Consider the following 115,343-nt stretch of genomic DNA (forward strand, 5'->3'; position numbering starts at 1 on the left):
CAACGCATGACGTTACTCACGGAACACGAACGCCAGCAGGTTGCCAGCGCCATTGAAGCGGTGGAGCGCGCCACGGACGCGGAGCTGGTCACTGTCCTGGCGGCCAACGCCGATGACTACGCGTATGTGCCGCTGATTTGGGCCGGGCTGGCGGCGCTGTTCATTCCCGGGCTCATCAATTTCTATCCGGGCTGGCTCAGCGCCAACCAATTGCTGCTGGCGCAGATCGCCACCTTCATCGTCGTGGCGTTGGTGTGCCGTCTGCCAGCGGTCGTCACGCGGCTGGTGCCCCGCTCCGTGCGGCATTGGCGTGCGGGCAACATGGCGCGTCGGCAATTTCTAGAACAGAACCTGCATGCCACGGCGAACGGCACGGGTATGCTGATTTTCGTCAGCGAGGCCGAGCGCTACGTTGAAATCATCGTCGACGACGGGATCGCCCGACGCGTGGACGATGAGGTCTGGCGAACCCTGGTGGATGTGTTCACCCAGCAAGTGGCCCGAGGCCAGACCTTGGAGGGCTTTCTGGGCTGCATTCGCGCCTGTGGCGAGGTACTGGCCGATCAGGTGCCGGTGACGCAGCCACGCAATGAGTTGCCCAACCGTTTGGTGGTGCTGGAGTAATACCCAGCCCCGCATCCCTCATAAATATGCCCACCCCAGCGTCGTACCCGCCTAAAATACCGCTTTCGTATCTTTCGCTTCCCGAGGCTGTATCCGATGTCCGTCACTGCTTCCCACCCCACGCCAGCGCAGGATCACCGCGCGGACTTTCTCGGCTTGCTCGATACCTGCCTGGTTCAAGGCTCGTTGATCAAGCTGGTGCTGGCCCGCTACGTGGGTGATGAGGTGGATCTACAGCGGATCATCATCAAACCGACCACGATCAAGCAGCAGCCTTGTCTCTCTTTCGTGTACCGCTACAAAACCCGCGACATCACCAAGAATCATCCGCTGGCCGACGCGCAAGCGCTTATCGCAGGCTTGCTGCCCGACGCATTCAGAAACGCCCACCTGCTGTCATTGACGGACGAAGTCCAGCTGGAATTCGGCAAAAAGGGCAAGAGCTCGCTGCACCGGACAACTTCACAACAGCAGCGCGAAGCGCCATCGGCCGGGCATGATCGTGAAAAAAAACGCTACCTGGAGTTGAGTCGCCCGTTCCTGACCGATCTGGGCGTGACCAACAGGCAGCATGAGCTGATACCGGCCATGTCGCGCAAATGGAAGCAGATCAACAAATTCATCGAAGTGTTTTCCCACGCGCTGAGCCAGTCGCCGATCAAACTGGACAAGCCGGTGAGCGTGGCTGATTTCGGCTCGGGCAAAGGCTACCTGACCTTCGCCATCCATGATTACTTGCGCAACACCCTACAGGCCGAAGGCAACGTCACGGGCGTCGAGTTGCGCGAAGACATGGTGACGCTGTGCAACGACGCGGCGGGTCGGCTGGAACACCCTGGCCTGGTCTTCAAATGCGGGGACGTGCGTTCGGTCGCACCGAGCGAACTGGATGTGATGATTGCGCTGCATGCCTGTGACATTGCCACGGACTATGCCATTCACACCGGCATTCGCTCCGGGGCGTCGATCATTATGTGTTCGCCGTGCTGCCACAAACAGGTCCGCCTGCAGATCCAGAGCCCGACGCTGCTCAAGCCCATGCTGCAATACGGCCTGCACATGGGGCAGCAGGCGGAGATGGTCACTGACGCACTGCGCGCACTGCTGCTGGAGGCTTGCGGTTACGAGACCAAGGTGTTCGAGTTCATTTCGCTGGAACACACCAACAAGAACAAGATGATCCTGGCGGTCAAACGCCCCGCCGCACAGGATCCGACCGAGCTGTTGGCCAGGATTCAGGAATTGAAGACGTTCTACAACATCAGCGAGCAGTGCCTGGAGACATTGCTCCAGGCGGACGGCTTGCTTGGCTAGACGCGGTTGGCCAGACGCGGTCGGCTAGACGCGGGTAGCCACCCTGGGCTTCGGCGCGATGACGGCAGTCTTGCGCCCGATGGCCAGGGTCACCACGACGCCAGCGGCGAAGATCCAAGTGATCGGGTCGATGTGTTCACCGAAAAACAGAGCCGAAAATGCCATCGTGAAGAACAACTGGATCAGTTGGATCTGGCTGACGCGGGCAATGCCGCCCATGGCCAGGCCGGCGTACCAGGCGAAGAAACCGATGAACTGCGAAAACAGCGAAACGTAGCCGAACGCCCACCAGGCGCCGGCGGATATCGGCCCCTGATGCTGAGCGGCCAGGTAGCCGACCGGGACAATCAATACTGGCGCTGAAATCACCAGGGCCCAGCAGATGACTTGCCAGCCACCCATCTGCTTCGCCAGCCGCCCGCCTTCCGCATAACCCAGGCCGCCAATCGCCACTGCTCCGACCATCAGCAAATCACCGGCTTGCAGGTTACCTGCGCCGCTGATGAGCGCATACCCGAGCACCAGAACGCTGCCCATTGCGGCACAGGCCCAGAAAGCGCGGGACGGACGTTCATGAGACAGCCAGGCGGCATAGATCGCTACCAGCAAGGGTTGTAAACCGTTGACCAGTGCGCCGTGTGAGGCGGGAAGGGTTTTCATGGCCCAGGCCGATAGCACAGGGAAGCCGATGATGACCCCGGAGGCCACCACCATCAGGCCTTTGAATTGCGCAAATGTCGGCAAATGCTCCCTGCGCCACAGCAGCAATGCGCCTGCTGGAATCGCAGCGACCAAGGCGCGGCCCAGCCCATTGAGCAGCGGATGGATTTCCTGAACGACGATACGGGTCATCGGCAACGTCAGGCTGAAGATCACCACCCCGATCAGCCCGAGCAGCATGCCGGTGTTTTCGCGAGAAGACATGTCGAATCGTGCCTTGTTGTTATAAATAAAAAGAACGCCCATTCAGCCACAAATGGTGCGGTTCGCCCCTTAACAGCTACCGACAGAATCAGCCGTACACTTTGCCAGGGGAGCGCTTCAGCCGTTTCATGGCCTGCGAACGGACGAAGGCGAATGTTGGTGCAAAACTTGAATGCCATCTTCCTGCAACAGTTTGACGGTCAAATTGTCGCCATTCAGTTCAGTCAGGAGAGCCATCGTGTCGGGCATCGGTAAGTGGGCGTTGCAAGGTGTTGTAGTGTTCGTGTTCGCATGGCTGGCGACCGTAGCGGCCCAATGGTCAGCGAGCGTCGTCAAGACGACGAGCAGTGATCGGCTGGCCGCCTTGAGCAGCGTGCGGCTCTCCAGCGAAGCGGTGGCGACGGTCGCGAGTAAAAACGTATCACGCGATGCTGTAGTGGTGACGGCCTTGTCGCAGGGGGACGAGTAACCCCGCAGAGAGGGGGGGCGGTCGGACGACTATGACTGACTTCCCTTCGCCTCCACTCCGTCTCCAGCCCGCGTCACCGGCACCGACAGCCTGGGGTTGCCGAGCGGGTGTGTCAGTGCATTGAAGAATTGCAGTTCAATGTGTTGCCCTTCAAACAACGCGTGATAGTGCCTTTTCTGGTGCTGCACGAACGCGTCGTTGCGGGGCAGTATGGAAATTGCGAGCGTTTGCGGGCGGGCCTGCAGGACCGCATCGAGAATGTGCCGGTCCTGCCTGCCCAGCGCGTGGCCGAAGATGCACAACGCACCTTGGTGCCGGGCCAGTTGGGCGTGGCAATAGGCGAGGTAGTCCGAGCCGCGGATGATCTTCATCTTGTCGTCGCTGCGCCCTTCGCAGACGAACAGGGGCACATCTTCCAGTGCATTCACGGCGAAACTGCCCAGCAATGTGCTCTCCGAAGAAAGCAACTTGCGCGTGGTGCCATCGAAATGTTTGACCAGATGCATGCCACCGTGCAGGTAAAGCACGCGGGTGGCATGGCTGTCGGTGCGATGCAGGTTGAACGTGGCATCGTCGTCGAACAAATCGTCGAACGGATGGGCACCGTGCATCACCGCCCAATAGGCCAGCAGGTCGTAGTTGGTGGAATACACCGTCTCATACTGACTCAGCGCCTGGCTGATGTGGGCGATGGTCGAAGGCTCCATCAGGCGCCACGGAATGTGGGCCGAACGTATGCCGTGGATCAGGGCTTCCTTGATGGCGAAGTAGCGATTGCGCGGCGACGAAGAGCTGATGGTCAGCGCCGCGTTGACCCGCATTGCGATCTTCAGCCCGCTGAGCACGGGTTCGAAATTCTCGGTGTCCATCGACTTGAACAACGCCAGTTCAGTCGGGCTGAGCGGCTTGTTGCGGGTGGTCTGGGCCAATTCGAACAGGGAATCGTAGGCGAAATGTTTCCACACCGCCCGACTTGCGCCGTTCCCGAGCAACAGCCCCGTGCAGGGATGGGTGTTCTGTAGCTGAGCCCAATCGGACAGTTCGGCATCAAAATCGGTGAAATCCATCGTCTCGCTTCGCTTTCGGGTGAACAGGCCTGACGTAAGCCAGAACGGACTGGACTTATAGGAACACAGATGCGGCTTGTCAATCGGGCTGTCGGCGGTCGGACGCGGGAAAATCCTTCGAACTGCCGGGTGCTCCGCATTTCTAATCCATGAACCCACCAGCATCCGGTTCGCCCGGAGGTGAACATGAAGACTGATCCTGTCAATACCCCCGCAGCCCAAAGCCCAGGCCCCAATCCCAATCCGATGGAGCGCTCACGCCACAGCGAGGCCGGGCGACAGGCGGACACGTTCGAGCGAGTGGAGGGCCTCGACGAAAACGATCGTGAGACGCCGCCCCCGCAGACCTGGAAGCACCCGGATGACGGCAAAAGCCTGTCCGAGAAAGACGAGGAAATACCTCTCAAACCTTGAGAGCCGTTGGTCAAGCCAATGCTCAATCCGCCTTGAGCGGGTGTAAGGTCTTTTGGGTAAGCACCTATCACACTCTCCGAAGCGAGAGGGAGGTCCCAATGCACAGCGCAATGCTCAGCAAAACGCATTTCAATGGTTATGACGTCATCAACGTCAACAACGGCCCCTGGCGGGTCTGCACGCACCATGACCGACTTGGGTCGTTCGAAACGCGGGAGGAAGCCATGGCATTTGCGGCGTCACTGCCTGCTTACAAAGAGCGAACGGCGATGGAGGGCCAGGCTGAAGAGAAGGACGAGGGCAGTACACAAACGGTCAAGGACCGAACCAGCCATTGACGCATTCGGGCCTGGCGTCACATCGCGTGGGGTCAGGCCCAGACTTCACTTTTTCAGCGAAGGGCCCGGAAATGCTGGGGGAGGTGGAGCGGGTAGAGGGAATCGAACTCTTATAGGACAGAAGCCCCTTACAAGTGTGTAACCGTGTAAGTGTGTAACCGGGCGCCCTCACCAGCCCCCGCAAACCCAGCCCCTGCCGTCATCACCCACCGATCCATCCTTCACTCACCAGTCGAGCAAAGCCCGGGTGTTGCCGGAGCGCCGAAGCACCTACGAGCCGCGTACAGTGAGCTGATCAACCTGCCCCGGCCCGCCTGCACCGTCACGGTAGGATGGGGCTATGAAATCGCCATTACGCTGCTATAGTTTTTGCCGTATAGCGAGCTTTATCTGCCAATAAAGATTAACACATACCGGTCAATGGAATGCTCAAATGATAACCACAATTTCATTAAAGGACGTCACCAGCTACCCCAAAGATAAGCCGGTCATTCTCGGGCCGTTAAAACGAATTAACCTCGTCTATGGTCTCAATGGATCTGGAAAATCGACTGTTGGCGATTATTTGCAGGATCTAGCGGGTAATCGATATCGGACGTGTCAAGTTGATCCAGTGATTAAGCAGGATCAAGTCTTTGTATATAACCAGAAGTTTATTGAGCGAAATTTTAGCCATGATAACCATCCTGGAATTTTCACACTGAACGAAGGAAATATCGACGCGAAAGAAAAGATTGCGGAACTTCACCAAAGCATAGAATCGGCAGGTAAGGAAATCGAGCGCATAGCATCGAAGCGTTCTGAAGTCGACGAGCTACATACTAAAGCAACCACTGCTTACAGGGACGCTCTTTGGGAGATAAGGTTGGGAGTTGAAAAGGGCGCTCTTGCTGCTTGTTTTCGTGGCCCGAGGCAGAAGGAAGCCTTTAAAGACCAGCTAGAAAAAATCCCACCCCCTACAAGCCCAGTCCGGACGGAGAAAGAACTAGCCGAAGCTGCCGAGGCGCTAAGCTCTTCAGACGCGCAGCCAATTCCCAACTTGCCTGAGATAAGTTTCCCGGGCGCTATACTCGAAAATGATCCTATCTTGGCCAAGGTCATTACACCCTCCGGTGACTCTTATCTTTCAGACCTTATTCAGAAACTGGGAAATTCCGATTGGGTTGAAAAAGCATTACCTTTCCTAAGCCACTCCGATAATGTATGTCCCCTCTGTCAGCAAGCTTTGCCTCACGACTTCCTAGTCAACGTCAAGTCGCTATTTGACGAGACTTATGATCAAGAAAAAGCCAAGGTTGTTCTGCTGAAAGAAAAATATATCAGTGCCGTTGACGCACTGGAGTTGGAATTAGATTCGCCGATGTATACATCTTCAGCAATTCAGTCAGATACATCTTTCATAAAGGCTAAAAGCGAGTTGAAACGGTTGCTCACAATCAACCGAACCCGATTGGCTGATAAAGAAAAAACTGTATCCACATCTTTGTCGTTAGAATCTACAACGGCAACATTAGCAAATTTAAATTTGGCGATCAAAGCTCAAAGGGCCAAGGATGAAGCGTACAATCTTAGATTGAGCAATAAGGATCAGCTCTTTGCCCAAGTGGTTACTGAGCTTTGGCAATTGATGCGTCTTCAAGCAGAAAAAATTATAGCCAGGCATCAAGAGAGTACGAGAAGTCATACCGGCAGCATCACGGATTTAGATGCGAAGAAGAGTGTGTTAGCTGAGCAGCGGAAAAGCAATCTTTTAGCGATAAGTGATTTTCAGTCGAAAATGACCAATGTTGAAGAGGCGGTTAGAAACATCAATGCGTCTATCGCTAGCATTGGCATCACGGGTTTCAATCTGAAAAAGGTTGATGGCGACGGAACTAGCTACTGCCTGGTTCGGGGGAATAATTCGACCGATATTTATAAGTCATTGAGTGAAGGTGAAAAGACTCTTATTACCTTCTTGTATTTCCTTGAGCTGTGCGCAGGCAGTGTAGATGCAGACAAGCCGGTGGTAGCGAGCGACAGGATTATCGTGATTGATGACCCGATCTCCAGCTTGTCGCACAATTACGTATATGAGGTTGCCGCCCATATTTATCATCGCGTGCTATCATCGGAAGCGAGATTCAAGCAAGTCATCGTGCTTACCCATAACTTGTTCTTCTTTCATGAGTTGTTGAGAAATGCACAGCCGGGTATCACAAAAAAATACGCGTGCTTCCGAGTATCTAAGGGCGCTCATAGTGGTATCGAAAAATTAGGGCATGATGAAATAAAAAATGATTACGAAACATACTGGCAAGTAATTAAAGATGCGCGCGATTCTAAAGTGCACGCTGCGGTGTTGCCTAACATGATGCGCAATATCTTGGAGCAGTACTTTAGCTTCATTCATAAGAATGACAGCTTGATAAAGGCGCTCGAAGGCTTGGAAAAAGAGGATTTGGAATTTAAGCCGCTTTATCGTTATATAAATCGGAAGTCACATGGTGGCGCAATTAATATTACTGACTTTGGTGGGTGGAGCGCTGACAAAATGATTGAGAAGTTCCAAGGGGTCTTTGCGAGATCCGGATACCCCGAGCACTACGCCGTCATGATGGGCGGTATAGCCGGGGAGGAAGGGGGCACTATGCCTTCGAGCACATGACGACCAACTGACGTCAAAAAGAGGCTTCGGAAGGCGGTGGTGGCGATGTGCCACCCAGCGCTTCCAATCCCCATAGGTGGCTGCTAGGATAGACCTGCAGCTACCACCAGCGACTCCCTTTCCGTGCTGCCTGACCCTCCAAACCGCATGAGCTTTGCGCAAGGGGCGCAAAGGCTATCAGCAGGCAATGCTGAGAAAATATGGAGGGTTCTTCATGAGAAATCATGAGAAAGTCGTACCTGTACGACAATACGAACGTTTCCGCTTTGGTCGTTGGGAACAGGTGCGTAAGCACCGCCGTTCCCTGCCTCGGCGGTAATGGATGAGTTTGGTGGTAGCTGCACTATCTAATCTCCCCCTCCACGGTGGGCATCACCCACTGACCCGTAGGCAACCTAGGCGCTGGTCGTGCCTCATCAAGCATGAAATGATCGATGACGTCGACGCCTGAATCCTTTGTAAACGCTCCATGAACCACACATTCAAAGCGCTAATCTGATCCCCAATGCTGTGCTCCCGATCTCTTTCTGAAGCCTGCACCTCATGATGCGCCCCGACGCCAAAGTCGAAAAAGTCTATCTCTACCCCAAGCCTGTCGACTTTCGAAAATCCATCGACGGCCTCACCGCGTTAGTCGAACCGGATATAAAAGTGGCAATATTCGACCCGGTGCTTTTCGTCTTCCTCAACAAATCTCGTAATCGAGTGAAGATCCTGTACTGGGGTGTGTCACGAACGCTGGCGTCGGCCAGCGATGCTGTATTAAAGATTGGAATAGATCTCCCGGAGTCTGCTTACAGGAACCGGTTTCAAACTACCCGGTGCTGCTGCGTTCAAAAGGCGTGGTGGTGAGCGACCGTTGGAAAAGGCGCCGATAACGGCGTCAGGTAAGTATTGAGGAGATGAGCGAAAGCAAACCATCCGAAGACGCATCGTTAAGAATTCAAATGCTGTCAAAACCTAGGTCGCTTAGTAGCCTCGGGATCAGTCTGGAAGATACCTGTTTACTGTCCAGATGGCAGCCGGTGTATAGGTGGCATGAGCTCAATACCCCCTTAGGATAAGGGGTAGGCAAACGGGTATGTTTATAACTAACAGCAACGATAAAGGTGGCGGCGAACTGCTTGGCCAGGAGCGCCGTCGGAGCTGGAGTCCCGAGCAAAAGCTGGCCATGGTGCGCGAAAGCCTGGAACCCGGGCAAAGCGTCTCGGTGGTCGCCAGGCGCAACGGCATAAATGCCAACCAGCTTTTCCTGTGGCGCAAGTTTTATCAGGAAGGCAGCTTGTCGGCGGTCAGTGCCGACGAAGCCGTCGTTCCGGCTTCTGAGCTGAACGATGCGTTGAAGCAAATCCGCGAACTTCAGCGAGTACTTGGCAAAAAGACCATGCAAGCCGAAGTGCTCAAAGAGGCCGTGGAGATTGCTCGTTCGCGAAAATGGATGGCGCACTCACCCTTGTTGCCGGGGGACGACCAGTGAAGCTGGTCAGCGAAAGTCTCGGTGTGTCGCGCTCTCAGTTAACTGTTCGGCTCAAACCAGGCGCGCAGTCAAAAAGGCACGGCGTGCTCGGCACTCGGATGACACGGCTGTAGTGGCTGAAATTCGAGAGCATCTTGGCGATTTTCCCACGTATGGCTATCGCCGAATATGGGGCTTGCTGCGCCGAGCCCGCGAGCAGTTGGCACTGCCTGCGATCAATGTGAAGCGGGGGTGCCGCGTGATGCCTGACCACCGACTTTTGCTGGCACGTCGTGTAAAGCCGCCTGGTGTTGCTCGAAAGCATGAAGGTCGCGTCGCTGTTGCTACTAGCAACCCCCGGTGGTGTTCCGACGGGTTTGAATTTCGCTGCGATGACGGCGCCAAGTTGAACGTGAGCTTTGTATTGGAGTGCTGCGACCGATAGGCGATTGGCTGGGTGGCCAGCCCGACCGGTTATAGTGGCGACGATATTCGCGACTTGATGCTAGAAAGCGTGGTGAAGCGGTTTGGCGATTAACTCCCCAGCACGCCTGTGCAGTAGCTGAGTGAAATGGCTCGGCCTATATCGCAGAGCAGACTCGGCTCTTTACACAACAAATCGGCTTGCAGCCTGTGACCACGCCGGTTCGCAGCCCGCAAAGTAACGGCATGGCCGAGAGCTTCGTGAAGACCATCAAACGCGACTACGTGGCCCACATGCCTCGCCCGGACCACGAAAAGGCGTTATGCAACCTGACAATCGCTTTCGAACATTACAACGAGGAGCGTCCACACAGCGCGCTGAAATACCGCTTTCCCAGAGAGTTCAGGCGTATGAAGACGGCATCAAGTTAACGAGGTGGCGGTGTCCGGTTTTGTAGCGGCCAGTAAAGGGTTTTGGCTGCTGGAGGGAGAGATTGCAACGGGGCTTTTTGGATTGTGCAATTCCCTAGAGAGCCCGGAAATGCTGGAGGAGATGGAGCGGGTAGAGGGAATCGAACCCTCAACTAAAGCTTGGGAAGCTTTCGTTTTACCACTAAACTATACCCGCTTTTTTTCGCGCCTTGCTCGGGAGAGCGGGTGGCCTGAGGGCCGTGACGCGTTCAGCGGGTGACTTTGTACCAGATGCCGCCTGTGAAATGAAGTGTTATCTACCTGCTTGGATCATTAAGGTTCCGATACCAAGGCTGGGATTCATTCGCCAAGGCACGTGTGCCATTGCGGGCGAATGAATCCCTACCGTTGATACGTTGCGGTCAGATTGCAAATGCATGGTGCGTCTGGGCCTGTCGATAGCGGTGTCGGCGGGGTTCTGCAGGTGCGGCCAGGAAGCCGAGCAGGGCGCTCTGGGACTCTGCGCACGCGGCTTTGTGTTCCATGTCCAGGAAATGGCCAGCTTCTTTGATGGTAGTGAAGTGGCAATCGCGCACGTGGTTCTGAAACAGCCTCGCATCCTGCGCCGAGGTGTATTCGTCCCATTCCCCATTCATGAACATGACCGGCACGTTGATACGTTTCGCCGCCGTCAATTGTTTCTGGGTTGTGGCTTCCAGCACATGGTTGATGTGATGGTGCATCTGCGCGTACTCGTGAAGGTCCAGCGAGCTGACGTGCCTGTAGTTGAAGCGCTTGAACAGCGAGGGCAGGTGCTTGCCAATGGTGCTGTTGATCAACGCGCCCACTTCGAATCGGTCGAACGCGCCCAAATACTGCTGGCCTCGAGTGAGGTAGTCGCGCATCGGTTCGTTGATCACCGGTGAAAACGAACTGATCACCGCTTTTTCGATGCGCTTGGGCCGATGGGCCAGGGCGACCAAGGCCGGTGCGCCACCCCATGAGAACGACATGATGTGTTCAGCGTTGAAATGGTCGATCAGCTCCAGCAGGATCTGCCCTTCGGTTTCCTTGGTGAGCGGGGCGTGGTTGAGGTTGTGGGGCTTGGATTTGCCCGCGTACGGCTGGTCATACAGAACCACGTTGAACTGCGGGTGAAGGTTGCGGACGGTTTGGGCGAATGATGCGGTCGTGGCCAGTGAGCCGTTGACCATGATGATGGTCTTTTCGGCGGCATCTGCGCGATAGAACTCCGTGTGAACCCGAAACTGGCCCTGTATATCAAGCACAGCGATTTCTGGCCTCATATCCATGTCTCCTGACGTTAAACAGGTGTGCGCGCAACCAGGTTGCACGAGTTTCGTGACAGGTAGGCAATGCCTGAAGGGGGCCCCGTGTCGGTCCTTTACGAACTGGCCGACAGGTTTTGTTGTTGGCGGGCGGTTTGTCGGCAGACGTTGCCTGCAAGGCGTACGGCCGACAAAAGGTTTCTTGGAATGCGCTCGTGACTCTCCGGTCACATGTGGACCGACGATTGGATTCAAGCAGTGGCACCCTCATCCCGCAAGTGCCGTTGGGAAATTATGAAATCTACCCGCCGAGCGGTCGAAAGACGTCAGATGTGCTGAATCTCTTCAGCGGTAAGCGCTCGGTACTCGCCGGGCTTCAACATCGGATCGAGTGTCAGAGGGCCCATGCGCTCGCGGTGCAGGCTCACCACTTTGTTGTTGAAGTAGCCGAACATGCGTTTGACCTGGTGATAGCGGCCTTCCACGAGGGTCAGCCGTGCGTGGTGACTGCCGAGGATGACCAACTGGGCTGGGCGGGTGGTGAGGTCTTCGTAGGCGAAGTAAAAGCCCGCCGCGAACTGTTCGATGTAATGCTGGCCAATGGGCTGTTCGGTCTTGACTTCGTACACTTTCGGCAACAGCGTCACCGGCTGAGTCAGGCGGCGTGACCATTGGCCGTCGTTGGTGATCAGCATCAGGCCTGTGGTGTTGAAGTCGAGCCGCCCGGCAATATGCAGTTCCTGCTTATCCGGTTCTTGCAGCAGATCCAGGACCGTCGGGTGGTGAGGGTCGGTGGTTGCGCTGACGCAGCCCGGTGGCTTGTGCAGCATGAAATAACGGGCAAATTTGCCCGCTTGCAACACCTCGCCATCGACTGCCACGCGGCTGAATTCACGCACTTCATGCAGCGGCTCGCGGACGGTGGTCCCGTCGACCGTGACCCGGCCTGCGAGCAGTGCCAAGCGCACGTCTTTGCGACTGAAACGGGGCAGATTGCTGAGAAAACGGTCGAGGCGCATGGCAGTCAGGTGCAGAAAAGCCGCATGGTACGCCGACGCACCGATCTTGGAGAGCGAATTCTCACCCGAAAGTCCCCAAGGTTGACGCCGGCGCGAGGCATCGTTGCCTGCGACGAGTGATCCTACCGGAGCGTCGGCAGGGAAGAGGGCGCGGTCAGAGGTCAGAGGGCTTTACTTCTTCAACCAGCCCTGCGCAGCGTGGGCACAGGCAGGATTGACCTCGGACGTCATCCGGCAAGTTTGCCAGCACCGCCGGGTCGAGGGTTTCATTGAAACACCAGCAGGTGCGGTCCGCTGTGCGTGGGTCGGCCAGGGTGCAGTGATTGCGTTGGCCGCACACGGGGCACGTGTCAGGGGTGATCTCAGAGGCGCTCATGCCGGCTCCACGCTTTCAGTGCATACCCGGTTGCGGCCGCTCTGCTTGGCACTGTAAAGCGCCTGGTCCGCGCGGGCGATCAGGCTTTGCAGGGTGTCGCCAGCATGCAGTTCGGTGACGCCGAGGCTGACGGTGACTTGCAGGGCTGCCCCCCCGAACACGTAAGTATGCTGTTCGGCCAGCAGGCGAATCTTCTCGGCGACGCGTCGGGCACCATGGGTATTGGTGTCCTTGAGCAGAATGATGAACTCCTCGCCACCCCAGCGGCAAATGATGTCGCTCTCTCGCAGACAGCGACGGACATCGTCGGAAAAACCGATCAGTACTTCGTCGCCTGCCAGATGACCGTAGGTGTCGTTCAACCGCTTGAAGTGGTCAAGGTCCAGCAGCATGGCCGAGAGCGATTTGCGCTCACGACGCATTTCGTCCATGGCACCCAGGGCGATCCGGTCAAAGCCTCGGCGATTGGGCAGGCCGGTCAGGCTGTCGACCATGGCCTGGGTTTCAATGCGTATCTGGAAGCGGCGAACCACGCGGTGCAGCAGGTACAACACCAGCAGCATCACGGCCAGGCAGATCGACAAGTTCAGGTACAGCGAGCGGCGAATGTCTGTCATCGCGCCGTCTTCGCGCTTGTCGACGAACAGATACCAGTTCAACTCAGGGATGTAGCGCACGTTGAGGAAATGCTCGTCACCCAGCGAAGCGTATTGATAGCTGCCGCTTTGAGGCTTGGGCATCTGCTTTTGCAGATCTTTCAGGTTCGGCAGGTCGCGCAGCGCCTGGCCTATGGCCGCGCCTTGCGGGCCGCCCTCTGCACCAGTCAATACCAGGCGCCCGAACGTGTCGACGAAATACACGCTGCGCTGGTAACGCTGCTGGTAACGGTCAATCAGCTTGATGACCGCGTCGACAGTCAGCCCGACGCCGGTCGCACCGATGAAATTGTCGTTGTAGTCGAAGACCTTGTAATTGATGAAGAACGTCAGGTTGTCCTTGTTCGCCAGGTCTGGGTCGACGTTGATTTCATAAGGCTCAGCCATGTCCCGCACTCGGTAATACCAGACATCGCGAGGCTCGTCCGGGCGAATCTTCTTCAATACGCCTTTGGCCTGGTAATAGGTCAGGCTCTGATTGGATACGAAAAAAGAGGTGTAGGCACCGTAGTGATCCATGACCTCCTTCAAGTATCGGGTCATTTGCTGCGGATCTTTTTCTCCAGCCACCACCCAGTCGCGTACGAATGTGTCGCGCGCCATCATCGAGGAAATCAGGACTGGGCGGACCAGGTCTTTCTGTATTTCCGAGTAGACCGTGTCCGACGTCAGCGGTAGCTCGGTATTGACGATGCTGTCGCGAATGGCGTCCCGCGAAGCGAAATAGCTGAGCAGGGAAGTTGCCAGAAAGCCGCTCCCCAACAGGATCACCAACGTCAAGAGCAGGGAGCGTTGTGAATGTAGTGTGGAACGAAGGGGCATGACCAGTCCGCTTGAAGAGGTAATCCATCAGCCAGACATGCTAGCCTGCTGCCACCCCGAAGCGCCATGGGCCGCTGCTGTTTAACGTCCGGATTCGATGCGAAATGGGCCGGTCATTGGGCGATGCGTCACGCACACCGCCCTCTCGTCCCGTCAGCCAGCGGTGTCCAGTACCACCACTCGCTGGCCAGCGCGCACAGCCGATCCCGGTTGGACGCGGACGTCCCGAACCACGCCCGCCATGGGGGCCGTCACTGGAATTTCCATCTTCATCGACTCCAGTACCACCAGTGTCTGCCCGGCCTCCACGCGTTGGCCGATGTCCACCTGCACTTGCCACAGGTTGCCTGCGATGTGGCTGTCGATGCTGATCTCCCCTCCCTCCAGTGTTGCCTCTTCAGTGACCTCGGCGGTGGCCTCCTCGCTGTCGAACGTGGCTTGGCCGTTGGCGATCCATCGCTCGCGTTCCGCGTTGAAGGCCGCCTGCTGCTGGGCGCGGAACGCGGCGATGCTCGGCGCTTCCTCGGCCAGGAAAGCCTGATAATCGGCCAGCTTCAGCGTGCTGTGTTCAATCTGCAACGGATAGCGGCCCAGCGGGAAATCACGACGGATCTTCAGCAGCTCATCGGCGCTGACCGGGTAGAACCGGATCTGGTCGAAGAAACGCAGCAGCCAAGGCTTGCCGTCGAACGCTTCGACCGCGCGGTAACGGTTCCACATCTGCAAGGTGCGCCCGACGAACTGATAGCCGCCAGGCCCCTCCATGCCGTAGACGCACATGTAGGCGCCGCCGATGCCCACCGAGTTTTCGGCCGTCCAGGTGCGCGCCGGGTTGTATTTGGTGGTGACCAGGCGATGGCGCGGGTCCAGTGGGGTGGCGACCGGCGCGCCGAGGTACACGTCACCCAGGCCCATCACCAGGTAGCTGGCGTCGAACACCGTGCGCTGCACTTCGTCCAGGTTCGGCAGATCGTTGATGCGACGAATGAACTCAAGGTTGCTTGGACACCAGGGGGCATCCTTGCGAACCGTGGTCATGTATTTTTCGATGGCCAATTGGCACGCCGGGTCGTCCCAGGACAGAGGCAGATGCACAATACGCGAGGGCACTTGCAGGTTGTCGCTGGCGCATACCCCTTGCCACGCTTGCTCTACGATGGCCAGAAGCTCGACGAGGGGCAGCCGTTCGGGTTGGTAATGGACCTGCAACGACCGGATACCGGGGGTGAGGTCGATCACGCCATCCAACTGCCGTCCTTCCAGTGTTTGCATCAACGCGTGCCCGCGGAAGCGCAGCACCAGGTCGAGTTCCGGCGCGCCAATCTCCAGCAGCAGGTGGGTGTCGCCAGACAGGCGGGCGACGAGGCGGGTGTCGTTTTCGCCGATATCCAGAATCACCGGAGATTGGAGGGGCGCGCTTGCCCGCGATTCCGGTGTGTCAGGCGCGACATTTGTGTCAGGCAGCTCGCAATCGCGGGCAAGCGCGCTCCTACGGAAGAGTGTGCGAGCCTGCTCGACGGTGACCGGTGCGAATCGCACCTTGTCCCCCGCTTTCAACTGCCCCAACTGCCACAGGTCAGCCTCGATGATGGTCACTGGGCACACGAATCCGCCCAGGCTCGGCCCGTCAGGTCCGAGGATCACCGGCATGTCGCCGGTGAAGTCCACGGCCCCGATGGCATAGGGGTTGTCGTGGATATTGGAGGGGTGCAAGCCAGCCTCGCCGCCATCGGCGCGCACCCATTCCGGTTTTGGCCCGATCAGGCGGACGCCGGTGCGGCTGGAGTTGAAATGCACTTCCCAGTCAGTTGAAAAGAAGGTCTCGATGTAGGCTTCGGTGAAATATTCCGGCGCGCCATGGGGGCCGTAGATCACACGAATGTTGCGCACGGCGGGCAACTCGGTGACCTGTTCGGCGGGCAGTGTCTGGCCTGCGCTACGATCCACCAGTGGCGAGAGATGCAGCACATCGCCCGCGCGCAAGGCACGACCGCCATGCCCACCAAACTGACCTAGGGTAAAGGTGCTTTTGCTGCCCAGATAATCCGGCACATCCAGCCCGCCACGCAGGCACAGGTAACTGCGCGCACCGGCTCCGGCGATGGTTCCCAGGGTCAGCGTCGAGCCTGCTTTGACCAGCAGTGATTGATTCATCGGCTGCGCTTGACCATCGATGCTCAACGGAATCACTGCGCCGGTCACCGCCACCACGGCATCCGTATTGAAGCGCAGCGTCGGCCCCGTCATGGTGATTTCCAGCGCCGCGCTTCCTTCAGGATTGCCGAGCAGCCGGTTGCCCAGACGCAGCGAGCGGCTGTCCATCGGTCCCGACGGCGGCACGCCAACGGCCCAGTAGCCGAGGCGCCCCGGATAATCCTGCACGCTGGTCTGCGTGCCACCGCTCAACACTTCGAAGGTGTCGGCGTGATACACCAGCCCCTCAAGGCAGCGGGTCCACGGCTCGCCACTGGCGAAAGGGGCATCGACGATGATTTGCCGCAGGTAATCGCGGTTGGTTTCCACGCCGTACAGACGGCTGGCATCGAGGGCTTGCTCGAGTGCCTGCGCCGCAGAGGCACGGTCAGGCGCCCAGGTGATCACTTTGGCGATCATCGGATCGAAAAAGGGCGGGATCTCGCAACCGGCTTCGACCCATGTGTCGATGCGCAGCGCTTTACCGTCAGCGGCAGGGAATTGCACCGACGTCAGTAGCCCCGGGCTTGGCTGAAAGTCGCGGCCCGGGTCTTCGGCGTATAGCCGCGCCTGAATCGCGTGGCCGTGGGGTTGCAGCCCGGCGCGCAATTGGGCCAGTGGCGGCAGGTCTCCGGCGGCCAGTTGCACCATCCAACTCACCAGATCCACGCCCCAGACCTGCTCGGTGACGCCGTGCTCGACCTGCAGGCGCGTGTTGACCTCAAGAAAGTAGAAGCGCTGGTCGTCGCTGTCGAACACGAACTCCACGGTTCCTGCACTGCGGTAGTCCACGGCCTTGGCCAGCGTGATCGCCGCTTCGCACAACGCTTCGGCCATGCCGGCGGGCAGGTTCGGCGCGGGCGTTTCTTCAAGGACTTTCTGGTTGCGTCGCTGCACCGAACAATCGCGAACGCCGAGGGCGATCACCTCGCCGCGACCGTCGCCGAAGACCTGCACTTCCAGATGACGAGCGCGCTGGATGTATTTTTCGATGAACACGCCCGCGTCGCTGAAGTTATTCTGGCCCAGGCGTTTTACCGCCTCGAACGACTCACTCAATTCGCTGGGGCTGCGGCAGACCCGCATACCGATCCCGCCGCCACCGGCCGTACTCTTGAGCATCACCGGGTAGCCGATGGATGCCGCGGCGTCCAGAGCGGATTCGGCGCTGTCGAGCAGTTCGGTGCCTTCGAGCATCGGCACACCGTGTTGCTTGGCCAAGGCTCGCGCCGTGTGCTTGAGGCCGAACACCCGAAGTTGCTCGGGCGTCGGGCCGACGAACGCGATGCCTGCGTCCTCGCAGGCTTGCGCAAACGCCGCGTTTTCAGACAGGAAGCCGTAACCGGGGTGAATCGCCTTGGCCCCGGACGCTTTAGCGATGGCGAGTAGCTTGTCCACCGCCAGGTAGGTGCCTGCCGCTCCCCCCTCACCCAAGCTGTGGGCCTCATCGGCTTCGAGAATGTGCAGACTGGCGGCGTCGGCTTCGGAATAGACCGCCACGCCTTTGACCTGCAAGGCGCGCAAGGTGCGCAGGATGCGGCAGGCAATGGCGCCGCGGTTGGCGATCAGCAATGTGTCGAACATGTTCTTACCCCTGGGACCGCGCGGGGCGTTCCCCAACCGGGTAGCGGGCCGTCCCGCTGTTGTACGCGTTGCACGAAGGCCGTCCCTCGCGCCAGAACCTCATTTCAGACAGCGCGAGGCGCTCAATCCCACACCAGCAGTTCGGCAGGCGTCGGGTTGTAACCGTTGCAGGGGTTGTTCAATTGCGGGCAATTGGAGATCAGCACGATCACGTCCATCTCCGCGCGCAGTTCAACGTATTTGCCCGCGCCGGAAATCCCGTCCTCGAACGTCAGCCCACCTTCGGCCGTCACTGGCACGTTCATGAAGAAGTTGATGTTAGGGCTGATGTCGCGCTTACCCAGGCGACCATCGTAGGCACAGGCGCGCAGGTAGTTGTCGCGGCAACTGTGCATATGGCGTTTCTCGAGGGCGTAACGCACGGTATTGCTTTCTTGCGCGCAGGCGCCCCCTAAGGTGTCGTGACGCCCGCAGGTGTCTTCGACGATGGTCAGCATGGGGCGCCCAAGGTTGGAATACAGCACGCTGCCTTTACTGAGGTAGACGTTGTTCTGCCGACGCAGTGTGCGTTGCACGTCGTAGCGTTCGCGAGGGTTGGCCAGGCTGTAGAACAGCGTGTCGACGGCCTGATTGCCTTCCAGATCCAGTAGGCGCAAGGTCTGCCCGGCCTTGAGTTCGGTCAGTGAAGGCTCACCGGCCGGAATGCGGGTGATGGACACGGGGGCAAGCGTGTGGTGGTGGGCGGGTGCAGTCGTCATGGCGGGCCTCCTCAGGCGAACAGTCGGTCGGTGTTGATGAAGCCGCGTACGTTTTCTTCGCGGGACGTGCGGCAGTGTTCGGCGACGCTGGCGTCGGCCTTCATCCAACTGAGCTTGACCGGCTGAGGTGCGTACACAGGGTTGGGGTCCATCGGGTGTTGCAAGGCGGTCAACACCACCAGCGTGTCCATGGGGGCGTAGAGCTCGATGTAATCCCCGGCTTGCGAATTATCCGCAGCGAACGCCAGCGTGCCGTGATCGTCGACGTCGACCCGGCTGAACAGGTTGAGGGTCATCAGCAGGTCAGGCAGGCCCAGGCCCCATTTGCCCATTTCCACCAGCAGGTTGTCGGCGCCGTTGCGGAAAAAACCGTTGCGCAGTTCCTGGTAGCGACCCTGGCCATATTTCTGTGCCACTTCATCGGCGCACAACACGCCACCGATGCTGTCGCTCCAGCCACAGGTGTCTGCGGTGATCGCCGCCAGCACCCGGCCCATGTCCGAGTACAGGCAATGGCCACGGGTGAGCTTGGCGGTGTGCTGGCATTTGAGGCTGTCGGGCAGGTTCAAACGCTCGGTTTTCTCGTGGGCGTTGAACATCGTCAGGCTGACGTTGGCGTTGCCGTTGAGGTCGGTGAGGCGCAGCAGCTCCCCGCGCTTGAGCACGAAAGACAAGTGACCGCCGCCAGGTAACACATCTTCAGCGAATACGGGAAATACAGAGGTGGAATCAGTCATGAGGAAATCCTTCAGGCCGTTTGCAGCGATTCAAGGGCCGCACGGGCGGCGCGGCGGTCGCTGTTCAGGGGAATGTCGTAAGTGATGCGGGCGCCGTAAGCACCAGGCGCATGTGGATCGTGGCGGACTTTGTCGAACACCATCAGGCGCGTGCCCAGGTTGAAGCCTTCGGAGAGGTCGTGGGTGACCATGAACACCGTCAATTGCGTCTCGCGCCACAGCTCCAGCAGCAGGGCGTGCATATCCTTGCGAATGCCTGGATCCAGCGCGCCGAACGGTTCGTCGAGCAGCAACACGCGAGGCTGCATGATCAGCGCCTGGGCGATGGCCAGGCGTTGTTGCATGCCGCCAGAAAGCTGGGTGGGGTATTTGTCCAGAGCGTGCCCCAGGCCAACCTTGTGCAGCAGCGCTGCCGCCTGTTCCCGCGCCTCGCGCTTGGCTTTGCCGAACAGGCGACCGAGGAGCGCCGAGCGAGGCAGCTCCAGGCCCAGCGCGACGTTGTTCAGCACGGACAGGTGCGGGAACACCGAATAACGCTGAAACACCACGCCGCGACTGGCATCGGGTTCGTTCGCCAGGGGCTGGCCATCGAGCAGGATCTGGCCCTTGCTGGGTACTTCCTGGCCCAGTAACAGGCGCAGAAAGGTCGATTTACCGCAGCCCGATGCGCCCACCAGCGTGCAGAATTCACCTTCGGCAATGCTCAGGTCCAAGCCTTCCAGGACCACTTGGTCGCCGTATTGCTGCCAGACGTTTTTGACCGAAATGAAGCTCATGGCCGCGCCCCCTCGTACCAGGGAAAGGCTTTGCGGGTCAGCGCCTTGAGCCCCCAATCCATCAGCCAGGCGAGGAGGGTGATCCACACGACGTAGGGGACAATCACGTCCATCGCCAAGTACCGACGCACCAGGAAGATCCGATAACCCAGACCGTCCGTGGACGCGATGGCCTCGGCCGCAATCAGGAACAACCACGCCGACCCCAGCACCAGACGCAGCGAAATCAACAGCCGCGGCAGCAGTTGCGGCAAGACCACCCGAAGAATCAGCGTCCAGGTCGAGGCGCCCAGGGTCTGCGCCTTGATCAGCAACTCAACGGGTATTTCCCGGGCCCGCTGCTCTAGGTCTCGGGCCAGCACGGGGGTGATGCCAATGACGATCAGCATCACTTTCGACAACTCGCCCAGCCCGAAGACGATGAACAGAATGGGCAGGATGGCCAACGGTGGCACCATCGACAGCACCGTCAGCAGCGGTGACAGTGGCGCCCCGAACAACGGCAGCACGCCCGAAGCGATGCCCAGGCAAAGCCCGACGACGGCACTGATGGCCAGGCCGACGCCCAAGCGTTGCAGGCTGGAGGCGGTGTCCTGCCAGAGCAGGTACTCACCGGTGCGTGTATCCGGAACGACCGCCACACGTTTGATTGCTTCCGTCATTTGCACCGCGCTGGGCAGCAACTTGTCGTTGGGGTTTTCCGTCAGCCGTGTTGCCGAACCTGTGAAGTACGCGAACAGCAACAGGGCGAACGGCAGGATCACCAGGATCAGGCGGCTGGCACCGTCCGGACGGCGGTTAATTAGGCGCATCTGTAAATACCTGTATGAAGCCAATATTTACAACTTGCCGTCAGCAGCCATCTGCACGTAGCTCGGGTCGAAGTGCAACTTGAGGTTGCCCTTGTCGCCCTCGGTCGCGTTATTGGCGAAGGTCATGCCCACGGCGCTGGAATCCTTTGCACCTTCGCCGAGCAGGCCGTGCTCGAACGAGAAGTCCGCGACCTTGCGCATCGTCGTTTGCAGTTCCTTGCTGGTGGCGAAGGTGAGCGCCTCTTGCGGGGTAGCGAACAGTTTGGTGGTGTCCAGTTGCGACTGGAACCCGGCCAGATCGGTCCCTGAAGCTTTCGCCATGTGCTCCAGCGCTTCCTTGGCCTGGGCATTCTTCGCATTCATCAGAGCCACGACTTCGAACCAGGCGCCGGTCAGCGCTTTGCCCAATGCAGGGTTGTCTTTAAGGGTCTGCGTGTTGACCACCATCATGTCCATGATCTCGCCCGGGATCTTGCTGGAGTCGAACACCTCGGTGACGCCAGGCTTGGCTTTGATCTCCGAGAGCATCGGATTCCAGGTCGTGACGGCCTTGACCTGCGGCGTGTCGAACGCTGCCGCGATATCGGCGTCGGAGGTGTTGACGACTTTCAGGTCTCTTTCGGTCAGGTCCACCGAGTCCAGCGCGCGGGCCAGCAGGTAGTGGGAAACGGACAGCTCTACCAGATTGACGTCCATGCCCTTGAGGTCGGCGACCTTCTTGCCTTCTCCTTTGAGCACAATGCCGTCATTGCCATTGGAGAAATCGCTGACCACCAAGGCCGTGCTCTCTACGCCACCGGCGGCCGGAATGGTCAGCGCGTCCATGTTGGTCATGGTGCAGCCATCGAACTGGCCAGCGGTGTACTGGTTGATCGATTCGACGTAGTCGTTGAGCTGGGTGACTTTGACCGTGATGCCGTATTTCTTGGCCCACTTGTCGACGATTCCCTGAGTGCCTGCGTATTCCCACGGCATCCAGCCCGCGTAGATGGTCCAGCAGACGTTGAAATCTTTTTTCGGGGCGGCGACGGCCGACAGGCTGATAACAGCAAAGGCGCTCGCGGTGAGCAAACGGACCAGACGGGACTTGTGCATGAATAACCTCCAGTAGCGAAAAGGGCGGGCAGGAGCACGGCGACACCACTGGTGTCCTGTCTCCCGGGCTTTTATCCCGCCGTGTAACCTCTACTGGAGGTCGCCGACTCTCGGACCAGCCACCTGCTCGTTCGAACAGGCCGGAACCCTAGTCGGCTATTGCAAATTGTGGTGCCGCGAACCTGAAATGCTCCTGCACGGCAACTGCCAAGCGAGAGACGTGCCAACCTCGCAGCTCGCCGGTTTTCAAGGGCTGCGTCGCTGATTAGGATGACATCGATTGGCCGTCTGCATTCGACTGGTGCGCTGCGCCTCTTAACAGTGCGTCAGGCGTGCGTCCCATTGCCTCCTCAACTCGCTGGCAGAGCATCGTTAAATCCAATAACTGTGGCATCGTTTGATTTTGTATTGTTTTTTTACAATGTTTTGCTTGATTGATAGTTATATGACACTTCGTCCGATCATTCAGCCAATGAGGCACCCGGTGTTCTTTTTACTGTCTTAAAGTTTGTCCTCTCACTTGTGTTGGAGGACGCCGACCAGCGCCGCTGGTTCGAGCGCCACCGCGGTCCAGGAGGCCGCCATGTATCGACGAAGCTTGCTCACCGTATTGATGACCTTGTCTCTGGCAGGATGTTACGGAGGCTATTACGAATCGGAGACCTATACGCAGCCGGTCTATAGCAGTGGCTACAGCAGCGGATATGTGTACGACGGCTATCGCACCTATGGGGCGCCCGGGGTTTATGGCTCATCGGTCTACTACGCCTCGCCACGCTATTACTCGGCGCCCCGTTACTATTCACCGCCTCGGTATTACGCGCCGCCACCTCGTTATTACGGGCCTCGCCCCGGTTACGGCGGACCTCGTCCGGGCTATGGCGGGCCTCGGCCTGGCTACGGTGGCGGTTATTGGAATGGGGGCGGCTCCGGTTACAGGCCGCCACCCGGGCCAGGTCCTCGCCCTGGTGGCCCCGGTCATGGCTGGAATGGTGGTCCCGGTGGCCGTCCGGGCGGACCCCCGGGCAGACCTCCGGGAGGAAACTTTCGCCAGGACGGCAACTTCGGCCGCGGTGGTCACGGCGGGCCAGGCGGTGGAAATCGCTGACACATGACCGTTCGGCGCTCTGAGGAGCGCCGTTTTCGTTTAGAGCATTTGCCTGGCCTGGACCTGTCCTTTCGCGTTTCATCCGTTTCCGTATCAATACCCCGACAGATCTGCCAGCGGATGTCGGCCTTCCCACACCTTTTCGAAATGGGCCTCGACCACTGCTGATGGAATTTTTGCCACGTCCTGCCAATGCCAGTGGGGGTGATGATCCTTGTCGATCAATCTGGCGCGGACACCTTCGGCAAATTCCGGGTGACGACAGCAATTGAGGCTCATCGTGTATTCCATCTGGAATACCTCGGCCAATGACAGGTGCCGAGCCCGTCGGATCTGCTCCCACACCAGCCTGGCCGTCAGCGGGCAGCCTTCGGTCAGGGTTTTGGCGGCTTTGGCGATCAGCGCGTCCTGCGCGTGCATTTGCTGCTTGAGTGCCTCCCACGCGTTTGCGGCGTTGGCCACATCCAGCCATTCATCGATCTGTTGACGACGTGGCAACCATTGCGCTGCAGGCATGTTGCTGTGCGCCTCACGGTGCAGCGCCTTGAACAGGCTATTGAGCTGCACGCCTGTCTGTTCTTGCCAATTCAGCTGCAACAGACGATCGATCATTTCGTCCTGTTGCTCGTCGAGCAGGAAGCGATCGGCCAGGTCGAGGTCCAACGCGTCCCGGCCATTGATGTGGGCCCCTGTCAGCCCCAGGAACAACCCCAACTTGCCCGGCAACCTGGACAGAAACCAACTGGCACCCACATCGGGATACAGGCCGATGCTGATCTCCGGCATTGCCAGCCGACTGCTCGGCGTGACGACTCGAATACTGGCGCCCTGCAACAGCCCCATACCGCCGCCGAGTACGTAGCCGTGCCCCCAGCAAATGAGCGGTTTGGGGTAGGTGTGCAGTGCGTAGTCCAGCCGGTATTCCGCGGCGAAGAATGGGCCGGCGAGGGGCGGGACCTTCCCCGGTGCGTTGCGTCCCGCCTCCACCAGCGCACGCACATCACCGCCTGCACAAAAGGCCTTCTCGCCGTTGCCTCTGAGCAGCACGCAAACGATCTGTGGGTCGCTGGCCCAGACATCGAGACGATCCTGCAGCGCCAGAATCATCGGCAGGGACAGCGCGTTCAGTGACTTTTCCGCGTCCAGTGTGGCGATCCCCAAACGCGCTCCGTCGGTTGCAGTCAATTCTTCGAATTGCAAGTTCATCGTGACCTCGTGTGCATGTGGCAGACGTGCAGCAAAGCTGTGAGTCCGAACCTCGGCGGGAAGTTGCACCCCGTCGTGTGCACTGGAGTGTAGGAAAGGCGCCGGGTGCTGCGCTGGAAATAATTCGCCGCAGCCCCTAAAGTCCGCGCATTGTTTTTCCGGATAAGACCATGACCGACGACGACCGCATCAAGCTGGAGCCCAGCTGGAAACAGGCCCTGCGCCAAGAGTTCGAAAAACCCTATATGGGAGAACTGCGTGAGTTTCTGCGCCAGGAACATGCTGCCGGCAAGGAAATTTATCCGCCAGGCCCGCTGATCTTCAACGCATTGAACTCGACGCCACTGGACCACGTGAAAGTCGTCATTCTCGGTCAGGACCCCTATCACGGTCCGGGCCAGGCCCACGGCTTGTGTTTTTCAGTGCAGCCAGGGGTGCCTGCACCGCCATCGCTGGTCAACATCTATAAAGAGTTGAAACGCGACCTCAACATCGATATCCCCCCTCACGGCTACCTGCAATCCTGGGCCGATCAGGGCGTCCTGATGCTCAACACGACCTTGACCGTGCAGCGGGCGAACGCGGCGTCTCACGCAGGGAAGGGGTGGCAGCACTTTACGGACAAGATCATCGAAACCGTCAGCGCCCATCAGCCGCATTTGGTGTTTTTGCTCTGGGGCTCGCATGCCCAAAGCAAAAAGAAGCTCATCGATGCGTCCAAGCACCTGATCTTGACCGCCGTCCATCCTTCGCCCTTGTCGGCGTACAAGGGCTTCATTGGGTGCGGGCATTTCGGCATGGCCAACAAGTTTCTGCAACAGAACGGGCTGACGCCGATCGATTGGCGACTGCCGGAGAGCGTTTGAAGGGCATTGACGTGTAGGGAGCGCGTTATAGAACCGGCTTGCGATTCCAATTGACGTGTAGGAGCGCGTTATAGAACCGGCTTGCGATTCCAATTGATGTGTAGGAGCGCGCTTGCCCGCGACTGGGGTGTGCCATGAACGAGGACGTTGGCTGACACCCTGCTGTCGCGGGCAAGCGCGCTCCTACAAGGGTTCCGTCATAGGACCGGCTTGCGATTCCAATATCGGAACAGCGGCTCGGCCAGGAACAGCACGAACAGCAACCGCATCACCTGCATGGCCGTCACCAATGGCACCGACAGCTGCAACACCTCTGCCGTCAGGCTCATCTCGGCAATCCCGCCTGGCATCATCCCCAATGTGAGCGAGCGCAGGTCCAGGTGTGTCGCCAGGCTGAGTAGCCAGGCGCACCCTGCGGCAATGCTCATCGTCAGCGCGGTGCCCACTAATGTGCGCGCAAGGAAGGACGGCGCGCGACGAAAGAATGCGCGGTTGAAATGACAGCCCAGTCCGCTCCCGATCAACCACTGGCCGATCTGGCTACCACCATTGGGCAGGCCGATATGCAGGTCGAAACCGACGCTCACGATCGCGCTCACCAGCAACGGGCCGAATAACCAGGGGTTGGGTTGCTTCAAGCGCTGCCAACCCCACGCGACGAGCGCGCCGAGCGGGAACAGCACCGCCAGCCATGACCAGTCGACGGAAGTCACGTGGGTGGCTGGGCTGCCATTGCCCATCAGGTATTTGAAGATCGCCGGGACGCAGAGCACGACCGCCAGGACCCTGAGGCTCTGGCCGGCCGCCACGTTGCTGAGCACAGCGCCGTTGCGGGCCCCCAGATTGACCATCTCACCCGAACCTCCGGGCATGCTGGAGAAAAATGCCGTGGCGCGGTCTTCGCCGGTGCGCAACATCAGCCATACGCCGACAACGCTGGAAACGCTGGTCACCAGCGCGCCGATAAAGATCAGGCCGAAATGGGAAAGGACTTGTTCGATCACGGTAGGGGTGAAGTGCAGACCGATGCCGATCCCGACCACCCACTGGCCGCATTTGCGACCGCCCGGAATTTCAGCGAGCTGCCATGGGGTCAGGCAGCGAACCAGAATGATGGCGAGTAACGAGCCCACCATCCACGGTAAGGGCCAGCCGACCTGGCTGGCGAGGAATCCCCCCAGCAGGCCGACCAGCGGCGTTCCCCACCACGTTCTGAACGGGCGGTCAGGCATCGGCCAGAGCGCGACGCTGAAGCGAGCGCTTGCGCCAGATGCGCAGCAATGGCAGCACCAGCATGAACAGGGTCACCACCCACACACCCAGGGTGATCGGGCTGGACCACAGGATGTCCATCGAGCCGTTGGAGATGGACAGCGCGCGACGCAGGTTCTGCTCCATCAGCCCGCCCAGGATGAAGCCCAGCAGGATGGGTGACAGTGGGAAATCCAGCTTGCGCAGGATGTAGCCGAAGATGCCGATGCCCACCATCAGGAACAGGTCGAAGGTGGTGGCGTGGACGGCATAGACACCAATCCCCGTAATGATCGCGATGACCGGCACCAGCGCCCAATTCGGCACGGCCAGGATACGGGTGAAGATGCGGATCATCGGAATGTTCAGGATCACCAGCATGATGTTGGCGACGAACAGCGAAGCGATCAGGCCCCAGACGATGTCCGGCTGCTGTTGGAACAGCAATGGGCCGGGCGTGATGTTGTAAAGCGACAGTGCGCCAATCATCACCGCCGTGGTACCCGAACCTGGGACACCCAGGGTCAGCATCGGAACCAGTGCGCCGCATGCCGTTGCACCAATGGCGGTTTCAGGTGCTGCCAGGCCGCGCATGTCGCCTTGTCCGAATTTACCGCTCGCGCCGGCGATGCGCTTCTCGGTCATGTAGGTGACCGCGCTGGCCAAGGTTGCACCGGCACCCGGGAGCACACCCATGATGAAGCCCATCAGGCCACAGCGGATATTGACCACGAAGACCGAGCTGGCTTCCTTGAAGTTGAACAACATGCGCCCGGTGGCCTTGACCGCTTCCTGACCGCGATGGGTTTTCTCCAGCAACAGCAGGATTTCGCTGATCGAGAACAGGCCCAGAACCAGCACCACGAACTGGATGCCGTCTGCCAGGTGGATGTTGTCCCCGGTGAAGCGATACACGCCGCTGTTGGCATCGATCCCAATGCTCGACAGGAACAGGCCGATCAGCGCCGCGATGAACGTCTTCAGCGGCCGGTCACCCGCCATGCCACCCAGGCAGACGATCGCGAAGACCATCAGGACGAAATATTCGGCGGGCCCAAACGCAATCGCCCATTTGGCCAGAAGTGGGGCGAACATCACCATGCCGCAAGTGGCGATCAGTGCACCGATGAACGAACTCCATGCCGACAACGACAGGGCGACCCCCGCCAGCCCTTGACGGGCCATCGGATAACCGTCCAGCGCCGTCATGACGGTGGAGGCCTCGCCCGGAATATTGAGCAGGATCGAGCTGATGCGCCCGCCGTATTCGCAGCCCAGGTAAACGGCGGCCAGCAGGATCAATGCCGATTCCGGCGGCAGGCCCAGTGCAAACGCAATCGGGATCAGCAGCGCGACGCCGTTGATCGGCCCAAGGCCTGGAAGCAGGCCGACGATGGTGCCGATCAGAGTGCCGGAAAGGGCGGTCACCAGGTTGTACGGGGTCAACGCGACGCCGAAGCCCTGGCCAAGATAACCAAGCGTATCCATATCAGTTCTCCAGAACGTCGAGCAGGCCAAGAGGCAAAGGCACATCCATCACTTTGTCGAAGAGCACGTACAGCAAAATGCTCATCAGCGTGGTGATGACGATGCTTGGCAACCAGCGCCCACCATAAAGCCGGGCCATGGGAATGCCGATCAGGATACTGCTGAGGACGAAGCCCAGCGGCTCGAACAACCCCGCGAACACCAGCAGCAACAGTATGCAAATGCTGATCTTGATCAGCGTCGGACGGTCCAGCGGGGGCTCGTCTTCGGAGTGCTTGATGGGCGTCGGACGGAACAGCAGGTACAGCAGTGAGATGCCCATCAAGCCCAGCATCAGCAGCGGAAACGCACGCGGGCCGACAGGTTCATAGGAAAACGGGGCCTGATAGGGCCAGGCCATGAGTGCCAGGCCAACACAGGCCAACAGCAGCACGAAGGCAAACAGTCGTTGCAAGACCATGGAAAACTCCCGGGTGGCGCCACCGCGCAGGCGGCGCACCCTTCAGTCAGTCAATAGAGAGCCGGTCGTTGGGGTCAATCACTGAATCAGGCCGAATTCCTTGGCCAGCATCTTGTATTGAGCGACTTGCTTTTTCACGTAGGTATCCAGTTCCGGGCCGGTCATGGCGAACGGGAACAACTCGCGTTGATCGCGCAACTTGGCGAAGTCTTCCGAAGCCAGCAGCTTGTCGAACGACGCTTTCCACCATTCGTAGTCTTCATCGGAGACTTTCGGGCCCAGGTAGAAGCCGCGAACCACTGGCCAAACGATGTCGTAACCCTGTTCTTTGGCCGTCGGAATGTTCTTCATTTCCGGCTCGTCCAGGCGCTCCTCGGAGAACACCGCCAACAGGCGCATGTCACCGCTCAGGATGTGCGGCATGGAGTCGGAGATGTCGGTGGAACCCACTTGGATGTGGCCGCCAAGCAAGGCGGTCGCGATTTCGCCGCCGCCTTCGAGGGCCACGTAGCGCAGGTCGCGAGGGTTGATGCCCGCGGCTTTGGCGATCAGGGCCGTTTGCATCCAGTCTTGGCTGCCGACGGTGCCGCCGGAACCGATCACCACCTTGCCTGGGTCGGCTTTCAGTGCCTTGACCAGGTCGTCCAGGGTTTTGTAGGGCGAGTCGGATTTCACGGCGATCGCGCCATAACTGGTGCCGACGGCTGCGAGCCAGCGCACTGCGCTTTCATCGAAGCGACCGAACTTGCCCTGCGCCAGGTTCAGCAACGAACCGCTGGACCAGGCCACAAGCGTGCCGGCGTCCGCAGGGCGCTGAGCGACCACGGCGTTGTAGGCCACGGCACCCACGCCACCCGGCATGTAGGTGACGCGCATCGGTTTAGTCAGGATTTTCTCGTTGACCAGCGCGCTTTGTGCCAGCTTGCACGTCAGGTCGAAACCGCCGCCTGGCGAGGCCGGGGCGATGCATTCGGGACGGTTGGGCTCCGCAGCCCAGAGTTGAGTGGCGACCAGCATGCAGCTGGCAGCGACGCTGAAACGGCGCAACGATAGGTTCATGGTCAGTCTCCGACGGAGTTGTTTTTGTTTAGGCGTTCGGTGGTCGATCAGGCAGAGGGTCGGCAGCGTGAGTCGCTTGCCGGGATCAGGAACGGGGACGTGACGATGCACTGCGCTACGCGGCAGCGAAGTGTACTCAAAACAGAACGGGATTCGGACGGCGCGGTGGCCGAAGATTGCAGTGATGGCATCACTCAGGACTCCGATATTGTTTTTATTGTTGAAAACGCATCGAGGCGTTTTTCGTCACGACCCTGGGGTTAAGAAAGCGGCAGAACGCGCAATCGTAACGAGTCGTAACCAGATGCTAAGCCGTGAAGCTTTCATCAACCTTTCAGCTACCTTTCATGAAGCTTTCATTAACGGTTTTTTGCGCGGCACTGGCTGTTTTCGACGTGTTCCAGGCCTTCACAGACGGCGCCGCGCCTGTAAACTCCGCCCCCACCCAAGCCTCAATCGGGAGAAACCGATGCGTGTCCTGCTCGTCGAAGACCATTTGCAACTGGCTGAAAGCGTCGCGCTGGCGCTCAAGAGCAGCGGCCTGAACGTGGATGTTCTGCACGACGGCGTGGCCGCCGATCTGGCTTTGAGTAGCGAGGAATATGCGGTAGCGATTCTCGATGTCGGCCTGCCGCGCATGGACGGTTTCGATGTACTGGCCCGACACCGGGCGCGGGGGAAGAACACCCCCGTGCTGATGCTGACCGCCCGCAGTGACGTGAAGGACCGGGTCCATGGCCTGAACCTGGGCGCCGACGATTACCTGGCCAAGCCGTTCGAGTTGTCCGAGCTGGAAGCGCGGGTCAAGGCGCTGCTGCGTCGCAGTGTGCTCGGGGGGGAGCGTCAGCAGCGTTGTGGTGTGCTGGTCTACGACCTGGACACGCGCCGCTTCACCCTGGGCGAAGAGACCATGGCCCTGACCTCCCGCGAGCAGTCTGTACTGGAGGCGTTGATCGCCCGTCCGGGACGGGTCATGAGCAAGGAGCAACTGGCGTCCCAGGTCTTTGGCCTGGACGAGGAGGCCAGTGCCGACGCCATCGAGATCTACGTTCACCGGCTGCGCAAGAAACTCGACGGCCATCCCATTGCAATCGTGACATTTCGCGGTCTGGGCTACTTGTTGGAAAGTCGTGATGCTTAACCCTTTTCCTTCCGCGGAGAACAGCCTGCGTTGGCGTCTGCTCTGGAACCTGGGGTTGCTGTTGGTGATGCTGATGATCGCCAGCGGGCTGAGCGCCTACTGGAACGGGCGGGAAGCCGCCGACACCGCGTACGACCGCACCTTGCTGGCCTCGGCACGTACCATCGCGGCGGGTTTGTCGGAGCGGGACGGCACCTTGAGTGCCGATGTGCCTTACGTCGCCCTCGATACGTTTGCCTACGACAGTGCCGGGCGGATTTATTACCAGGTCAACGACATCAACCAAAAGTTGATTTCAGGTTACGAGAACATTCCGCCGCCCCCGCCCGGGACACCCCGCACCGATGCTTATCCCGCGTTGGCCAAGTTCTACAGCGCGCGCTATCAAGGTCAGGATGTGCGTGTGGTCAGTTTGCTCAAGGCGGTGAGCGAACCGAACATGAACGGCATCGCCGAGGTTCGTGTGGCCGAGACAGAAGAGCAGCGGGTGAACATGGCGCGCAGCCTGATGGCCGACACGCTGTTGCGCCTGGGCATGTTGGGCAGCGGCGCGTTGTTGTTGGTGTGGTTCACGGTCAGTGCCGCGCTGCGCCCGCTGGATCGCCTGAGCGCGGTGGTGGAAGAACGCCAGCCCGACGATCTGCGCTCCCTGCCCATGGTTCAGGTTCAGCACGAACTGCGTCCCCTGGTGAGTTCGCTCAACCACTTTACCGAACGGTTGCGCCTGCAGTTCGAGCGCCAGGCGCAATTCATTGCTGATGCGGCCCATGAGCTCCGTACCCCGTTGGCGGCGCTCAAGGCGCGGCTGGAACTGGGGCTGCGAGATCAGGACCCCGCCATGTGGCGCGCCACGCTGGAGAACGCGGCTACTGGCACCGATAAGCTCACGCACTTGGCCAACCAGTTGCTTTCGCTGGCCCGTATCGAAAACGGCGCTCGCGCCATTGCCGAAGGCGGCGCACAACGGCTGGACCTCAGCCAACTGGCCCGTGAACTGGGCATGGCCATGGCGCCCCTGGCCCACAAACGCGGCGTTGCCCTGGCGCTGGAAGCGGACCAGCCGGTGTGGCTGAAAGGCGAACCGACATTGCTGAACGAACTGCTGAGCAACCTGGTCGACAACGCGCTCGCGCACACACCGCCTGGGGGTAACGTGGTCCTGCGGGTGCATGCGCCTTGCGTGCTGGAGGTGGAGGACGACGGGCCGGGTATTCCGCTGCACGAGCGTGATCGGGTGTTCCAGCGTTTCTACCGGCGCAACCAGCAAAGCCAAGGGGCAGGCTTGGGATTGGCGATCGTGGGCGAAATCTGCCGAGCGCATCTGGCGCAGGTCACACTGCACGATGGCGCGCAGCGCGGCCTCATGGTTCGTGTGAGTTTCACCGCCGGGGAGACGGGGGGCACGTAGGCCTGCGGGTGGGCGTTGTCACGGCGGGCGGATGCGTTGGTGGCTAAGTGGAAGGGTTGGCCATGCCCTCAGTAGAGCAGTGTCATGGCCTCGTTCATCTGCCCGATCAACCGACCATCCGCCATGTCCAAGCCGAGTTGGCTGGCCGCAGGCATCCTGATGACGTCCAGATTGGAATAGGCCCTTCCCGTCGCTTCATGGACATGCACGGTGGCGACCTGCACCAGATCGACATAATCGGCTTGTTCTGAAACACGGTCGAAGTTTTGAAACTGCCTTGGCACGATGGCCAATGCTTCCGGGAAATCCCATGAGTGCAACAGTCGTTCGCCGATGATCGGATGGATGCGCTCGATGACGTGATTGAGGCTGATCGGGTCGGCGAGCAATTCGAAGTTGTCTTCCGCGTAGGTCAGGATCGGTAGCACCCCGATCAGGTGAATCAAACCTGCAAGCGTCGCTTTGTCGGGTTTCAGATGTGGGCGGTGCGCGCTCAGGAAATTGGCGACGCCCGCCACCTGCAGGCTCAGCTTCCAGATGTCGCGCATCTTGGTTTCGACCACCTCCGACTTGGCGTGGAACATCTGTTCCACTACCAGGCCGATCGCCAGGTTGCAGCTGTAATTGACACCCAGCCGACGTACCGCGGTCAGCACGTCGCTGACTTCGAAATTGGGCCGCAGAAGGGGGCTGTTCACCACTTTGATCAGCCGGGCAGACAATGCGGTGTCGCTGCCGATGACCTTGCTCAACTCGGCAATGCTAATTTCCGAGTCTTCCGCCGCAAGGCGGATTTTCATCGCGACTTCTGGAAGCGTTGGCAGAAACAGAGTGTCCTTTTCGATCGCCTTGGTCAGGTCCGTCTGCACCTTGTCAGCCATACTGCTCATATAGGGTCTCTGAAAGTGCGTTCAGGCCAATCCCGCGCCGCAGGGCGGCACAGGGCAGACAAGATGGGGTCAACGCTGCGTTTCAAGCTTTGCGTCCAGGGTATAAGGCAGCTCGTCCAGACGCAGTTTCGGGCCTTGTGCCGTACCGAGGTGGACGTTTCCGTCTTCAACCGCATCCGCCTGCAGCACTGCCAGCAGTTCGATGTGCGAGCCTGCCTTGGCCGCCATCACGACATTGCCGACCGAGCTGCCGTGCACCGGCGAGAACAGCTCGACGCCCGGTTCCGGCACTTCGGTGCCTTCCAGCGACAAGCGGTACTGACGACGCTTGAGCTTGCCCAGGTACTGCATGCGCGCAACGATTTCCTGACCGGTATAACAGCCTTTTTTGAAGCTCACGCCGCCAACGGCTTGAAGGTTGATCATCTGGGGGATGAATTCTTCACGGGTCTGCAGGAACACTTGGCCGATGCCGGCACGGATCTGCCCCAGCAGCCAGTCGTTCAGCGCGCCTTCCGGTACGTCGGCCGCCAGGCGGCCTTGGATGTCGGCAGCCCGCTCGGCAGGGGCCCAGAGTTCGACGCGGGACGGGGAGACGCGAATGGCGATCAGGCCGTCGGCACGCGCTACGGCGTCAGTGTCCGGTGCCAGCGCCAGGCCGAAGCGGGTCAGCGCGGCGTCCGCATCGCTCAGGCCGAAGCGCGCCCAGGCGCTGCTTTCGTCGGTCAGTTTCGATTTGGAAAACACCGCGTATTTGCGTAAGTCGAGCAACTGCGGCTCGATCAGTTCCCGGGCCATGGCCAGCACAACCCCGTCGCCCTCCAACAGGATGCGGAAACTGGACTGCATGCGACCCTTTTGGGTGCAGCGGGCGCCGAGCGAAGCCTTGGCATCACTCAGGTAATCCATGTTGCAGGTCAGTTGGCCTTGAAGAAACTTGCTGGCGTCCGCGCCGCGAACGGCGAGCACACCTTCGTGGGAGAGTGGGCAGAAAAAAGCTGAGTCGGCCATGAGTCATCGCAGGGGATAGAAGTCTGGGGCACCATCATAGTGCCCCGTGAGGGGAAATGGGTATATCCGAATGCTGATATTGGAGCGGCGTAAAAACCTGCGACTAACTGCGAGTACGCCGCGGCACGATGCGCCTGTATACTCGCCGGCACATTTGAGGAGCCTTCCATGGTCGAAGAAATTGAACTCAACCGTCTGTTCTGGCACAGCCGTCGCGGCATGCTGGAACTGGACGTTCTGCTGGTACCGTTCGTCAAAGAAGTCTACCCCTCGCTAAACGATGTCGACCGCGCGCTCTATCGTCGCCTGCTGGAATGTGAAGATCAGGACATGTTCGTCTGGTTCATGCAGCGTGGCGAGTCGGAAGATGCCGAGCTGCAACGCATGGTTCGCATGATCCTGGACCGTGTCCAGCCGAAATGACCGTTTCGAGTGTCATTGGCAGCCTTCCAAGGCGCTGCTGACGGCCTATATCGCCACCCAGGGGCTGGCATTGGTCTCGCTGGGTTTTCTGGACATTCCGCCATGGGCCAGACTGGTCGGCGTTCTGCTGTGCCTGCTTCACGGCCTGCGAACCTGGCCATCGCTGGTCGCTAGCGAGCAGGCCTTCATGGCCTTGCGTCGCGACGGTGCCGGCTGGCACTTGTGGAGCCGGCAGGGGGGGTGGCAGGCGGTTCAGCTGCGTCCCGACAGCGTCGCATTGCCAGGTCTGGTGCTGGTCAGGTTTCGCCTGGTCGACCAAGGGTGGCTAGGTCGACGCTGGGTCAGAAGCGTCTGCATTCCGTGGGACGCCATGACGCCGGACGATCACCGACGCCTGCGATTGCGCCTGAAGTTCAGCCGCAGAAGGTGGGCGGTACCAGAATAGTGTCCAGTGCTTCTGGCAGCTGCGCAGGGTAGTCCAACGTGTAATGCAGCCCGCGACTTTCCTTGCGCGCCATGGCCGATGCGATCATCAACTCGGCCACCTGGGCCAGGTTGCGCAACTCGATCAGATCGCGGCTCACCTTGTAGTTGCTGTAAAACTCATCGATTTCATCCAGCAACAAGCGCACGCGGTGCTGCGCTCGCTGCAAACGCTTGTTGGTGCGAACGATACCGACATAGTCCCACATGAAGCGCCGCAACTCGTCCCAGTTATGCGCAATGATCACGTCTTCATCCGAGTCGGTCACCTGGCTGGCGTCCCACAGCGGTAACGCGGGCCGTCGGGTCACGGCGGGCAGGCGGTCAACGATGTCGGCGGCGGCCGATCGGGCGTACACGAAACACTCCAGCAACGAATTGCTGGCCATGCGGTTTGCACCGTGCAGCCCCGTAAAGCTGGTTTCGCCGATCGCGTACAGATTGGGCACATCGGTACGTCCGTGCTGATCGACCACCACACCGCCACAGGTGTAGTGCGCTGCCGGCACCACCGGAATCGGCTGACGCGTGATGTCGATGCCAAAGGTCAGGCAGCGTTCGTAGACCGTTGGGAAATGCGTCTTTACGAAGGCTTCAGGCTTGTGGCTGATGTCCAGATAGACGCAGTCGACGCCCAATCGCTTCATCTCATGGTCGATGGCCCGCGCGACGATGTCGCGAGGCGCCAGTTCCGCGCGTTCGTCAAAACGCTGCATGAAGCGCTCGCCATTGGGCAGCCTCAGATAGGCTCCTTCACCGCGCAATGCTTCGGTGATCAGGAAGCTCTTGGCTTGGGGGTGGTAGAGGCATGTGGGATGGAATTGATTGAATTCCAGGTTGCCCACGCGACAACCGGAGCGCCATGCCATGGCGATGCCATCGCCGCAGGCACCATCGGGGTTGCTGGTATAAAGGTAGACCTTCGCGGCTCCCCCCGAAGCAAGGACGGTGAACCGTGCGCTATGGGTGTCGACTTCGCCGGTGTTTCGATCCAGCACGTAGGCGCCCACGCAACCTGTGCCGTCCAGTCCCAGCCGCCGTTCGGTGATCAGATCCACCGCCACGCGCTGTTCGAGCAATTCGATATTCGGCCTGCCTTTGGCCTGCGCCAGTAACGTGCGGAAAATCGCAGCACCGGTGGCGTCGGCCGCGTGAATGATGCGGCGATGGCTGTGGCCCCCTTCGCGGGTCAGGTGGAATTCGAATCCACCATCCACGACGGCTGACGAATCGTCTCGGGTAAAAGGAACGCCCATGTCGATCAGCCATTGAATGGCCGCTCGGCTGTGCTCGACGGTGAACCTAACGGCCTCCTCATTGCACAGGCCGCCACCGGCGTTGAGGGTATCTTCAACGTGGGACTGCACCGTATCGGCGTTATCGAGGACCGCTGCCACACCGCCTTGTGCCCAAAAGGTCGAGCCATTGGCCAGGTCGCCTTTGCTCAATACCGCGATGCGCAGATGGTCGGGCAGGGTGAGGGCGAGGCTCAACCCTGCCGCGCCGCTGCCGATGACCAGAACGTCATGCTGAAAATGTCGACTCATTATTGTTTTTCCGGCTGCTTAAAGGCCACTAGTATCCAGAGAGGGAGAACGGCACAATGGCTGGGATTTTATGGCAATTGTGAATCACAGCGGAGGCGGATTGTGCGCTACTCCGCCACCTCGTGCACGCCGTTTGGCGACGGTTTCGACAACGGAGCCTGCCGCAATCTGGATCCCGTGAATGCGTTGATACGTGTCTTACGCTCTGAATTGAAATGTGGGAACTTTTCTTCAAGCCCCACGTTCAATAGAGGGTTGCCGATAAAGGGACAGCGTCGGCGCTGTGCCGGGGGCGTTCAAACGCCCGGGCATGCGCATTTGACGACAAGATTATTCACGCAGCCGACCTGGTTCGAGCTGCGTTTTTCGTGCGGGCTGACGACGTTCGCCGGAAACTTGCTTGAAGGGGGGAGAACTTTTGCGAAAAGCCCGAGTCTATGGTTGCAAGTCTGTGAAGCAGCCTCTGCAACACTCCTTTGAGCTCTATGAGGAGTGTTCATGCTAACCCAGGAAGAGGATCAGCAACTGGTCGAACGCGTACAGCGCGGCGACAAGCGAGCCTTTGATCTGCTAGTGGTGAAATATCAGCACAAGATTCTTGGGTTGATCGTGAGATTCGTCCACGACACCCATGAAGCCCAGGATGTCGCGCAAGAGGCTTTTATCAAGGCTTACCGTGCACTTGGGAACTTCCGCGGCGACAGTGCGTTTTATACGTGGCTGTACCGGATCGCCATCAACACGGCGAAAAACTATCTGGTGTCGCGAGGTCGGCGGCCGCCGGACAGCGATGTCAGATCTGAAGACGCGGAGTTCTACGACGGCGATCATGGCCTCAAGGACATCGAGTCGCCGGAACGTGCATTGTTGAGGGATGAGATCGAGGGCACTGTCCATCGAACCATTCAGCTACTGCCAGAAGATTTACGTACAGCTTTAACTTTGCGTGAGTTTGACGGTCTGAGTTACGAAGACATTGCGAGCGTGATGCAATGTCCGGTTGGTACCGTGCGCTCTCGCATCTTCCGCGCTCGGGAAGCCATTGATAAAGCCCTGCAGCCTTTGTTGCAGGAAACCTGAGACAGCGGCGATAGCCAAAGAGAGGAACCGCCATGAGTCGTGAAGCCCTGCAGGAATCGCTGTCCGCGGTGATGGATAACGAAGCGGACGAATTGGAATTGCGTCGAGTGCTCAATGCAATCGACGATCCGGAGACACGGGCCACGTGGTCGCGTTATCAAATTGCTCGCGCAGCGATGCATAAAGAACTGGTCATGCCTCACCTGGACATCTCGGCTGCCGTGTCGGCCGCGATTGCCGACGAGGTCAGCCCGCTGAAGGCCGGTCGTGGTCCTTGGCGTACCTTGGGTCGTTTGGCAGTGGCTGCATCGGTGACCGTTGCCGTCCTCGCCGGCGTTCGCTTGTACAACCAAGACGAGATCGCAGGTGCTCAGTTGGCACAGCAGTCGGCGCAGCCTGCCAACATCGCCATGCCTCAGGTGAAAGGGCCGGCAGTACTGGCCGGTTACACCGAGAGCGAGCCGGCGCCTGGCCCAATGGCCAGCGGCGTGCTGCAAAACCAGGCCGGGGACCAGCGTCTGCCAGGTTACCTGCGTCAACATGCTCAGCAAGCTGCGATGAAAGGCACTGAAAGCGCGCTGCCCTACGCACGCGCTGCCAGTCTGGAAAACCGTTAAGGAGGATCATGCGCGCCATCCCTCTAGTGCCGCTTCTGCTTGGTGGATGGCTGGTCCTTCCAGCTCATGCCGATGATGCGCAAGACCATCTCAAACGTCTTGCGCTGGCTGAGCAGAAGCAGAGCTTCCAAGGCACCTTCGTCTACGAACGCAATGGAAGCTTCTCCACTCATCGAATCTGGCATCGCGTCGCCGACGGCAAGGTTCGTGAACATCTTCTTCAACTCGACGGTTCCGCCCTGGAAGTCCTGCGTGTTGATGGGGTGACCCAATGCGTCAGCGGCACCTTGGAAGCGGGCGTCTCCAATCTCCCCGATTCACCTGCCCATGCTTTCGATGCGAGCAAGTTATCGGCTTGGTATGACATCAAGGTCGCCGGCACCTCCCGTGTGGCAGGGCGTTCGGCAACCGTGGTTACGTTGATTCCAAAGGATCAGCATCGCTACGGAATGGAACTGCATCTGGACAAAGACACCGGTCTGCCCCTCAAGTCGCTTTTGCTCAGTGATAAAGGGCAGTTGCTGGAGCGCTTTCAGTTCACCGATCTTCAGACGGATGATGCTCCCACCGATCAAATGCTCGAGCCTAGCGCTGATTGCAAGCCCGTTTCTGTCGCCAAGGGCAAGTCTGAGCCGCAGAAGCAACAGGTTGCATGGCGTTCCGATTGGTTGCCCCCTGGCTTCCAGTTGAGTAGCGCGGCAGCGCGCCGGGATCCTGATTCCAAAGCGTTGGTGACCAATCTGATGTACGACGATGGTCTTGCCCGTTTCTCTGTGTTCATCGAACCGGTCAGCGGATCGGATGCAACGGATATTCGCACTCAGTTGGGCCCTACGGTGGCGGTGTCCCGTCGTCTTTCGACGCCCAAAGGGGATGCGATGGTGACGGTCGTGGGCGAAATCCCGATCGGTACTGCAGAGCGCGTCGCGCTGTCGATGCGCAACGATGGAGCCGCGCCTGCGGCGAAGAGATAATCGGGTTGCGAAGGGAGCGCTCACTATGAAAAAGGTTTCATATTGGGCGCTTCGGCTTTTCAAGCCAGAGAATGCGGGCCTCGCGCAGAAAGTTGAAATGTTTCGTGAGGTTTGCAGGTTGCAAACGCATCCTTTTTTTTCTATAGGTCAGAGCCTCGCACCTCTGGCCTTTATTGTTTTCAGCATTCAGAAAGCTGGATGAGCGTAAAACTGGCCAAGGGCGGTGCCAGCAAGCGCAGTGTTGCGTTTGCTGGATGCTCCTCGAACCTGTCGGTTCGTACCGCTTAAACATGCTCGTTGTGAACGGGAGCCGTATGTCGATACCACGTTTGAAAACCTATTTGTCCTGGATGGCTGCCGTGCTCATGCTCGGTCAGGTCCTCACTGCGCAGGCCGAAGCCCTGCCGGACTTCACGACGCTTGTGGAACAGGCGTCTCCCGCCGTCGTAAACATCAGTACTCGCCAGAAATTGCCGGATCGTTCTGTCGCACAGGGTCAGATGCCCGACCTCGAAGGGTTGCCGCCGATGCTGCGCGAATTCCTCGAACGCAGCATGCCGCCAGGTTCGCGCTCCCCGGGCAAGGGCGATCGCCAGCGTGAAGCGCAGTCTCTGGGCTCGGGTTTCATCATTTCTGCGGATGGCTTCATCCTGACCAACAACCATGTGATCGATGGGGCTGACGAGATCCTCGTACGCCTGTCTGATCGCAGCGAAATGAAAGCCAAGCTCATCGGCACTGATCCGCGCACCGACGTCGCGGTGCTCAAGATCGACGGCAAGGACCTTCCAACCGTCAAGCTTGGCAATTCCGACAAGTTGAAAGTGGGCGAGTGGGTGCTGGCGATCGGCTCGCCGTTCGGCTTTGACCACTCGGTCACCAAAGGCATCGTCAGCGCCAAAGGCCGCAGCCTGCCGAACGATACTTACGTGCCGTTCATTCAGACCGACGTGGCGATCAACCCGGGCAACTCGGGCGGGCCGCTGTTCAACATGGCAGGTGAAGTGGTGGGTATCAACTCGCAGATATTCACCCGCTCCGGTGGCTTCATGGGTCTGTCGTTCGCTATCCCGATCGATGTGGCCATGGACGTCGCCAATCAACTCAAGGCCAATGGCAAGGTCAATCGTGGCTGGCTGGGCGTCGTCATCCAAGAAGTGAACAAGGATCTGGCCGAGTCGTTCGGGCTCGACAAGCCGGCGGGCGCGCTGGTCGCACAGGTTCTGGAAGACGGTCCGGCAGCCAAGGGCGGCCTGCAGGTCGGTGACGTGATTCTCAGCGCCAACGGCACGCCTATCGTCATGTCTGCCGATCTTCCTCACTTGATCGGCAACCTCAAGGACGGCAGCAAGGCCGAGCTTGAAGTGATCCGTGACGGCAAGCGCCAGAAGCTGACCGTGACCGTGGGTGCGTTGCCCGCGGAGGGCGAAGAAATGGGCGCTACCGACTCGGGTGTCGAGCGCAGCAGCAACCGTCTGGGCGTTTCTGTGACCGACCTCAGCGCAGAGCAAATGAAGTCGCTGGACCTCAAGGGCGGTGTGGTCATCAAGGATGTGCAAGATGGCCCGGCGTCGCTGATCGGCTTGCAGACCGGCGATGTGATCACCCATTTGAACAATCAGGCCATTACCTCGGCCAAACAGTTCACCGAAGTGGCCAAAGGCCTGCCGAAAAATCGTTCGGTCTCGATGCGCGTCCTGCGTCAGGGTCGTGCCACATTCATCACCTTCAAACTCGCGGAATAAGCCGCCAGACGGGAGAGGAGCGGCCAGTCCGCTCCTTTTTTGTGCCGGTCGGACCATCGGTTGCCAGGCCTCGCGCGTGAGCGTGACGCCCCGCTGTTCCTTCAGGTACAATTCCCGGCTATTTTTGGCGGGCAGCCTGCCTGCACCCTTTTTCGAGTGTTGATCCGTGAGTGATTTGAGTCATATCCGCAATTTCTCCATCATCGCCCACATTGACCATGGCAAGTCGACGCTGGCTGACCGTTTCATCCAGATGTGCGGTGGTCTGAGCGAGCGCGAAATGGAAGCCCAAGTGCTTGATTCCATGGACCTGGAACGCGAACGCGGGATCACGATCAAGGCTCACAGCGTCACCCTTCACTACAAGGCGAAGGACGGAAACACCTATCAGCTCAATTTCATCGACACTCCCGGCCACGTAGACTTCACCTATGAAGTCAGCCGTTCGCTGGCTGCCTGCGAAGGTGCGCTGCTGGTGGTGGACGCTGGTCAGGGCGTGGAAGCGCAATCCGTCGCCAACTGCTATACCGCCATCGAACAGGGTCTGGAGGTCATGCCGGTCCTGAACAAGATGGACCTGCCCCAGGCCGAGCCCGAGCGCGTCAAGGAAGAAATCGAGAAAATCATCGGCATCGACGCGACCGATGCCGTGGCATGCAGCGCGAAAAGCGGAATGGGCGTCGACGAGGTTCTGGAGCGCCTGGTTCATACCATTCCGGCCCCGACCGGCGATATCGAAGCCCCTTTGCAGGCATTGATCATTGACTCCTGGTTCGACAATTACCTGGGCGTTGTGTCTTTGGTGCGTGTGCGCCACGGACGCGTCAAGAAGGGTGACAAGATTCTGGTCAAGTCCACCGGCAAGGTTCACCTGGTCGACAGCGTGGGCGTCTTCACCCCCAAGCACACTGCCACCGCCGACCTGAAGGCGGGCGAAGTGGGCTTCATCATCGCCAGCATCAAGGACATTCACGGCGCGCCAGTGGGGGACACCCTGACCCTGTCTTCGACCCCTGAGGTCGAGGTGCTGCCTGGTTTCAAAAAGATCCAGCCTCAGGTCTATGCAGGCCTGTTTCCGGTCAGCTCCGATGATTTCGAAGATTTCCGTGACGCGCTGCAGAAGCTCACCTTGAACGATTCCTCCCTCCAGTACCTGCCGGAAAGCTCAGACGCACTGGGCTTTGGTTTCCGATGCGGTTTCCTGGGCATGTTGCACATGGAGATCATTCAGGAGCGTCTGGAGCGTGAGTATGATCTGGACCTGATCACCACCGCGCCGACGGTAATCTTCGAGCTGTTGCTCAAGACCGGTGAAACCATCTATGTCGACAACCCGTCCAAGCTGCCGGATATCTCCGCCGTCGAAGACATGCGCGAGCCGATCGTGCGGGCGAACATTCTTGTGCCTCAAGAACACTTGGGTAACGTCATTACCCTGTGCATCGAGAAGCGTGGCGTCCAGCGAGACATGCAGTTCCTGGGTGGCCAGGTGCAGGTTAGCTACGATCTGCCGATGAACGAAGTGGTGCTGGACTTCTTCGATCGACTGAAGTCCACCAGCCGAGGCTACGCCTCGCTGGACTATCATTTCGATCGTTACCAGTCAGCGAACTTGGTGAAGCTGGACGTATTGATCAACGGTGACAAGGTCGACGCCCTGGCGCTGATCGTGCACCGTGATAACGCTGCCTATAAAGGTCGAGCGTTGACCGAGAAGATGAAAGAACTGATTCCTCGTCAGATGTTCGACGTGGCAATCCAGGCTGCCATTGGTGGCCAGATTATCGCGCGTACCACTGTCAAGGCGCTCAGAAAGAACGTACTGGCCAAATGTTACGGCGGTGACGTAAGCCGTAAGAAAAAACTGCTCGAGAAGCAGAAGGCCGGTAAGAAACGCATGAAGCAGGTCGGTAACGTGGAGATTCCACAAGACGCCTTCCTCGCTGTGCTCAGGTTGGAATAAACAGGCCCTATGTCACTCAATTTTCCGCTGTTGTTGGTTATCGCCGTATTCGTGTGCGGCGTGCTGGCGTTGTTCGACCTGATCGTCCTGGCGCCGCGCCGGCGCACCGCGGTCGCGAATTATCAGGGCAGCGTGAGTCAGCCGGATATCGCGGTCGTTGAACAACTCAACAAGGAGCCTTTGCTGGTCGAATACGGCAAATCGTTCTTTCCGGTGTTGTTCATCGTGCTGGTGCTGCGGTCCTTCTTGGTGGAGCCTTTCCAGATCCCGTCCGGTTCGATGAAACCGACGCTGGAGGTGGGTGATTTCATTCTGGTCAACAAGTTCTCCTATGGCATCCGCTTGCCGGTGATCGACCTGAAAGTGATTCCGGTCAGCGATCCCCAGCGAGGCGACGTGATGGTCTTCCGCTATCCGAGCGACCCGAACGTCAACTACATCAAGCGTGTGGTCGGGCTGCCTGGTGATGTCATCCGTTACACCAATGACAAGCAGTTGTTCGTCAACGGACAGTTGGTTGCCAAGCAACTGATCGGCTCGGAGCCGGGAACGCTGGGCAGCGCCGAGTTGTACAACGAAAAGCTGGGCGAGGTTCAGCACCTGATCCGCCAGGAAATGAGCCGCTACCGCGCGCCGCCCGATCATGAATGGACGGTGCCAGCCGGGCACTACTTCATGTTGGGTGACAACCGCGACAACTCAAACGACAGTCGCTACTGGGATGATCCCAGCATTCCCAAGGACGAGCTGGGCATGGTTCCCGACCGAAACATCGTCGGCAAGGCTTTCGCGGTGTGGATGAGCTGGCCGGAGCCCAAGCTCAGTCACTTCCCGAACTTCTCGCGAGTCGGTCTGATCAAGTAACACCGATGCGGCGCTGTCTTATACAGCGCCGTATGTCATTTCTGCAGGCTATGCTGCAAAGCGGACAGGGCACGCAACAGGGAAAGACTGATCTTGAGGGCACACATGACATCTGTCGGTTCGCAAAAGGGCTTGTCGTTCATCGGATGGCTGTTACTGCTGGCCGTGCTGGCCTTCGCAGCCACGACCGCCGCCAAGTTGGTGCCGCATTACCTCGACTACCTGTCGCTGAAGAAAATCATCGAGGCGGCAGGGACTGACCGAACGGCGGATGTCAGTTCGAGTGACGATCTCTACGACTATGTGGCCAAAGGCATGCAGGTCAACAACATTCGGGATGTGGATTTGAAGAAGGCGTTAAGCGTGACGACGGAGAACAACCGGTTCCTCGCTCATTTGAAATATGAACAGCGCGAGCCGCTGATCCAGAACATCGATCTGGTGGTCAAGTTCGACCACGAATTCAGCGTAGGTAAACCGTGAGCGTTTCATTGAGTCGTCTGGAGCGTCAGCTCGGTTACACCTTTCAGAACCAGGAGTTGATGGTTCTGGCCCTGACCCACCGCAGTTTTGCCGGACGCAACAACGAGCGTCTGGAGTTTCTTGGTGACGCCATTCTCAACTTCGTCGCGGGTGAAGCGTTGTTCGAACGTTTTCCTCAGGCGCGTGAGGGGCAGTTGTCACGGCTGCGTGCGCGGCTGGTGAAAGGCGAAACCCTTGCCTTGCTCGCCCGCGGCTTTGATCTGGGCGAATACCTGCGCCTGGGATCGGGGGAGTTGAAAAGTGGCGGGTTCCGTCGCGAGTCCATTCTCGCCGATGCACTGGAAGCGCTCATCGGCGCGATCTATCTGGATTCTGACATGCAAACCGCGCGCGATCGCGTGTTGTCCTGGCTGGCCAGCGAGTTCGACAGTCTGACGCTGGTGGACACCAACAAGGACCCGAAAACCCGGCTGCAGGAGTTTCTGCAGTCCCGCGCCTGCGAGCTGCCACGATACGAAGTGGTGGACATTCAAGGCGAGCCGCATTGCCGAACCTTTTTCGTGGAATGCGAAGTGACTTTATTGAACGAGAAAAGCCGAGGACAGGGCGTCAGCCGCCGCATTGCCGAACAGGTAGCCGCCGCGTCAGCCCTTATCGCCCTCGGTGTGGAGAATGGCAATGACTGATTCATCTGCAACACGCTGTGGCTATGTCGCCATCGTCGGCCGGCCAAACGTGGGCAAGTCGACGCTGTTGAACCACATCCTCGGTCAGAAACTTGCGATCACCTCGCGCAAGCCGCAGACCACACGCCACAACATGTTGGGCATCAAGACCGAAAACGGGGTGCAGGCGATCTACGTCGACACCCCCGGGATGCACAAGGGCAGTGACAAGGCGCTCAACCGCTACATGAACAAGACGGCCTCGGCGGCGTTGAAAGACGTCGACGTGGTGATCTTCGTCGTGGACCGCACCAAATGGACCGATGAAGACCAGATGGTGCTGGAGCGTGTGCAATACGTGACTGGCCCGCTGATCGTCGCGTTGAACAAGACCGATCGCATCGAGGACAAGGCCGAATTGATGCCGCATTTGTCCTGGCTGCAGGAACAGTTGCCCAACGCGCAGATCATTCCGATTTCGGCGCAGCAAGGCCATAACCTGGAGGCTCTGGAAAAGGTCATCGCGGACGAGCTCCCGGAGAACGATCACTTTTTTCCGGAAGACCAGATCACTGACCGCAGCAGCCGTTTCCTCGCTGCCGAACTGGTGCGCGAAAAGATCATGCGCCAGTTGGGGGCGGAGTTGCCTTACCAGATCACGGTCGAGATCGAAGAATTCAAGCAGCAAGGCAAGACGCTGCACATCCACGCGTTGATTCTCGTCGAGCGGGATGGCCAGAAAAAAATCATCATTGGCGACAAGGGCGAGCGCATCAAGCGCATCGGCTCCGACGCCCGGCGTGACATGGAGGTGCTGTTCGACTCCAAAGTCATGCTCAACCTCTGGGTCAAGGTCAAAGGTGGCTGGTCCGACGATGAACGTGCCTTGCGCTCATTGGGTTACGGCGATCTCTGACGCCACGGCGACCTGTCCAGAAACGGGAGCGAGCGCGGCCGCGAACGCCGCGTGACACTGAGTTGCGGCGGGCCGTGACATCGCCCTTTCCCATGGGGCTGGTCCCACCGCCGTTTCCGTTCGACGCCCAGTTGCCGCTCATCGAGAAGCCCATGCCTCAGTCTCCCCCGGTCAGCCAGCCTGCCTATGTGTTGCACAGTAGGCCCTATCGCGAAAACAGTGCGCTGGTGGACTTCATCACACCTGAAGGCCGGTTGCGTGCGGTCTTGCGCAGTGCCAAGGGCAAGGCAGGTTCGCTCGCGCGTCCCTTCGTCCCGTTGGAGGTGGAGTTTCGCGGTCGAGGTGAGTTGAAGAACGTGGGTCGGATGGAGAGTGGAGGCATCGCCGCGTGGCTGGAGGGGGAGGTGCTGTTCAGCGGCCTGTACCTCAATGAATTGCTGATTCGGCTGCTGCCTGCCGAGGACGCGATTCCCGGCATCTTCGATCATTACACCGCAACGCTGGCCGCACTGGCGGCAGGTCGTCCGTTGGAGCCGCTGCTACGATCGTTCGAGTGGCGTCTGCTGAACGACTTGGGTTACGGTTTCGCCTTGGATATGGACGTCAACGGCGACCCTCTGGCGGCGGACGGGATGTATCGTTTGCAAGTGGATGCCGGGCTGGAGCGGGTGCATCTCTTTCAGCCCGGTCTTTTCCAAGGTGCAGAACTGCTCGCCATGTCCCAAGCCGACTGGAGTGCCCCGGGGGCGCTGGCGGCGGCCAAACGGCTGATGCGCCAAGCGCTGGCGGTGCATCTGGGGGGGCGTCCGTTGGTGAGCCGAGAGTTGTTCCGCAAGCCTTGACCATACGAACTTTCAGTCTGCAGCAAGCGGTCGACGCCTGCTTGGACGTTGCTTTCAGGAGATCAAAGTGACTCACAGTACCCGCATTCTGCTCGGCGTTAACATCGACCATGTGGCGACCCTGCGCCAGGCGCGCGGCACTCGCTATCCTGACCCGGTGAAAGCGGCACTGGACGCCGAGGAAGCGGGCGCCGATGGCATTACCGTCCACTTGCGCGAAGATCGTCGGCACATCCAGGAGCGCGATGTCCTGCTGCTCAAGGACGTGCTCCAGACGCGCATGAATTTCGAAATGGGCGTCACGGAAGAAATGATGGCGTTCGCCGAACGCATTCGGCCGGCTCATATTTGCCTGGTCCCCGAGACTCGCCAGGAACTGACCACTGAGGGCGGTCTGGATGTCGCCGGTCAGGAAGCGCGGATCAAGGCGGCGGTAGAGCGTCTGTCGGCGATCGGCAGTGAAGTTTCCCTGTTCATCGACGCTGATGAGCGTCAGATCGAAGCCTCGGCCCGTGTCGGCGCGCCGGCGATCGAACTGCACACCGGGCGATACGCCGATGCGCATACTCCGACTGAGGTGGCCGAAGAGTTGAAGCGGATTGCCGACGGTGTCGCTTTTGGCCTGCAGCGAGGGCTGATCGTGAATGCAGGGCATGGGCTGCATTACCACAATGTCGAAGCGGTGGCGGCGATAAAAGGCGTCAACGAGCTCAACATCGGCCATGCACTGGTAGCCCACGCGTTGTTCGTGGGTTTCAAGGCGGCAGTGTCCGAGATGAAGGCATTGATCGTCGCGGCGGCCAAGGGGTAACGCCGCGAGGCTTTCCTAAGCGTAAGGGCGACCGTGATCGGAAGGCGGGATCACGGCTTGCGTGCAACGATGACCGCGCGGCGAGGCGCGGGCAGGCCTTCGACGGTCTTGCTGTGATCCTCCGGATCGAGGAAGTCGCTCAACGATTGGTATTTCATCCATTCGGTACTGCGCTGCTCCTGGACCGTGGTGGTGCTCACGTCCACGCAACGCACGTCCACGAAACCTGCGCGGCGCAGCCACAGTTCCAGTGCGGGCACCGAGGGCAGGAACCACACGTTGCGCATTTGCGAATAACGGTCTTCCGGCACCAGCACCTGATGCACGTCACCTTCGATCACCATGGTTTCCAACACCAGTTCTCCCCCTTTGACCAGGCAGTCCTTCAGCGCCAGAAGATGGTCGATGGGGGATTTTCGGTGATAGAGCACGCCCATCGAGAAAACGGTGTCGAAGCCTTCCAGTCGGGAAGGCAAGTCTTCCAGTGCGAACGGCAGGTGCCAGGCGGGCAGGTCGGGCAGGTAGCGCTGCATGGCCTGGAACTGGCAGAAGAATAACCAATTGGGGTCCACGCCGATCACGCTGTCTGCCCCGGCACCCAGCATGCGCCACTGGTAGTAGCCGTTGCCGCAGCCCACATCCAGGACACGCTTGCCTAGCAGATCCAGGTGAGGCGCGACCCGCGACCATTTCCAGTCCGAGCGCCACTCGGTGTCGACATGCACGCCAAACACGTCGAACGGGCCTTTGCGCCAAGGAGACAGGCCCATCAACGCCGCGCGGGTGCGATCGCGAGTGGCGTCGTCGCAATCGGCATCGAGTAAGAAACGGTCCTTGAGGTCGACACGCGTGGCCGCCAGGTCAGGCAAAGCATTCAACGCGCCTTGCCAGCGCTCCAGATCACCGTGGCCTTTTTCCATCTTCGCGTCGAGCTGCGCCTGCAGACCTTGGGCCCAGGTGTACAGCGGGGTGCCCGCCAGGCGGCGGACGAGTGGGGAAAGATCGATCATGGCAGGGCAATCAGAGAGGCAAAATTAAGACATTGGAACCAGGGGACGACGCTGGAGAAACCTGCGGCCAGCAACCGCTCGCGATGTTGTTCGAGGCTGTCGGGTTTCATCACGTTCTCGATGGCGCTGCGTTTCTGCGCGATTTCCAACTCGCTGTAGCCGTTGGCGCGTTTGAACGCCACATGCAAGTCAGTCAGCAGCACCTGCTGGTCATCGTCCTCGAAGCGAAGTTTTTCGGACAGGATCAAAGCACCACCGGGTAGCAAGCACTGGCGGATCCTGGTCAGCAGTTCCAGGCGCTGTTCCGGTGCGATGAATTGCAGCGTGAAATTCAATGCCACGACCGAAGCGGGCTTGAAGTCCAGTGCGAGGATATCGCTCTCGATAACTTCTACCGGGAGCAACTCTTGGTGCATCGAGTTCTGCGCATTGAGGTACTCGCGGCAGCGTTCGACCATCGCGGCAGAGTTATCGACGGCGATCACCCGACAGTCGTCGGTGCGCACATGGCGACGCAGCGCTTGGGTAACGGCACCCAGAGAGCTGCCCAAGTCATACAGCACGCTGTGGGGCTGAGCGAACTGCGTTGCGAGGACCCCAAGGTTCTCGACAATGGTCGGGTAGCCCGGCACCGAGCGCTTGATCATGTCCGGGAACACCCGCACCACGTCTTCATTGAAGGCGAAGTCGGGCACCTGGGCCAGTGGCTGGGCGAATAGGCGGTCGGGTTCTTGGCTCACGGTGGTTCCGATGGATGAGGCGAAAAGTGCGGCATTTTAGACAAATGTGCCGGGATGCTGAAACCTCATCTCATCGCAGCATCGCGCATTGGATCAGCACCGGGTGCCAAGGAAACGAAAATGACCTTATTTCACCGTGATTTGGCAGTCGAAAGTGCGCTCCGGGCGAACCTCTGGCGCCCAGGGCTGCTGGTAAACCATCATCAGGTGCCCAGTGCCCGGGTTGGCGGCCCTGTAGCGCCACACCGACTGACCCGAGGTCCCCACCATGCCGACATCTTCCGGCGTGTTGAACACCTCCGGGCCGAGCGCATTGAGGATCGACGGCGCAGGGTTCTGCATGAGCCAGCGGTGCCCGGTGGTGGGGTTGCTCGGCAGCATGAGCATGAGGGTCTGACCGGTCTTGAGGGTGATCGGGCAGTCGTTCTGATCTTCAAGGGAAACGATCTGTTTCGGTTGTTGAGCGCAGGCGGCCAGCAGGGCCATGCTCAGAGGGACTAGCAGACGGGCGGCGGTCATGAAGGCTCCGGTCGTAGGCGGTTTGAGTCCGAGCATAACCGAAGATTGTTGATCGTTCCCACGCTCTGCGTGGTAACGCCGCTAAGGACGCTCCGCGTCCTCGTGACGCAGAGCGTCACAGGATGCATGCCCACGCAGAGCGTGGGCACGATCACTGCCTCAACCGGAAGAGCGTGGGGAATTAGAACAACACCTTCGACACGTCGGAGAAACGTTTGGCGAAATGCACGGTGAGGCCTTCTTTCAGGTAATCCGGCAGCTCTTCGAAGTTGCCGCGGTTGGCTTCCGGCAGGATCAACTCGTAGATTTTCTGCCGCCGCGCCGCAATGACCTTTTCGCGTACCCCGCCGATAGGGAGCACGTGGCCGGTGAGGGTGAGCTCGCCGGTCATCGCCACGCCTTTTTTCGGTGCCTGATTGCGGGCCAGCGAGAGCAGGGCACTGGCCATGGTCACGCCCGCGCTCGGGCCGTCCTTCGGCGTAGCGCCTTCCGGCACATGCAGGTGAACGAAGGCTTCGTCGAAAAAGCCCTTGTCGCCGCCGAATTTCGCCAGGTTCGAACTGATGTAGCTGTAGGCGATTTCGGCAGATTCCTTCATCACGTCGCCCAACTGGCCGGTGAGTTTGAAACCGCGGTTGTGGGTGTGGATGCGTGTCGCTTCGATGGGCAGCGTGGCGCCGCCCATGCTGGTCCACGCCAGGCCAGTGATGACGCCGACACCGGAGAGCACTTGTTCACTGCGGAAGACCGGCATCCCCAGCGAGGCTTCGAGGTCTTTGGGGCCGATTTTCACCACGGTGTCAGGGTTATCAAGCAGCTTGACCACGGCCTTGCGCACCAGTTTGCCCAGTTGCTTCTCCAACTGGCGTACGCCCGACTCGCGTGCGTAGCCTTCGATCACGGCGCGCAGCGCGCTGTCGCTGATGGTCAGGCTGGTTTTCGCCACACCGGCCTTGGCCAGTTGTTTCGGCCAAAGGTGACGCTTGGCAATGGCCAGCTTTTCCTCGGTGATATAGCCAGACAGGCGAATCACTTCCATCCGGTCCAACAGCGGGCCGGGGATCGAGTCCAGGGTGTTGGCGGTACAGACGAACAACACTTTCGACAAGTCCAGACGCAGGTCCAGGTAGTGGTCGAGAAACTCGACGTTCTGTTCCGGATCCAGCGTTTCCAGCAGCGCCGAGGCCGGATCGCCCTGGTAGCTCTGGCCCATCTTGTCGATCTCGTCGAGCATGATGACCGGGTTCATCACCTCCATGTCCTTGAGCGCCTGCACCAATTTGCCCGGCTGGGCGCCGATGTAGGTGCGACGATGACCCTTGATTTCCGCTTCGTCGCGCATGCCGCCGACACTGAAGCGGTAGAAGGGGCGCCCCAGGGATTCGGCGATCGACTTGCCCACACTGGTCTTCCCCACCCCTGGCGGGCCGACCAGCAAGACGATGGAACCTGCGATTTCACCCTTGTAGGCGCCCACCGCGAGAAATTCGAGTATGCGGCTCTTGATGTCATCGAGGCCTGCATGGTGCTGATCGAGCACCTTGCGCGCGTGCTTCAGGTCCAGCTTGTCTTCGCCGTAGACACCCCACGGCACTGAGCTGGCCCAGTCCAGGTAATTGCGGGTGACGGCATATTCCGGCGAGCCGGTTTCCAGCACCGAGAGCTTGTTGATTTCCTCGTCGATTCGCTTGCGCGCCTGCGGGGGCAGGGTCTTGCCCACCAGGCGCTCTTCGAACTGTTCGATGTCTGCGCTGCGATCATCCTTGGTCAGCCCGAGCTCCTGCTGAATGACCTTGAGCTGCTCCTTGAGAAAAAATTCGCGCTGGTGCTCGCCGATCTTACGGTTCACTTCGGCCGAGATTTCCTTCTGCAGCCGCGCAACTTCGACTTCCTTGCGCAGCATCGGCAGAACCTTTTCCATGCGTTTGAGCACGGGCACGCAATCCAGCACTTCCTGCAATTCAATACCGGTCGCCGACGTCAGGGCCGCCGCGAAGTCGGTCAGGGGGGACGGGTCGTTCGGGCTGAAGCGATTGAGGTAGTTCTTCAGTTCTTCGCTGTACAGCGGATTGAGCGGCAGCAGTTCCTTGATCGCATTGATCAATGCCATGCCATACGCCTTGACTTCGTCGGTCGGCTCGTTGGGCTGATGCGGATACTCGACTTCCACCAGGAAAGGCGGACGATGATGCTTGAGCCAGGTTTTGATACGCACTCGGCTCAGGCCTTGGGCGACGAACTGCAACTTGCCGCCTTCGCGGCTGGCATGGTGCACCTTCACCAGCGTGCCGTACTCGGGCAATGCCTTGGTGTCGAAATGCCGCGGGTCTTCCGGGGGCGTGTCCATGAAAAACAGCGCCAGGGAGTGGTGTTCGGATTTACTCACCAACTCGAGCGTTTCGGCCCAGGGTTCCTCATTGACGATGACGGGGAGGACTTGGGCCGGAAAGAATGGACGATTGTGAATCGGGATGATGTAGACCTGATCCGGGAGATTCTGACCCGGCAGCGCCAGGCTTTTACGGTCGGCACCGATGACTTCGTGCTCATGGTCGAAGTCACCGTGCGCGGAATCTGTTTGCTGGTCGCTCATGGGGCACCTGCATCAATGGAGTTGAGGCTTAGATGGGGCAGGCGCACTCAGGTTTCAATAGCAACGGTCGATAGCCTTCAAGAGGGAAGCCGATAGAGATATATAGATCGATCGTGCTTCTCATCGGCTATCATAGTGTGATGGCGTTATGCCTGCTTTTGTCGGAGCGTTGTTCCGTCGGAGCCGTTTCATCGCGAGATGTTTCATCAACATGCCAGGGCTGGCGCTACGCTTTTACTGACCATGCCGTACTGGATGCTTGTATGAACCCTGTCGTTTCCTTGTTGTGGGTAGCCGCAACCGTTCTTTTTGGTTCCGCTGCCAGCGCGGCTTCATTGACGGCCGAATTCTTCGACCCTCAAGGCAAATCCTTGCGTGATGCGGTGTTGACGCTGCAAGGCCCCTCCGGCAAAGCCGACCTTGCTCCCAAAGCCGACATGGACCAGCGCGATCAGCGCTTTGCGCCCCACGTGCTCGCCGTGCGCACGGGCACGCAAATCAGTTTCCCCAACAGCGACAACATCCGCCATCAGGTGTACTCCTTCTCGCCAGCCAAACGCTTCGAATTGCGGCTGTATGGCGGCACACCCTCTGACCCGGTGCTCTTCGACAAGCCGGGTGTGGTCGTGCTGGGTTGCAACATCCATGACTGGATGCTCGGTTACGTGTATGTGACAGACGATCCATGGTTCGGTGTGAGCAGCGACCGAGGCACATTGACCCTCTCGCAACTGCCGCCAGGCCACTACAAAGCGACGCTCTGGCACCCCCAGGCCCCCGACATGCAGCCCGTATCAGCCGGGGATTTCGACATTCCTCCCGGGGGGCTTCGTCAGCGGTTCACGGTCGCTGTGCAGCCCAAGCCTGACGACATGCCCGCTGAGCCAGCACCCAGCGCGTTCGGCGACGCATTTCACAAAGCGGCGCACGAATGAGACGTCAGATCAGCTTTCAGGCGCGTATCGCGGGCGTTCTGATTCTGCTGCTGTTGATCGTGGTCGGCGCGGTGGTTCTCGCCGTCAAGGCCGCGACCCAGGACGCCGTGCGTAAGCAGGCGCAAGCCCAACTGGAAGTGGGCACTCGGGTATTCGAAGGCCTGCTGGAAATGCGCGGTAAACGATTGCGCGATGCGGTGCAGTTGCTGTCCAGTGATTTCGGCTTCCGTGACGCGGTCGCATCGGCTGATTCGGCCACGATCCGCTCGGTCCTGCTCAACCATGGGGCGCGCATCAATGCCAACGACATGTTCCTGTTGGGCATGGACGGTAAAGTGCTGTCCAGCACGCTGGAGCAGATTCCCGAAGGCTCGCCGTTCCCCTATTTCCAGGCCCTGCGCGATTTGAAGTCGCATAACCAGTCGATGCTCATCGTCCCTTTGCAGGGCAAGCCGCACTTGTTGGTAGAAAGTACGGTGTCGGCACCCTTGCCCATGGCGCGGGTGGTGATGGGGTTCAGCATGGACGACGACCTCGCCCAGGAACTGCGTTCGCTCAGTGGCTTGCAGGTTTCGTTTCTCTCGATGGTCGATCACCGGCCGGGGGAGATCATCACCACGCAACCGCAAGACCTCAATGACAGCTTGCAGGCGCTGATGATGAGCCCGGCCAGTAATCAGATGCAGATGACCGAGCATGGCAAGCATCGCTTCTTGAGTACGCGCCTGAGCCTGGGGAATACGGGTGACAGCAATGGCGATCAGGTCGTCGCGCTGCTTCAGTGCCCGCTGGATCAAGCCATGCAGGCGTTCGCACCGCTGGATGAGAAGCTGCTTTGGATCACGGCGATCGCTCTCTTCGCGTCGCTGATTGGCACCCTGTTGTTGGCGCGTAGCGTTTCCGGGCCGGTCAGAACGCTGGCGCAGGCGGCCGAGCGGATCGGCGAAGGGGATTACAGCACGCCGGTGACCCTCGAGCGCAGCGATGAATTGGGGCTGTTGGCAGGGGCCATCAACCATATGCAGGCCGGCATCGCCGAACGTGAGAAGCAGTTGGCCCATAACGCGCTGCACGACGGGCTAACAGGCCTGCCCAACCGCGCGTTGGTCATGGAGCGTCTGGGCAGCGCCATCTCGTCTCGACGGCGTGTTGCCCTGTTGTATCTGGGCATCGATAACTTCCGCGCGATAAACGACAGCATTGGCCCGGAAGGTGTCGAGGAGCTGTTGCAGGTCATGGGTGAACAGTTGCAGTTGCCCCTGCGCCCGGGCGACACCGTGGCGCGGTTGTCCGGCAATGAGTTTCTGTTGTTGGTGCACAACGCCGAGATCGACAGCGCGGTGGCAGTGGCAGACCGCTTGCAACGGCTGTTGCTCAAGCCGCAGCACATTGCGGATCACGACATTTCATTGGACGCCTGCATCGGGATCGCTGCCTATCCCGTCCATGGCGATTCACCTTCCGAGCTGCTCAGCCGCGCGTCCATCGCCCGTCAGGATGCCACGCAGTTGCCTGGGCGTTTGCAGGTGTACGAGGACGGTCGCGACGTGGCGCACCAGCGACAGATTCGGCTCATCCGCGACCTGCGCCATGCCGCCCGTAATGGCGAACTGATGCTGCATTACCAGCCCAAGCTGGACATTCGCAACCGTCGGGCACGGCAGGCCGAAGCGCTGCTGCGCTGGCAACACCCGCAGTTCGGCAGTGTGTCCCCTGCGGAGTTCATCGTGCTGGCCGAGCGCACCGGCAGTATTCAGTTGCTGACCAACTGGGTGATCGAGGAGGCCATGCGCCAGTTGGCCGAGTGGAATCGTCGCGGTCTGCGGGTGCAACTGTCGGTGAACATCTCGGCTGACGATCTGCTCGATGGCGATCTGGCGGACCGCGTGTCCGATCTGCTCAAGCTGTACCGAGTGCCCGCCGAGCAGTTGATCTTCGAAATCACCGAAAGCGCGGTGATGCGCGAACCCGAGCACGCGTTGCGGGTACTCAATCGGCTGCGTGAGTGCGGTATCAGCTTGTCCGTGGACGATTTCGGTACCGGTTACTCGTCGTTGGCTCACCTCAAGCGGCTGCCGGTGCAGGAGTTGAAGATCGATCAGTCGTTCGTGCGCAACCTGGATGAAACCAGTGAAGACGCAGTGATCGTCCGCTCGACCATCGAGATGAGCCACAACCTGGGGCTCAAAGTGGTGGCCGAAGGGGTCGAGTACGAGCATAGCCTGCGTCTGCTGGAGCGCTGGCATTGCGATACCGCGCAGGGTTACTTGATCAGTCGGCCGCTCAATGCGGTCGCGTTCGAAGCCTGGATCGCCCAGTCCCCTACGTCCCCTGGCATGATGATTCATTGATTGGTTGAAGTTATGACACGTAGTCTCTCGGCGGTATTAAGCCCTGTGGTGTTGGCGAGTCTGGTGGGGGGAGTGCCTCTGCTCGCCGAAGCCGATCAGGGGCGCCTGATTGCAACCGGCGGCGCCAGCAGCATCGAAGGTGCGGCCGGGGGCGGGATTATCCCGTGGGCCGTGCTGGGCGGGTACGACGAGCAGGGCGAGTGGAGCGCCAACCTGTTCGGCACCCACATCAACCTTCCCGACTACACGCTGGATGTCGCCGGTGCAGGGTTCACCTACGGCAACCGCGTGGAATTTTCATACGCTCACCAGCGATTTGACTTGGGCTCGTTGGTCCACAAATTCAGCTTGCCGGACGACAACCTCACTCAGGACATTTTCGGCGTGAAGCTGCGCCTGTTCGGCGACCTGATCTACGATCAATTGCCACAGGTGTCGGCGGGGCTTGAGTACAAGCATCAAAACGATTTTCTGATTCCCCACTTGGTGGGCGCCAAGCGCGATGCCGATGTCGAGGGTTACCTCACGGCCAGCCGTTTGTTCATGGGCGCCGCGTTTGGTTACAACGTGGTGGTCAACGGCGGCGTGCGCTATAGCCGCGCCAACGAGACCGGTTTGCTCGGTTTTGGCGGCGATCGTCGAGACACCCGCAGCGTGCTGAAAGAAGGCTCCGTGGCGTTGCTGTTCAACCCCAGGTGGGCGGTTGGGGTGGAATACCGCGAAAAACCGGACAATCTGTCCTTTGCCGGAGAAAGCGATTGGGCCGACGCCTTTGTCGGTTGGTTTCCCAACAAACATGTCTCAGTGGTGCTGGCCTACGCGCGCCTAGGTGAAATCGCAACGCTCGATAACCAGAACGGCACCTATCTGTCTGTGCAGGGGAGCTTCTGATGCTGCGACCGTTGCGTTGGATGACGTGCTTGAGCCTGGCGCTGCTGACGGCCTGCGCGCAGCAGCCACCACAGGATGACAGCCTGTATCGCGCTTTGGGCGAGCGGGCCGGGATTCAGAAAGTCGTCGAAGGGATGTTGTTGCACGTGGCCCGGGACGACCGAATTGTCGAGCACTTCCGCAGAATCGACATCGTTCGTCTGCGCGATAAGCTGGTGGAGCAATTTTGCGTAGAGACGGGTGGGCCCTGTACCTACACGGGCGACAGCATGGCAGAGTCCCACAAGGGCCAGCACCTGACCCGCAGTGATTTCAACGCATTGGTGGAGGATCTGATCGACGCGATGGATGAATTGAACATTCCGGTCCCGACTCAGAACCGGTTGATTGCGCGGCTGGCGCCGATGCGAGGGGAGGTGATCGATAAATAACCTCCCAACACCGACTGAAGGAGCGCGCTTGCCCCCGATTGCGGTGTGTCAGCACTCAATAGTGGATTGACACACCGCAATCGCGGGCAAGCGCGCTCCTACAAAGGTTCATCGTTCAAACACAAAAAAGGCGGTCATCTCTCGATGGCCGCCTTTTCATTTACCGCTCTACCGAATCAGTCCGGCAGCTTGTAGGCGATGATGTAGTCGCCCATGCGGGTGCCCAGCGAACCGTGGCCCCCGGCGACGATCACCACATACTGCTTGCCGTCTTTACCGGTGTAGGTCATCGGTGTGGCCTGGCCACCTGCAGGCAGACGGCCGGCGAACAGTTCCTTACCGGTTTTCACGTCATACGCGCGCAAGTACTGGTCGAGCGTGCCGGCCAGGAAGCCGACACCGCCAGCAGTCACCATCGAACCGCCCATGCTGGGCACGCCCACTGGCAGACCGATCGGCACAGGGGTGTTGTCACGGCTGGTACCGTTCTTGTGCTTCCAGATGACTTGGTTGGTGGTCAGGTCGACCGCTGCCACGTTACCCCACGATGGGGCCTGGCAAGGCATGCCCAGCTGGGACATCAACGGGTGCATGATCACTGCATAAGGCGCGCCGGTGTTCGGCTGCACGCCGCTGGTTTCGCTCTCGCGTTTGCTGCCTGCTTCGACCTGGGCACGCGGCACCAGCTTGGAGACGAAGGCCATGTAGTTCGGGCTGGTGAACATCAGTTGGCGGACCGGATCGACCGAAACGGCGCCCCAGTTGAACACGCCCACGTTGCCCGGATAAACGATGGTCCCTTGTTCGGACGGTGGCGTGTACTGACCTTCGTAGCGCAGTTCCTTGAACTGAATGCGGCACAGCATCTGGTCGAATGCGGTGGCGCCCCACATGGCTTTCTCGGTCAGTTCAGGTGGCAGCATGTTCAGCCGCGAGCGGGCCTGAGTCGGCGCGGTGTGGTCGCCTTGTGCAGCACCCGTCGGTGCCGGGACTTCGTCGATCGGTACGATTGGCGTGCCGTCGCGGCGGTCCAGCACGTAGAGGCTGCCCTGCTTGGTCGGCTGAATCACAGCTGGCTTGACGCCTTCCGGGGTCTTCAGATTGATCAGCGTGGGTTGGCTCGGCACGTCCATGTCCCACAGGTCGTGGTGAGTGAACTGATAGTTCCAGCGCACCTTGCCGGTGTTGACGTCCAGCGCGACCAGACCGGCGCTGAACTTCTCGGCGCCTGGGGTACGGTCGCCGCCATACTGGTCAGGCATCTGGTTGCCCAGTGGCAGGTAGACCAAGCCCAGCTTCTCATCGACGCTGGCCAGGGACCACATGTTCGGGGCGTTGCGCGAGTAGAACTGATCGGCGGCGATCGGCGCGGTGGCATCAGGGTTGTTGGCATCCCAGTTCCACACCAGCTTGCCATCATGCACGTCATAGGCACGAATCACGCCCGACGGCTCATTGGTCGACTCGTTATCGGTGACGTGGCCACCGATGATCACCAGGTTGCGAGTGATCGCGGCGGGCGAGGTCGAATAGTAGCCGCCCGCCGTAAACGGACCGATGTTGGCACGCAGGTCGACAGCACCTTTGTTGGCGAAATCTTCGCACACCTTGCCGGTGTCAGCGTTCAATGCAATCAGACGGGCATCGGCGGTCGGCAGGTAGAGGCGACGAGGGCAAGCGGTCGCCACGGCCTGGCCGGCGTCTGACAACGCAGCAGCCGGCGCGCCGACATCGGATTTGGCGTAGGCGTCTTCGTCATAGTACGAAACACCTCGGCAGGTCATGTGTGCCCAACCGGTGAAATTCTTCGCACCTTCCCTGGAGATCTGAGGGTCGTAGGACCAGATCGTCTTGCCCGTGTCAGGGTCCAGCGCAAGCACCTTGCTGTGTGGGGTGCAGGCGTAGATCATGCCGTTGACCTTTAGCGGGGTGTTTTCGTTGGTCAGCTCCACCGGGTCTTCGGCTGTTGGCAAATCGCCGGTGCGAATGCGCCAGGCTTCCTGAAGCTTTCCGACGTTTTCAGGGGTGATCTGCTTCAGTGGCGAGTAGCGGTTGCCATGCTCGGAACGGCCATAAGCTTGCCAGTCGCCTTCCGGCATTGGCTGCGGGTCGTACGCCACGCCTGCATCGTCGCGATCCAGCTTGCCCTTGATCTCGCCAGGGTTGGTGAACTGACTGGCAATCGCGGTGAGGCCAGCCAGCACCACGGCAATGCTCAGCGCAGCCGTTGGCAGACCGCCCGGTTGGCCACGCAGCACCGGTCGGCGGAACCAAGGCAGCAACATGACGACGCCGAGTACGAACCACAGCGACAGGCGTGGCACCAACTGCCACCAGTCCAGGCCGACTTCCCACAATGCCCAGACCGTGCTGAGGAACAACACGATGGCAAAGACACCCAGCGCGGCGCGGCTGCCTTTGATCAGCAGTGCACCTGTGAGAATGAAGCCGATACCCGCGAGCAGGTAATACAGCGACCCGCCCAGTGTCAGCAGTTTGATACCCCCGGCCAGCAAGGCCAGGCCCATGATAAGAATCACCAGTCCGAGCAGGCTCGGTAACCGGCGGCCCCTACTGAAAGCACCGTCAGTGCTCATAGTTTCGTACTCCGTAACGATTTAGTGGTTGACGCCAATCCCTTTGTCGCGTTCTGGCTTTGAAGCCATCGCCTTCACGCTAGTTCCTCAAAGGGAATACAGAAAGGTTCGTCAGAGCGATCAGAACGAGGACTGGACCTTGAGACCCGCCACCAGCGCATCGTCCACCTGGCTCACGCCCCCGGGATGACGGATGAACTGCAGGTTGGGACGCACGGTGAGCCACTTGGCCACGTGGACCCCGTAGTAGAGCTCTGCGTTGTATTCGGTGTCCTGCACGGGCAGGTAGGCCGGGTCGCTGTAATCACTGGCGCCACTGACCTGATTTTGCAGGTGGATGTTCTTGCGATAAGCGGGGTTGACGTGAAGGCGGCCGATGGCCAGGCCAAGGTCATCTTTCGGACGAGCGTCGAACGGACCGGTGTAGGTCGCACCCAGCGCAACGTAGTTGTCGATCATGTTGGTTTTCTTGTCGTGCACTGTGCCGTTGGCGAACAGGCTCAGGCCTCGGCTGTCATCGCTGGCCTGGCGGGTGACCTGCTGGCGCAAGGTCAGCCACATGCCATGCTTGCTTGACGATGAGGCGTAACCTTCACCGCTCAGTGCCGCGTAACGGCCATCGCTGTCTTTGTAGACGTCGCTGCTGTCTGCGCTGCTGTAGTAATACCCAAAGCGGTACTCGCCGGGCAGGTCGTTGATTCTCGGAGACCATACCAGTTCGACCGGCAGCACGGCGCCTTGCGTACCGCTGCCGCTGAGTTTGAAGTGATTGCCGTTTTCCAGGTTCGACGGATTCTGTTCGAAGGCGCCGACCTGCACGAACAGGGCGGGGGTGAGCTGGTATTTCACACGCATCGCCCACTGGCTGATCGGCCAATTGTACCAGATGCCGCCACCCCAGTTGCCGACCTGCGAGCCGCAAAACGCGAGGTTCTGGAAGTCGCACGGAAACGTGTTGAAATCCTCCCCTTCGTTGAACCGGCCGACTTTAATGCTCAGCGCCTGATCGAGGAATTTCTGCTGGTACCACAGGTCGGTGAGCCGGGTGACACTGCCTCGCCCCCAGACTTCCTGGGAAGACGAGATCGTGCCAGTGCGCGGGTCAGATACCCGGTCGTTGCTGATGTTGTCGCCGTTGCGGTTGGTCAGCGTCAGTTGGACCTCTGCGTCGTGCCAGCCAAGGATCTTCTGCAGATCCAGGTGTGCGCCGAGGGCGAATTGATCGCTGTAACGGGTGGCTTTGTCATGGTTATAGCCGCCATGCAGATTCGAACCGACTTCGATGACTGTCTCGAGCTTGAAGTCATACCCCTCTTGCGACAGCGCGGTGCGCTTGCCATTCCAGTCGCCCAGCATCCATGGCGATTCAGTGTCGAACGCGGGGGCGGCGTGGGCGCAGGTCGTCAACGCCAGGGTGGCAAGAACAAACAGATGGCGAGGACTCAAGGAGCGCGGCAGGGTGCGATGTATCGAGTTCGAGTGCATGAACGTGTGATTCTTCTGAGGGTGTGAAGACAACGCAGATTGGCCACTGCGTCGATAAGCCGCGAGAGAACGGCTTGACACGTTAGCGAATGAAACGTTTCAGCCTGCGGCCGGGCGCGATGATAGGGCCCTAACGATTTTTAGAAAAGTCGATTTTGCGACATGAATAGTTACGGATGACGCAACAGTCCATTTTTTTGAGACAGCGCTGTCCCTCAATGCTTATTGGATCCAGATGGGGTGGGCAGGCGTGGAAGCTGCGGGCAAACGTTACGGATGACGTACAGATGAGAGCGCAACTTATGCGTGAGAGCCGGGCGTGGCCGACTCCCACACGATGGCTGCCCTGTGGTGGGCGGCGGATGAACCTAGAACGTTGTGCGTAAGCCGACCTCGACGCTGCGTCCTTGGGCAGGTGCAATGTCACGCAGGATCGAACTGGCATACCGGACGGTTTGGTTGGTCAGGTTCTCGCCATTGACGAACGCCAGCCACTGACTACCGCCGAGCTTGAACGTATAGCCCGCACTGGCGCCGAGGGTGGTGTAACCGTCGGTGCCCGTTTCGTTGTCTGGTACTCGACCTTGGGACGCGGCATGCTCCACGTCGATGCGGGCTTGCCAGTCATTCAGCTCCCAAAGCAGGCCTGTGTTCAAACGCAGCGGTGCGATGCGAGGCAGTGCTTCACCCGTGTCCAGATTCTTCGCGCGGGTGTAATCACCTGACAGTTCCAGCGCGAATTTCCCATATCGGTTCTCACCCAGTTTCCAGTGATCCTGTGCCTCGAATCCTGCAAAGCGCGCACGCACGCCGGAGTAGGTGTATTCGGGAATGCCGTCAGGGTCCTCTTCTCCGTCTTCATTGAGCGTGCGACCCGTGCCCAATAACCCGATGTAATTGGAGAAATGGCTATAGAACACCCCGAAGCTGCCTTTGTGAGTTCCGTTGTCGAAGCGCAGTGCAAGGTCGCTGGAGACGGCTTTCTCTTTAGAAAGGTCCGCATCCCCCACTTCATAAGTGCCGGTGGCGACGTGAGCGCCATTGGCATACAGCTCATAGAACGTCGGCGCGCGCTCTGTGTAACCGAGGGTAGCCGCCAGCGACCAAATCGGTGTCAGCGTGTACACCGCGCCGGATGACAGGCTGCCCGCCGTAAAACTGTTTGAGCGATCCGCATTGGCGAATCGTTCGTTGCCGTCGCCATTCGGGTCCACGCGGGTGTGTTCCAGGCGGCCTCCCAAGCTGAACTTCAAACGGTCCGTGGCTTGCAGTTCTTCGAGGATGAACAGCGCACCGGCATCAGTGTCGGTATGCGGGACGAAGGCCTCCTCGCCCAGGGCGGAAAACTCACTGCGGCTTAGTTGTGCCCCGATCACGCCGTTGAGCGGGCCGATTGGCTGATGCCGTGCTTCGACACGGGCCTCGTAGCCCTTGTTCTTGAAGGTCGTGCCGACTTCACCGTCTTCGATCTCCATGTGTTTGTACTCGGTGTAGCCGGCATCGAGCTTCACTGAGGTGAAAGGGCCCGACAGGTTGCGGATTTCCGAGGCGAATGCGTAGTGATCCTGCTTCATGCGAATGCGCACATCCTGCTCGGCAGGGGACCCGTAGTTCGAATCGTAATTGCTGTAGGAAAGCCCCGCGTAACCGTCGTCCCACGTGTAGGAGCCACCGATTGCGCCCCCGTCCTGACGGCCATCGCTGTTGCCCAGGCGGTGCTTCTTGTCGTCGCCGTCGGGGTTGCGGGCGCGCTCGTCAGCGGTGCGGGCGTAACCGGGTATTTTCAGGTCGTTGAATTCACGGGCGTTCGCGTCCAGGTGCAAGGCGAACGCGCCGTTGCCCGCTTCGAGTCGACCGGCGCTACTGCGCGTGGTGTCCGCGCCGCCGTAACGCAACTCCCCCGCGCCCTGAATGCCCTGGATCGCTTCGGTAGGAATACGGTTGTCAAAGGTGTTGACCACGCCGCCAATGGCACTGCCGCCGTAAAGCAGGGCTGCCGGACCGCGAACGATTTCAATGCGGTCGACGTTGACCGGGTCCAGCGGCACGGCGTGATCGTAGGACAGCGATGACGCATCCAGCGCGCCGACGCCGTTACGCAACAGTCGGATGCGATCGCCGTCCAGGCCACGGATGATCGGTCGACTCGCGCCGGGTCCGAAATAGGACGAGGACACCCCCGGCTGCTTGTTCAGGGTTTCTCCCAGGCTGCCTTTCTGCTGCAGGGTCAAATCGTCGCCTGTCAGCACGGTACTGGGCGCAGCAACTTGATCGCTGCCCAGCGGGTTGGCCGTGATGGTCTGCTGTTGCAGTTCGATGGCATAGGCGGGGGAGGCGACCAGCAACGCGGCGGTCAGAGGCGTCAGGCGCCGGAGTCGGGATGTAGAAGGGCGGGACATGCAGCAGTTCCTTGGCAGGGTGTGGCTTAGATGATTGGTCTTTTAGTGTTATAACATAACATTAAAAATGCAATCACTTTGAAACCATCGGTTTGCGCCATTGCGTTGTGCCCATCATTCAGCGTGCGGCAGGCAGCGATGCGCCACGGGAACGCTTCACAGCGACCCAACGCTCCGTTAAGGTGCGCACCTTGCAAGACCGTCCTTCCACCGACCGTACAAAGGCCAGGCATGACCGCACATGACACCCATCCGCTGCACGGCGTGACGCTGGAGCAGATCCTCAACCGGCTGGTCGAGCATTACGAATGGTCCGGGCTGGCGGAGCGGATCGACATCAGATGCTTCAAAAGCGATCCGAGCATCAAGTCGAGCCTGACGTTTCTGCGCAAGACGCCTTGGGCGCGTGAGAAAGTGGAAGCCTTGTATGTGAAGCTGGCGCGCACCAAGCGCTGGTGAGTCAGACGACGTGAAGGCCCTCCCTGAAACCCCGCTGCACCTGCCCACTGGACAGCGTCGTTACGCCACAATCGCTGCATTGCTGGGCTGGTTTGCGTTGGCCGTGCAGTTGTATCTGGTGCTATGGGGGCGGTGGAGCGATCAGGCCAGCCTGATGGGAGGGCTGGTCAAGTTCTTCAGTTTTTTCACCGTGCTGACCAACAGCCTAGTGGCAGTCGCATTGAGCTGTGCGGCCTCCTCGCGGAACTCGGCGGGGCATCGTTTTTTCAAGTCGCCGGTGGTCTGCGGCGGTATCACCACCAGTATTGTGCTGGTGAGCATTGCCTACAATCTGCTGTTGCGACACTTGTGGAGCCCCGAGGGCTGGCAGAGGCTTGCCGATGAGCTTTTGCACGACATCATGCCGTTGGCGTTCCTCGCCTACTGGTGGCTGTACGTGCGCAAGGGGCAACTGCGTGTGAAGCATTTGCTGCTCTGGATGGCCTATCCCGTCGTGTACTTCGGCTACCTGCTCCTGCGCGGCAGTGCTCTGGGGGATTACGTTTACCCGTTTCTGGACATCGGTACGCTGGGCGTGAAGCAGGCGTTGATCAATGCATTCGGGGTCTTGGGGGGATTCATCGGAATCGGCGCGGTGATCGTGTTGATCGATCGCGTTCGGGGCACGCAGCAGTAGCGCTGCGCAGTCATCACGGGGGCGTCATCGCGGCCCCCGAAATGCAGGCGGGTCATTCCTCGTCCGAGTCGTCCAGCCGCCAGTAACCGGCGGCTTTGACGGCCGCTTCGTCGAGCTTCAGTTCGTCCAGCAACACACGGCGTACCTTGCGCGACAACGCAGATTCCATCGCGACCCAGGCATACAGGCTGCCTTGCGGCAACGTCAGGTTGCGTGTCACGTCCAACAGATTTCCTTCACTGCGCAGCACCCAGATCACTTCAACCTGCGCCTCACTGGGCAACGGCTGGCGCTCGGCGGCGTCTTCGATTTCCACCACGACGCACGCACGACGGTTGGCGGGCAGTCCTTCAAGGCGCCTGCCAATGGCGGGAAGGGCGGTCTCATCCCCGATCAGCAGGTAGCTGTCGAACATGTCCGGCACGATCATCGAACCCCGAGGGCCGGCGATGTGCAGGAACTGCCCGGGCGCGGCTTGAGCCGCCCAGGTGGCCGCCGGCCCGTCGCCGTGCAGGACGAAATCGATATCCAACTCGCCGGTTTCGGGGTCGTATCGACGCGGGGTGTAATCACGCATGGCCGGACGCGGGCCGTCCGACGCTTTAGGGCCGGGGGTGAAGGTTTCCAGCGCGGCCTGTTCTTCGGCGGTTGTCGCGAACAGCAACTTCACATGGTCATCGGTGCCCAGGCTGACGAAGCCCGCCAATTCCGGCCCGTGCAGGGTGATGCGCCGCATCCGTGGAGTCAGATCGGTGACTCGTAGCACTTGCAGTTTGCGGCGTTTGATCTCGTGACTGACGCGGTGGATCGATAGCTGTGAATTCATACGGACTGCTCCCCCGTTACGTTAGGGCCATCGGCAACGGCCTTGGCGGTTTCGTTCAAGAGGTCGCGTACCCGAATGATTTCGTCCGGCGTCCAGCGACCGTGGTGCATCTGCAGGGCATGGCGCAGATTGTGGACGGCCTCGTGAATTTCCGGCGGGCGGTCGTGGCCGCGTAGCGAGCGCTTACTGACCTCGATGCGCATCTTCACGCCGTCCAGTGCCACCGTCTGTTCGGCGAGACTCTGTTGACCGGCTTCGGTAATGGCATAGCGTTTCTTGCCCCCTTCCGCATCGCCGGTGATCAGTTCGCTTTCTTCAAGAAAGGTCAGGGTGGGATAGATCACGCCAGGGCTCGGGCTGTAGGCCCCGTCGAACAGGCCTTCGATTTGGCGGATCAGGTCGTAGCCATGGCAAGGCTGATCGGCGATCAATGCCAGCAGCAGCAATTTCAGGTCGCCGGGTGCGAATACCCGAGGTCCGCGCCCACCGCGTTCACGGCCGGTGCGCTTTTCAAAGCCGTCCCGACCGTCGCCGTGGTCGCCGAAATGTGGACGGTGGTGATGGGGGTGGTGGTGTGAGTGGTCTCTCATCTTTTGTCATCTCTCGTTACGTTTAGATATACCTTAAGATATATCTTAATCGAGCTGCAAGAGGCGCTAAGACGAACGGTTCTCTTTCGGCATTGGCAAACATCTTGGGTTGGAATGGAAGCCTGTAGGAGCGCGCTTGCCCGCGATGACCTTCTGCCCGTCAGTACATTTAGCGCAGACGGACTGCAATCGCGGGCAAGCGCGCTCCTACAAAGGTTTGTCTCCGTAGGTACTAGCCACCCGCGCCGCTGTCGGGGCTTTGCACTGGGTATGCGTGCCAGGCTCCAGATAGCGATTGAGGATGGGCGCCATCCCTTTGAGCACCTGCACGGGCAAGGCCGAGGTGAATTTGAACCCTTCGGCGGCGCGGCCTGGCACATACGCCGTCAAGGTGCCGAAGTGGTTGTCGCCGATGTAGAACACGAAGGTCGCGGTGCGGTTGATGGCCTTGGACGCGAGAACCCGGCCGCCTGAGCCGATGCTCTCGATGCGGTTGTCTCCGGTGCCTGTCTTGCCGCCCATCGCCAGCGGTGTACCGTCCAGGGTTTTGAAACTGCCCGACACGCGCCGCGCGGTACCTGCATCGACCACCTGCGACAGTGCCTCACGCATGGCCGCCGCCACTTCCGATGGCATGACCCGTTTACCCAAGTCCGGATTGTTACTGAGCAGGGTTTCATAGGGGGTGTCCGCCGCAAAACGCAGGCTGTCGATGCGCAACGCCGGCACGCGAATACCGTCGTTCTGAATGATGCCGATCAGTTCGGCGAGCGCTGCGGGGCGATCACCCGAGCTGCCGATGGCCGTGGCCAGCGAGGGGACGAGATGATCGAACGGATATCCCAGTTTCTGCCAGCGCTGATGGATATCCAGGAATGCCTCGATCTCCAGCATCGTGCGGATCCGGCTGTCGCGGGCGCTTTTGTGTCGACTCTTGAATAGCCAGCTATACACCTCCTGACGTTCGAAGCGGCTGGCGGCGACGGCTTCCTTGAATCGGGCGTCCGGGTTCTGCAGCAGATAGCCGACCAGCCACAGGTCCAGTGGGTGAACGCGCGCAACGTAGCCTTGGTCTGGCAAATCGAACTTGCCCGGCCCATAGGCGTAATACAACTCGTCCAGGCGTTTTTCAGTCAGCGCGGGTTGGCGTTTGTCCGCCACGGTGTGAGCACGTACAAAAGCGTTGAACGCGCTCTGGCTGGCATTGGGCAGCAGATAGCGATGCACCGCCGCCAGACGAGGGGGCGATGGATGTACGCCATCCAGAAAGGTGTCGAGCCTGTCCTGGGTGGTCTTGTTCTTGTAGCGCTTCCAGAAGCGCAGCAGGAATGCGGTGCCTTCTCGGTCCGCGAAGTCGGCGAGGTATTCCTGACGCCGAGGGTCGCTGTCGTCCCTGAGCAGGACGGCGCTGTTGTTCGGGCCCTGGTAGGTGACATAGCGCACCACGTCGCGCATCAGCCGAATGAATGGCAGGTTGATCGATTCGCGCAATGACTCACGGAGCGTCGGATTGCGGGCGTTGTCTTCGCGTCGGAAATTGTTGAAATGATGCATGCCGCCGCCGGTGAAAAAGTTTTCCCCCGGGCTGGCCGAATAGGTGCGGTCCAATGCCGCCGAAAGCATTTTCGACAGGGCTCGATCAGGGTTCTGAATCAGGTAATCCACGGCCCAGCGGCTTAGGCGATCGGGTTCTTCGACAGGAACCTTTTTCAGTTCGGATGTGCTCATTGCGCCGTATTTGTCGTGCAGTTCGGCGATGATTTGCAGATACGTGGTCAGTACCCGCATTTTGGCCGTGGAGCCCAGTTCCAGCTTGCTGCCTTCATTGATATCGAAGGGCTGATCGGTGCTGTCGGTTTGCACCCGTACCCGCGAGCCATCGACGTCACGCTCGAACAGCGTAAAGCTGTAGCGCACGGCCTGTGTGCTGGTAGGAGTCAGCAGGTGCTCACCCAGCAGGCCCAGCTTCGCCGCGAACTCGGGATTGGCCAGATCGCGCAGGTAGTGCCCGACACGGGTTTGCAGATCAGTCTGCAGGGTGCTGGTGGCCGACAGGTCGAGACGGTCCAAGTCGTACAAAGGACGATTGAGCATCGCTGACAAACGAGTGCGTGCAACCGTGATGCCTTTGTTGGTCTCGATGGGCTGGACCGTCGGCTGCTGCACCCAGTCGCGATAGGTCACCGTGGCGCCCAGCGCCGCGTCGGCCAACGACTGATCGATGACGTTGTTTTGAGCCAGCAGGCGGATGTGGCTGTCGGTGAGGTCAGCCAATTCCTTGCGACCCTTGGCCAGATAGTGAGAAGGCCGCCGCTGCGCGATGACCAGCGAAAGCACCTCGCGCAATGCCAGACCTTGGGCGGCGAGGGTCTTGGCGTCCTTCGCCGGAGAGGCCAGCAATTGGTTGGTCTTGTCGAAATCCGCGCCGTACCAAACGCGCAACCCTTCGGCCATGCCATGCACTTCGCCATGCCCCGGTACGGCGGAAAGGGGAACGCTGTTGAGGTAATCACGCACCACCCGCTGACGCGCTTCCAGGGTTTCAGGCCCCGGTTGGTAGGCCCGCACGCTGGCCGAGATCATCTGGCGGATTTTTTCGCCCCCCGACTGCGTCAGTCCATCAGGCGAGTGGCGGTATTTTTCCAGTTGGGTCGCCAGTGTACTGCCGCCTGCCGACTGGCCGGGCATTCCCACCAGCTTCGCCACCTGCGACACAGCGGCTTTCAGAAAGCGTGGCCAGTCCACGGCGGGATTGGCCATTGGCTGGCGCTCGTTGAGTAAGTCGCGGTTTTCGATGAACAGCAGGCTGTTGACCAACACCGGCGGTATTAACGCGAACGTCGGGTAAAGCTGCTGTGGATAGATGAATTGATACAGCGCATCGCCTCGGCAATCTGCAATGGTCAGGCCCGACTGACTCTTCTCCTGATAGGGCACGAAGAAGCCACGTCTGGCGTATGAAAGCAGTTCAGGAGAGAAGCGAGATTGCTCGGTGATCCGATAGTCCCGCTTGAGCAAACGCGGCAGGAATTCATCCAGTGCCGAATACCCCAGGCGTTTGTCGAACGGGCCATCGCCGGGGTAGAGGATGTCGTCGCTGGGCCCTGGCTCGAGACGGTAGCGGAGGTGGCTGGCGAACTCGCTGAACTCTCGGGCCTGGAGTTTCGAACTGCGAACCTCCGTGGTGATGGCAAATCCCAGGATCACCAACGCGACCAGCACCACCACCAACACGAACCGCCCTGCGTGCAGCCGGAAGCGTGAATGTGCAGGCGACGGCGCCTCCCCCTGACTGTCAGCCTTGACCGCAGCCTTTTTTCCATCGGAATGCCACAAAGCGCCCATATCGTTGGCCCGGTTAAACCTGTTAATCGCACCTGACTAGAAGCTTAGACGCTGGGAGGGGGAGGTGAAAAAATTGTGAGCGGACCGGATTGGGTGCGGCCGCGTTGGGGATATTGGGCATCTGTCGATGTAGGCCGATGTCGGCGTTCAAAGACCGCCTTCTTATATTTTTGCTGGGAAGCCTGAGCTCTATCGTTGAAGCCTCGAACTGGCCAATGCAAAGAGCCGTTTTGTAGGGGGTTCTCTGTTTATATCGGTCTGGGTTGACCGGTGATGTACATCCTGATTACGTCCAAATTTATTAAGTTTTTAGATTGGGTAAAAACAAATTAAAAGAATGATCAATATGAATAATGAAAAAAGTATGGCCTGGTTTCACTCGGCGTCGCCACGGTCGCTATGTTGGCATGAAGTACAGGGGCGACCGCTTCAACGTCATCACAGGCTTCAGTTCCTAGAAGTGTTGCTGCGTCGCTAACCCTTCTTTTCGGTCAGGCGTGGTGAGGCTGAATTTGAATGTTTCCAGCGCGTTTTTCAGCTCATTAAGGGCCCCCTCTGCCAAGAGCTCCATTCCCCAAGCGTCAAAAAGTCTGCATGTCCAGCAGCACTCGCCCTCTTTTAGCGGAATCATCCCGGTTCTCCAGAGATCCTCATCCCTTGAGTAATTACGGTTCAAATCCTCAGCGGTGACGCTGGTTGGAAAGCAGCTTTTCGGGAGGAAGCGGTCGACTACGTAGAGTGTTTGCCTTTGCATCGCGCCCAGGTCTTCAGGGCAACTCCAGGTTTCGGGAAGCTCGCCAGAGGGCATTTCCGTCACCCGGTACTCATTTATCAACAGCTCGGATCTTTTGATTTCCATTTTCATTCCCTCACTGATTTATCCATACCCCTCGCATAACGGTCGTCAGCGAAAAATCTTTGCCTGATAAACCAGTAGGAAATTTCCGAAGTGCATCCCGAGCGTGAACCCGTTCTCAAACCCTCGCCACCTGCGCCGCCTTAGGGCTCCCCAAACGCTTGTTCAACTCCAGCCAGTTCGACAACAGCAGCATCAAACCCAGCCCCAGCAGCGCTGTAATCACGCGCATCTGCCAGGCGTCATTGGCCAGGGCGTTGACACCGTCGGCCAACGGGGCGAGGAGGACGCCCAGGCAGAAGATCTCCAGTGAGTAACGTCCCATGCGGCAGGTTTGCCGGGCGGGCCAGTTCTCCAGCCAGGCGTGGGAGGCGGGCAGCAGCCTGGCGACGACATACACCAGCGCCACGAAGTGCAGGAGACGCAGGGGTGACAGATCGGTCTTGCTGATCGGGTAGATCAGATCAGATAGCGCCGTGGGCATCAGCGCGTCGTGAACGGCGGGAAATTTCCACAGGAAGGTGAGCGTGCCCGCGGCCAGCAGGTACAGGGCTGCAGCGAGAAACAAGGGCTGTCGCCAGACAGGGCGACGCTGAGGCAAAGGGACGCAGGGGCGTTGCGTGTACAGCGCAAAGGCGCCGCCGAACACGAAGATCAGTTGCCAGGCCACTGGGTTGAAATACCAGTATCCACCGCCTTCGTACGCCCGCAAGTTCCAGCCGAACAGCGGAACCATCATGTACAGCGCGATCGACAGCGCCACGGCGACCGCCACATTGCGCAGCAAAATCGGCAGGATCAAAGGCAGTGCCCCCATGAGCAGGATGTACAGGGGCAGCGGGTCGGTGAGGTTGGGTTTGAAGCGCAGCAGCAATTCGTCGGCCAGTGCCTGCTGAGGATTGCCGACGAAGTATTCCAGGCCCATCTCGCGCACCATGTCGCGCGTGTCCACATGGTTGTTGGCCACGAAGACGATGCCCATCAGCAAGGTCAGCAGGAAGATATGCGCGACGTACAGCACCCAGGTCCTGCGCAAGATGCGCAGGCAGGCGACGGTGTAGCCATCGCGCTGGGCAACCCGTCCATAGGCGAGCACTGCGGCATAACCGGCGAGGAAAACGAACACCTCGGCGGCATCGCTGAAGCCAAAATTGCGCAAGGTCAGTTGCGCGAAGGGATTTTCCGGTACGTGATCCCAAAAAATGAAGATCAGCGCCAGGCCCCGAAAAAAATCGATGCGAGGGTCGCGTTCGTTCGTCATGACGATGAACTCTACAGTCTGTTTCAAAGAAGAGGGTCTGCCCTGGCCAGGGTTCAATGCGAGGAGGCGGGGCGGATCAGCGGCGCGCAGAGTCGCGCTTTGGCGAGTTAAAAGCAAAGTCGGGGATATTACAGAATGTTGACAGGCCGCTCCGCCCAGCGGCGCTGCGGCCCTGTCACCGTCAGGGCTGCGATGGCAATGAGGCAGCCCTCACCGCCATCGTATCCGCTGTTGGCCGCACAAGCGGCCCCTTAATCGATTTCGTTTGGCTCGAAGCTGTCAGCCCGTGCCATGCGCCACATCCGCGAGTAGAAACTGTCGTCAACGATCCCGTTGAGTAACTGACCTGGCTGCAGGAAGACGTGGGATTGCGAAAATAGCTTGATCTCGGTCGCTGACTGACGACGGACCAAGTGCTTGGCCTCAAGCTGCGAAGGCGCGTCAAGGCCCGCTGCGGCGATCATTTCGGCCAAGGCATGGAGCGTGCTGCGATGGAAGTTGTACACCCGCTGCGCCTTGTCAGGCACCACCAGGGCACGCTGTCGCAACGGGTCCTGGGTCGCCACGCCGGTGGGGCATTTGTTGGTGTGACAGGACTGGGACTGAATGCAGCCGATCGCGAACATGAAGCCCCGCGCCGAGTTCGCCCAGTCGGCGCCGATGGCCAGCACGCTGGCAATGTCGAATGCGCTGACAATCTTGCCGCTGGCGCCCAGCTTGATCTTGTCGCGCAGGTTCAGACCCACCAGCGTGTTGTGCACGAACAACAGCCCCTCGCGCATCGGCACACCCATGTGGTCAGTGAATTCCACCGGGGCTGCACCGGTGCCGCCCTCGGTGCCGTCAACGACGATGAAGTCAGGCAGGATGCCGGTATCCAGCATCGCTTTGGCGATCCCCATGAACTCCCAGGGGTGGCCCAGGCAGAGCTTGAAGCCCACGGGTTTGCCGCCCGAGAGCTCGCGCAACCGAGCGATGAACTGAAGCATTTCCATTGGCGTGGAGAACGCGCTGTGACGCGAGGGCGAGATGCAGTCTTCACCCATCGGAATGCCACGGGTTTCTGCGATTTCACGGGTGACCTTGTGCTTCGGCAAAATGCCGCCGTGGCCTGGCTTGGCGCCTTGGCTCATTTTGATTTCGATCATCCGCACCTGAGGATCCTGCGCCTGCTTGGCGAATCGCTCCGGGTCGAAGCGGCCGTCTTCGGTGCGGCACCCGAAATAGCCGCTGCCCAGCTCCCAGGTCAGGTCGCCGCCGTGCTCGCGGTGGTAGGGGCTGATGCTGCCCTCGCCGGTGTCGTGGGCAAAGTTGCCGAGTTTCGCGCCTTTGTTCAGGGCGCGGATGGCATTGGCACTGAGGGAACCGAAGCTCATGGCGGAGATGTTGAAGATCGACGCCGAATAGGGCTGTTTGCACTGGGGCCCGCCGACCATCACACGAAACTGGTTGGGGTCGGCCAGCGGCGCGGGGCGCATCGAGTGGCTGATGAATTCGAACCCGGTCTGGTAGACATCGATCAGCGTGCCGAAGGGCTTGTCAGCCGATTCATTCTTGGCGCGCGCATAGACCAGCGAACGCTGGGCCCGGGAAAAAGGCAGGGCGTCGCTGTCGGCTTCGAGCAGGTACTGGCGGATTTCCGGACGGATGGTTTCCACGGCATAACGGATGTTGCCCAGGATCGGGTAATTGCGACGCACCGAATGCGGGACTTGGATCAGATCGAAAATACCGATCAGGCTGAGGATTGCGGTGGTGAGGGTGAACGGCCATAGCCACTCGTGATGCAGAAACGGAAGGCTCAGCAGGGTAAAAAGCACGCAGCCCACGAAGAAGGCGTAGCGACTGAGAAGCGACAGGCTCATAGGCGATCCTTTAGGTCTTTACACGGTAAATACGGTAGCGCTGTGCCGCGCCTTTGTTTCGGCAAGACGTTTCCGGCTTCAGGCACTCTGCGCCTGAAGGAAAATCGAGAACAGCTCGGACTGCGATTTGATCCCCAATTTGCTGTAGATGTGTTTCTTGTGTACGCGGACGGTCTCGGCGGAGATAGCCAGTTTGCGCGCAATTTCCTTGCTCGAGCAGCCGCTGAGCATCAAACGGCCTACGTCCAGTTCTCGCGCCGTCAACTGCGCACCGCGGCTCTGCTGCACCGAGGCCTCCAATTGCGCGCGCCAGTCGCTGGCAGGCAGCTGAGGCGCGGTTAGTTCCTGATCGGGCGGGATCTCGCCAGTGGGCTCAGCCAGTTCGAAGGGCAGGCGTTGGCGCAGCAGGGCAATGACCCAGGGTTGAATCAGCGACAGCAGCGCTAATTGCTCGGGATCGAAGCGGCGCGTCGAGCCCAGCGACAGGCAGAGCGTGCGGTCGGCATCGAGTTGGCAATTGAACTGGATTTCATCGGCGACCACGTTCAGCCGGAAATAGCGCTGGTAGTACTCAGTCAGTTCGAAGTGCTCCGGCGCGACTTCGGCCAGGCGAAACAGACCGCTTTGCGAACGCTCGCGGCTGGCGATGTAGAAGGGATCGAGCAGGTAAAGGCCTTTGAGATAATCCTGGAACAACTGGTCGGGGCTGCCGTCCTCGCCGGGGGATTCGGCAAACACTTGCGGGCGTTGCCCGGAGCCAAACTGCAGCACCACCCAACTATCGAAGGTGACGTATTGGTGAAGCAGACGCACCAATTGGGCCCAGAAATTCGGTCGGTCCAGCGCTTCGATCAGTTGCGCGACCGAGCGATGCCAGGCGATGTCCTGAAGTGCGATGGTCATGACTCTACCCCTATTGGGTTACTACAGCTGCGTAATACCCCGTAACACGTGCTGATGCGCATACTGCCCGCACAGCCAAGGGTCAGGCCAGCATTTTGTGCCTGATCGGCCACGCCATTCGATAAGGAGAACCCATGAAGGTCGAATTCGCCCAACTGTCGGGCCAGGACAATGGCACGCGCCATAACCTGGAACGGGCGCTGAATGCGATCGCGGCATGCGCTGCAGACACGGCACTGATCGTGTTCCCGGAAACGCACCTGATGGGCTTTCCTTCCCGCGAAACCGTGGCGGCAGTGTCCGAGCCACTGGACGGCCCTACCGTTCGGGCCGTGCAAGAGGCTGCCCGCCAGCGCGACGTGTCGGTGGTGATCGGCATGGCCGAAAACGACAATGGCCATTTCTACAACACCACGCTGCTCATCACTGCGCAGGGCATAGCGCTGCGCTACCGCAAGACCCACCTGTGGGCGTCGGATCGAGGGGTGTTCACGCCGGGTGACCGGTACGCGACGTGCCTGTGGAACGGGGTCCGGGTCGGCCTGTTGATCTGCTACGACATCGAGTTCCCCGAGTCGGCCCGTGCCCTGGCGCAACTGGGCGCCGAGCTACTCATCGTCACCAACGGCAATATGGACCCCTACGGCCCGACTCACCGTACCGCGATCATGGCCCGCGCTCAGGAAAACCAGGCGTTCGCGCTCATGGTCAACCGGGTGGGCGAGGGCGATGGCGGGCTGGTGTTCGCCGGGGGCAGTGCGCTGGTCGATCCGTTCGGCACCCTGCTCGTGGAAGCCGGGCGCGATGAGTGCCAGTTCTCTGCCGAGCTAGACCTGCGTCAGCTTCAGGCGGCCCGTCGGGATTACCGCTATCTGGACGACCAGCGCTTGCGCCTGCCGGGCGAAGTGACCGAGCTGGCCAACGGCGTGCGCGAGCTGTTGATTCCCCGATACACCTGAACGCTGTCCCCAACGGGCGCCGCTGCAACGAGCGCCCGTGGGTTGCCATTAAAAGAAAAGCCTTTGTTCTGCCGAACTTTCCTCTGCCATAAAACCTATAAATTCGGAGTAGTCGCTCATGGTTCGTTTGCAACGCACCCTTTCATTAGGGTCGGTGGTGCTCTTTGGCATCGCCTACATGACCCCCATCATCGTGCTCGGGACATTCGGCATCCTTGCACAGTCCACCGGCGGGATGGTTCCCGCGTCTTATCTTGCGGCACTGGTGGCAATGTTCTTCACCGCCATGAGCTATGGTCGCATGGCGGCGGCATTCCCCGTGGCGGGCTCGGCGTACAGCTATGTGCGCAAGGCGATCAGCCCCAAGCTGGGTTTCATCGCCGGTTGGGCGGTGCTGCTCGATTACCTGTTCCTGCCCATGGCCATCTGGCTGATCGGCGCGGCGTACCTCGGTTCGGCGTTCCCCTCGGTGCCGCAACCGGTCTGGGTGCTGGCCTTCATCGTCGTGACCAGTCTGATCAATATCGTCGGCCTGAAACTGGCCAACACCGTCAACGCCTTGCTGATGATCATCCAGTTTCTGGTGCTCGCCGCGTTTGTGGCGCTGTGCATTCACTACGTCGGCGGCGATGCCAGCAAACCGCTGTGGACACTGACCCCGTTCCTCAACGGAGACATGCAGGTGCCGCTGATCATGAGCGGTGCGGCCATTGCCTGCTATTCGTTCCTGGGCTTCGACGCGGTCAGTACCCTGACCGAAGAAACCCGTGACCCACGTCGTACCATTCCGAAAGCGATCATGCTGATCACCCTGATCGGCGGCCTGATCTTTGTGGGCGTGTCCTATTTCGTGCAGTTGGCCCACCCTTCGGCGCAATTCGAGAACGTCGACTCTGCCGCATACGAGATCGCCCGCAACATCGGTGGCGACCTGTTCGTGACGATCTTTCTCATCGGGTTGATCGTCGGACAGTTCGCTTCAGGCTTGTCTGCCCAGGCGAGTGGCTCGCGGCTGCTGTATGCGATGGGGCGCGACGGCGTGCTGCCCAAGTCTTTCTTCGCCGGCCTCAGCGAGCGTTTCGGCACGCCGGTCAACAGCATCCTGCTGTGTGCGGCCGTGGCTTTGCTGGCGCTCAAACTGGACGTGACCACTTCGACTTCGTTCATCAACTTCGGGGCTTTCCTGGCGTTCAGCCTGGTCAACCTCTCGGTGATCTTCCATTACTGGATCGCAGGCGACAAACGCGGCGTGCGCGAGCTGGTGCTGTTTTTGGTGTGCCCGCTGATCGGGTTGGTGGCGGACCTGTGGCTGATGGTCAGCCTGGACAAACTGGCGATCATGCTCGGTGTCGGCTGGCTGGTGCTCGGTGGCGTCTACCTGGCATGGCTCACCGGTGGGTTCCGCCGTCAGCCGCCTGAAATGGATTTTCAGGAAGCGGCCTGATCTGACGTGACACCTAACCCGTAGGAGCGCGCTTGCCCGCGACAGCGTCGGGTCAGTTGGCAGCGCAGTGTCTGGCAGTGCGCGCAATCGCGGGCAAGCGCGCTCCTACAGCGGCTGCGGTGAGATTTTTCGCTGCATTTCGTCAAGCAATTGCGGGCACAGGAAGCGGCGTGATCTGACGTGACATCTTACCCGTAGGAGCGCGCTTGCCCGCGACAGCGTCGGGTCACTTGACACCGCAGTGTCTGGCAGTGCGCAATCGCGGGCAAGCGCGATCCTACAGCGGCTGCGGTGAGGTTTTTCGCTGCATTTCGTCAAGCAATTGCGGGCACAGGAAGCGGCGTGATCCGACGTAACACCTAACCCGTAGGAGCGCGCTTGCCCGCGACAGCGTCGGGTCAGTTGACAGCGCAGTGTCTGGCAGTGCGCAGTCGCGAGCAAGCGCGCTCATACAGCGGCTGCGGTGAGGTTTTTTGCTGCATTTGGTCGAGCAATTGCGGGCATAGGAAGTGGCGTGATCTGACGTGACACCTTACCCGTAGGAGCGCGCTTGCCCGCGACAGCGTCGGGTCAGTTGACAGCGCAGTGTCTGGCAGTGCGCAGTCGCGGGCCAGCGCGCTCCTACAGCGGCTGCGGTGAGTTTTTTGCTGCTTTTGGTCAAGCAATCGCAGGCACAGGAAGCGGCCTGATCTGACGTGGCACCTTACCCGTAGGAGCGCGCTTGCCCGCGACAGCGTCGGGTCAGTTGGCAGCGCAGTGTCTGGCAGTGCGCAATCGCGGGCAAGCGCGCTCCTACAGCGGCTGCGGTGAGATTTTTCGCTGCATTTCGTCAAGCAATACGGGGGCAGGACTGGACTAACGGTGCAAATTGCTTTTAGCTCTGCGACCTGAAATCCAGGAGCTTCCCCTTTGAAAAAGTCAGTCGCCATCGTCTTCGGTGGGCAATCCTCCGAACATGAAGTGTCGTTGCAATCGGCGCGCAACGTGATCAATGCGATTGATCGCAACACCTACTACGTCACCCTGATCGGCATCGACAAGCAGGGCCATTGGCTGCGTTTCGATGAACGCGATTATCTGCAGAACGCCAACGATCCAGCGCACATCAGGCTCAGCGATTCCGGTCGTCTGCTGTCCTTGTTGCCGGGCTCACAGGGGCCGCAGTTCGTTGAAGTCGAGACGGGGCTGGAGGTGCCGCGCATCGATGTGGTGTTCCCGCTGATCCATGGCAGCACCGGCGAAGATGGCGCGCTGCAAGGCCTGCTGCGCTTGCTCGACATCCCCTGCGTCGGCCCTGACGTGTTGGGCTCGGCGGTGTGCATGGACAAGGACGTGACCAAACGCCTGCTGAGGGACGCCGGTATCGCCGTGGCGCCGTTTGCGGTTCTGCATCGGGGCGACTCGGTGGATTTCCTCAGTGTTTCAGCGCAGCTGGGCCTGCCGCTGTTCGTCAAACCGGCCAGTCAGGGTTCGTCGGTCGGCGTCAGCAAGGTGACCGACGAGGCGAGCTACGCCGCCGCGTTGAAGCTGGCGTTCGACTATGACCACAAGGTTCTGATCGAACAGGGCATCGTCGGGCGTGAAGTCGAATGCGCAGTCCTGGGCAATGCGGCCCCGACGGTCAGTGTGTGCGGTGAAGTGGTCGCCAATGACGATTTCTATGCTTATGACACTAAATACCTGAACGACGGCCAGGCGCGCATCGCCATCCCCGCCGACTTGCCCCTCGACCTTAGCGATGAAGTGCGTGAAGTGGCGTTGCAGGCCTACCGTGTGCTCGGCTGCGCCGGGCTGTCACGGGTGGACTTCTTCGTCACCGAGGCGCGCGAGATCATCATCAACGAGGTCAATACCTTGCCAGGCTTCACCTCGATCAGCATGTACCCGAAATTGTGGCAGGCCAGCGGTTTGAGCTATCCGGAATTGATCGACCGCTTGATCGGCCTCGCCCTGGAACGGGCTGAGGACATGCGAGCGCTGAAAACCGAGGTGGTGCTGTGAAGGTGATACGGATCGCGGCTGCGCTGCTGATCGGTGCCGATGGTCGGACCCTGCTGGTGCGTAAGCGCGGCACCCAGGCGTTCATGCAGCCGGGGGGCAAGATCGACGCCGGCGAGTCGGCGGCCCAAGCGCTGGGCCGGGAGTTGAACGAGGAGTTGGGGTTGGTCGTCGATGCTGCGCAAGCGCAATTCCTCGGCGAGTTTTCCGCTGTTGCAGCCAACGAGCCAGGTTTCGAGGTGAACTGTCAGTTGTATCGGCTCGATGTCGATCAGGCGGTCAACCCGGCCGCTGAAATCGAAGAGATCCTCTGGGTCGACGGCGGCAGCCTCGACCACCTGCACTTGGCGCCGCTGACCCGGGACTCGATTCTTCCCTTGTACCGAAGCCTGCAGTTGGCTTGAGCGCTCCCCCCGAACCTGGAGGAGCGGACGCGTTACCCCAAGGCGGCGCGGTCACCGCACCGCGCTGACGCCGTCCAGTGTCGAAAACGACGTGTCCTTCGCCGTCAGCAGGAAGTCGCGCATGTAGGGTGCATCCAGCATGTCCGCGCGAATCGCCGCATAAAGCGTTGCGAACAGGCCTTTGTCCCCCAGCCGCTTGGCTTTCACGTAACCCCGTGAGCTGTATTCATGCAGCGCCCAGTGCGGCATCCCGCATACGCCGCGACCACTGGCGACGAGTTGCATCATCATGACGGTCAGTTCCGACGTGCGCACTTGCGCAGGCTCGATGTCCGCAGGCTCCAGAAAGCGGGTGAAGATATCCAGCCGATCACGCTCCACCGGGTAGGTGATCAGCGTTTCGCTGGCCAGGTCTTCCGGCACCACGAACGGCTTGCCCGCCAGAGGGTGCTGGTTGGCAACCGCCAGCATGGCTTCGTAGGTGAACAGCGGCACGTAAGTAATGCCGGGCAAGTCCACCGGGTCGGAGGTCACCACCAGATCCAGATCCCCGCGCGCCAAGGCAGGCAGCGGAGCGAAGGCGAAACCGGACGCCAGATCGAGTTCCACCTCGGGCCACGCGTCACGGAATTGATCGATCGTCGGCATCAGCCACTGAAAACAACTGTGGCACTCAATGGCCATGTGCAGACGTCCTGCCACACCACCGGCCAGACGCGAAATGTCGCGTTCGGCATTGCGCAATTGCGGCAGCACCGAGTCGGCCAGTTGCAGCAGGCGCAAACCCGCGCTGGTGAAGCGCACGGGTTTGGTCTTGCGCACGAACAACGGCATGCCCATGCGCTCTTCCAATTCCTTGAACTGGTGGGAAAGGGCCGACTGAGTCAGGTGAAGCCGGTCGGCGGCATCGACCAGGCTGTCGGCCTCGCGCAGCGCGTGCAGAGTTTTGAGGTGGCGAATTTCAAGCACCGTGGCGCTCCATGAATGAATTTTGTGATCAACGCGAAAACAATGAGTTTGTCTCATGTCCTTCGCGCTGTCGACAATGGCGACCTATTTCGAATGGAGTTGCCATCATGGCTTTGGCCCATAACCTTGGATTCCCCCGCATCGGTGCCGATCGCGAACTGAAAAAAGGCCTTGAAGCCTATTGGAAAGGCGAAATCGATCAGCCCGCGCTGCAAGCCGTTGGCCGCGATCTGCGTGCCGCTCATTGGCAGGTGCAAAAAGAAGCCGGGATCGAGTTGCTGCCGGTCGGCGATTTCGCCTGGTACGACCAGGTACTGGCTCATTCCCTGACGCTGGGTGCCATACCTGAGCGGTTCGCCGCAACCCGCGACGATAAGGGGTTGCCGACGCTGGGCACGCTGTTCGCCATGGCGCGCGGCGCCGCCGGCCCGTGCTGTGGCGCAACCCACGGCGCAGTAGGGTATGCGCAGGAACTGACCAAATGGTTCGATACCAACTACCACTACCTGGTCCCGGAGTTTACTGAAGACCAGCGGTTCAGCCTGAGCTGGACCCAACTGTTCGATGAAGTCGACGAGGCGCTGGCCTTGGGGCATCAGGTCAAGCCGGTGATCATCGGTCCGCTGACGTACCTGTGGCTGGGCAAGGCCAAAGGGGACGGTTTCGACAAGCTCGACCTGCTGGATCGCCTGCTGCCGATTTACGGCGAGATCCTCGGCCGTCTGGCGGGGCAGGGCGTCGAGTGGGTGCAGATCGATGAGCCGATCCTCTGCCTCGACCTGCCTCAGGACTGGAAAACCGCTTTTGAGCGTGCCTATCACAGCCTGCAATACTCGCCACTGAAAAAATTGATCGCCACTTACTTCGGCGGACTGGAAGACAATCTGGGCCTGGCGGTCTCGCTGCCGGTGCACGGCCTGCATGTCGATCTGGTTCGGGCGCCCGAGCAATTGCCCGCATTGTTGGACCGTTTGCCCAGCTACAAAGTGTTGTCATTGGGCGTGGTCAACGGTCGCAACGTCTGGCGTTGTGATCTGGAAGCCGCACTCGAACGCCTGATCGAAGCCCAGTCGCGGTTTGCCGACAACCTGTGGGTCGCCGGCTCCTGTTCGTTACTGCACAGTCCGGTCGATCTGCAGCGTGAGGATCAGCTCGACGCGGAGCTGAAAGGCTGGCTGGCGTTCGCTACGCAAAAGTGCGGGGAAATCGCCATTCTCGGCAAGGCCCTCCATGATGCTCAGGCGCCAGACGTCCAAGCGGCGCTGGCGCAGAGCCGTGCCGTTCAGCTGAGCCGCAAACAATCGCCACGCATCCATAAGGCGCAGGTCCAGGCTCGGCTGTCGGCGATCAAGGCCGACGACTTCCAACGCCAGTCGACCTTTGCCAAGCGCATCGCCGTGCAACGCGCTCGCCTGGCGCTGCCTGCCTTCCCGACAACGACCATCGGCTCCTTCCCGCAGACGGCTTCGATCCGTCTGGCCCGCCAGGCTTGGAAGCAGGGGAAACTGTCCGCCAACGATTACCACGACGCCATGCGCGCGGAAATTCGTCACGCGGTGGACATTCAACAGCGTCTCGGGCTGGATGTCCTGGTGCATGGCGAGGCTGAGCGCAACGACATGGTCGAATACTTCGCCGAGCAACTGGACGGCTATGTGTTCACCCGCTTCGGCTGGGTGCAGAGCTATGGTTCGCGATGCGTCAAGCCCGCTGTGATCTACGGCGACCTCAGCCGTCCGCAGGCGATGACCGTCCGCTGGAGCGAGTACGCCCAGAGCCTCACTGACAAGGTGATGAAAGGCATGCTGACCGGGCCTGTGACCATGCTGATGTGGTCTTTCCCGCGTGAGGATGTGTCGCGCAAGGTCCAGGCGCAGCAATTGGCGCTGGCCCTTCGCGATGAAGTTGTCGACCTCGAGCAGGCCGGCATCAAGATCGTGCAGATCGACGAAGCGGCGTTTCGTGAAGGCTTGCCCTTGCGCCGTGCACAATGGGATGAATACCTGGAGTGGGCCGTTCAGGCGTTTCGTCTGTGTGCCTCCGGGGTGCGGGATGAAACACAGATCCACACGCACATGTGCTACAGCGAATTCAACGATGTCATCGAAGCGATCGCCGCCATGGATGCCGATGTGATCACCATCGAAACCTCGCGCTCGGACATGGAACTGCTGGAAGCCTTCAAGGCCTTCGCTTACCCCAACGACATCGGGCCTGGGGTATACGACATTCATTCGCCGCGGGTGCCCGACAAGGAAGAGATGGTCAGGCTGATGAGCAAGGCGGCCCAGTGCATCCCTGCCGAGCGGTTGTGGGTCAACCCGGATTGCGGTCTGAAAACCCGCGCCTGGCCAGAAACCGAGGCTGCGCTGGTGAACATGGTGGCTGCCGCCCGGCAACTGCGCTCGGAACTGGCTCCAGTGCCAAGTGAAAGTTCGTCCGTGGGCAAACGCGCTGCGACCGTGTGAGCGGCGCACCGTTGGCTGTATTAAGGCTGTGACCGTTCCCACGCTCCGTGGGAGCGCGTCCGTCAAAGGATCGGGTTAGCGACCGGCGGCTCCATCAAGCCGCTGCCGCTAAGCCGCCTTCATCAAAATGTCACGCAACTGTGGCAGCGCGCTTTGGAAAACTTCATCAGACTCGCGGCCTACTGGGTTTTTGCGTGTCGGGATTTTTTCCATGCGTTTCTTGTGTTTTCTGGCTGCGCTCCTGTGCAGCCTGTCCTCTCTTGCGGCCTCGCGTTGCGACCCCGACGTTCCCACCCAAGTGGCCGAGCTCGATGACGTGCATCTGGCGTACCAGAGCATTGGCCGGGTGAGCGATCCGGCATTGTTGCTGGTCATGGGGCTGGGCGGGCAGTTGATTCACTGGCCGGACGAGGTGGTCGTCGCCTTGTGCGAGCAAGGTTTTCGGGTGATCCGGTATGACAACCGCGATGTCGGGCTGTCGACCTGGGTCCAGGCACCCACGACCGCCAACCTCACCTATGAAGTGCTGCGTTACAAGATCGGGCTGCCGGTGACGGCCCCCTATACGCTGACCGACATGGCGCAGGACGCGTTGGGCCTGATGGATGCGCTGCACATTCAGCGGTTTCACGTCTTGGGTGCCAGCATGGGCGGCATGATTGCGCAGCATCTGGCCGACATGGCGCCTCCTCGCATCGAAAGCCTGACCCTGATCATGAGCAGTTCCGGGGCGCCGGGTTTGCCCATGCCCAGCCCTGCGCTGTTGCACCTGCTGGCGCGGCGAGGCGCAGCGGACCGTCAGGCTGCCCTGGAACAACAGGCCGATCTGCTTGCCGCATTGGGCAGCCCGGCCGTGAAGGACGATCGAAAGAAGCTGCTGCAACAAGCGGCGCTTGCCTACGACCGTGCCTTCAACCCCGAAGGGGTCAAACGGCAGATTCTGGCCATCCTCGCCGAACCCAGCCGCGTGGCGCTGCTCAATCGCCTGCGGGTGCCCACGCTGGTGGTGCATGGCACCGCCGATCCGCTGCTGCCAGTCATGCATGGCGTTCATCTGGCAGCGCATATCCAGGGTAGCCAGTTAAGACTCATTCCTGGCCTGGCCCACCGTTTCCAAGAGGCGTTCAAGGCGCCGTTGCTCGCCGCAGTGTTGCCGTATCTGCGACAGCATCGCGAGGACGGCTCGCCTATCGCGCAACTTTGAAAGAACCCCTATCTCCGAAGGCATGCGCGAGTTGGCGATCGCCATCTTTCGGTCATATGAGCCTTGACTGAAGCACCGTGCTCGCGAGCACAGGTTCTCCACGTTTTGTCGTGCAGTGACATGAGCGTATCGTGCACCTTTCCCTCTTTCGCACGAGGCTGTCATGAGCATTTCCCTGAAAATCGACTTCATTTCCGATGTGTCCTGCCCGTGGTGCATCATTGGCTTGCGCGCCCTGGACCAGGCGCTGGAGCACTTGAGCGATGAAGTTCGGGCGCAGATTCATTTTCAGCCCTTCGAGCTGAACCCGAAGATGGGCGCGCAAGGGCAGGACATTTTCGAACATATCGCTGAAAAATACGGTTCTACCCGAGAGCAATATCAGGCCAACGCCGAAAACATCCGCGAGCGCGGTGCGGAACTGGGCTTTGTCTTCAAGCAGGGAGAACGTCGTATCTACAACACCTTCGATGCGCATCGCCTGCTGCATTGGGCGGAGCAGGAGGGCAAGCAGAAGGCGCTGAAAGAAGCGCTGTTCACCGCCTATTTCAGCCACCACGCCGAGGTGTCATCTCACAAGGTACTGGCCGATGTCGCGCAAAAGGTGGGGCTTGATAGGGTGCGCGCTGAAGCCGTTCTCACCTCGGGCCAGTACGCCGCAGAAGTCCGCGAGCTCGAACACCTGTGGGTATCCCGAGGCGTCAGTTCGGTGCCGACCATCGTGTTCAACGATCACTATGCGATATCCGGTGGTCAGCCGGTGGACGTGTTCGTCAGCGCCATTCGTCAGATTGTCAGCGAGCAGTCGAGCGTCATCGACCCTGCCCCATGATGCGCTACGCTGAGTGACGCCCTGCGGGCCAGCGCGTTTCTGACAGCGGGCGAACGGTTCTTCGGGGCGGTAATCCGATGTCGCAGACGGAACGAATTTTCTTTTGCGATCAAAAAACTCCTTGCTCCCTTCAACCTTTTTCGGATATCAATTTGTACATGATTAGACAGGTTCGATTCGATAAGAAAAAACGTGTGGTCGATGAGCTCGCGCGCCGTATAGAAACCGGGCAGATGGGATCGGGCGAGCTGTTACCAGGTGAAAACCTGCTGGCTCAGGAATTCAATGTCAGCCGCGGGACGTTGCGAGAAGCGTTGTCCGAGCTCAAGCGTCGCAACTACATCGCGACCCAGACCGGTGTCGGTTCGATCGTCACCTACGATGGCATTTCGCTGGACCAACGCGCCGGGTGGGCGCAAGCGCTGGCCGATACCGGCGCCCGCGTCAGCACCGAAGTCCTGCGGCTGGTGGCAATCGAGCGGCCGGACCTCGAAAGCCGTTTCGGTACGGCGCGTTTCATTGCGTTGGACCGTCGCCGCACGGCGGAGGATGGCAATGTCGTTTCGCTGGAGCGGGTGCTGGTACCGGCGGTCGACGGGTTGGAAAACCTGCCTCAGGAGGGGCTGATCGACGACTCGCTGACCGTCACGATGGCCGCCCATGGCTACATTGGCGATCGCGGTGACCAGTGGATTGGCGCCGAGCCATTGAACGCTGATGACGCTGCGCTGTTGTTGCGTGAGCCTGGCACTGTGTTTCTCAAGGCGATACGAACGACGTTCGATCGCCGGGAGCGTTTCATGGAGCACGTGGAAAGTCTTTTGGACCCCGTGCATTTTCGTCTGCATCTGGCATTTGGATCGAGTACATGACTGCATTGATCGACATTCGCGAACGTGCGCAGGCCGCTTTTTATGGCTTGGCCCTTGGCGATGCCTTGGGCATGCCCACGCAATCGCTCAGCCGCGAGCAGATCAAGCAGCGCTATGGCCGTATCGTTACCCTGACCGCCGCCGATGCGGATCAACCGATTGCCCCTAACATGGCCGCTGGGTCGATCACCGACGACACCGAACAGGCGATCCTGGTTGCCGAGTTGCTGGTGGCTGGACAGGGCCGGATCCAGCCCTCGGACCTGGCCCAGACGCTGATCGATTGGGAAGCCGTCATGCAGGCCAAGGGTTCGCAGGACTTGCTTGGCCCGTCCACCAAGCGTGCCATCGAAATGATTCTGGCAGGCCATACCCCTGAGGAAGCAGGGCGCTTCGGTACCACGAACGGTGCGGCGATGCGTATCACGCCGGTGGGTATCGCAGCCGACGTCACCGAAGAAGCGTCGTTCGTCGAATCGGTCTTGCAGGCGTGCCAAGTCACCCACAACACGACACTGGGTATTTCCAGCGCGGCCGCCGTGGCGGCGGTGGTTTCGGCGGGAATCAACGGGGCCGACCTGAGCGCGGCGCTCGACATCGGCGCGCATCTCGCAGCAAGGGCCGAGCACCATGGGCACTGGGTCGCCGGCGCGCGTATTTCAGCCCGTATCGAATGGGCCCGGCGGTTGAGCGAGGACACGCCCTCTGCGCAATTGCCGGACGTGGTCTACGACGTCATCGGCACGTCGGTGGCCTCGCAGGAATCCGTGATCGCCGCTTTCGCCCTCGCGCAGCACGTTGCGATGGATCGGATATCGGCTTTCGATGCGCTATGCCTGGCCTCCAGCCTGGGCGGCGACACAGACACCATCGCGGCGATACTGGGGGCGATGACCGGTGCATGCCAGGGCATGACGGCTTGGCCGCAAGCCATGATCGAGCAGATCAAGGCCGTGAACCGCCTCGATCTTGAACCGATGGTCGACCGATTGCTGGCGCTGCGCGCGGCCTGACCACCGCCGAACATTGATTTGAATAAGACACACATCGCCCCGCGCTCGGCGGCGATACGGGGCTTGCTCGTCTTCAAGGGCCGTCCCGCACGACAAGGAAGTCCTTTACTTTACGTACTGCCCACAACCAGAACAAACGGCAACAGGAGCATCCACATGACATCATCCAACGCCAGTCAGGGCGCAGGACAGCTTGAAACACGCGGTATCGAGCCGGTTCCGGAAAATGAGTGCAACGGTCATCCGCTGCAACTGTTCTGGGTCTGGTTCGCGGCGAACATCAGTATTCTTGGCCTTCCACTGGGCGCGACCTTGGTGGCGTTCCGCGGCTTGTCCATCGGGCAGGCCATCGTCGTGGCCATTCTCGGTGCCGCGGGTTCCTTCGCCGTGGTCGGTGTCATTTCGATTGCGGGGCGCCGGGGCCGCGCGCCCAGCCTGACCCTCTCGCGCGCCATCTTCGGTGTACGGGGCAACATCGGCCCGACCATCGTGTCGCTGATGTCGCGCCTGGGCTGGGAGACGGTGAACACCACCACAGCAGCGTTCGTGCTGCTGTCGCTGTGTTCGATCTTGTTCGGCACTGCGGTCGAGGCGAAAAACTCACCCGGCCTGACCCTGCTGTTCATTGCCATCTTTGTGTTGATGACGCTCACTGTGTCCGGGCTTGGGCATGCGACGCTGTTGGTCATTCAGAAATGGGCCACCTACATCTTCGGCGCGCTGAACGTTCTGGTGGGTGGCTTCCTGATCGCCCACATCGATTGGAGCGCAGTGTTCAGCGCGACGCCAGCGCCCCTGAGCGCGATGATCATCGGTGTCGGCACCATGGCCGCGGGCACCGGCATCGGCTGGGCCAACGCGGGCGCCGACATGTCCCGCTATCAGCATCGCAGCGTCAAGGCGACCCGGCTCGTCGCCTCTGCAGCCTTCGGGGCTGGCATTCCGCTGGTCTTGTTAATCACCCTGGGCGGCTTGCTGTCGGTGGGCAACGACCACCTGGCTTCGGCGACCGATCCGATCATTGCGATCCGCGAACTGCTGCCGACCTGGATGGCCGTGCCCTACCTGATCACCGCCTTCGGCGGCCTGCTGCTGTCCAACAACCTTTCGGTGTATTCGGCGGGTCTGACCACCTTGACCCTCGGTTTGAAGATCAAACGCGTTCACGCGGTGATCGTCGACATCGTGGCCATCTTCGCCGGTTCGATCTACTTCATGCTGATCGCCGACAGTTTTTATGGTCCATTCATCACCTTCATTTCACTGCTGGCGGTGCCGATCACGGCCTGGGTGGGGATCTTCGTGGTGGACCTGATTCACCGTCACCTGTACTCGGCCAAGGACTTGATGGATGTCTCGCCCACCAGCGCCTATTGGTACAGCGGCGGTGTGGAGTGGCGTGCGGTGGGTGCCTGGGCGCTGGCCATCGTGCTCGGTTTCAGTTTCACCACCGTGGCGACCACGCCGGAAAACGTACTGTTCAAAGGTTTCCTTTCCGACTCCTGGTTCGGGCATAACGGGCTGGGCTGGATCGTGACCTTTGTGGTCGCTGGCGGCCTTTACGCCATACTCGGCGGTTCCCGCGACCGCCGCGTCGCCCCTGAAGAGGCTGCTCATGCCCGCTAGATTGTTCTACACCGGCCAGGTCGTAGTCGACCTGGTCATGGCCCTCGACGCGCTGCCCCGTTCGGGCGGCGATGTACTTGCCCGTTCGGCCAATTTCGAAACCGGGGGCGGGTTCAACGTAATGGCTGCGGCCTGTCGCAACGGCCTGCAGACGATATACCTCGGGCGGCACGGTCAAGGCCGCTTCGGTGATCTGGCGCGCCAGGCCATGGCCGCGGAAGGCATCGAGGTGGCGACTGCCGCCTCGACCGATCAGGACACCGGTTTGTCGGTGGCGTTGATCGAGCCGTCTGCGGAGCGTTCGTTCATCTCCTATGTGGGCGCCGAGGGCGGGTTGTCCGCTTCGGACTTGAACAGCCAGGTCGTGCAGGCAGAGGACTTCGTGTTTGTCAGCGGCTACAGCCTGCTGCACAAACACAAAGTGTCGACGCTGCTGAACTGGTTGGGTCAATTACCGCGAGAGGCATGGGTGGTATTCGATCCGGGCCCGTTGGTGAACTCACCCGACAGCACAGAAATGCAGTCGATGCTGCCCTTGATCGATCTGTGGACCAGCAACTGCGAAGAAGCGTTGCGCTTTACCGGTCGCCAGACCATCGCGGACGCGTTGGCACAACTGGCGCAATGGTTGAAGGTTGACGCGATGATCGTCGTGCGGGACGGCCCGAATGGCTGCTGGATTCGGCGAGACAACGCAACGCTGTCTGTCCCTGGCTTTCCGGTCGAGGCCATCGACACCAATGGCGCGGGTGATGCCCATGCCGGTGTGTTGCTGGCCGGATTGGCAGCGGGGCTTGGCGCGGAGCAAGCGGCGTTGCGGGCCAATGCGGCGGCGGCCATCGCGGTGACCCGTTGGGGTCCGGCGACCGCGCCAGTGGCGGCCGAGGTCGATCAATTGATTGGCGCATCGCCGTGAGAATGAACGGGCTCGTGAACGATTAGGTGCAGGCCGTTTGATCGGGCTGAATCAAGGTAGTTGCGAGCCAGCGTTCAGTGGGGCCTTACCCCAACCCATACTTCTTTACCTTGTCGAACAGCGTGGTCTTGGCCATGCCCAACTCCTGGCTGGCCTGGCTCAGGTTGCCGCCGCTGCGTTGCAGCGCCTCGCTGAGCAGGTTGCGTTCGAAGGCTTCCACCGCCTCTGAAAAACCCAGACTTTGTGCCTGGGTCGCCAACCCTGATTTTTTGAACGCCGGCAGGCCTAGCGCATATCGCTCGGCCACGTTGCGCAGTTCACGCACATTTCCCGGCCAGTCGTGGGTCATCAGTGCCGTCATCGTCTGCGGGTCCAATTGCGGGGGCTCGCGATCAAAGCGCAGCGATGACTGCTGGAGAAAGTGTTCGAACAATTGCAGGATGTCTTCGCGACGTTCGCGCAGGGGCGGCAGTTCAAGCGTCACGACATTGAGGCGGTAATACAGGTCGCTGCGAAACTGGTTTGCCTTGCTCAAGTCGGCAAGATCCGCCTTGGTGGCGGCGATGACGCGACAGTCCACCGCCACGCTCTGGTTCGACCCCAGCCGCTCAAGGGTGCGCTCCTGCAAGACCCGCAGCAATTTGATTTGCAGGTTGATCGGCATGCTTTCCACTTCGTCGAGGAACAGCGTGCCATTGTGGGCGTGCTCGATCTTGCCGATTCGTCGCTTGCCCGCACCGGTGAAGGCGTTGGCCTCGTGGCCGAAGATTTCGCTCTCGAAGAGGTTTTCCGGCAGCCCTCCGCAGTTCAACGCGACGAATGGGTGCGCGTGACGACGACTGAAATCATGCAGGCAGCGGGCGACGAGCTCTTTGCCGGTGCCGGTCTCACCCTCGATAAGCACGTTGGCCGAGGTGTCGGCGACATTGGCGATCAACGCGCGCAGGTTCTGCATCGCGGCCGATCGCCCGATGATTTTGCCTTCCAGCGAGTCGCGCTCGGCCAGTTGCCGACGCAGCGACCAGACTTCCCTCGCCAGCCCGCGTTGTTCGAGCGCACGCCGGGCGACCTCGACCAGGCGCTCGGGGGAAAAGGGCTTTTCTATGAAGTCATAGGCGCCGTCACGCATGGCGCCCACTGCCATCGACACGTCGCCGTGACCGGTGATCAATACGACGGGGAGGGTGCGATCCCGCTCCTTCAGGTGCCTGAGCAGCGTCAGTCCGTCCATGCCTGGCAGGCGGATATCGCTGATGACGATGCCGGCGAAATGTTCGCCCACGATCGCCAGCGCCTCTTCGGCACTGCTCACACCCTGGCTGTGGATGTCCTCCAGCGTCAGCGCCTGCTGGCACCCGAGCAGCACATGGGGGTCATCTTCGACGATGAGGACGGTCAGTTCAGTGTTCAATTTCATGCCTCATCGGTATGTGTAAGAGCGCGCGTGCCTGCAATGAACGGTAACGCGGTACATCCCACAGACCGCGTTATCGTTCATCGCGGGCAAGCGCGCTCCTACAGAATTGGTAACAGCCAGCGGATTCATGACACCACCAACGGCAGAATCAACACGAACATCGTTCCACCCTCGGACGGGTGTTCGGCGTTCAGGCTGCCCCCGGCGGCCGCAGCCAGGCTGGCCGAGAGCGTCAACCCCAAGCCCAAGCCTTGTTCGCCAGGCTTGGTGGTGAAGAACGGCTCAAACAAATGCTTGCGCGCTTCGACGTCAATGCCATGGCCGTTGTCCCGCACCTGCAGGCGATAGCGGCCTTCGAACGCGTCGCCCTGTAACCACAACACGGGCAGGGGCTGGGCCTGCATGGCGTCCAGCGCGTTGCCGATCAGGTTGACCAGAATCTGCTCCAACCGGGTCTGGTCGATGGCCAGTTCCACTTCATCGAAATGCTGGTTGAGCTCCAGTGGGCTGCTTTCCAGGCGTCCGGCCAACAACTGCAGCGCCGCCTCGACGGCTTTGCTCAACGACGCCTGGCCTTTGTCTTCGCCGCGTCGGGCAAAGGCGCGCAGGCTGGCGGTGATGCGCCCCATGCGATCGATCAGGTCATTGATCGTGCGCAAGTTGGTGGTGGCTGTGTCCAGTGCCCCGCGCTCGATGAAGCGGACAGTGTTGCCCGACAACGTTCGCAATGCGGCGAGGGGCTGGTTGAGTTCGTGGGCGATGCTGGTCGACATCTGACCGATGGCCGCCAGTTTGCCCGCTTGCACCAGTTCATCCTGTGCCTGACGCAGGGTTTCCTCGGCTTGGCGCCGTTCGCGAATCTGCCCCTTGAGGCGTTCGTTACTGGCCCGCAAATCCGCCGTGCGCTCGGTGATGCGCCGCTCCAGTTCATTGTTGGCCTGTTCCAGCGCTTCGCGCGCGGCCAGGCGTGTGGCGATGACTTTGCGTCGCTCGTTCCAGGCAATCAGCAGAAACGCTACGAGGGCACAGGCCACCGCCACCAGCATGCCTTGGTTGGCGGCCTCCCGACGCAGATCTTCCAACGGCGAGAGCAGGGTCAGGTGCCAGGGGGTGTCCGCCAGATCGCGGGTCTGTGCCAGGTAGCTCACCACCGTGTGTTCGTGGTCGACGCTGCTGTTGGCGGGGAAGGTGAGTTTCTCGACGCCGTCGGCGATGAGCTCGCGCTCCAGTGGCACCAGCTCGTTCAGCGGCCACCAGTAATATTGCAGGCTGCGGGCCAGGCGCTCCTTGATTTGCGGCGTGAGCGGGCGAACCGACTTCAACCGTCGTGCCGGGTCGCTGGAGAGAATGATGATTCCGTTTTCGTCACTGACGAAGGCCTCCAGGCGCGCCCGCTGCCAGCGCTCCTCCAGGGCCTCGAGGCGGACCTTGATCACGGCCACGCCGATGATCTTGCCTTTTTCTTCCAGCCCGTGGGCCAGATAGTAGCCCGGCTCGCCGGTGGTGCTGCCGATGCCGTAGAACCGACCCGGCTGCCCGCGAATGGCGTCCTGGTAATAGGCGCGGAAGGAGAGGTCCTCACCCAAATAGCTGTCGGCGTCGCGCCAGTTGCTGGTCGCCAGCACACGGCCGGTGGTGTCCAGCACATAGATCGCACGGCTGCGGCTTCGACGGTTCAACCCTTCGAGGTAATCGTTGACCTTGCCCCGCAGTTCCGGAGATGGGTCGTTGAGCAGGCTCGATACATTGGACTCCAGCTCGAGCACGCTGGGCAGGTAGTTGTATTTGTTGATTTCGCTTTCGACGGTGCGGGCATGCAATTCGAGCTGGCGCTCGCCATTCTCGCTGAGCGACTTGATGCCGTTCTTTTCGCTGTACAGGTACGTGAAGTAACCCAGTGCAATCATCAGCAGGATGATCAGCGGCGGCAGGAACAGTTGGCGAATCAGGCGGGGTTTCACAGTCAGTGATGGCGGCGTACTAAGAGGTGGATCGCATTTCATCACAGTCGTCCTGGACCGACCAGCCGCTCGTGTCATGGATGTCGACACGAACGGCCAGCGGGTTTTGCGCCCTTGTGAGGCTTGAATCAATCAGTGCTGCAGGATTTTGTTCAGGAAGTGCTGCGCGCGCTCGGAACGGGCGTTGATGTCGCCGAAGAACTCTTCCTTGGCACAGTCTTCGATGATCTGGCCCTTGTCCATGAAGATCACGCGGTCAGCCACTTTGCGGGCGAAGCCCATTTCGTGGGTCACGCACATCATGGTCATGCCCTCGTGGGCGAGCTGCACCATCACGTCGAGTACTTCGTTGACCATTTCAGGGTCAAGCGCTGAGGTCGGTTCGTCGAACAGCATGACGATCGGGTCCATCGCCAATGCGCGGGCAATCGCCACACGTTGCTGCTGCCCGCCGGACAACTGGCCCGGATGCTTGTGCGCATGCGCCGACAGGCCCACGCGCTCCAGCAGGGCAAGGCCTTTCTGGGTGGCCTCTTCTTTGCTGCGGCCCAGGACCTTGATCTGCGCGATGGTCAGGTTTTCCGTGATGGTCAGGTGCGGAAACAACTCGAAGTGTTGGAACACCATGCCGACGCGGGAGCGAAGTTTGGGCAGATTGGTCTTGGGATCGGCGATAGACGTGCCATCGACCACGATGTCGCCTTTCTGAAAAGGCTCCAGTGCGTTGACGCACTTGATCAGGGTGGATTTCCCCGAGCCCGAAGGGCCGCAGACGACGATCACTTCGCCTTTCTTGACCTCGGTGCTGCAATCGGTCAGCACCTGGAAGTCCCCATACCACTTGTTGATATTTTTGATGGAAATCATACGGCTAACCTTTTTTGCATGAGCTTGACCAGACGCGAGGCCACGAAGCTGATGATGAAATACACGAGACCGGCAACGATGAGGAACTCGTTGGAGCGACCGATGATGTCGCCGTTGGAGCGGGCCGAATTGAGGAAGTCCACCAGGCCGACGGTGTACACCAGCGAGGTGTCCTGGAACAGAATGATGCTCTGTTGCAGCAACAGCGGGGTCATCTTGCGGAACGCCTGGGGCAGGATGATCAAGCGCATCATCTGGCCATAGGTCATGCCCAGAGCCTGCGCGGCGCCCATTTGGCCTCGGGAAATCGACTGCACGCCGGCGCGGACGATTTCGCAGAAATAAGCGGCCTCGAACATCATGAATGCCACGACGCAAGAGGTGAACGCACCCACTGGCGTGTCTTGGCCGGTGATCCAGCGCAAAACGAAGGGCACCGCCAAGTAGAACCAGGTGATGACCAGCAGAAGCGGGATCGAACGGAAATAGTTGACGTAGGCGCCGGCGAGGTTCGATAGCACCTTGTTGTGGGACAAACGCATCAGCGCCAGAAGCGTACCGATGACGATGCCGCCGATCACGCCCATGACCATCAATTGGAGGGTCATCAGCATGCCGTTCCACAGGCCCGGAATGGCCGGAATGACGCCAGAGAAGTCCATCATTTACCTCCCACGGAAATCAGGCCCGGCACCGCGACTTTCTTCTCGACCAGACGCATGAGCAGCATCAGGCTCATGTTCAGGGTGAAGTAGATCAAGGTGGCGAGGGTGAAGGCTTCGAACAGGTTCGCGGAAAACTCGGCGGTCTGCTTGGTTTGAGCCAGCAACTCCATCAGGCCGATCAGCGACGCCACCGACGAGTTCTTGAACACGTTGAGGAATTCGGAAGTCAGCGGTGGGATGATGATCCGGTACGCTTGCGGCAGCAGCACGTTCCAGTAGATCTGCGGCAGTTTGAACCCCATGGCGCGCGCGGCGGATTCCTGGCCGCGAGGCAACGCCTGAATACCGGTGCGCACCTGCTCGCACACCCGTGCGGCCGTGAAAAGCCCCAGGCACACGACAACACTCAGGAAGGCCGAGGTGGTCGGATTCAGGTCTTGCTTGTACCACTCCTGCAGGTTCTCGGGCAGCAGGTCCGGCACCAGGAAGTACCAGATGAACAGCTGCACCAGCAGTGGCACATTACGGAAGATTTCCACGTAAACCGTGGCAATAGACGACACGATGCGGTTGGGCACCGTACGCATGACACCGAGCACCGAGCCCAGCATCAACGCGATGATCCAGGCGACGATGGAGATGCCGATGGTCCAGCCCAGACCGGAAATGTACCAGTCCAAGTAGGTCTCGCTGCCCACGCCGGTGGACTTGAAGAACACGCTCCAGTCCCAGTTGTAATTCATCAGGGTCTCCCCTCTGATCGATCGTTATGCACGCACACCGCTATGCAGCGGCTTCCGGAGCCGCACTGCAGCTCCGGGAGTCAGGCTTTCACTTTTGTCGCGTGTGAAGAGAAGGACTTATGCCTTCTTCTCAGGAGCAGGCTTGTCGTTCGGGTTCTCGATCAGCTTCTGCAGCTCAGGGCTCATCGGGAATTCCAGGTTCAGGCCTTTTGGCGGAATCGGCTGGGTGAACCATTTGTCGTAGATCTTCTTGATGTCGCCCGACTTGTAGAGGCCAACGATCGCGTCATCCACAGCCTTCTTGAAGGCAGCGTCGTCCTTGCGAACCATGCAGCCGTAGATTTCATAGGATTGCGGGGTGCCGGTCACGTGCCAGTCAGTTGGCTTCTTGGCCTTGGCCATTTCGCCGGCCAGCAGGGCGTCGTCCATCATGAAGGCAACCGCGCGGCCCGATTCCAGCATCTGGAAGGATTCACCGTGGTCCTTGGCGGAAATGACGTTCATGCCCATCTGCTTGTCGGCGTTCATCGCTTTGATGATGCGCTCGGAGGTGGTGCCTGCAGTGGTGACGACGTTCTTGCCTTTCAGGTCATCGAAATCGTTGTAAGGCGAGCCGACTTTGGTCAGCAGGCGAGTACCGATTTCGAAGATGCCGACCGAGAAGTCGACTTGCTGGGCGCGCTCGGCGTTGTTGGTGGTCGAACCGCACTCAACGTCGACCGTGCCGTTCTGAACCAGCGGGATGCGGGTTTGTGAAGTGACCAGGTTGTAGTTGACCTTCAGGTCTGGCTTGTTCAGGTCTTTCTTGATCGCCTCGACGATAGCCAGTTGGATGTCATGGGAGTAGCCGACAGGCTTGCCCGAGGCGTCCGCGATGTAAGAGAACGGAATCGACGAGTCGCGGTGACCGAGGGTAATGGTGCCCGAATCATTGATTTTCTTCAGGGTGCCGGTCAATTCTGCGGCAGACAGCGGGGTGCTGATCAAAGCGGCTGCTGCAACGGCCACGCCCAGAATGTGGGGAACGATACGCATCTGTTAATCCTCGACTTTGTTTTTCTTATGGGTCCGGTGTTGGGTCGGCCCTATCGTTTCAGAACGCTACAACGGCGGCCCAATCAGGCGGCACGCTACATCGGAGCAATCGTGATGGAGTGTAGAGCATGAGTCATGCCAAAGCCGTGACAGGAGGCAACCTACTGATTATAAAGGAAAATATTTCGTTATCTGGAAGCGGGGCGGGCTTGAACGTCCGGTACGCCGAATGGGCGAGGGGGAGGTGTTCGGAAATCCGAATGTTCGGTGTCGGGTAGCGTTAAACCTGCGAAGCAGGCCTGCGAGGTATAACGCACGATGGGGCGGTTCTGAAAATGACCTTTTCGCTCATCAGCCCCGCGCGATGGGCGGGGCCGATGCTGATCACCGGGAAAACAGCGCTGTTATGCCTGAGTTGCCCTTGTGCTTGGCAGGATGCCTCAGGCGGCCGCTGTAGTGCTTTTGCGGTGAGCCACCTTGTCGAGGTATGCCTGAACGTTCTGCTGTTCCTCGGCAGTGGTGAACAGTCCCAGCTTGGTCCGACGCCAGAGCACGTCGTCCGCTTGAGTGACCCACTCAGCCCTGCACAAGTAGTCCACTTCGGCGCTGTACAGATCTGCGCCAAGATGCTCACCCAAGTCGCCCACGTCATGCAGGCCGTCCACGATCTGCCAACTGCGCGATCCATAGGTAATCGCCCAGCGTTTGGCGAGACCGGAGGGCAACCACGGGCAGCGCTTTTCCAACTCGCTCGCGAGGGCGGCAGGAGTGGTCATGTTCTCGCCACCTGGCAGGCTGGCCCTGGCCGTCCAGCTCGGTTTCATCTGGGGAAAGAACGGCGCCAGTTGTTGCATGGCCGATTCGGCAAGCTTGCGGTAGGTCGTCAGCTTGCCCCCAAACACCGACAGAATCGGCGCTTCTTCGGTGCTGCCCGACAATGACAGCGTGTAGTCGCGGGTGATGGCTGACGGATTGTCGGATTCATCGTTGCAGAGCGGGCGCACGCCCGAGTAGGTGCGAATGATGTCGCCCCGCGTCAGTTGCTTCTTGAAGTGTTCGTTGACGATCTTCAGCAGGTAGTCGGTTTCGCCCTCGGTGATCGCCACTTTGGCAGGGTCGCCGGTGTATTCGCGGTCGGTGGTACCGATAATGGTGAACTGGTCCAGATACGGAATCGCGAAGACGATGCGCTGGTCTTCGTTTTGCAGAATGAACGCGTTCTCGCCTTCATACAGCTTCGGCACGATCAAGTGGCTGCCCTGGATCAGACGGATGCCATACTGAGATTCGAGCTTCAGATCCTCGCGGATGAATTTGGCCACCCAAGGTCCAGCCGCATTGACCAGCGCTTTGGCGCGAATGGAAAACAGACTGCCATCCGCACGTTCCATGTTCAGGTGCCACAGACCATTGCTGCGGCGGGCGTTGAGGCAGCGGGTCTGGGTATGGATATGCGCGCCCTTTTCACGGGCGGCCATGGCATTGAGCACCACCAGACGGGCGTCATCGACCCAGCAATCCGAGTATTCGAAGCCGCGGGTAATCGTACTTTTGAGCGGGCTGCTGGCGCCGAAACGCAGGTTTTTCGATCCAGGAAGCTTTTCACGCTTGCCCAGATGGTCGTAGAGAAAAAGACCCGCGCGGATCATCCAGGCTGGTCGCAGATGGGGACGATGAGGAAGGACGAAACGCATCGGCTTGACGATGTGGGGGGCTTTTTCCAGCAGCACCTCCCGCTCGGCCAATGCCTCACGCACCAAGCGAAACTCGTAATGCTCCAAGTAGCGCAGGCCGCCATGAATGAGCTTGCTGCTGGCGGACGACGTGTGGCTGGCCAGGTCATCCTTTTCGCACAAAAACACCGACAGGCCGCGCCCAGATGCGTCTGCTGCGATACCGACACCGTTGATGCCACCGCCAATCACGGCAATATCGTAGACCTCGGAAAGGGGTGGGATAGGCAAGGCGGAATCGGCCATTGGGGCCTCCTGTCTGGGATTCGATCCAGTTCGTTTTTGGCGAATTCGAACATTTGAGTTCATTTTCGAAAATACTAGCGCAATAAGGCGCCACTCACCACCTGTGATTGATTGAAAATACTGATTAGGGGGACAGGAAAGGAACAAAATCGAACATGGGTATGTTCGTTCGAAAGGAGTGACAGTACGCGTTTTCGTACCAACGACGTAGGAGCGCGCTTGCCCGCGACCTGGCGCGAAGCGGCAGCAAACACTGAAAGCGCGACATTCCTGTCACAGCAAATACGTCGAGATGGACTGCCGCTCCGCGCCAGATCGCGGGCGAGCGCGCTCCTACAAGCACGAGTTCGTTAGACGACTTCCAACCGGATCTTGTTTTGCGTCAGCAGTTGAGCGAGCGCCGGTACAGGGGCCTGATCGGTCACCAGGCAATCGATCAGGGTGATCGGGCCCAGCCGCACCATGGCGTTGCGGCCGAACTTGCTGGAGTCCGCTGCCAGGATCACTTGGCGTGCATTGGCGATGATCGCCTGGGAAACACGCACTTCCTGGTAATCGAAGTCCAGGAGGCTGCCATCCTCATCGATGCCGCTGATGCCCACGAGCGCGAAATCGACCTTGAACTGGGTAATGAAATCGACACTGGCCTGACCCACGACTCCGCCGTCCCGGCGTACGTTGCCTCCGGCGAGCAGCACTTCGAAGTCATCCTTGCCACTGAGAATCGACGCCACATGCAGGTTATTGGTGATGACCTTCAAATGGTTATGGTTGAGCAGGGCGCGGGCGATGGATTCGGTGGTCGTGCCGATATTGATAAACAGCGAAGCGTGATCGGGGATCTGCGCCGCAATGGCTTCGGCGATGCGCTGTTTCTCATCGCGCATCTGATCGGCGCGCATGGCGTAGGCGGTGTTTTCGATACTGGAGTCGTAGGCTGCGCCGCCGTGATAGCGGCGCAGAAGATTCATTTCCGCCAACTGGTTGATGTCGCGTCGGATGGTTTGCGGGGTCACGACGAACAATTGGGCCATTTCCTCGATGCTGACGTAGCCGCGTTCACGGACCAGCTCGAGGATCTGCTGTTGACGGGGTGGCAGATTCATTTTTCTTCCTTCGGGCAAGGGCGTCCATGATGCCGCAGGGAGCCATTATCTGTCAGCCGGAAAAAGTGCCGGAGCCGATCGAAGTGAGCGTGCCCGCAGTGACGCTGCGTCAGATGAGCGATCTTTCACAGAAGCGAGTCATCCGCGCGAGCAAGCTCGATCCTACAACGGGTTGTCAGATTACTCGGCGTCTTCGTGTGGCTCCCAGTCCCGCGTGCGGTCCACCGCTTTGCGCCAGCCCGCATACAGCTTTTCTTTTTCAGTCGCATCACATTGCGGCTCGAACTTGCGCTCGATCACCGCCTTGTCTTTCAACTCGTCCAGCCCGCTCCAGAAGCCAATGGCCAGCCCAGCCAGGTAGGCAGCGCCGAGCGCGGTAGTCTCGCGCATCTTCGGACGCTCCACCTCGGTGCCCAGAATGTCAGCCTGGAATTGCATGAGAAAGTTGTTGGCCACGGCGCCCCCGTCGACGCGCAACGCCTTGAGTGGCTCGCCGGCGTCCTGCTGCATGGCATCGAGCACGTCACGTGTCTGATAGGCGATCGATTCCAGGGCCGCGCGAATGATGTGATCGACTTTCACGCCCCGGGTCAGGCCGAACAATGCGCCACGGGCGTAAGGGTCCCAGTAAGGCGCACCGAGCCCGGTGAACGCCGGGACCAGGTACACGCCGTTGCTGTTCTTTACTTTGGTTGCGAAGTACTCGGTGTCCATGGAGTCGTTGACGATCTTCAGCTCATCGCGCAGCCATTGCACCGTCGAGCCACCGTTGAACACCGCGCCCTCCAGCGCGTATGCCACTTCTCCACGCGGCCCGCAGCCAATGGTGGTCAACAGCCCGTGGTGGGATTTCACAGCTTTTTTGCCGGTGTTCATCAGCAGGAAACAGCCGGTGCCGTAGGTGTTCTTGGCCTGGCCAGGTTCGACGCACATCTGCCCGAACAACGCCGACTGCTGGTCCCCCGCGATGCCGGCGATGGCAATACCGCTTTTGCTGTGGCCGTAGACCTCGGACGAGGACTTCACCTGCGGCAGCATCTCCCGGGGCACGTCGAGCACTTCGAGCATCCGTTCATCCCACTCGAGTGTGTGAATGTTGAACATCATGGTGCGCGAGGCATTGGTGTAATCGGTCACGTGGACCTTGCCCCCCGTAAATTTCCAGATCAGCCAACTGTCGACGGTGCCGAACAGCAGCTCGCCACGACGGGCTCGCTCACGGCTGCCTTCGACATGGTCGAGTATCCATTTCAGCTTGCTGCCGGAAAAATAAGGGTCGATCACCAGCCCGGTGGTTTCTTTGATGTAGTCCTCCAGCCCGTCGCGCTTGAGCTGCTGACAGATCTCGGTACTGCGACGGCATTGCCACACCACCGCGTTGTAGATCGGGCGGCCGCTTTCCTTTTCCCAGACCACCGTGGTTTCACGCTGGTTGGTGATGCCAATGGCAGCGATCTGATTGTGATGCAGGTTGGCCTGAGCCAGCACTTTGGTCATGCAGGCGGTCTGCGTTGCAAAGATTTCCATCGGGTCGTGTTCGACCCAGCCAGGCTGCGGGTAATGCTGCACGAACTCGCTCTGGGCGGTGCTCACCACGTTGGCGTCGCGGTCGAAAATGATGGCTCGCGAGCTGGTCGTGCCTTGATCGAGGGCGATGATGTAGTTCTTGTTGTCGTTGTCGGTCATGTCGATTGCCTGGTGATGAAGCGGAAGGCTGCAGGTCTGCCATCAGTGTACGTGGGGAAGCGCGTGCTTCGCTCGGACAGATGATTGATGGCGAACTCAATATTCGTATTCGAAAAAATATAGACGTAAACGAACCTTGTCAAAGACCTTAAACGAATGCCCGCTGCGTTGGAAACCGCCCCCGTTTTTGTTGCGCCACGCCGCTTTAGATGGAGGCGTTTTGAAGGCAGATGGCCTAAAGTTAGGGCAGCCAACCTTGTCACAGCCCCGGCCTTCTGGAGCCCTGCATGACCCCCGCATTGGAATTGCTGAAAAAAGTTCGAGCCGAACATCGCGTGCACAGTTATGAACATGATCCCAAGGCCGCCTCATATGGTCTGGAAGCCGCGGAAAAATTGAAACTGCAACCTGCCCAAGTGTTCAAGACGTTACTGGCCAGTACCGAGAAAGGTGAACTGCTGGTGGCGGTGGTTCCCGTGGTGGGCTCACTCGACCTCAAGGCACTGGCTCACGCAGCAGGGGCGAAGAAAGCGGAAATGGCCGATCCCGCCGCAGCGCAGCGTGCTACGGGTTACCTCCTCGGTGGCATCAGCCCCTTAGGGCAGAAAAAGAGGCTGCGCACCTTCATCGACGAATCCGCCCAACCGTTTGAAACGATCTTTGTCAGTGCAGGACGGCGCGGGCTGGAGGTGGAGTTGTCGGCGGCCGTACTGGCCCAGCATACCGGTGCTCGTTTTGCGCACATCGGCCGCGACTGAGTCATCCGTTTAAAGCGGTACTGGCGGGCAGGAGGCTCGCCTTCAAACAATAACGATGGGGGATCTTTGCCATGCAGCTGGAATTTCATCAGGTCGACGCATTCAGCGACCATGCTTTCGCGGGCAATCCAGCGATGGTCTATCGCCTCGATACTTGGCTGGCCGATGAGCTCATGCAGCGAATCGCGGCGGAGCACAACCTTTCCGAGACCGCCTTCGTGGTCCGGGAGGCGCAAGGCTGGCACGTTCGGTGGTTCACGCCGAGTCACGAAGTCCCGTTGTGTGGGCACGCCACGCTGGCCGCGGCGCACGTGCTGCTGGAAAAGTACGGCGAGGCGTCTGAAGCCATCGCCTTCACCAGCCGATCCGGGGTGCTGAGTGTCACGCGGGAGAATGGCCGCCTGCTGCTGGACTTTCCCTCGATGCCGCCCAGCGAACTGGGCGTCACCGTCGACATCGAACGGGCGCTGAACGCGGCCGTGGTGGACGTACTGGGGGCCGGGCAATTGCTGGTGGTTCTGGAATCGGAACAGGCGGTACGCGATTGCAAGCCCGATCTGGCTGCCATCGCCCGGCTGCCTTGGCCGGGAGTGATCGTGACAGCCAAAGGGGATGGGGAACGCTATGACTTCGTGTCTCGGTATTTCGCGCCAGCGATTGGCATTCCTGAAGATCCTGTCACCGGGGCGACCCATTGCAGCTTGATCCCCTATTGGTCTGCCCGGTTGAACAAATTCACGCTGAACGCCCATCAGGTGTCGGCAAGAGGCGGCGAGCTATTCTGTCGATTAGAGGGGGATCGGGTGAAGATCGGCGGGCATGCGACGCTGGTGGCCAGCGGCGTATTGACGCTGGGGTAACCCGTTCTGGGTTTGACGAACGCGCCCTTCATTTCCTGGAGGGCGGATTCACGCGGCAGGGAACAGGACCAGATGTTCCGCCGCCACGCGAATGCCGACGCAATCGCCTGTACGTAAATCGATGTGGCTGGGAAACAGGGCTTCCAAAGGGGAGCCGCTTGGCAGTTCCAGGCGATACAGCGTGGCCGCGCCCTGAAACGTCTTGCTCGTGACCATGGCTTTCAGCGCGCTGTCAGGCGCGTAGACGATGTCGTCCGGGCGCAGGAGTACGTCCATCGATGAGCCACGGGCCCCTCGGTAGGCTCGGTTGCCCCGCAGGACGCCCAGCTCGGTCTGTACCGATTCGGCGTCGATCAACTGGCCGCGTACGAAATAACCCTGACCCACAAAACTGGCGACATAAGGCGTCGCCGGCTCGTGATAAAGGTTGTAGGGCGTATCCCACTGTTCAAGGCGGCCGTCCTTGAAGACGCCCACATGATCGCTGACGGCGAAGGCTTCTTCCTGGTCGTGAGTGACCAGAATGGCACTGGTGCCACGGGTTTTGAGGATGTCACGCACCTCATGGCTCAAGCGGCGACGCAACGCGCCATCGAGGTTGGAGAACGGTTCGTCGAGCAAGAGCAATTGCGGTTCGGGGGCCAATGCGCGAGCCAGCGCGACGCGCTGCTGCTGGCCTCCGGACAGCTCGTGAGGATGGCGATCGCCCAAGGCGCTCAGGTTGACCAGTCCCAGCATCTCTTGGACCACCTGCGCCTGGCGCGGGTGATTGCGTATACCGAATGCGATGTTCTCGGCGACGGTGAGGTGTGGAAACAGTGCGTAATCCTGGAACACCATGCCGATGCGACGCTTTTCCGGGGCGAGGGTGAAACCGGGCCGGGAAATGACCTCGCCCGCCAACACGATTTCCCCTGTATGCACCGGCTCGAACCCGGCGATGGCGCGGAGCGTGGTGGTCTTGCCACAGCCCGAGGAGCCCAGCAGGCAACCGATGTCGCCCGCATCGAGATGCAGATCGAGGTTCTGCACCACACGCTGGTTCGCGTAGCCGCAGGCAAGGTCGCGCAGTTTCAGCAGCATCACGTCACTCAGGCGGGGGTGTAGGCGGGCGCCACGAGAAATTCCAGCAGCGCCTTCTGCGCATGCAGACGGTTTTCAGCCTGATCCCATGCCACCGAGCGCTTGTCATCGAGCAGGTCTTCGCTGATTTCCTCGCCACGGTGTGCCGGCAGGCAGTGCATGAACAGTACGTCGTCGGCGGCCAGGTCGAGCAATTCTCGCGTCACCTGAAAGGGCTTGAAGAGCGCATTGCGCTTGGCTGTTTCGTCTTCCTGCCCCATGGAGGTCCAAACATCGGTGCTGATCAGATGGGCGCCCGCCACGGCTTCACGCGGGTCGCGGGTCACGGTCACACGGTCGCCGGCCAGTGCCAGGAATTCGGGGTTCGGCTCATAGCCCTCTGGGCAGGCAACCCGCAGTTCGAAGTCGAACTGGATCGCCGCTTCTATATAGCTGTTGCACATGTTGTTACCGTCGCCGATCCAGGCCACCGTCTTGCCCCTGATCGGGCCGCGGTGCTCGACGAAGGTTTGCATATCGGCCAGCAACTGGCACGGATGCAAGTCGTCGGACAGGCCGTTGATCACCGGTACGCGAGAATGTGCGGCAAATTCAGTGAGGTTGCTGTGGGCGAAGGTGCGGATCATGACCGCATCGACCATGCGCGACATCACCCGTGCGCTGTCGCAGATCGGCTCGCCACGGCCCAGTTGGGTGTCGCGCGGGGACAGAAAAATGGCTTGGCCGCCGAGCTGAATCATGCCGGCCTCGAACGAAACCCGCGTCCGAGTCGAAGATTTCTCGAAGATCATGGCCAGCACACGACCCCTCAGCGGCTCGAAGAGCACGCCTCGATTTCGCAGGTCCTTCAGCTCAATGCCGCGACGGATCAACGCGCCCAGCTCGTCCGGCGTGTAATCCATCATCGAGAGAAAGTGCCTGGTGTTCATCATTAACTACCTTGTCTGCAACAGACCGCAGATCCTCAATGCCGGGTTTTATCGGGAAAACGGGCTAGACCTGCGGCAAAAGCCGCACGGGGCGACGAATAGGGAAGGCGCGAGGGTATAAGAAAATGTCGCCTCGTGCCAAGGGCCGACGTGTTCGAAAACTGCCGTCAGACGTCCGGTCGCTTTAAAACCGCTTCTTCAGGACGCTTTTCGTGCATCAAAGTGCTAGAGTTGCACGGAGCGCGAAGGCAAAATGCCATTGCTTTACGACGGCCGGGTTGAGGTTGTACCCCGAGGCTCGCCGGACGTGCAATTGATACTGTTTGCGCAACAGTTTCAAAATGCTGCAAAACCTTTGCGACATGCTTCACGCCGCGCAAACCCGGACGTTTCATAAACCGCTGGCGTGGGTTATAAAGGCTGCTTATGTCCTCCAGAAGAGGTGGGGAATGGATTCAAAAGAGAAACAACTGACGGAACTGCTCGGGCTCACCGCCCGCACCCTTACGCACCTCACGGCATCCATGACTTCGATGTCTTTCGAGCTGATGCGCAGCGAGGATGAGGTCACTCGCTCCGCGGGTCGCCGTATGATCGACCGCATGGCCACGATCAGTGCCGGGCTCGACGATCACTGGCGCCTGATCGGTGAACTGACGGGCGTCCAAGTCTCGCAGGAACAGGTCGAGACCGTTCACGAGATTCAAATGCAGCGCAAGGTTGTCACGCCCATTGGCGGTTCCGCTTCCTGATTGCCCCTTCTTCGGCCAGGTGAGCCATCGGCTCACCTGATGCTGTGCGATTCACGGCGCTGACGTTTCTGGCGAACGTCGGCGACTGGCGCCATAGTCTTGGTTCCCGCGACGTTTCGATCGCGCTACAAGAACGTGAGACTGGCGATGACCAAGACTCTCCACCACCGAGCCTGCCATCTGTGTGAAGCGATTTGCGGCCTGACCATTGAAACGACCGTCGAAAACGATGCTCCGATGCGCATCACCTCGATCAAGGGCGACGCGCTGGACACGTTCAGCCGCGGTCATATCTGTCCCAAAGCCGTGGCCTTGCAGGATATCCAGGATGACCCGAACCGGCTGCGCCAGCCCATGCGCCGCGTTGGGCAGGACTGGCATCCTATCGGCTGGCAGGAGGCGTTCGACCTGGTGGCTGAGCGTCTCGCCGATATACAGCAACGTCATGGCCAGAACGCGGTGGCGGTTTATCAGGGCAATCCTAGCGTGCACAACTATGGGTTGATGACGCATAGCAATTATTTCCTCGGCCTGCTGAAGACCCGGAACCGCTTTTCAGCGACATCGGTGGATCAACTGCCCCATCACCTGACCAGCTACCTGATGTACGGTCACGGGCTGCTGTTGCCGATCGCTGACATCGATCACACCGATTTTATGCTCATTCTCGGCGGCAACCCACTGGCGTCGAACGGGAGCATCATGACGGTGCCGGATGTGGAGAAACGCCTGCGAGCGATTCAAACACGCGGCGGCAAGGTGGTGGTCGTCGATCCGCGGCGAAGTGAAACGGCCGCGATGGCTGATCAGCATTTATTCATCCGGCCGGGTGGCGACGCCGCACTGCTCCTTGGCGTATTGAACACGCTGTTCGTCGAAGGGCTGACACGCGCAACGCACCTTCCGGTCGATGGGCTGGAGGAGGTGAGAGCGGCCATCGCCTCGCTCGATGCCGATGCGATGAGTGTGCGCTGCGGCATCCCTGCCGAGCAGATTCGTCAACTTGCCCGGGATTTTGCGGGGGCGGAGCGGGCGGTATGTTACGGGCGCATGGGCATCTCCACGCAAGCTTACGGCACGCTGTGCCATTGGCTGGTGCAACTGATCAATCTGGTGACGGGAAACCTGGACCGTGTCGGTGGGGCGCTGTGCACCGAACCTGCGCTCGACCTGGTGGCGTCGACCTCGGGCGGCAGCTTCAATCGCTGGCAAAGCCGCGTCTCGAGGCTCCCGGAATACGGTGGCGAGTTGCCGGTCTCGGCGCTGGCCGAAGAAATGCTCACTCCCGGTGAGGGGCAGGTGAGGGCATTGGTGACGGTGGCCGGCAATCCCGTGTTGTCGACCCCCAACGGGCGCCGATTGGACGAGGCGTTGGAAGGGCTGGCGTTCATGGTCAGCGTTGACCTCTATATCAACGAAACCACACGCCATGCCGATCTGATCCTGCCGTCCACGTCTGCGCTGGAGAATGACCACTACGACACCACCTTCAACCTGTTCGCCGTGCGCAACGTTACCCGTTTCAACCGCGCGATACTGGCCAAGCCTGAAGGCGCGTTGCATGACTGGGAAATATTCGTTGGGCTGGCCAAGGCATTCGCTCACAGGACCGGTCGCGAGCTGAAACCGACCCTGCCGCCTGCGCAGATGGTGGATCGCGGTCTGCGGGCAGGCTTATATGGCGAGGCGTCAGGGTTCAAGCTGTCGCTGGACACCCTTAACGACTATCCGCACGGGCTGGACCTGGGGGCTCTGAAACCCAACCTGGCGCCACGCTTGAAGACGGGCAATCAACGGGTGCAGGCGGCGCCCGAGGTGATCCTCGCCGATCTGGTGCGTTTCGCCACCGCTCAGCAGCCACCCGCCGATACGCTGCTTCTCATCGGTCGACGTCATGTACGCAGCAACAATTCCTGGATGCATAACTACCATCGCTTGGTAAAAGGCAAACCCCGTCATCACTTGTTGATGAACCCTGAAGACATGGCTCGTCACGGTTTGACGGACGGTCAGCGGGTACGGGTGGCCTCGCGGGTGGGTGGCATTGAGGTCGAAGTCATGGGCAGCGTCGACATGATGCGCGGAGTGGTCAGCCTGCCGCATGGCTGGGGGCACCGACGCCCCGGGGTGCAGATGGACATCGCCAGGGAGCAGCCCGGCGCGAGTGCGAACGATCTGACGGACGAGCGGCATCTGGACGCGGTCTCGGGAAACGCAGCGCTCAACGGGGTTCCAGTGACGGTGACCGCGGCATGACGCTCATCATATTTATCGGCTCGATTGAGGCCAAGACCGAGCGTGCCGCTGGGTAATCGGTTAGAATGCGGCACCGTGTCGACTCATACAGTCGTAAAGTTCAGCCGAGGTGCTCCATGGATATCATCGAAACGATCAAAGACCAGATTGCCAAAAACACCGTTCTGCTCTACATGAAAGGCGCGCCGAACGCTCCGCAGTGCGGCTTCTCGGCCAAGGCTTCCCAGGCGCTGATGGCGTGTGGCGAAAAATTTGCCTACGTCGATATCCTGCAGAACCCGGAGATCCGCGCCAATCTGCCTAAATACGCCAATTGGCCGACCTTTCCTCAGCTGTGGGTCGATGGTGAGTTGGTGGGCGGCAGTGATATCATCGTTGAAATGCATGCCAATGGTGAATTGCAGCCGTTGATCAAGGCGGCGGTCGAGAAAAACGCGACGGCGTGATTCAAGTGCCCACTAAAAAGCCCCGGTCTCTCGCGAGATTCGGGGCTTTTTCGTATTGAAAGCTTGACTCAGTCTTCTTCGCCCATCTGCGACTGCAGGTAGTTTTCGATGCCGACTTTGTCGATTAGGCCCAACTGGGTTTCAAGCCAGTCGATGTGCTCTTCTTCGGATTCGAGAATGTCTTCGAGCAGTTCGCGGCTGCCGAAATCGCCTACGGTTTCACAGTGTGCGATCGCAGCTTTCAAGTCCGCATGGCCTTTACGCTCGATCTTGAGGTCACACTCCAGCATTTCCCTGGTGTGTTCGCCGATCAGAATCTTGCCCAGGTCTTGCAGGTTCGGCAGGCCTTCCAGAAACAGGATGCGCTTGATCAGTTTGTCAGCGTGCTTCATCTCATCGATGGATTCTTTGTACTCGTGCTTGCCGAGCTTGTTCAGACCCCAATCTTCGTACATGCGGGCGTGCAGGAAGTACTGGTTGATCGCGACCAGCTCGTTTCCGAGGATCTTGTTGAGATGCTGGATGACGGTAATGTCGCCTTTCATGATCGAGGTCCTGTCGAAGATGTTTTATACAGGCCGCAAGTTTGAGCTTCGAACTTTCCGCTGTCAAACCTAAGTTATTGAATAATAAGTGAAAATAAATAGGAATAAGAATGTTTGTGTTCCGCATCTTATCGCTAAGCGATTGAATTCCCGACATAAAAAAACCGGACACTGGGTCCGGTTCTTTGAAATATGTTTTTCAAGCAGCAGAAAATTCTGCGGGATAGGCCAGCGCCGCCTGTGTGGTTTGCAGTTCGGTCAGGGTTTCGCGAACCACTTCCTTCGCAAGGCAGGCACATTTCCCACATTTGGTTGCGACTCCGAGGGTTTCGCGTACTTCACGATAGCTGCAGCATCCTTCCATGATCGCTTCGCGGATTTGTCCGTCGGTGACACCTTGGCAGAGGCAGACATACATAAAAATAGGACCGTCGCAGAGTGATGGGCTTATGTGCAACGGATACTAATGTTAATGAGAATGCTTGTCAAAACTACTCGCTTGAACAGGTAGGGGCGCCCGATCAGTGGTCAATGTGATGAGCGCGGGATTTGGCACCGCGAGGTTTGCGCGCTTTGGCGCAATAAAAAACCGGCCACGAGGACCGGTTCGAGTGGGGTGTCGATCCGCTTCAGTGATCGAAGTCGTGCCAGCCGCCCATTTCTTTCCACCGGTTGACGATACCGCAGAACAGCTCGGCGGTCTTTTCGGTGTCGTAGCGCGCTGAGTGAGCTTCCCGGCCATCGAAGTCGATATCTGCCGACTGGCAGGCTTTCGCCAACACTGTCTGGCCATAAGCCAAGCCGGCGAGGGTGGCCGTGTCGAAGCTGGAGAAGGGGTGGAACGGGTTGCGCTTCATGTCCAGCCGTGCCACTGCTGCGTTCAGGAAGCCCAAGTCAAAACTGGCATTATGGCCCACCAGAATCGCGCGTTTGCAGCCGTTCGCCTTCAACGCCTTGCGTACGCCCCGAAAGATATCGGTCAACGCAGCTTCTTCGCTCACGGCCATTCGCAGCGGGTGATCGAGCTTGATGCCGGTGAATTCCAGGGCCGCCGCTTCGATGTTGGCACCCTCGAATGGCTCGACCCGGAAGAAGTAGGTGTGCTCAGGGAATACGAACCCTTTTTCGTCCATGCCGATGGTGGTCGCGGCGATTTCAAGCAAGGCGTCGGTCGCCGCATTGAAACCGCCGGTCTCCACATCGACGACGACCGGCAGGTAGCCACGAAAGCGCGCTGCCATTGGATGTCGTGCGCCGATGCCGCCGCCAGCGCTGTCCTGATCGTCGTCGTAAAGGTCTTCACTCACGCGTTGTCCTCCAGCAGGCGCCAGCGCAATGTCTCGCCGGCGCGCAGCGGAATCACCGACAGCTCACCGAAGGGAAGGCTGGTCGGGGCAGTCCATTCGTCACGCACCAGCGTGATGGTGTCGGTATTGGCAGGCAAGCCGTAAAACGCTGGCCCGTTAAGGCTGGCGAAACCTTCCAGCTTGTCCAGCGCATTGCGCTGTTCAAAGGCTTCGGCGTACAGCTCGATGGCAGCATAAGCGGTGTAGCAACCGGCGCAGCCGCATGCAGCTTCCTTGGCGTGCTGAGCATGGGGTGCAGAATCGGTGCCCAGGAAGAACTTGGGGCTGCCGCTGGTCGCTGCGTCCAACAAGGCCACTTGATGCGTGTTGCGCTTGAGGATTGGCAGGCAATAGAAGTGCGGACGAATGCCCCCCACCAACATATGGTTGCGGTTATACAAAAGGTGATGCGCGGTGATGGTGGCGCCGACGTTGGCCGACGCCTCATTGACGAACTGCACCGCGTCGCCAGTGGTGATGTGTTCGAAGACCACCTTTAACGTCGGGAAACGTTCGACGACACGGCGCATGTGCTCATCGATGAAGATCTTCTCGCGGTCGAACACGTCGATGTCACCGCGGGTCACCTCGCCGTGGATCAGCAGGGGCATGCCGACTTCGGCCATTGCCTCCAGCACCGGGAAGATCTTGTCGACACTGGTCACGCCTGAATCGGAGTTGGTGGTGGCTCCGGCCGGGTACAGCTTGGCAGCGTAGACAAAGCCACTGGCCTTGGCGGCGCGGATGTCGTCAGGCTGGGTCAGGTCGGTGAGGTAGAGCACCATCAGCGGCTCGAAACGGCTGCCGTGCGGGCGGGCAGCCAGAATGCGCTGGCGATAGGCCTGCGCCTGGTCCGCCGTACGAACGGGAGGAACGAGGTTTGGCATGATGATGGCGCGGCCAAAGGTGCGCGCCACGTCAGCGACGGTATGGGGCAAAACGGCGCCATCACGAAGATGGATATGCCAGTCGTCGGGGCGCAGGAGGGTCAGGCGGTCGGACATGGGGGAATTCCAGGCGGGCAAACTCGCGGGGAATGCTACCGGAAAAGACTCGTCCAGGCACCCGCTATCAAGTTTTGTAGGAACTTACCGATAGACACGTGTAAGCGATAAATTTGTTTCGCGTGAAATTTTCCAGTGGAGCCTCCCGTGCGCCAGCGATATCTAGCCCTGCTCAGCGTGTTTGCCAGCCTTCCGGCCATGGCTCTCACTTTCCAGACCCGTCTGGAGAATATCGAGTGGAAGGTAGAAGGCGATCAGTTCGAGTGCCGTCTGAGCCAGCCGATCGCCGATTTCGGTGCGGGTGAGTTCGTGCGTCGCGCAGGCGAGCAAGCGACGTTCCGGCTCAAGGCGACCGGCTACAGCCTGGCGTCGGGTTCCGCGACCCTCATTGCTGCAGCCGCCCCTTGGCAACCGGGGCGCGGGGATCTCAATCTGGGGGCAGTAAAAATCAGCGGCGGCGACATTCCGTTCAACACCAGCCAGGCCCAGGCGGGGCGCTTGATTGCAGGCTTGATGGATGGGCGTACGCCCGTAATCCGCCATGCGCTGCGCGAGGGTGGGGCAATGGAAGTCCGTCTGTTGCCGGTCAGGTTCAGCAAGGCTTACTCGGATTTCCAAGTGTGCACCGCCAAGTTGCTACCCATGAACTTCGACCAGGTGCGCCAGACCGAAGTCGGCTTCCCAGGTGGTGGTATCGACCTGGATGCTTCGGCCAAGCGCCGTCTCGACACCGTCTTGGCCTACATGAAGGCCGATCCTACGGTCAACCGGGTGGAACTGGATGGGCATTCCGATAACAGTGGCAACCGGCTGACCAACCGTGACCTTTCCCGTCGTCGTGCCCTGGCGGTCATGGACTACCTCAAGGCCCAGGGCGTTCCTGAAGAGCAGATCATCGTCCGGTTCCATGGCGAGCAATATCCGTTGGTGCCTAATACCAATAACACCAACCGCGCGCGCAACCGGCGAGTCAACATTCATCTGGACCGCGTCGCCGAGCAGAAACCATTCGTTCCGCCCGTCACCGCACCTGCCCCGGCGACGACGCCAGCCCCCGCAGCGCCAGCGGCACCTGCTACGGCAGCTGGCGCAGCGAGCGCCAAGGTTTCCTGACCCGATCACGCCGTGGAGCGACAGCGTCTGTCGCTTCGTCGTCACAAGCTGTCGCGACACTGTAAATCCAAGCGTATGAGCGGTAGAATCACCGGTTTTCCGTACAACGCGTTGGAGTGATGGCATGGCGGACGTTAACAAGGTAGTTCTCGCGTATTCCGGTGGCCTGGATACTTCGGTAATCCTCAAATGGCTGCAGGATACGTACAACTGCGAAGTGGTGACTTTTACCGCTGACCTGGGTCAGGGGGAAGAGGTCGAACCCGCACGCGCCAAGGCGCAAGCCATGGGCGTGAAAGAAATCTACATTGACGATCTGCGCGAAGAGTTCGTGCGTGATTTCGTGTACCCGATGTTCCGCGCCAACACCGTCTATGAAGGTGAGTACCTGTTGGGTACTTCCATCGCTCGTCCGCTGATTGCCAAGCGTCTGATCGAAATCGCCAACGAAACCGGCGCCGACGCGATTTCCCACGGCGCGACGGGCAAAGGCAACGACCAGGTCCGTTTCGAGCTGGGCGCCTACGCGCTCAAACCCGGCGTGAAAGTCATTGCGCCATGGCGTGAATGGGACTTGTTATCCCGTGAGAAACTCATGGACTATGCCGAAAAGCACGGCATCCCAATCGAGCGTCACGGCAAGAAGAAGTCCCCGTATTCCATGGACGCCAACCTGCTGCACATTTCCTATGAAGGTGGCGTGCTGGAAGACACCTGGACTGAGCATGAAGAGGACATGTGGCGCTGGACCAAGTCTCCGGAAACCGCCCCGAACACCCCTACATACATCGAGCTGACCTACCGCAACGGCGATATCGTCGCCATCGACGGCGTGGAGATGACTCCGGCCACTGTCTTGGCCACGCTCAACCGCATCGGCGGCGAGAACGGCATCGGCCGGCTGGACATCGTTGAGAACCGCTATGTCGGCATGAAGTCCCGCGGATGCTACGAGACCCCTGGCGGCACCATCATGCTGAAGGCACATCGGGCCATTGAGTCGATTACTCTGGACCGCGAAGTCGCTCACTTGAAAGACGAGCTGATGCCCAAATACGCCAGCCTGATCTACACCGGCTACTGGTGGAGCCCTGAGCGTCTAATGCTGCAGCAAATGATCGACGCGTCTCAGGTTCATGTGAACGGCGTCGTGCGTCTGAAGTTGTACAAGGGCAATGTGATCGTGACAGGTCGCAAGTCGGATGAGTCCCTGTTCGACGCCAACATCGCTACTTTCGAAGAGGACGGTGGCGCGTACAACCAGGCCGACGCTGCAGGTTTCATCAAGCTCAATGCGCTGCGCATGCGCATCGCCGCGAACAAAAATCGCAAGCTGTTCTGATCGTCACACGTCTGCCGGGGTGCAGCCCTTCACCGGGTTGCACCCACTCCCCGACATCACCTTCGCTTACGCTGACGCCAGGCTTAACGGCTGCGATTCGTGCTTGGAGTCTATGTGTTCCGCCCCTCGCGATCATCTTCCTGGGTGGGTGACGCTGCTTCAATGTCACCTGTGTCTGACGCCGTGGCACTGCTGAGCTCGAAGCGGTAGGCCTTGCCAATGTTCCACACGTCGCGCACGCCAATGTCCAGAAGTTGCGCGATTTCCTGCACGGTGTAACCCAGCGTCGAGTAATGCATCGCGTGCCCGGCGGTCACATCGTCGATGGTGACAGGGTCTCGGCTGCGTGGAAGTCTGGCGCCCCGCACCGGCCGACTGTGATGAATCTTGACGCCGTTCTCGCTGGCCAACCGTTTGATATCCTTTCGATTCATCCGCAGCGAATATTGGAGTGCCGTGACGCCAGCGCCTTTGGCGACGAGGCCTTTCAATTGTTCGAGTCGTGCATCTGGCTGCGCGGTCGTGCTGATTTGTGAGGTAGTCTCCTTGGGGTCTTTACTGGCATGCCGGGTTTCTCCCTCTGGCACAATGTTGATGACGCCTCCTTGCGCGACCTAGGCTTCTATTGCCTCTGCCAATTCAAGGGGGCGGTTGGCCTCTACTGAAGTTAAATAGATTTTCTGAGTCATTGAAGGGTTCCTTCGAGCAGGATGCTACGGTCAATTCGATGCCGTAAAAGTCTGTGATCGAATAAGTCGTCAAACGGCATTGGAGCAGGTTGGCGCAGTGGAATGTCGCTCGCTAACTCGATAATGGCATTGAAGATAAGTGCATGCGCGTTAACGCGGTGGTAGTAGTTACTTTTCGCCAAGTTTTCCCGGTTGTGCAATGCGTTTTGAATAAAAAAGTAACGACTGGTCTTGGGTTTGGCAAGTAAAAAAATACGTTTTCCCTGGCATTGGTAAGTTGTAATGGCGAACGCGTGCGCGTTGAAGAGTTTGGTCTGTTAGTTATGTAGTATTTTTCTTATTTATGGAAGTGTCAGTGGCGATGTAGGAAGATATGGTATTACGTAGACGCCGGGGCGCCTGGCGATTGCTTATCGGGACACTATTAAGTTCATTTAATTCTTTATGGTCAGAAGGGGTCCGCTGGTGGGGGGCAGATTCGAGCCGGCTTGGAGCGCCGTGCAGGTCTGTCTCGACGTAGGACGGGGCTTTCAACAAGGTCCGAAAATTTTGTAGGAAGGTTCTTTGAATAAATATGTATTGAAAATATATTTTTTGAGTGTGTATTTTTCAGCGCGATGCTATCAAGACGTTGCGGGTTGTAATTGGCAATATTTTATGATTGAACATGTGTGGCATGTTCGGGATATCGGCTTATCCTGAGCGTCAATGTGTGGAGCAGGAGTAACAATCAATCCATGGCCCAAGACTGTGCTGAGATGAGAACCGCTTCATCTGTCGGTAATGAACGCTTTCTCTGTGTCGGTTTTCACACTCTGGAATAAATGGTCATCCAAAAATTGAACACGGTCAGGATTTTCGTGGAGCATGGCGCAGCGGGCGGACTTCAGAATCGCACCACTTGCGTACGGGCGTTCGTAAATGTTTCTTTCAAATGATAGGAGGGAATTAAGTGACAGACGACAGCAGGCGATTCGATCGAAATGAAGATGAGTGAGTCTAGTTTTGTAGGACCTTTCTGTTGCTTGAGTAGGAAACGTCTTTGCCTGCTAGTCCAAAGGGAGGAGTCCCATGCAAAGCAGTAAACGACTAAGCTATTGTGCGGGCTCCAGAATATCGAACTGCAAAAAAATGGACTGCACATGAATAAAGTGTTGATCGTGGACGATCACCCCGTCATTCGGCTCGCCGTGCGCATGCTGATGGAGCGGCATGGCTACGAAGTCATCGCGGAAACGGACAATGGCGTGGATGCGCTGCAACTGGCCAGGGAGCATTTGCCTGATATCGTCATCTTGGACATCGGCATACCGAAACTGGACGGCCTCGAGGTTATCGCGCGGCTGACAGCCATGACGCTGCCTTTCAAGGTCCTGATCCTGACGTCGCAGTCCCCCGGGCATTTTTCGATGCGGTGCATGCAGGCCGGAGCAGCGGGGTATGTCTGCAAGCAGCAGGATCTGACCGAGCTGCTAAGTGCCATCAAGGCAGTCTTGTCGGGGTACAGCTATTTTCCCAATCAGGCGCTGCACACGGTACGTTCGAGCCTGGGCAACGCCAGCGAGGCCGAGATGGTCGACCGACTTTCAGGCAGGGAGATGATGGTGCTCCAGCAATTGGCCAGAGGTAAAACCAACAAGGAGATTGCTGATGGCATGTTTCTGAGCAATAAGACCGTCAGCACCTACAAGACTCGCCTGCTGCTCAAGCTGAATGCGCATTCGCTGGTTGATCTTATCGAGCTTGCCCAACGAAACGGGCTGGTCTAACCCGGCGCAGGGCGCGCTCGTGAGCGGGAACGGAGTGAGGGCGATTCAAG

Annotated in this window: 100 protein-coding genes, 1 tRNA gene, 1 pseudogene and 1 riboswitch; of the genes and pseudogenes, 50 read left to right on the plus strand and 52 right to left on the minus strand. The window is 59.7% G+C overall.

The genetic code is table 11. The features are described 5' to 3' along the window. Window positions 1–6 precede the first annotated feature (6 nt). Window positions 7–624, plus strand: coding sequence for a hypothetical protein (locus DBP26_RS20230; RefSeq protein ID WP_108239398.1), 618 nt, complete (start codon window positions 7–9; stop codon window positions 622–624). 96 nt (window positions 625–720) lie between these two features. Beyond that, window positions 721–1,938, plus strand: coding sequence for an SAM-dependent methyltransferase (locus tag DBP26_RS20235; protein WP_108239303.1), 1,218 nt, complete (start codon window positions 721–723; stop codon window positions 1,936–1,938). Between the two features lie 24 nt (window positions 1,939–1,962). On the opposite strand, the gene DBP26_RS20240 is transcribed toward DBP26_RS20235, so the two are convergent. Further along, window positions 1,963–2,862 carry a DMT family transporter gene (locus tag DBP26_RS20240; RefSeq protein ID WP_108239399.1) on the minus strand — a complete coding sequence of 300 codons (900 nt, stop codon included), beginning with the start codon at window positions 2,860–2,862 and terminating at the stop codon, window positions 1,963–1,965. 238 nt (window positions 2,863–3,100) lie between these two features. Between DBP26_RS20240 and DBP26_RS20245 the strand changes: the two genes are divergently transcribed. Further along, window positions 3,101–3,331 (plus strand): hypothetical protein, encoded by a 231-nt coding sequence (locus tag DBP26_RS20245; RefSeq protein WP_108239304.1) that lies wholly within the window; start codon window positions 3,101–3,103, stop codon window positions 3,329–3,331. Between the two features lie 29 nt (window positions 3,332–3,360). On the opposite strand, the gene DBP26_RS20250 is transcribed toward DBP26_RS20245, so the two are convergent. Further along, window positions 3,361–4,398, minus strand: coding sequence for a DUF4917 family protein (locus tag DBP26_RS20250; RefSeq protein WP_108239305.1), 1,038 nt, complete (start codon window positions 4,396–4,398; stop codon window positions 3,361–3,363). 186 nt (window positions 4,399–4,584) lie between these two features. Between DBP26_RS20250 and DBP26_RS20255 the strand changes: the two genes are divergently transcribed. From DBP26_RS20255 to DBP26_RS20275, 5 genes and pseudogenes are all read left to right on the plus strand, one after another. Continuing rightward, window positions 4,585–4,812: a hypothetical protein gene (locus DBP26_RS20255; RefSeq protein ID WP_108239306.1), complete on the plus strand. Its 228-nt coding sequence runs from the start codon at window positions 4,585–4,587 to the stop codon at window positions 4,810–4,812. 98 nt (window positions 4,813–4,910) lie between these two features. After that, window positions 4,911–5,150, plus strand: coding sequence for an SPOR domain-containing protein (locus DBP26_RS20260; protein ID WP_108239307.1), 240 nt, complete (start codon window positions 4,911–4,913; stop codon window positions 5,148–5,150). 433 nt (window positions 5,151–5,583) lie between these two features. After that, complete coding sequence (locus tag DBP26_RS20265; protein ID WP_108239308.1) at window positions 5,584–7,797, plus strand: AAA family ATPase; 2,214 nt, start codon at window positions 5,584–5,586, stop codon at window positions 7,795–7,797. Window positions 7,798–8,340: 543 nt separating this feature from the next. Further along, window positions 8,341–8,649 (plus strand): IS66 family insertion sequence element accessory protein TnpB, encoded by a 309-nt coding sequence (gene tnpB / locus DBP26_RS20270; RefSeq protein WP_256601896.1) that lies wholly within the window; start codon window positions 8,341–8,343, stop codon window positions 8,647–8,649. A gap of 229 nt (window positions 8,650–8,878) precedes the next feature. Further along, window positions 8,879–10,108, plus strand: a pseudogene (locus DBP26_RS20275) (IS3 family transposase). A gap of 122 nt (window positions 10,109–10,230) precedes the next feature. Here DBP26_RS20275 and DBP26_RS20280 read toward each other — a convergent pair. The 11 genes from DBP26_RS20280 to DBP26_RS20330 all read right to left on the minus strand — a co-directional run bounded on the left by DBP26_RS20280 (window position 10,231) and on the right by DBP26_RS20330 (window position 22,204). After that, window positions 10,231–10,304: transfer RNA gene (locus tag DBP26_RS20280), tRNA-Gly, on the minus strand. A 205-nt stretch (window positions 10,305–10,509) separates the two neighbouring features. Then, window positions 10,510–11,394 (minus strand): alpha/beta hydrolase, encoded by an 885-nt coding sequence (locus tag DBP26_RS20285; protein WP_108239309.1) that lies wholly within the window; start codon window positions 11,392–11,394, stop codon window positions 10,510–10,512. Window positions 11,395–11,702: 308 nt separating this feature from the next. After that, window positions 11,703–12,395, minus strand: coding sequence for a pseudouridine synthase (locus DBP26_RS20290; protein ID WP_108239310.1), 693 nt, complete (start codon window positions 12,393–12,395; stop codon window positions 11,703–11,705). Window positions 12,396–12,549: 154 nt separating this feature from the next. Next, window positions 12,550–12,771: a cysteine-rich CWC family protein gene (locus tag DBP26_RS20295; RefSeq protein WP_108239311.1), complete on the minus strand. Its 222-nt coding sequence runs from the start codon at window positions 12,769–12,771 to the stop codon at window positions 12,550–12,552. Beyond that, window positions 12,768–14,249, minus strand: a complete 1,482-nt coding sequence (locus DBP26_RS20300) for a sensor domain-containing diguanylate cyclase (protein ID WP_108239312.1) — start codon at window positions 14,247–14,249, stop codon at window positions 12,768–12,770. Before DBP26_RS20300 ends, DBP26_RS20295 begins: the two co-directional genes overlap by 4 nt. A gap of 153 nt (window positions 14,250–14,402) precedes the next feature. Beyond that, the gene (uca, locus tag DBP26_RS20305) at window positions 14,403–18,026 is read right to left on the minus strand and encodes an urea carboxylase (RefSeq protein WP_108239313.1); all 3,624 of its coding nucleotides are present in this window, start codon (window positions 18,024–18,026) and stop codon (window positions 14,403–14,405) included. A gap of 122 nt (window positions 18,027–18,148) precedes the next feature. Then, the gene (locus DBP26_RS20310; RefSeq protein ID WP_108239314.1) at window positions 18,149–18,784 is read right to left on the minus strand and encodes an urea amidolyase associated protein UAAP2; all 636 of its coding nucleotides are present in this window, start codon (window positions 18,782–18,784) and stop codon (window positions 18,149–18,151) included. An 11-nt stretch (window positions 18,785–18,795) separates the two neighbouring features. Then, window positions 18,796–19,521: an urea amidolyase associated protein UAAP1 gene (locus tag DBP26_RS20315; protein WP_108239315.1), complete on the minus strand. Its 726-nt coding sequence runs from the start codon at window positions 19,519–19,521 to the stop codon at window positions 18,796–18,798. 11 nt (window positions 19,522–19,532) lie between these two features. Continuing rightward, entirely contained in the window at window positions 19,533–20,297 is a 765-nt protein-coding gene (locus DBP26_RS20320; protein ID WP_108239316.1) for an ABC transporter ATP-binding protein, read from the minus strand. Then, on the minus strand, window positions 20,294–21,109 hold the full coding sequence (locus DBP26_RS20325) for an ABC transporter permease (protein ID WP_108239317.1): 816 nt from the start codon (window positions 21,107–21,109) through the stop codon (window positions 20,294–20,296). The genes DBP26_RS20320 and DBP26_RS20325 overlap by 4 nt, the downstream gene beginning before the upstream one ends. Window positions 21,110–21,136: 27 nt before the next feature. Continuing rightward, on the minus strand, window positions 21,137–22,204 hold the full coding sequence (locus DBP26_RS20330; RefSeq protein ID WP_108239318.1) for a putative urea ABC transporter substrate-binding protein: 1,068 nt from the start codon (window positions 22,202–22,204) through the stop codon (window positions 21,137–21,139). Window positions 22,205–22,262: 58 nt separating this feature from the next. Then, a riboswitch (guanidine-I (ykkC/yxkD leader) is annotated at window positions 22,263–22,367 on the minus strand. A 420-nt stretch (window positions 22,368–22,787) separates the two neighbouring features. Between DBP26_RS20330 and DBP26_RS20340 the strand changes: the two genes are divergently transcribed. Next, window positions 22,788–23,312, plus strand: a complete 525-nt coding sequence (locus tag DBP26_RS20340; RefSeq protein ID WP_108239319.1) for a hypothetical protein — start codon at window positions 22,788–22,790, stop codon at window positions 23,310–23,312. Between the two features lie 93 nt (window positions 23,313–23,405). On the opposite strand, the gene DBP26_RS20345 is transcribed toward DBP26_RS20340, so the two are convergent. Continuing rightward, window positions 23,406–24,518, minus strand: a complete 1,113-nt coding sequence (locus tag DBP26_RS20345; RefSeq protein WP_108239320.1) for an enoyl-CoA hydratase/isomerase family protein — start codon at window positions 24,516–24,518, stop codon at window positions 23,406–23,408. Between the two features lie 170 nt (window positions 24,519–24,688). Here DBP26_RS20345 and ung point away from each other — a divergent pair, with 170 nt between their 5' ends. Next, window positions 24,689–25,384 carry a uracil-DNA glycosylase gene (gene ung, locus DBP26_RS20350; protein ID WP_108239321.1) on the plus strand — a complete coding sequence of 232 codons (696 nt, stop codon included), beginning with the start codon at window positions 24,689–24,691 and terminating at the stop codon, window positions 25,382–25,384. Window positions 25,385–25,581: 197 nt separating this feature from the next. Here the strand turns inward: ung and DBP26_RS20355 are convergent, their stop codons facing one another. From DBP26_RS20355 to DBP26_RS20370, 4 genes are all read right to left on the minus strand, one after another. Further along, entirely contained in the window at window positions 25,582–26,616 is a 1,035-nt protein-coding gene (locus tag DBP26_RS20355) for an AbrB family transcriptional regulator (protein WP_108239322.1), read from the minus strand. Beyond that, the gene (locus tag DBP26_RS20360) at window positions 26,609–28,123 is read right to left on the minus strand and encodes a tripartite tricarboxylate transporter permease (RefSeq protein ID WP_108239323.1); all 1,515 of its coding nucleotides are present in this window, start codon (window positions 28,121–28,123) and stop codon (window positions 26,609–26,611) included. Before DBP26_RS20360 ends, DBP26_RS20355 begins: the two co-directional genes overlap by 8 nt. A gap of 1 nt (window position 28,124) precedes the next feature. Continuing rightward, window positions 28,125–28,583: a tripartite tricarboxylate transporter TctB family protein gene (locus tag DBP26_RS20365; RefSeq protein ID WP_108239324.1), complete on the minus strand. Its 459-nt coding sequence runs from the start codon at window positions 28,581–28,583 to the stop codon at window positions 28,125–28,127. Window positions 28,584–28,661: 78 nt separating this feature from the next. Beyond that, window positions 28,662–29,648 (minus strand): tripartite tricarboxylate transporter substrate binding protein, encoded by a 987-nt coding sequence (locus DBP26_RS20370; RefSeq protein ID WP_177411098.1) that lies wholly within the window; start codon window positions 29,646–29,648, stop codon window positions 28,662–28,664. A 463-nt stretch (window positions 29,649–30,111) separates the two neighbouring features. Here DBP26_RS20370 and DBP26_RS20375 point away from each other — a divergent pair, with 463 nt between their 5' ends. Both DBP26_RS20375 and DBP26_RS20380 read left to right on the plus strand, forming a co-directional pair. Beyond that, complete coding sequence (locus DBP26_RS20375; RefSeq protein ID WP_108239326.1) at window positions 30,112–30,783, plus strand: response regulator; 672 nt, start codon at window positions 30,112–30,114, stop codon at window positions 30,781–30,783. Further along, window positions 30,776–32,191: a sensor histidine kinase gene (locus tag DBP26_RS20380; protein WP_108239327.1), complete on the plus strand. Its 1,416-nt coding sequence runs from the start codon at window positions 30,776–30,778 to the stop codon at window positions 32,189–32,191. The genes DBP26_RS20375 and DBP26_RS20380 overlap by 8 nt, the downstream gene beginning before the upstream one ends. Window positions 32,192–32,259: 68 nt before the next feature. Here the strand turns inward: DBP26_RS20380 and DBP26_RS20385 are convergent, their stop codons facing one another. Further along, a complete protein-coding gene (locus DBP26_RS20385; RefSeq protein WP_108239328.1) occupies window positions 32,260–33,081 on the minus strand; it encodes an HDOD domain-containing protein in 822 nt (273 codons plus the stop codon). Window positions 33,082–33,150: 69 nt separating this feature from the next. After that, window positions 33,151–34,092 carry a folate-binding protein YgfZ gene (locus tag DBP26_RS20390; RefSeq protein ID WP_108239329.1) on the minus strand — a complete coding sequence of 314 codons (942 nt, stop codon included), beginning with the start codon at window positions 34,090–34,092 and terminating at the stop codon, window positions 33,151–33,153. A 168-nt stretch (window positions 34,093–34,260) separates the two neighbouring features. On the opposite strand from DBP26_RS20390, the gene DBP26_RS20395 reads away from it, so the two are divergent. Both DBP26_RS20395 and DBP26_RS20400 read left to right on the plus strand, forming a co-directional pair. After that, the gene (locus tag DBP26_RS20395) at window positions 34,261–34,515 is read left to right on the plus strand and encodes a succinate dehydrogenase assembly factor 2 (RefSeq protein ID WP_108239330.1); all 255 of its coding nucleotides are present in this window, start codon (window positions 34,261–34,263) and stop codon (window positions 34,513–34,515) included. After that, entirely contained in the window at window positions 34,499–34,960 is a 462-nt protein-coding gene (locus DBP26_RS20400) for a protein YgfX (protein ID WP_108239331.1), read from the plus strand. The genes DBP26_RS20395 and DBP26_RS20400 overlap by 17 nt, the downstream gene beginning before the upstream one ends. Here DBP26_RS20400 and nadB read toward each other — a convergent pair. Beyond that, window positions 34,929–36,545, minus strand: coding sequence for an L-aspartate oxidase (nadB, locus tag DBP26_RS20405; protein ID WP_108239332.1), 1,617 nt, complete (start codon window positions 36,543–36,545; stop codon window positions 34,929–34,931). The two genes, DBP26_RS20400 and nadB, sit on opposite strands and share 32 nt — an antisense overlap. 498 nt (window positions 36,546–37,043) lie before the next feature. Here nadB and rpoE point away from each other — a divergent pair, with 498 nt between their 5' ends. The 11 genes from rpoE (at window position 37,044) to pdxJ (ending at window position 47,505) form a co-directional block, all read left to right on the plus strand. Beyond that, complete coding sequence (gene rpoE / locus DBP26_RS20410) at window positions 37,044–37,625, plus strand: RNA polymerase sigma factor RpoE (protein ID WP_037014368.1); 582 nt, start codon at window positions 37,044–37,046, stop codon at window positions 37,623–37,625. A gap of 32 nt (window positions 37,626–37,657) precedes the next feature. Continuing rightward, complete coding sequence (locus DBP26_RS20415; RefSeq protein WP_108239333.1) at window positions 37,658–38,242, plus strand: RseA family anti-sigma factor; 585 nt, start codon at window positions 37,658–37,660, stop codon at window positions 38,240–38,242. An 8-nt stretch (window positions 38,243–38,250) separates the two neighbouring features. After that, the gene (locus tag DBP26_RS20420; protein WP_108239334.1) at window positions 38,251–39,216 is read left to right on the plus strand and encodes a MucB/RseB C-terminal domain-containing protein; all 966 of its coding nucleotides are present in this window, start codon (window positions 38,251–38,253) and stop codon (window positions 39,214–39,216) included. A gap of 320 nt (window positions 39,217–39,536) precedes the next feature. Next, on the plus strand, window positions 39,537–40,961 hold the full coding sequence (locus DBP26_RS20425) for a DegQ family serine endoprotease (protein WP_177411099.1): 1,425 nt from the start codon (window positions 39,537–39,539) through the stop codon (window positions 40,959–40,961). A gap of 166 nt (window positions 40,962–41,127) precedes the next feature. Next, window positions 41,128–42,924 (plus strand): translation elongation factor 4, encoded by a 1,797-nt coding sequence (lepA, locus tag DBP26_RS20430; RefSeq protein ID WP_108239336.1) that lies wholly within the window; start codon window positions 41,128–41,130, stop codon window positions 42,922–42,924. Window positions 42,925–42,933: 9 nt separating this feature from the next. Beyond that, window positions 42,934–43,788 carry a signal peptidase I gene (gene lepB, locus DBP26_RS20435; RefSeq protein WP_108239337.1) on the plus strand — a complete coding sequence of 285 codons (855 nt, stop codon included), beginning with the start codon at window positions 42,934–42,936 and terminating at the stop codon, window positions 43,786–43,788. Between the two features lie 105 nt (window positions 43,789–43,893). After that, complete coding sequence (locus DBP26_RS20440) at window positions 43,894–44,271, plus strand: DUF4845 domain-containing protein (protein WP_108239338.1); 378 nt, start codon at window positions 43,894–43,896, stop codon at window positions 44,269–44,271. After that, window positions 44,268–44,957 (plus strand): ribonuclease III, encoded by a 690-nt coding sequence (rnc, locus tag DBP26_RS20445; protein WP_108239339.1) that lies wholly within the window; start codon window positions 44,268–44,270, stop codon window positions 44,955–44,957. The genes DBP26_RS20440 and rnc overlap by 4 nt, the downstream gene beginning before the upstream one ends. After that, on the plus strand, window positions 44,950–45,852 hold the full coding sequence (gene era / locus DBP26_RS20450; protein WP_108239340.1) for a GTPase Era: 903 nt from the start codon (window positions 44,950–44,952) through the stop codon (window positions 45,850–45,852). Before rnc ends, era begins: the two co-directional genes overlap by 8 nt. Before the next feature lie 152 nt (window positions 45,853–46,004). Continuing rightward, window positions 46,005–46,694 carry a DNA repair protein RecO gene (gene recO, locus DBP26_RS20455; RefSeq protein ID WP_108239401.1) on the plus strand — a complete coding sequence of 230 codons (690 nt, stop codon included), beginning with the start codon at window positions 46,005–46,007 and terminating at the stop codon, window positions 46,692–46,694. A gap of 67 nt (window positions 46,695–46,761) precedes the next feature. Beyond that, window positions 46,762–47,505 carry a pyridoxine 5'-phosphate synthase gene (gene pdxJ / locus DBP26_RS20460; RefSeq protein ID WP_108239341.1) on the plus strand — a complete coding sequence of 248 codons (744 nt, stop codon included), beginning with the start codon at window positions 46,762–46,764 and terminating at the stop codon, window positions 47,503–47,505. A gap of 50 nt (window positions 47,506–47,555) precedes the next feature. Here pdxJ and cmoB read toward each other — a convergent pair whose 3' ends face one another. The 4 genes from cmoB to lon form a co-directional block, all read right to left on the minus strand. Next, on the minus strand, window positions 47,556–48,515 hold the full coding sequence (gene cmoB, locus DBP26_RS20465) for a tRNA 5-methoxyuridine(34)/uridine 5-oxyacetic acid(34) synthase CmoB (RefSeq protein ID WP_108239342.1): 960 nt from the start codon (window positions 48,513–48,515) through the stop codon (window positions 47,556–47,558). Continuing rightward, the gene (gene cmoA / locus DBP26_RS20470) at window positions 48,512–49,255 is read right to left on the minus strand and encodes a carboxy-S-adenosyl-L-methionine synthase CmoA (protein WP_108239343.1); all 744 of its coding nucleotides are present in this window, start codon (window positions 49,253–49,255) and stop codon (window positions 48,512–48,514) included. The genes cmoB and cmoA overlap by 4 nt, the downstream gene beginning before the upstream one ends. Window positions 49,256–49,381: 126 nt before the next feature. Further along, complete coding sequence (locus DBP26_RS20475) at window positions 49,382–49,774, minus strand: protease inhibitor I42 family protein (RefSeq protein WP_108239344.1); 393 nt, start codon at window positions 49,772–49,774, stop codon at window positions 49,382–49,384. Between the two features lie 181 nt (window positions 49,775–49,955). Next, on the minus strand, window positions 49,956–52,367 hold the full coding sequence (gene lon, locus DBP26_RS20480) for an endopeptidase La (protein ID WP_108239345.1): 2,412 nt from the start codon (window positions 52,365–52,367) through the stop codon (window positions 49,956–49,958). A gap of 263 nt (window positions 52,368–52,630) precedes the next feature. Between lon and DBP26_RS20485 the strand changes: the two genes are divergently transcribed. The 4 genes from DBP26_RS20485 to DBP26_RS20500 are packed head-to-tail and all read left to right on the plus strand — an operon-like array spanning window position 52,631 to window position 56,975. Beyond that, complete coding sequence (locus DBP26_RS20485; RefSeq protein ID WP_108239346.1) at window positions 52,631–53,302, plus strand: methylamine utilization protein; 672 nt, start codon at window positions 52,631–52,633, stop codon at window positions 53,300–53,302. Continuing rightward, on the plus strand, window positions 53,299–55,653 hold the full coding sequence (locus DBP26_RS20490) for an EAL domain-containing protein (protein ID WP_108239347.1): 2,355 nt from the start codon (window positions 53,299–53,301) through the stop codon (window positions 55,651–55,653). The genes DBP26_RS20485 and DBP26_RS20490 overlap by 4 nt, the downstream gene beginning before the upstream one ends. A 12-nt stretch (window positions 55,654–55,665) precedes the next feature. Next, complete coding sequence (locus DBP26_RS20495; RefSeq protein ID WP_108239348.1) at window positions 55,666–56,544, plus strand: DUF3034 family protein; 879 nt, start codon at window positions 55,666–55,668, stop codon at window positions 56,542–56,544. After that, window positions 56,544–56,975: a group 1 truncated hemoglobin gene (locus tag DBP26_RS20500; protein WP_256601911.1), complete on the plus strand. Its 432-nt coding sequence runs from the start codon at window positions 56,544–56,546 to the stop codon at window positions 56,973–56,975. The genes DBP26_RS20495 and DBP26_RS20500 overlap by 1 nt, the downstream gene beginning before the upstream one ends. A 176-nt stretch (window positions 56,976–57,151) precedes the next feature. Here DBP26_RS20500 and DBP26_RS20505 read toward each other — a convergent pair whose 3' ends face one another. The 3 genes from DBP26_RS20505 to DBP26_RS20515 all read right to left on the minus strand — a co-directional run bounded on the left by DBP26_RS20505 (window position 57,152) and on the right by DBP26_RS20515 (window position 63,456). After that, on the minus strand, window positions 57,152–59,572 hold the full coding sequence (locus DBP26_RS20505) for a glucose/quinate/shikimate family membrane-bound PQQ-dependent dehydrogenase (protein WP_108239349.1): 2,421 nt from the start codon (window positions 59,570–59,572) through the stop codon (window positions 57,152–57,154). Window positions 59,573–59,692: 120 nt separating this feature from the next. Next, entirely contained in the window at window positions 59,693–61,057 is a 1,365-nt protein-coding gene (locus tag DBP26_RS20510) for a carbohydrate porin (protein ID WP_108239350.1), read from the minus strand. Between the two features lie 368 nt (window positions 61,058–61,425). Then, entirely contained in the window at window positions 61,426–63,456 is a 2,031-nt protein-coding gene (locus tag DBP26_RS20515) for a TonB-dependent receptor (RefSeq protein WP_108239351.1), read from the minus strand. Between the two features lie 231 nt (window positions 63,457–63,687). Between DBP26_RS20515 and DBP26_RS20520 the strand changes: the two genes are divergently transcribed. After that, entirely contained in the window at window positions 63,688–63,915 is a 228-nt protein-coding gene (locus tag DBP26_RS20520) for a VF530 family protein (protein WP_108239352.1), read from the plus strand. Window positions 63,916–63,925: 10 nt separating this feature from the next. Further along, window positions 63,926–64,591 carry a Pr6Pr family membrane protein gene (locus DBP26_RS20525; RefSeq protein ID WP_256601914.1) on the plus strand — a complete coding sequence of 222 codons (666 nt, stop codon included), beginning with the start codon at window positions 63,926–63,928 and terminating at the stop codon, window positions 64,589–64,591. 52 nt (window positions 64,592–64,643) lie between these two features. Here DBP26_RS20525 and DBP26_RS20530 read toward each other — a convergent pair whose 3' ends face one another. From DBP26_RS20530 to DBP26_RS20560, 7 genes are all read right to left on the minus strand, one after another. Continuing rightward, window positions 64,644–65,417 carry a siderophore-interacting protein gene (locus DBP26_RS20530; protein ID WP_108239353.1) on the minus strand — a complete coding sequence of 258 codons (774 nt, stop codon included), beginning with the start codon at window positions 65,415–65,417 and terminating at the stop codon, window positions 64,644–64,646. Further along, window positions 65,414–66,007, minus strand: coding sequence for a PadR family transcriptional regulator (locus DBP26_RS20535; RefSeq protein ID WP_108239354.1), 594 nt, complete (start codon window positions 66,005–66,007; stop codon window positions 65,414–65,416). The genes DBP26_RS20530 and DBP26_RS20535 overlap by 4 nt, the downstream gene beginning before the upstream one ends. Window positions 66,008–66,214: 207 nt before the next feature. Further along, window positions 66,215–69,352 (minus strand): transglycosylase domain-containing protein, encoded by a 3,138-nt coding sequence (locus tag DBP26_RS20540; RefSeq protein ID WP_108239355.1) that lies wholly within the window; start codon window positions 69,350–69,352, stop codon window positions 66,215–66,217. 454 nt (window positions 69,353–69,806) lie between these two features. After that, complete coding sequence (locus tag DBP26_RS20545; RefSeq protein ID WP_108239356.1) at window positions 69,807–70,211, minus strand: hypothetical protein; 405 nt, start codon at window positions 70,209–70,211, stop codon at window positions 69,807–69,809. 115 nt (window positions 70,212–70,326) lie between these two features. Then, window positions 70,327–71,469 (minus strand): OpgC domain-containing protein, encoded by a 1,143-nt coding sequence (locus DBP26_RS20550; RefSeq protein WP_108239357.1) that lies wholly within the window; start codon window positions 71,467–71,469, stop codon window positions 70,327–70,329. Window positions 71,470–71,720: 251 nt separating this feature from the next. Further along, entirely contained in the window at window positions 71,721–73,334 is a 1,614-nt protein-coding gene (locus DBP26_RS20555; RefSeq protein WP_108239358.1) for an FMN-binding glutamate synthase family protein, read from the minus strand. Between the two features lie 78 nt (window positions 73,335–73,412). Continuing rightward, a complete protein-coding gene (locus DBP26_RS20560) occupies window positions 73,413–74,237 on the minus strand; it encodes a helix-turn-helix transcriptional regulator (protein ID WP_108239359.1) in 825 nt (274 codons plus the stop codon). Between the two features lie 134 nt (window positions 74,238–74,371). Between DBP26_RS20560 and DBP26_RS20565 the strand changes: the two genes are divergently transcribed. The 4 genes from DBP26_RS20565 (at window position 74,372) to DBP26_RS20580 (ending at window position 79,042) form a co-directional block, all read left to right on the plus strand. Beyond that, complete coding sequence (locus tag DBP26_RS20565) at window positions 74,372–75,196, plus strand: carbon-nitrogen hydrolase family protein (RefSeq protein ID WP_108239360.1); 825 nt, start codon at window positions 74,372–74,374, stop codon at window positions 75,194–75,196. 118 nt (window positions 75,197–75,314) lie between these two features. Further along, window positions 75,315–76,640, plus strand: a complete 1,326-nt coding sequence (locus DBP26_RS20570; protein ID WP_108239361.1) for an APC family permease — start codon at window positions 75,315–75,317, stop codon at window positions 76,638–76,640. Between the two features lie 909 nt (window positions 76,641–77,549). Next, window positions 77,550–78,641: a D-alanine--D-alanine ligase gene (ddlA, locus tag DBP26_RS20575; RefSeq protein ID WP_108239362.1), complete on the plus strand. Its 1,092-nt coding sequence runs from the start codon at window positions 77,550–77,552 to the stop codon at window positions 78,639–78,641. Beyond that, entirely contained in the window at window positions 78,638–79,042 is a 405-nt protein-coding gene (locus tag DBP26_RS20580) for an NUDIX domain-containing protein (protein WP_108239363.1), read from the plus strand. Before ddlA ends, DBP26_RS20580 begins: the two co-directional genes overlap by 4 nt. Window positions 79,043–79,093: 51 nt before the next feature. On the opposite strand, the gene metR is transcribed toward DBP26_RS20580, so the two are convergent. Beyond that, window positions 79,094–80,011, minus strand: coding sequence for a transcriptional regulator MetR (metR, locus tag DBP26_RS20585; protein ID WP_108239364.1), 918 nt, complete (start codon window positions 80,009–80,011; stop codon window positions 79,094–79,096). Between the two features lie 107 nt (window positions 80,012–80,118). Between metR and metE the strand changes: the two genes are divergently transcribed. The 7 genes from metE to DBP26_RS20620 all read left to right on the plus strand — a co-directional run bounded on the left by metE (window position 80,119) and on the right by DBP26_RS20620 (window position 88,942). Beyond that, entirely contained in the window at window positions 80,119–82,479 is a 2,361-nt protein-coding gene (metE, locus tag DBP26_RS20590) for a 5-methyltetrahydropteroyltriglutamate--homocysteine S-methyltransferase (RefSeq protein ID WP_108239365.1), read from the plus strand. A 211-nt stretch (window positions 82,480–82,690) separates the two neighbouring features. Further along, window positions 82,691–83,683: an alpha/beta hydrolase gene (locus DBP26_RS20595; RefSeq protein WP_108239366.1), complete on the plus strand. Its 993-nt coding sequence runs from the start codon at window positions 82,691–82,693 to the stop codon at window positions 83,681–83,683. 163 nt (window positions 83,684–83,846) lie between these two features. Next, entirely contained in the window at window positions 83,847–84,515 is a 669-nt protein-coding gene (locus DBP26_RS20600) for a DsbA family oxidoreductase (protein WP_108239367.1), read from the plus strand. A gap of 158 nt (window positions 84,516–84,673) precedes the next feature. Next, the gene (locus DBP26_RS20605; RefSeq protein WP_177411095.1) at window positions 84,674–85,387 is read left to right on the plus strand and encodes a GntR family transcriptional regulator; all 714 of its coding nucleotides are present in this window, start codon (window positions 84,674–84,676) and stop codon (window positions 85,385–85,387) included. Further along, window positions 85,384–86,400 (plus strand): ADP-ribosylglycohydrolase family protein, encoded by a 1,017-nt coding sequence (locus DBP26_RS20610; RefSeq protein WP_108239368.1) that lies wholly within the window; start codon window positions 85,384–85,386, stop codon window positions 86,398–86,400. Before DBP26_RS20605 ends, DBP26_RS20610 begins: the two co-directional genes overlap by 4 nt. 156 nt (window positions 86,401–86,556) lie before the next feature. Beyond that, a complete protein-coding gene (locus DBP26_RS20615; RefSeq protein ID WP_108239369.1) occupies window positions 86,557–88,026 on the plus strand; it encodes a cytosine permease in 1,470 nt (489 codons plus the stop codon). After that, entirely contained in the window at window positions 88,016–88,942 is a 927-nt protein-coding gene (locus DBP26_RS20620) for a PfkB family carbohydrate kinase (protein ID WP_108239370.1), read from the plus strand. Before DBP26_RS20615 ends, DBP26_RS20620 begins: the two co-directional genes overlap by 11 nt. Before the next feature lie 85 nt (window positions 88,943–89,027). Here DBP26_RS20620 and DBP26_RS20625 read toward each other — a convergent pair whose 3' ends face one another. The 9 genes from DBP26_RS20625 to glpK all read right to left on the minus strand — a co-directional run bounded on the left by DBP26_RS20625 (window position 89,028) and on the right by glpK (window position 100,401). Next, entirely contained in the window at window positions 89,028–90,359 is a 1,332-nt protein-coding gene (locus DBP26_RS20625; protein WP_108239371.1) for a sigma-54 dependent transcriptional regulator, read from the minus strand. A gap of 125 nt (window positions 90,360–90,484) precedes the next feature. Further along, on the minus strand, window positions 90,485–92,362 hold the full coding sequence (locus tag DBP26_RS20630) for an ATP-binding protein (RefSeq protein ID WP_108239372.1): 1,878 nt from the start codon (window positions 92,360–92,362) through the stop codon (window positions 90,485–90,487). A 90-nt stretch (window positions 92,363–92,452) separates the two neighbouring features. Then, window positions 92,453–93,187, minus strand: coding sequence for an amino acid ABC transporter ATP-binding protein (locus DBP26_RS20635; protein WP_108239373.1), 735 nt, complete (start codon window positions 93,185–93,187; stop codon window positions 92,453–92,455). After that, the gene (locus tag DBP26_RS20640) at window positions 93,184–93,852 is read right to left on the minus strand and encodes an ABC transporter permease subunit (RefSeq protein WP_177411096.1); all 669 of its coding nucleotides are present in this window, start codon (window positions 93,850–93,852) and stop codon (window positions 93,184–93,186) included. The genes DBP26_RS20635 and DBP26_RS20640 overlap by 4 nt, the downstream gene beginning before the upstream one ends. After that, a complete protein-coding gene (locus DBP26_RS20645) occupies window positions 93,849–94,595 on the minus strand; it encodes an amino acid ABC transporter permease (protein WP_108239375.1) in 747 nt (248 codons plus the stop codon). Before DBP26_RS20645 ends, DBP26_RS20640 begins: the two co-directional genes overlap by 4 nt. A 117-nt stretch (window positions 94,596–94,712) precedes the next feature. Next, window positions 94,713–95,630, minus strand: coding sequence for a glutamate/aspartate ABC transporter substrate-binding protein (locus DBP26_RS20650; protein WP_108239376.1), 918 nt, complete (start codon window positions 95,628–95,630; stop codon window positions 94,713–94,715). Window positions 95,631–96,070: 440 nt separating this feature from the next. Continuing rightward, window positions 96,071–97,609 carry a glycerol-3-phosphate dehydrogenase gene (gene glpD / locus DBP26_RS20655; RefSeq protein WP_108239377.1) on the minus strand — a complete coding sequence of 513 codons (1,539 nt, stop codon included), beginning with the start codon at window positions 97,607–97,609 and terminating at the stop codon, window positions 96,071–96,073. A gap of 350 nt (window positions 97,610–97,959) precedes the next feature. After that, the gene (locus DBP26_RS20660; protein ID WP_108239378.1) at window positions 97,960–98,715 is read right to left on the minus strand and encodes a DeoR/GlpR family transcriptional regulator; all 756 of its coding nucleotides are present in this window, start codon (window positions 98,713–98,715) and stop codon (window positions 97,960–97,962) included. Window positions 98,716–98,895: 180 nt separating this feature from the next. Further along, entirely contained in the window at window positions 98,896–100,401 is a 1,506-nt protein-coding gene (gene glpK / locus DBP26_RS20665; RefSeq protein ID WP_108239379.1) for a glycerol kinase GlpK, read from the minus strand. Window positions 100,402–100,688: 287 nt separating this feature from the next. On the opposite strand from glpK, the gene ybaK reads away from it, so the two are divergent. Both ybaK and DBP26_RS20675 read left to right on the plus strand, forming a co-directional pair. Further along, the gene (gene ybaK / locus DBP26_RS20670; RefSeq protein WP_108239380.1) at window positions 100,689–101,159 is read left to right on the plus strand and encodes a Cys-tRNA(Pro) deacylase; all 471 of its coding nucleotides are present in this window, start codon (window positions 100,689–100,691) and stop codon (window positions 101,157–101,159) included. A 71-nt stretch (window positions 101,160–101,230) separates the two neighbouring features. Next, window positions 101,231–102,019: a PhzF family phenazine biosynthesis protein gene (locus DBP26_RS20675; RefSeq protein WP_108239381.1), complete on the plus strand. Its 789-nt coding sequence runs from the start codon at window positions 101,231–101,233 to the stop codon at window positions 102,017–102,019. 48 nt (window positions 102,020–102,067) lie between these two features. Here the strand turns inward: DBP26_RS20675 and DBP26_RS20680 are convergent, their stop codons facing one another. Further along, complete coding sequence (locus tag DBP26_RS20680; protein ID WP_177411100.1) at window positions 102,068–103,114, minus strand: ABC transporter ATP-binding protein; 1,047 nt, start codon at window positions 103,112–103,114, stop codon at window positions 102,068–102,070. Beyond that, a complete protein-coding gene (gene argF / locus DBP26_RS20685) occupies window positions 103,111–104,031 on the minus strand; it encodes an ornithine carbamoyltransferase (RefSeq protein ID WP_108239383.1) in 921 nt (306 codons plus the stop codon). The genes DBP26_RS20680 and argF overlap by 4 nt, the downstream gene beginning before the upstream one ends. Before the next feature lie 449 nt (window positions 104,032–104,480). On the opposite strand from argF, the gene DBP26_RS20690 reads away from it, so the two are divergent. From DBP26_RS20690 to grxD, 3 genes are all read left to right on the plus strand, one after another. After that, window positions 104,481–104,783 carry a hypothetical protein gene (locus DBP26_RS20690; RefSeq protein ID WP_062387999.1) on the plus strand — a complete coding sequence of 101 codons (303 nt, stop codon included), beginning with the start codon at window positions 104,481–104,483 and terminating at the stop codon, window positions 104,781–104,783. A gap of 147 nt (window positions 104,784–104,930) precedes the next feature. After that, complete coding sequence (locus DBP26_RS20695) at window positions 104,931–107,039, plus strand: molybdopterin oxidoreductase family protein (protein WP_108239384.1); 2,109 nt, start codon at window positions 104,931–104,933, stop codon at window positions 107,037–107,039. Window positions 107,040–107,155: 116 nt separating this feature from the next. Then, window positions 107,156–107,485 carry a Grx4 family monothiol glutaredoxin gene (gene grxD / locus DBP26_RS20700; protein ID WP_108239385.1) on the plus strand — a complete coding sequence of 110 codons (330 nt, stop codon included), beginning with the start codon at window positions 107,156–107,158 and terminating at the stop codon, window positions 107,483–107,485. Window positions 107,486–107,553: 68 nt separating this feature from the next. On the opposite strand, the gene bfr is transcribed toward grxD, so the two are convergent. The 4 genes from bfr to pyrC all read right to left on the minus strand — a co-directional run bounded on the left by bfr (window position 107,554) and on the right by pyrC (window position 110,380). After that, window positions 107,554–108,030: a bacterioferritin gene (gene bfr / locus DBP26_RS20705; protein WP_108239386.1), complete on the minus strand. Its 477-nt coding sequence runs from the start codon at window positions 108,028–108,030 to the stop codon at window positions 107,554–107,556. A 199-nt stretch (window positions 108,031–108,229) separates the two neighbouring features. Then, window positions 108,230–108,448 (minus strand): bacterioferritin-associated ferredoxin, encoded by a 219-nt coding sequence (locus DBP26_RS20710; protein ID WP_108239387.1) that lies wholly within the window; start codon window positions 108,446–108,448, stop codon window positions 108,230–108,232. Window positions 108,449–108,659: 211 nt separating this feature from the next. Next, window positions 108,660–109,337, minus strand: a complete 678-nt coding sequence (rnt, locus tag DBP26_RS20715) for a ribonuclease T (RefSeq protein ID WP_108239388.1) — start codon at window positions 109,335–109,337, stop codon at window positions 108,660–108,662. After that, a complete protein-coding gene (pyrC, locus tag DBP26_RS20720) occupies window positions 109,334–110,380 on the minus strand; it encodes a dihydroorotase (RefSeq protein WP_108239389.1) in 1,047 nt (348 codons plus the stop codon). The genes rnt and pyrC overlap by 4 nt, the downstream gene beginning before the upstream one ends. Before the next feature lie 147 nt (window positions 110,381–110,527). Here pyrC and DBP26_RS20725 point away from each other — a divergent pair, with 147 nt between their 5' ends. Both DBP26_RS20725 and DBP26_RS20730 read left to right on the plus strand, forming a co-directional pair. After that, complete coding sequence (locus tag DBP26_RS20725; protein WP_108239390.1) at window positions 110,528–111,493, plus strand: OmpA family protein; 966 nt, start codon at window positions 110,528–110,530, stop codon at window positions 111,491–111,493. Between the two features lie 124 nt (window positions 111,494–111,617). After that, complete coding sequence (locus tag DBP26_RS20730; RefSeq protein WP_108239391.1) at window positions 111,618–112,835, plus strand: argininosuccinate synthase; 1,218 nt, start codon at window positions 111,618–111,620, stop codon at window positions 112,833–112,835. Window positions 112,836–112,945: 110 nt separating this feature from the next. Here the strand turns inward: DBP26_RS20730 and DBP26_RS20735 are convergent, their stop codons facing one another. Further along, window positions 112,946–113,326, minus strand: coding sequence for a hypothetical protein (locus tag DBP26_RS20735; RefSeq protein WP_349254555.1), 381 nt, complete (start codon window positions 113,324–113,326; stop codon window positions 112,946–112,948). Between the two features lie 1,340 nt (window positions 113,327–114,666). Between DBP26_RS20735 and DBP26_RS20740 the strand changes: the two genes are divergently transcribed. Beyond that, window positions 114,667–115,293, plus strand: a complete 627-nt coding sequence (locus DBP26_RS20740; protein WP_108239392.1) for a response regulator transcription factor — start codon at window positions 114,667–114,669, stop codon at window positions 115,291–115,293. Window positions 115,294–115,343: the final 50 nt, after the last annotated feature.

Source organism: Pseudomonas sp. RIT409 (assembly GCF_003052515.2).
Classification (GTDB): domain Bacteria; phylum Pseudomonadota; class Gammaproteobacteria; order Pseudomonadales; family Pseudomonadaceae; genus Aquipseudomonas.

Bases quoted from the DNA above. Each gene is read 5' to 3' on its own strand.
- DBP26_RS20230 (WP_108239398.1), top strand. From the start codon at position 7: ATGACGTTACTCACGGAACACGAACGCCAGCAGGTTGCCAGCGCCATT.
- DBP26_RS20235 (WP_108239303.1), top strand. From the start codon at position 721: ATGTCCGTCACTGCTTCCCACCCCACGCCAGCGCAGGATCACCGCGCG.
- DBP26_RS20240 (WP_108239399.1), bottom strand. From the start codon at position 2,862: ATGTCTTCTCGCGAAAACACCGGCATGCTGCTCGGGCTGATCGGGGTG.
- DBP26_RS20250 (WP_108239305.1), bottom strand. From the start codon at position 4,398: ATGGATTTCACCGATTTTGATGCCGAACTGTCCGATTGGGCTCAGCTA.
- DBP26_RS20255 (WP_108239306.1), top strand. From the start codon at position 4,585: ATGAAGACTGATCCTGTCAATACCCCCGCAGCCCAAAGCCCAGGCCCC.
- DBP26_RS20260 (WP_108239307.1), top strand. From the start codon at position 4,911: ATGCACAGCGCAATGCTCAGCAAAACGCATTTCAATGGTTATGACGTC.
- DBP26_RS20265 (WP_108239308.1), top strand. From the start codon at position 5,584: ATGATAACCACAATTTCATTAAAGGACGTCACCAGCTACCCCAAAGAT.
- tnpB (WP_256601896.1), top strand. From the start codon at position 8,341: ATGATGCGCCCCGACGCCAAAGTCGAAAAAGTCTATCTCTACCCCAAG.
- DBP26_RS20285 (WP_108239309.1), bottom strand. From the start codon at position 11,394: ATGAGGCCAGAAATCGCTGTGCTTGATATACAGGGCCAGTTTCGGGTT.
- DBP26_RS20290 (WP_108239310.1), bottom strand. From the start codon at position 12,395: ATGCGCCTCGACCGTTTTCTCAGCAATCTGCCCCGTTTCAGTCGCAAA.
- DBP26_RS20295 (WP_108239311.1), bottom strand. From the start codon at position 12,771: ATGAGCGCCTCTGAGATCACCCCTGACACGTGCCCCGTGTGCGGCCAA.
- DBP26_RS20300 (WP_108239312.1), bottom strand. From the start codon at position 14,249: ATGCCCCTTCGTTCCACACTACATTCACAACGCTCCCTGCTCTTGACG.
- uca (WP_108239313.1), bottom strand. From the start codon at position 18,026: ATGTTCGACACATTGCTGATCGCCAACCGCGGCGCCATTGCCTGCCGC.
- DBP26_RS20310 (WP_108239314.1), bottom strand. From the start codon at position 18,784: ATGACGACTGCACCCGCCCACCACCACACGCTTGCCCCCGTGTCCATC.
- DBP26_RS20315 (WP_108239315.1), bottom strand. From the start codon at position 19,521: ATGACTGATTCCACCTCTGTATTTCCCGTATTCGCTGAAGATGTGTTA.
- DBP26_RS20320 (WP_108239316.1), bottom strand. From the start codon at position 20,297: ATGAGCTTCATTTCGGTCAAAAACGTCTGGCAGCAATACGGCGACCAA.
- DBP26_RS20325 (WP_108239317.1), bottom strand. From the start codon at position 21,109: ATGCGCCTAATTAACCGCCGTCCGGACGGTGCCAGCCGCCTGATCCTG.
- DBP26_RS20330 (WP_108239318.1), bottom strand. From the start codon at position 22,204: ATGCACAAGTCCCGTCTGGTCCGTTTGCTCACCGCGAGCGCCTTTGCT.
- DBP26_RS20340 (WP_108239319.1), top strand. From the start codon at position 22,788: ATGTATCGACGAAGCTTGCTCACCGTATTGATGACCTTGTCTCTGGCA.
- DBP26_RS20345 (WP_108239320.1), bottom strand. From the start codon at position 24,518: ATGAACTTGCAATTCGAAGAATTGACTGCAACCGACGGAGCGCGTTTG.
- ung (WP_108239321.1), top strand. From the start codon at position 24,689: ATGACCGACGACGACCGCATCAAGCTGGAGCCCAGCTGGAAACAGGCC.
- DBP26_RS20355 (WP_108239322.1), bottom strand. From the start codon at position 26,616: ATGCCTGACCGCCCGTTCAGAACGTGGTGGGGAACGCCGCTGGTCGGC.
- DBP26_RS20360 (WP_108239323.1), bottom strand. From the start codon at position 28,123: ATGGATACGCTTGGTTATCTTGGCCAGGGCTTCGGCGTCGCGTTGACC.
- DBP26_RS20365 (WP_108239324.1), bottom strand. From the start codon at position 28,583: ATGGTCTTGCAACGACTGTTTGCCTTCGTGCTGCTGTTGGCCTGTGTT.
- DBP26_RS20375 (WP_108239326.1), top strand. From the start codon at position 30,112: ATGCGTGTCCTGCTCGTCGAAGACCATTTGCAACTGGCTGAAAGCGTC.
- DBP26_RS20380 (WP_108239327.1), top strand. From the start codon at position 30,776: ATGCTTAACCCTTTTCCTTCCGCGGAGAACAGCCTGCGTTGGCGTCTG.
- DBP26_RS20385 (WP_108239328.1), bottom strand. From the start codon at position 33,081: ATGAGCAGTATGGCTGACAAGGTGCAGACGGACCTGACCAAGGCGATC.
- DBP26_RS20390 (WP_108239329.1), bottom strand. From the start codon at position 34,092: ATGGCCGACTCAGCTTTTTTCTGCCCACTCTCCCACGAAGGTGTGCTC.
- DBP26_RS20395 (WP_108239330.1), top strand. From the start codon at position 34,261: ATGGTCGAAGAAATTGAACTCAACCGTCTGTTCTGGCACAGCCGTCGC.
- nadB (WP_108239332.1), bottom strand. From the start codon at position 36,545: ATGAGTCGACATTTTCAGCATGACGTTCTGGTCATCGGCAGCGGCGCG.
- rpoE (WP_037014368.1), top strand. From the start codon at position 37,044: ATGCTAACCCAGGAAGAGGATCAGCAACTGGTCGAACGCGTACAGCGC.
- DBP26_RS20415 (WP_108239333.1), top strand. From the start codon at position 37,658: ATGAGTCGTGAAGCCCTGCAGGAATCGCTGTCCGCGGTGATGGATAAC.
- DBP26_RS20420 (WP_108239334.1), top strand. From the start codon at position 38,251: ATGCGCGCCATCCCTCTAGTGCCGCTTCTGCTTGGTGGATGGCTGGTC.
- lepB (WP_108239337.1), top strand. From the start codon at position 42,934: ATGTCACTCAATTTTCCGCTGTTGTTGGTTATCGCCGTATTCGTGTGC.
- DBP26_RS20440 (WP_108239338.1), top strand. From the start codon at position 43,894: ATGACATCTGTCGGTTCGCAAAAGGGCTTGTCGTTCATCGGATGGCTG.
- era (WP_108239340.1), top strand. From the start codon at position 44,950: ATGACTGATTCATCTGCAACACGCTGTGGCTATGTCGCCATCGTCGGC.
- recO (WP_108239401.1), top strand. From the start codon at position 46,005: ATGCCTCAGTCTCCCCCGGTCAGCCAGCCTGCCTATGTGTTGCACAGT.
- cmoB (WP_108239342.1), bottom strand. From the start codon at position 48,515: ATGATCGATCTTTCCCCACTCGTCCGCCGCCTGGCGGGCACCCCGCTG.
- DBP26_RS20475 (WP_108239344.1), bottom strand. From the start codon at position 49,774: ATGACCGCCGCCCGTCTGCTAGTCCCTCTGAGCATGGCCCTGCTGGCC.
- lon (WP_108239345.1), bottom strand. From the start codon at position 52,367: ATGAGCGACCAGCAAACAGATTCCGCGCACGGTGACTTCGACCATGAG.
- DBP26_RS20485 (WP_108239346.1), top strand. From the start codon at position 52,631: ATGAACCCTGTCGTTTCCTTGTTGTGGGTAGCCGCAACCGTTCTTTTT.
- DBP26_RS20490 (WP_108239347.1), top strand. From the start codon at position 53,299: ATGAGACGTCAGATCAGCTTTCAGGCGCGTATCGCGGGCGTTCTGATT.
- DBP26_RS20495 (WP_108239348.1), top strand. From the start codon at position 55,666: ATGACACGTAGTCTCTCGGCGGTATTAAGCCCTGTGGTGTTGGCGAGT.
- DBP26_RS20500 (WP_256601911.1), top strand. From the start codon at position 56,544: ATGCTGCGACCGTTGCGTTGGATGACGTGCTTGAGCCTGGCGCTGCTG.
- DBP26_RS20505 (WP_108239349.1), bottom strand. From the start codon at position 59,572: ATGAGCACTGACGGTGCTTTCAGTAGGGGCCGCCGGTTACCGAGCCTG.
- DBP26_RS20510 (WP_108239350.1), bottom strand. From the start codon at position 61,057: ATGCACTCGAACTCGATACATCGCACCCTGCCGCGCTCCTTGAGTCCT.
- DBP26_RS20515 (WP_108239351.1), bottom strand. From the start codon at position 63,456: ATGTCCCGCCCTTCTACATCCCGACTCCGGCGCCTGACGCCTCTGACC.
- DBP26_RS20520 (WP_108239352.1), top strand. From the start codon at position 63,688: ATGACCGCACATGACACCCATCCGCTGCACGGCGTGACGCTGGAGCAG.
- DBP26_RS20530 (WP_108239353.1), bottom strand. From the start codon at position 65,417: ATGAATTCACAGCTATCGATCCACCGCGTCAGTCACGAGATCAAACGC.
- DBP26_RS20535 (WP_108239354.1), bottom strand. From the start codon at position 66,007: ATGAGAGACCACTCACACCACCACCCCCATCACCACCGTCCACATTTC.
- DBP26_RS20540 (WP_108239355.1), bottom strand. From the start codon at position 69,352: ATGGGCGCTTTGTGGCATTCCGATGGAAAAAAGGCTGCGGTCAAGGCT.
- DBP26_RS20545 (WP_108239356.1), bottom strand. From the start codon at position 70,211: ATGGAAATCAAAAGATCCGAGCTGTTGATAAATGAGTACCGGGTGACG.
- DBP26_RS20550 (WP_108239357.1), bottom strand. From the start codon at position 71,469: ATGACGAACGAACGCGACCCTCGCATCGATTTTTTTCGGGGCCTGGCG.
- DBP26_RS20555 (WP_108239358.1), bottom strand. From the start codon at position 73,334: ATGAGCCTGTCGCTTCTCAGTCGCTACGCCTTCTTCGTGGGCTGCGTG.
- DBP26_RS20560 (WP_108239359.1), bottom strand. From the start codon at position 74,237: ATGACCATCGCACTTCAGGACATCGCCTGGCATCGCTCGGTCGCGCAA.
- DBP26_RS20565 (WP_108239360.1), top strand. From the start codon at position 74,372: ATGAAGGTCGAATTCGCCCAACTGTCGGGCCAGGACAATGGCACGCGC.
- DBP26_RS20570 (WP_108239361.1), top strand. From the start codon at position 75,315: ATGGTTCGTTTGCAACGCACCCTTTCATTAGGGTCGGTGGTGCTCTTT.
- metE (WP_108239365.1), top strand. From the start codon at position 80,119: ATGGCTTTGGCCCATAACCTTGGATTCCCCCGCATCGGTGCCGATCGC.
- DBP26_RS20595 (WP_108239366.1), top strand. From the start codon at position 82,691: ATGCGTTTCTTGTGTTTTCTGGCTGCGCTCCTGTGCAGCCTGTCCTCT.
- DBP26_RS20600 (WP_108239367.1), top strand. From the start codon at position 83,847: ATGAGCATTTCCCTGAAAATCGACTTCATTTCCGATGTGTCCTGCCCG.
- DBP26_RS20605 (WP_177411095.1), top strand. From the start codon at position 84,674: ATGATTAGACAGGTTCGATTCGATAAGAAAAAACGTGTGGTCGATGAG.
- DBP26_RS20610 (WP_108239368.1), top strand. From the start codon at position 85,384: ATGACTGCATTGATCGACATTCGCGAACGTGCGCAGGCCGCTTTTTAT.
- DBP26_RS20615 (WP_108239369.1), top strand. From the start codon at position 86,557: ATGACATCATCCAACGCCAGTCAGGGCGCAGGACAGCTTGAAACACGC.
- DBP26_RS20620 (WP_108239370.1), top strand. From the start codon at position 88,016: ATGCCCGCTAGATTGTTCTACACCGGCCAGGTCGTAGTCGACCTGGTC.
- DBP26_RS20625 (WP_108239371.1), bottom strand. From the start codon at position 90,359: ATGAAATTGAACACTGAACTGACCGTCCTCATCGTCGAAGATGACCCC.
- DBP26_RS20630 (WP_108239372.1), bottom strand. From the start codon at position 92,362: ATGAAATGCGATCCACCTCTTAGTACGCCGCCATCACTGACTGTGAAA.
- DBP26_RS20635 (WP_108239373.1), bottom strand. From the start codon at position 93,187: ATGATTTCCATCAAAAATATCAACAAGTGGTATGGGGACTTCCAGGTG.
- DBP26_RS20640 (WP_177411096.1), bottom strand. From the start codon at position 93,852: ATGATGGACTTCTCTGGCGTCATTCCGGCCATTCCGGGCCTGTGGAAC.
- DBP26_RS20645 (WP_108239375.1), bottom strand. From the start codon at position 94,595: ATGAATTACAACTGGGACTGGAGCGTGTTCTTCAAGTCCACCGGCGTG.
- DBP26_RS20650 (WP_108239376.1), bottom strand. From the start codon at position 95,630: ATGCGTATCGTTCCCCACATTCTGGGCGTGGCCGTTGCAGCAGCCGCT.
- glpD (WP_108239377.1), bottom strand. From the start codon at position 97,609: ATGGCCGATTCCGCCTTGCCTATCCCACCCCTTTCCGAGGTCTACGAT.
- DBP26_RS20660 (WP_108239378.1), bottom strand. From the start codon at position 98,715: ATGAATCTGCCACCCCGTCAACAGCAGATCCTCGAGCTGGTCCGTGAA.
- glpK (WP_108239379.1), bottom strand. From the start codon at position 100,401: ATGACCGACAACGACAACAAGAACTACATCATCGCCCTCGATCAAGGC.
- ybaK (WP_108239380.1), top strand. From the start codon at position 100,689: ATGACCCCCGCATTGGAATTGCTGAAAAAAGTTCGAGCCGAACATCGC.
- DBP26_RS20675 (WP_108239381.1), top strand. From the start codon at position 101,231: ATGCAGCTGGAATTTCATCAGGTCGACGCATTCAGCGACCATGCTTTC.
- argF (WP_108239383.1), bottom strand. From the start codon at position 104,031: ATGAACACCAGGCACTTTCTCTCGATGATGGATTACACGCCGGACGAG.
- DBP26_RS20690 (WP_062387999.1), top strand. From the start codon at position 104,481: ATGGATTCAAAAGAGAAACAACTGACGGAACTGCTCGGGCTCACCGCC.
- DBP26_RS20695 (WP_108239384.1), top strand. From the start codon at position 104,931: ATGACCAAGACTCTCCACCACCGAGCCTGCCATCTGTGTGAAGCGATT.
- grxD (WP_108239385.1), top strand. From the start codon at position 107,156: ATGGATATCATCGAAACGATCAAAGACCAGATTGCCAAAAACACCGTT.
- bfr (WP_108239386.1), bottom strand. From the start codon at position 108,030: ATGAAAGGCGACATTACCGTCATCCAGCATCTCAACAAGATCCTCGGA.
- DBP26_RS20710 (WP_108239387.1), bottom strand. From the start codon at position 108,448: ATGTATGTCTGCCTCTGCCAAGGTGTCACCGACGGACAAATCCGCGAA.
- pyrC (WP_108239389.1), bottom strand. From the start codon at position 110,380: ATGTCCGACCGCCTGACCCTCCTGCGCCCCGACGACTGGCATATCCAT.
- DBP26_RS20730 (WP_108239391.1), top strand. From the start codon at position 111,618: ATGGCGGACGTTAACAAGGTAGTTCTCGCGTATTCCGGTGGCCTGGAT.
- DBP26_RS20740 (WP_108239392.1), top strand. From the start codon at position 114,667: ATGAATAAAGTGTTGATCGTGGACGATCACCCCGTCATTCGGCTCGCC.